We start from the raw sequence: 115,343 nt of genomic DNA, 5'->3' as shown, positions 1-115,343 counted from the left end.
CCTTAAGGTTCCAGAATAAATTCTTAAATAAGTCAACTTTCCTACATAAGGATCACTCATAACCTTAAAGGCTAGAGCACATAAAGACTCATCAGGATCGGTTTTAAATTCAACTTCTTCTCCACTTTCAGGTTCCTTTCCCTTTACAGGAGGAAGATCCAACGGCGATGGGAGATAATCAACTACCGCATCAAGTAGCATCTGGACACCCTTGTTTTTAAAAGAAGAACCACAAAGCACTGGAATCAGTTTATTAGCTATTACCTGTTTTCTCAAAGAACTTATAATTTTGTCAGGTGAAATCTCTTTCCCTTCCAAATACTCTTCTAAAATATCATCATCATATTCAGAAAGCTTTTCCAAAATGAAATTTCTATGCTCCTCAGCATAGAGCATCTCCTCTTCGCTAAGCTGCCTTATCGTATAGCTTTCACCAAATTCATCTGTATCATAAACATAAGCAACCATGCGAATTAAATCGATTACTCCTAAAAAGGAATCTTCAGCACCTATCGGAAGCTGAACTGGCAGAGGAGTGCAACCTAGGTTTTCCTCCATCATTTTTATTACTCTGAAAAAATCAGCTCCGATACGGTCCATCTTATTCACATACGCAATGCGAGGGACATGGTATTTATCTGCCTGGCGCCATACCGTTTCTGATTGAGGCTGGACACCGGCTACAGCACAAAATATCGCAATCGCCCCATCAAGCACCCTTAAAGACCTTTCTACCTCGACTGTAAAGTCCACATGTCCGGGCGTGTCGATAATATTAATTATATGATCCTTCCACCAACATGTAGTAGCAGCAGAGGTAATAGTTATCCCTCTTTCCTGCTCCTGCATCATCCAATCCATGGTGGCAGTACCTTTATCTACTTCGCCCATCTTATGAACTTTGCCAGTATAATAAAGCATTCTCTCAGTTGTAGTAGTCTTGCCGGCATCAATATGCGCCATTATACCTATATTCCTTATGGCAGACAGCCTGCAATCATCAGGCACTCGTAACCACTCCTCGCTTCATTCCTTTACCAGCGATAATGTGCAAACGCCTTGTTAGCTTCAGCCATCTTATGGGTATCTTCTTTTTTCTTAACTGCCCCACCCGTATTATTGGCAGCATCCATAATTTCAGCAGCCAAACGCTGAGCCATAGTTTTTTCACCACGTTTGCGCGCAAATGTAACCAGCCATCTTATAGCCAGGGTCTGCCTTCTCTCAGGCCTAACTTCTACTGGCACCTGATAGTTTGCCCCACCAACACGTCTAGCCCTGACTTCAACTACCGGTGTAACATTTTTCATGGCTTCTTCAAAAACTTCCATGGGATCGCGTCCTGTTTTCTGGGCTATAATATCAAAAGCCCCGTAGCATATTCTTTCAGCCAGGCTTTTCTTGCCATCCCACATAACCTGGTTAACCAGCTTGGTAAAAACCTTGCTGCCATAAATCGGATCTGGCAGAACGTCCCTTCTGGGGACAGGCCCTTTTCTAGGCATGCGGCGCCTCCTTCCTATTTCTTCTTAGGTTTCTTAGTACCATATTTAGATCTTCCCTGTGCTCGGTTCTGTACGCCTGCTGTATCTAAAGTTCCTCTTATAATATGATATCTTACCCCTGGTAAATCTTTTACCCTACCACCTCTTATCAGGACAACCGAGTGCTCCTGCAGGTTGTGTCCAATACCCGGAATATAGGCAGTAACCTCAATCCCGTTTGTAAGCCTTACCCTGGCAATTTTACGCAAAGCAGAGTTAGGCTTTTTGGGGGTTGTGGTATAAACACGGGTACATACCCCTCTTTTCTGTGGACAACTTTTGAGGGCTGGTGCGGTTGATTTCTTTCCTACCTTTGTGCGTCCTTTTCTTATTAACTGATTTATTGTCGGCATCCTTGCACCTCCTTCCCCGGGTTATTCATCAATTATAGCAACTGCGGCTGAACCCACTTCAATCCCGCATGTATGACCTAATATCTCCATGCTATCTACCATTTCAATCTCAATATTCTTTTCTGCACACAGAGCCTTAATAGGCTCTGTGACATGAGGTTCAGCATCACAGGCAATATAAACTTTCCTAGCATTTCCCTTGGCAATAGCTTTCTTTACCTGCTTAGCCCCAACCACCTTCGGAGCGCCCTTAAGTTCCGTTAAGGCCAACCTTCCACCCTCCTCTGACCGTTTAAGCTGAGCAGCACACAATATTCGAGCTTATTTGCCACACACACTTAGATATTGTAGCATTTGGCTCCTTTATAAGTCAAATATTTTGTTCAACAGGATAAATTGAACATTTCATCTCCATATCAGCTATTTTGCACAATCTATTGCTCTTCAGCTTCAGTTTCTTCTTTTTTGTAAATATTTACTTTTTTGTAAATCGGGTATCCCGTTCCTGCCGGGATCAATTTACCTATTATAACATTTTCTTTGAGCCCAATAAGCTTATCTACTTTTCCTTTTATCGCAGCTTCAGTTAAAACTTTAGTAGTTTCCTGGAATGAAGCTGCCGACAGGAATGACTCGGTATTAAGCGATGCTTTGGTAATACCAAGGAGTACCGGTTTACAAACAGCCGGTAATTTTCCGGCTTTTATTGCCTTAAGATTTTCTTCTTCAAAAGTAGCAATGTCTACAAAAGATCCCGGTAACAGGTTGGTATCTCCAGCATCTTCTACCCGCACTTTCTTGAGCATCTGGCGGATCATTATTTCAATATGCTTGTCATTTATATCAACACCTTGTGACCTATAAACCTTCTGAACTTCCTGTAAAAGATATCTCTGTACCGCCTGCAGTCCTTTAGTATTTAAAATATCATGCGGATTTAAAGGTCCTTCAGTTAAGGCATCCCCTATCTCTACATAATCGCCTTCTCCCACTTTAAGCTTGGAACCATAGTGAATCGGATAACTTGCCAACACTTCACCATTATCGCCGATTATCTCAACCTCGCGCTTTCCTTTATTTTCAACAAAGTGCACTCTACCACTGACTTCTGCCACTACCGCCTGCCCTTTAGGTTTGCGCACTTCAAAGAGTTCTTCAACCCTCGGAAGCCCTCGGGTAATATCTTCTCCGGCAATTCCGCCGGTGTGGAAAGTACGCATGGTAAGCTGAGTTCCCGGCTCTCCTATAGATTGCGCAGCCAATGTTCCAACTGCTTCCCCTATTTCTACTTCATATCCAGTAGCCAGGTTGCGTCCATAACACTTCTGACATACACCGTGTTTAGTTTTACAGGTAAGCACCGACCTTATTTTTACTCTCTCAATACCAGCTTTTTCTATAGCATATCCAGTTTCATCGTCTATCATGGTATTCTCTTTTACCAGAACTTCTCCAGTTTCTGGATGAACAATTGTATCAACCGATACCCTTCCGATTATACGCTGATGCAGCGGTTCAATAAGCTGCGAACCTTCCATTATCTTTTCTACCCATATACCTTCTAAAGTTCCACAATCCTCTTCCCGAACGATTACATCCTGCGATACATCAACCAATCTGCGGGTGAGATACCCTGAGTCAGCTGTTCTCAACGCGGTATCTGCCAATCCTTTTCGTGCTCCATGAGTCGATATAAAGTATTCCAAAACAGTAAGCCCTTCACGGAAATTAGCCTTAATAGGCAAGTCAATAATTTTGCCTGAAGGGTCAGCCATGAGGCCGCGCATACCGGCAAGCTGTCTTATCTGCTGCATGTTACCGCGTGCACCGGATATAGCCATCATAAATACCGGGTTATCTTCAGGGAGAGAGTTCTTTAATGCTTCAGTTACTTTATCAGTAGCTTCATTCCAAATTTTTACTATCTGTTCATGCCTTTCTTCATCATTTATAAGCCCTCTCATATAATCATCCTGTATAGAATCTACTTCCTTATCTGCTTCTGCAATTATGCGGGCTTTCTCTTCCGGAGTTTTAAAATCGACTAATCCTACACTTATACCAGCTCTGGTGCTGAATTTATATCCTAACTCCTTAAGGCCATCCAGCATCTGTGCTGTTATAGCATTTCCTTCCAAGCGATAACAATCATACACTATGTTCCCAAGCTTTTTCTTATCGATTACTTCATTATAGTAACCTAAACTGTCAGGAATAATCTCATTTAAAATTACCCTTCCTACCGAAGTCTCAATAATCTTTTCCTGGTAAACCGGATCAGGATCCTTGAGAAAGTCAATTCCTGTCTTCACGGGAAGTCTCAAACGAACCTTTATCTTTTCATGCAGACGTACAACACCTGAATTATAGGCCATTATCGCCTCTTCAGGCGAACTGAATGCCCTTGGATTTTCATTAGCCCAGTCCTCTTTGCTCATGTAAGTGAGATAGTAAATACCTATAACCATATCCTGCGTAGGTGTTACTACCGGTTTCCCATCCTTAGGATTTAAAACGTTATTGCTGGCCAGCATAAGGAGTCTGGCCTCAGTTTGAGCTTCTGCCGAAAGCGGCACATGGACTGCCATCTGATCACCGTCAAAGTCTGCATTATACGCAGTACATACTAACGGATGAAGCTGCAGAGCTCTACCTTCAACCAATATAGGCTCAAAAGCCTGAATACCAAGTCTGTGCAAAGTTGGAGCACGGTTTAAAAGCACGGGATGTTCTTTAATAACATCTTCCAATATATCCCATACTTCATCCCGTCCACGTTCCACCATCTTTTTAGCACTTTTAATGTTACTGGCCAAACCTCTGTCAACCAGTTTCTTCATTACGAAAGGCTTAAAAAGTTCCAATGCCATTTCCTTTGGAAGTCCGCACTGATGCATTTTAAGCTTTGGTCCTACAACTATAACTGAACGTCCCGAGTAATCGACCCTTTTTCCCAAAAGGTTCTGGCGGAAACGCCCTTGCTTACCTTTAAGCATATCGCTCAAAGATTTTAAGGGACGATTGCCAGGACCGGTCACCGGTCTTCCTCTTCTTCCATTGTCAATCAGGGCATCAACCGCTTCCTGCAGCATACGCTTTTCATTGCGAACTATTATATCAGGGGCTCCTAAATCAATAAGCCTTTTTAAGCGATTGTTGCGATTTATAACCCGACGATAAAGATCATTTAAATCAGAAGTAGCAAAACGCCCTCCATCCAACTGAACCATAGGCCGAAGTTCAGGCGGTATCACAGGCAGGACATCCAATATCATCCACTCCGGCTTATTTCCTGATAGACGAAAAGACTCAACTACCTCTAACCTTTTTATAGCTCTTGCTTTACGCTGTCCTGTGCTATTTGCTATTTCTTCCTTTAATTCTGCTGAAAGCTGTTCTAAATTAATTTCCTGCAATAATATTTTTACCGCTTCAGCTCCTATCCCAGCCTTAAAAGCATCTCCATATTTTTCCTTGCTTTCCCGGTATTCCTTTTCTGTCAGCAATTGTTTCTTTAAAAGAGGTGTGTCGCCTGAATCTATAACTATATAATTAACAAAATAAATTACTTTTTCTAAAACCTTAGGGGATATGTCAAGAAGAAGCCCTATTCGGCTCGGAATCCCCTTCAAATACCAAATATGGCATACAGGAGCAGCCAGTTCAATATGCCCCATTCTTTCACGGCGTACTTTAGATGTAGTAACTTCAACGCCGCAGCGATCACATACTATTCCCTTATGCCGAACCCTTTTATATTTACCACAGTGACATTCCCAATCTTTTACCGGTCCAAAAATCTTTTCACAAAACAACCCTTCTTTTTCCGGCCTTAAGGTGCGGTAATTTATGGTCTCCGGTTTTTTTACCTCCCCGCTGCTCCAGGAACGGATTTGCTCTGGAGAAGCCAGAGATATTTTTATGCGTTCAAAATTATTTACATCCAACAAATTAGTCTCTCCCTTCCAGAAGATTGTTGCCCTTCCTAAGTGCGAGCCCTTAAATTATTTGTTTTTCTTCAGGGGAAATAACTCATCATCGTTCTCATAAACTAAATCATCAGCAGGATCCCCTAATTCATGAATTATATCCAGCTCGTCAGGATCTATTTCCTCCTCAGCGTCTTCTGAAGGTTCATCTGTTTCTTGTTTAGAAGTGTTTACGGTAGCTATGGACAAAGGTAACTCTATGCCGAAGTCCTGTGCCCGATCTACTTCCATTGCCTCATAATCTGCTTCTTTTATTTCAATTTCCTCATCATCTCCGGATAATACTCTCACATCAAGAGCCAAACTCTGCAGCTCTTTTATAAGAACTTTAAAACCTTCTGGAACTCCAGGCTCTGGTATATTTTCTCCCTTTACGATTGCTTCATATGTCTTAAGCCTTCCTACAACATCGTCTGACTTAACAGTTAATATCTCCTGCAGAGTATAAGCAGCTCCATAGGCTTCCAAAGCCCATACTTCCATCTCTCCAAAGCGTTGACCACCAAACTGGGCCTTACCACCTAACGGCTGCTGAGTAACTAATGAATATGGTCCAATCGAGCGTGCGTGTATCTTGTCATCAACCAGGTGAGCAAGCTTAAGCATATAAACTACTCCTACGGTCACCGGATTATCGAAGGGTTCTCCGGTACGCCCATCATAAAGTATAGTTTTTCCGGTTTCAGGCAATCCCGCCTCTTTAAGCTTTGCAAAGATATCCTCTTCAGTAGCCCCGTCAAAAACCGGTGTAGCAATATGAATACCAAGTTCTTTAGCTGCCCATCCCATATGACATTCTAATATCTGTCCAATGTTCATTCGGGAAGGTACCCCTAAGGGATTCAACACAATATCCACCGGAGTTCCATCAGCCAAGAAAGGCATATCTTCTTCAGGCATTATACGTGAAATAACCCCTTTGTTACCATGGCGCCCAGCCATTTTGTCTCCTTCTGATATCTTGCGCTTCTGGGCAATATAAACCCGGACCAGCTGATTTACTCCTGGAGGAAGTTCATCTCCATTTTCACGTGAAAATTTCTTAACAGCTACTACTTTGCCAGCCTCACCATGAGGCACTCTAAGTGAAGAATCCCTTACTTCACGCGCCTTTTCGCCAAATATAGCTCTTAAAAGGCGTTCTTCCGGCGTAAGCTCAGTCTCTCCTTTAGGCGTGACCTTACCAACCAAAATGTCATCAGGTCTAACTTCAGCGCCTACCCTTATAATCCCGTGTTCATCTAAATTTTTAAGCATATCTTCCGAAACATTGGGAATTTCGCGGGTTATTTCCTCTGGTCCCAATTTAGTATCTCTAGCTTCACATTCATATTCTTCAATATGAATAGATGTAAATACATCTTCTTTTACCAAGCGTTCAGACAGAAGTATAGCATCTTCATAGTTGTAACCTTCCCAGGGCATAAAAGCAACCAGGACATTTTTCCCCAAAGCCAATTCGCCTTGATCAGTACTAGGACCGTCAGCTATAATAGTATCCGCTTCTACTCTCTGACCTACCTCTACAATCGGGCGCTGATTATAGCAGGTTCCCTGGTTAGAGCGCATAAATTTCAAAAGCTCATAGGTGTCCAGATTTCCTTCATCATTCTGAATAACTATGCGATTAGCGCTTACTTTCTTGACAATTCCACCTTTCTTGCAAACAACTACTGCCCCTGAGTCTTTGGCAGCTTTATATTCAAGTCCAGTTCCTACCAAAGGTCTTTCCGTCTTAATAAGCGGAACTGCCTGGCGCTGCATGTTAGCACCCATTAAAGCGCGGTTAGCGTCGTCATTTTCCAGGAAAGGAATTAAAGATGTAGCAACACTGAACACCTGTTTAGGTGAAACATCCATATAATCTATCTGAGAAGGATGAACTTCAATAATCTCTTCTCCACGGCGTGCTTCAATCCTATCACCTATAAAATAACCGTTTTCATCTACCGGGGTGTTTGCCTGGGCTACTATATATTCTTCTTCTTCATCTGCTGAAAGATATACAATTTCATCTAAAACGCGTTTTGCATCTTTATCTACTTTGCGATACGGAGTTTCGATAAAACCAAACTCATTAACCCGTGCAAAAGTAGCTAAAGAACCAATAAGCCCGATATTAGGACCTTCAGGGGTTTCTATCGGACAGATGCGGCCATAGTGTGAATGGTGAACATCGCGCACCTGAAAGCCTGCCCTCTCACGGGTAAGTCCTCCAGGCCCCAATGCACTAAGCCTTCTTTTGTGGGTAAGCTCTGCTAATGGGTTGGTTTGATCCATAAATTGTGACAGCTGAGAACTGCCAAAAAACTCCTTGACTGCCGCGCTGATAGGCCGTATATTTATAAGCACCTGCGGAGTCAAATTTTCAATATCATGAATACTCATGCGTTCACGCACTACGCGTTCCATCCGAACTAAACCAGTACGGAACTGATTTTGTAAAAGTTCCCCAATTGAACGCAACCTGCGATTGCCTAAATGATCGATTACATCCGTTTTCCCTTCGCCTTTTATAAGTTTCAAAAGATATCGTATAGTTTCAAGAATATCTTCCGGAGTAAGATGTCTGGTTTCAGCAGGTATATCAAGGCCCAGTTTTTTATTTATTTTGTATCTTCCTACACTAGCTAAATCATAGCGACGCGGATCAAAGAAAAGGTTGTGCAGAAGCTGTTCTGCTGCATCCTCAGTTGCCATTTCTCCAGGCCTCAATCGGCGGTAAAACTCAATTAAAGCATCCTTCTTGTTAGTAGTATTGTCTTTATCCAGTGTCTTCTGAATTGTTTCATCATTATCATATAACCTTAAAATATCGTCATTAGTTTCATAGCCTAAAGCACGTAAAAAGGCAGTTACAATTAATTTTCTATTCTTATCAATTCTGGCATATACTGCACCAGAACTGTCCATCTCCAGCTCAAACCAGGCCCCGCGATTAGGAATAATCGTAGCACCATATAAAACATTACCTGCTACATCCAGGCGATCGCTGAAATATACCCCGGGTGATTTTACTAGCTGACTAACTACCACCCTTTCCGCACCATTGATTATAAAGGTGCCTCTTTCAGTCATAAGCGGTAGATCGCCCATATACACTTCCGTTTCTTGAATCTCACCTGTACTTTTTTCCGTCAACCTGACCTTTAACTTTAAAGGCGCTTGATAGCTTACATCTCTTTCCTTACACTCATTAACTGAATATTTAGGTTCTCCCAAACTATAATCTAAAAAATCAAGCTCAAAATTTCCAGCAAAATCAGCAATAGGAAATACCTCTTCTAAAACTTCTCTAAGCCCTTTTTCTAAAAACCACTTGTAAGAATTAAGCTGAATTTCGATTAGATTGGGTAATTCAATCGCTTCTACAATTCGTGAATAACTCAGTCTCTCGACTCCTCCAAATTTCTGCATATGGGCCAATGCAAAATCACCCCTTCTAATTATTCCCAAACGAGTGAAAAGCAAGGTTGTCCTAAACCTCGCTTTTAATAATAATTACTGAAGCAAATCTCCATTCTTTCCCTGCCTTTTTCTGATAATATAATGGCAATTATTAATTTTATCACAAGAAAAAAATGAAATCAAGGAAAAATTCAATCCCCTTTATCTTCGCTTTGGAAAATATTTTCATCGTTTATGTCAGACAAACTATAAATATTAGCCATTCCCTCATCCTGTTTCTTCTGATTTCGATCAGATGACAAAGATTCAATATTATCAAGACTATATTCTTCTTCTATAATTCGATTAACTTTCACAATTGAATTTATAAGGTAAAAAATGGCCAACATAAAACCAATACCCAAAATAATCAAAGCAATATTAAATCCGTTAGGAACTAAGGCTTCTACTCCAATGACCGGTTTTTTTTGGTCCGTAATTTTCCAAACCACCGCATCTCCCTGCTTTATTCCATCACAAGTACTTTTAATTACGCCTGGTATTTTAATAGAAAATTTTATAATATCACTTTCGTTAATCAGAAAATCTAAAGTCTCATTCTCTTTATAGTTACTTTCTATAAAATACCTATCCCACAAAAAGCGATTTTCTATCTCAACTTTAAGCGGAAAACTCCTAGAAAGCCCAGCATACTCCTCAAAACTTGCCGCCGTTCTCTCCTTAACCAATTTCTCCTGATTTAAATCATTTTTAATACCAAAAAACTCAGCTATTTCCCGAGTAGGTTCATTTACAATTATTTTTTCTTTTACTTTTCTGTCATCATGTAAAATAACCTGCCAGTCAACCACCGCCTCCGCTCCCCAGGTTTTTAATGGAAAAGAAAACAAAAATAAAAACAAAAAAAATCCCCATAAATATTTTCTCCTCATTAACATCATTACCTTTCTTATTATGATTTAAACCTTTCTTTAAAATTATACCAGAAAAACAAAAAAGCGGCGCACGCCGCTTTTTTATGTTTAACTATTTAAGTTCTACTGCACCGCCAGCTTCTTCAATTTTAGCTTTGATCTCTTCAGCTTCCTCTTTGGATACTTTTTCTTTAATCGGTTTGGGAGCTCCATCAACTAACTCTTTAGCTTCTTTAAGGCCCAAACCGGTTATTTCACGAACAACTTTTATAACATTGATTTTCTTGTCACCAGCAGAAGCCAAAATTACATCAAATTCACTCTTTTCTTCAGCAGCTTCTCCGGCTGCAGCAGCACCAGCCGCCGGCATAGCAGCAACTGCCATAGGTGCAGCAGCGCTAACTCCAAATTCTTCTTCTAAAGCCTTTACCAGTTCAGAAAGTTCTAAAACAGTTAAGCTCTTGACAATTTCAATAACCTCTTGTACTTTACTCATTATTTGATAACCTCCCTTTGATTCTCTTTAATTTTTATTAAAATTTAACATCATTTTTTCATATTAACTGTAAATTAGCTTTATTGCCCGAGGCCCTATCTTAAGCTTATTAACTGGCAGCTTTTTTTTCCTTAATCTGGTCAAGTGCTCTTACCAGACCAGTAATATTGGCATTAAGCACATTGACAAAGCCCTGGATAGGTGCCTGCATAGTTCCAAGAACCTGGGCCACCAGCACTTCCCGCGGAGGCAAATCAGCCAGATTCTTAACTTTATCAGCTGATATCGGTTTCCCTTGCAGTATTCCTCCCTTAACTTCCAGCTTTTTAGTTTCTTTAATAAAATCATACAAAATTTTAGCTGGAGCTGCCGGATCATCCTTGCTGAACAAAACTGCATTGGGGCCTTCAATCTGCTCAGCCACTTCTTCATGGCCCAAATTACGCAAAGCAAACCTCAACATGGTATTCTTTAAAACCTTATACTGAACCCCTGGCATTCTAAGTTTGCCGCGAAGATTGGTCATTTCTTCCACAGTAAGGCCTTTAAAATCTGTAAAAACCACCAGGGTAGCATCTTGCAATTTTTCTTCTATCTCTTTAACAACCTTTTGTTTCTCTTCTATTTTGGGCACTCAATTCACCCCCTTTATGACTTATTTTTCAGTATAAGTCACTTTTATATAATAACTAAAATGCCTCCGCAGATAGCGCAGAGGCATTAACCCATCTAAACAATAAAGACGGATAATATATGATAACCTCAGCAGGCGAACTTCAAGTTCATTAAGGCCTCTGGCCGCCGGCTATCTACAGTTAATATTTTCAATTTTATTCGTTTTTCAGTTTATTTATTTGCTGCCATAAATGCAAGAGGACTAATCTTTATACCTGGTCCCATAGTAGAACAAACAGTGACAGATTTTATATATTGCCCCTTGGCAGCTGCCGGTTTAGCTTTAATTATAGCTTCAGCAAAAGCGTTCAGATTATCCTGCAGTTTTTCTGCATCAAAAGAAACCTTTCCAATAGGCACATGCACAATTGAATTTTTATCTACGCGGTATTCAATTCTTCCTGCTTTTAATTCATTTACAGCACGAGCAACATCCATTGTAACTGTGCCAGATTTCGGATTGGGCATTAAGCCTCTTGGCCCTAAAATTTTACCCAATTTACCTACTACACTCATCATATCAGGAGTAGCTACTGCAACATCAAAATCAAACCATCCGCTTTGAATCTTTTCTGCCAACTCTTCAGCACCTACATAATCAGCACCAGCTGCTTCAGCTTCTTTTGCCTTTTCACCTTTGGCAAAAACCAATACCCGACGTGTTTTACCTGTCCCATGGGGTAAACTCACAGTACCTCTGACCTGTTGATCAGCATGTCTAGGATCAACCCCTAATTTTACATGCACTTCAACAGTTTCATCAAATTTGGCATGAGCAATTTCCTTTACCAGCTTTAAAGCTTCAGCTGGTTCGTAAAGCTTACTGCGATCAACTTTGGCTATCGCCTCTTTATACGCCTTTCCTCTTTTCAATCTGTTTCCCTCCTTGTGGTTAAATACGGAAAATTCCTCCCACATCATTAAAGGTTAATAATCTAATCTACCACCTCAATCCCCATGCTGCGCGCAGTCCCCTCAATCATCCGTACTGCCGCTTCCAGGTCAGTAGCGTTAAGATCTTCCTTCTTGATTTCAGCAATTTCAACAAGTTTAGCCCGGGGGACTTTACCTACCTTGTCTCTGTTAGGTACACCTGAGCCTTTTTCAATGTTAGCTGCCTTTTTCAAAAGGTCTGATGCTGGTGGCGACTTGGTTACAAATGTAAATGAACGATCTTCATAAACGGTAATCTCAACCGGAATAATGTAACCGGCCTGCTGAGCAGTTTTAGCATTATACTCCTTGCAGAACCCCATAATATTAACCCCATATTGACCTAAAGCCGGCCCAACAGGAGGTGCAGGTGTTGCCTTACCAGCAGGAAGCTGAAGTGATATCTTGCCTATAACCTTCTTTGCCATATTTCCACCTCCTTATTCCCTGGAATCTTTTATACTCTTTCAATTTGTTCATAATCCAGTTCTACAGGAGTTTCCCTGCCGAACATGGAAATAGTAACCTTAACCTTTCCGCGATCAGGCAAAAGCTCTGTCACTATACCTTCAAAATTAGCAAATGGTCCGCTTTTTACTTTGATATTTTCTCCCACATTCACATCGATAATTTTAGCCTTAGTTTCCATTAATCCCATCTGCCTAAGTATTTTATCAACTTCTTCCGGCTGCAGAGGAACCGGCTTGTTTCCACTGCCTACAAAGCCTGTAACTCCTGGAGTATGCCTTACTACATACCAGGAATCTTCATCCATAATCATATTAACCAAAACATATCCCGGGAAGACCCTTTTATTGGTTACCTTCCTCTTTCCACCTTTAAACTCTACTTCCTGTTCTTCCGGGACTAGGACACCAAAAATTTTATCCTGCATATGCATAGTTTCGACTCTTTTAGTCAAATCGATCTTTATCTTATTTTCATAACCTGAATAAGTATGAACTACATACCATTCGCCCTTAAATGCCGAAAGGTCTATAGGTTCATCTTTAGGGTGTTTATTTTTTTTTGGTTCCAATTCCTTTCCGGCGGTAATTGGAAGCACCTCCTCATTATGCCAGGGCCTCGAAAAGTTTTTGCAAAACAAATGACAATCCTGAATCAAACAGCCATATAATCAAACCAACTATCAAAACCGCAAAAAGCACTACTCCAGTATAGCCAATAAGCTGAGTGCGGTCAGGCCAGTGTACTTTTTGCAGTTCATTATAAACACTTACAAGATATTCCTTGGTATTATTTATCTTTTTCTTAAAATTTCCTTCTTCCTTAACCGGAGTATTATTCTTACTCAAAATTATTCACATCCCCAATATTACTTAATCTCGCGGTGTACAGTGTGGGAATTGCAAAACTTACAGTATTTCTTAAGCTCAAGTTTTTCGGCATGTTTTTTCTTATTTTTAGTAGTTGTATAGTTACGCTGCTTGCACTCGGTGCAGGCAAGGGTTACTCCTACTCTCATTTTCTGCTACACCTCCATCTCATGCACAAAAATCCTACAATAATCTAGCACAAGCTTTTATTCATGTCAAGGAGTAAACAAATACCAAAATACAGCAGGGAAGGAGCCCTGCTGTATCAAAGCATCCTCTTTTTAATTATTTAATTATTCATTTATAGCAGTAACAACACCAGCACCAACTGTTCTTCCACCTTCTCTTATCGCAAATCTTAAACCTTCTTCTATTGCTATCGGGGTTATCAATTCTATGCTCATCTGAACATTGTCCCCGGGCATTACCATCTCTACTCCTTCTGGCAAGGTGATTACACCGGTTACATCAGTTGTTCTGAAATAAAACTGCGGTCTGTATCCACTGAAGAACGGAGTGTGTCTCCCCCCTTCTTCCTTGGTCAAAACATATACCTCTGCGCTGAATTTGGTATGCGGATTTATGCTGCCTGGCTTTGCTAATACCATTCCTCTTTCTACTTCTTTTCTGTCTACTCCTCTTAACAAGGTCCCTATATTATCTCCCGCTTCAGCATAGTCCAGTATCTTCCGGAACATTTCTACTCCTGTACATACTGTCTTCTTGGTCTCTTCTCTAAGACCTACTATCTCTACTTCGTCTCCTACTTTTATCATTCCTCTTTCTACTCTTCCTGTGGTTACTGTTCCTCTTCCGGTTATGGTAAATACGTCTTCTATCGGCATCAGGAATGGTTGATCTTTCGGTCTCTCTGGCTGCGGAACATATTCATCCACTGCATCCATTAACTCCCATATGCGCCCACACCATTCACACTCTCTGCTGCCACATCCACATTCTAATGCCTTTAATCCAGATCCTTTTATTATGGGAACTTCATCTCCAGGAAATTCATATTCATTTAACAAATCTCTGATTTCCATCTCTACCAGTTCTAATAATTCTTCATCATCTACCATGTCTACTTTGTTCATAAATACTACTATATACGGAACCCCTACCTGTCTCGATAAAAGTATATGCTCTCTCGTCTGCGGCATCGGTCCATCTGCTGCACTTACTACCAGTATTGCTCCATCCATCTGGGCTGCCCCGGTGATCATGTTCTTTATGTAGTCTGCATGTCCCGGGCAGTCTACGTGTGCATAATGTCTCTTCTCAGTCTCATATTCAACATGTGCTGTGTTGATGGTTATTCCTCTTTCTCTTTCCTCCGGCGCTTTATCAATTTCATCATAAGAAGTTGCCTGTGCCCCACCTGCTTTGGAAAGCACCAGGGTTATTGCTGCTGTCAAGGTTGTCTTACCATGGTCTACGTGGCCTATGGTTCCAATATTAAGATGAGGTTTGGTTCTCTCAAATTTTGCCTTTGCCATCAGTCTCTCACCTTTCCCCTTTCACATTGCTTTTGCAGTTTTTTCTGCTGCCAGTTAATATTTTAACCAATTTAATCATAAAATAAAAGAATTTCCTTATAAAATAAAAGAAGTGAGAAAAATCTCACTCCTTAACTGCTTATCTATGGTAGCGGCGAAGGGATTCGAACCCCTGACCCTACGGGTATGAACCGTATGCTCTAGCCAGCTGAGCTACGCCGCCAAAATGGAGCCCATAACCGGACTTGAACCGGTGACCTCATCCTTACCAAGGATGCGCTCTGCCGACTGAGCTATATGGGCTTAATATTCATGGTTGCGGGAGCAGGATTTGAACCTGCAACCTTCGGGTTATGAGCCCGACGAGCTACCAACTGCTCCATCCCGCGTCGCAAATGGTGGAGGGAGAAGGATTCGAACCTTCGAAGGCTGAGCCAACAGATTTACAGTCTGCCCCCTTTGGCCACTTGGGTATCCCTCCATGTCAATATTTATTTTATTTTAATTCTTCAATGGAGCCGAGCACAGGACTCGAACCCGCAACCTGCTGATTACAAGTCAGCTGCTCTACCAATTGAGCTAGCTCGGCTCAGCAAGTAATATTTTATATCCTACTTGCCTTAATGTCAAGACATATTTTCAGATATTTTTTCATTCGTTTCTACGTTCTTCCAAATATTTTTCAAGTTTTCTCTTTACCCGTTGTAATGCATTATCGATAGACTTTACATGTCTTTGTAGCTCTTCTGCTATTTCCTGATATGATTTGCCTTCTAAATAAGCCATTAGAACTTTCCATTCCAGTGAGCTTAACAACTCACCCATTTTCTTCTCAATAAAAACAAACTCTTCCTGGCTTATTACTATATCTTCCGGATTAGTAACCTTCGCCGTTGAAAGTATATCCATAAGGGTCCGATCAGATTCCTCATCATAAATAGGCTTATTTAGGGACACATAAGAATTGAGCGGAATGTGTTTTTGCCGGGTGGCAGTTTTTATAGCGGTAATTATCTGTCTGGTAATGCAAAGCTCAGCGAATGCTCTGAAAGAAGTCAGCTTATCCTGTTTATAATCCCTTATTGCTTTAAAAAGACCTATCATGCCTTCCTGAATTATATCTTCCTTATCTGCCCCGATCAAAAAATAAGAACGTGCCTTGGCTCTAACAAAGTTCTTATACTTGTCAACTAAAAAATCTACCGCGCACTGATCTCCCTCCTGGGCTAATTCCACTACCTCTTCGTCAGACATATCCAAATATGTAAAATAAGCTTCTCTTTCAGCGATAGAATTGGCCATTCAATCGCCCCCAACGTATGTTTATTAATACAGAAAAAAGTTCCTTCTTAACTAAGGATACTGTAATTATAGCCATTCCCTTCGCACCTAGTCAAGAAAACAGATGTTAGACATATCGGCCTCTTTCGACATTCACCTTCCCTGTTTACAGGGTTTGTAAAACCCAAACGGTCATTCTGCTTTAAAAAATTACCAAAAACTTCATAAATACCCTAAAAATAGTCTTTTTTATTTATCTATCCGTCTCATTCTTTCCAGTTTAGCTAAAACCTCATCGTCAAGACCAGAATAAATTCTCCATTTTCCCTTATTATTCTTTATTATTTTTTTTGCCTCTTTTTTCGCCTTTTTAACTTCCTCTCTTAATTCAGAAGCCGAAATGCGATATGCTCCTTTGCCAAAAACCATAGTTTGTTCAGCGTAGTCCGACGTTGCCACAAAAATCTCAGTGTCTTCTCCCCATTCTTTCTTAAAAACCATTCTTTCTATAAATTGATCTGCCGTCTCATTTTTCCCTGAAAAAATCACTTCGATATTGGGAGGAAGCTTTTCCAAAGTAGCCCCATCAGGAGTCATTCCAGCATCAAAAACTATAACTATTTTTTCAGAAATAAAACCTGCATAATCAGCCATTACAGAAATTAAATTGTCCCGGGCTTCTTCCAAGGAAACCTTTGCCATTTTTCTAAGCTCTGGCCAGCAGTATATTATATTATAGCCGTCAACAATTAATATTTTCCCCATTTATCTCTCCACCATATTTCGCTGTCTTACCACTTCATACATTATTAATCCAGCAGCGACTGAAGCGTTCAGGGAATTTATATTCCCCTTCATCGGTATCTTAACCAGAATATCGCAATTCTCTTTTACTAGCCTGCGCATTCCTTCTCCTTCGCTTCCTATCACCAGTGCTAAAGGAACAGGATAATCCAGGTCAAAATAATTTCTATCACCATTAGCATCTGCTCCAACTATCCAGAACCCTTGTTTTTTTAAAAATTTTATAACATTTACCAGATTAGTTTCTTTGGCTATTCGCATATGTTCAACTGCTCCTGCGGAAGCCCTAACTACTGCCTCGGTAATTTTAACTGAATTATGCCGGGGTATAACTACTCCATGCACCCCCGCACATTCAGCTGTTCTTACTATTGCTCCCATATTCTGAGGATCTTCAATTCCATCAAGTAAAACCAAAAAAGGTTCTTCCCCTTTTATTACGGCATACTCCAGGATTTCTTCAACGCTGTTGTAAGGATAATCTTCTATTTGTGCGATTATTCCCTGATGATTTTTTGAAGGGGACATTTTATCGAGTTTTTGTTTTTCAACATACTGGATAAAAATTCCTCTGGCTTGAGCCAGTTTTACTAAATCTTCTATCTTTCTACCTCCCCGACCTTCCTGGATAAAAACCTTATAAACCTTGCGCCTTCCCCCTTTAATTGCTTCCATAACAGTATTAATGCCAGCTATCTTCTCTTTCATCAATTGCCTCCTCCATAAGCAATATATAATAGTCTTGTGCATAACTTTAGTCTTTTATCTGCAGAGAATTATATACCTTAAAAAAATTATCATCTGACTAAAGCTGTTTCCGATTTTCCCCTTACTGAATTTAGATACTTTTTAAAAAATTAGTTTTCCGTCTTCTCTTTATCAAAATTTAGTTAATTATACACATCTCTCTACCTTGCTTACAAGTATATGGTAACTTTGTGTTTTCATACTTAAGGCTAATATTCCTATTGATATTTGCTTATCCACACCTTCAAAACGGGTATTCGCAAATTTTAGAAGAAAATATTTGAACAAAAAGGGAGTTTAAAAATAAAAAAAGTCAATCGCGCGAGAGAAGGTTCAGAATTAATACAGAAGGTTGCACAAAGCAAGCATATTCGAGGGGGCTCAATTAAAAGATAATCCCCTTCATGCCGTGGCTGAAGGGGATTATTTTTCTCTTAAAAATATTTTCGGCCTTTTTCTATATAATTTTAACCTTTTATTATATCCATTCTCAATATCAATCTAAAGTGGCAGAGGGTTAAAAAGATAATCGGTTAAAACTATCTCTGCATAGTGCTTGACGGGAAAATCAGCATCATAGTCTATATCCTCAAACAATATCGGAAAGTTCTCTCTAAACAAAAGTAAAAGCGGAATCGCTACCTGCCGCATCTGGGGATGGGCAACTTGAGCACAACGCAGTTTAAAAAAATGCCTCCATTCCCGCAGATTATAAGTTACAGCGATCTCTGTCTTAAGGCAGGTAGGCAGAACAGAACGGGCCTCTTGAGGCGAACACCCTTTTCCAAGCATGTCAAAATAGCTTTTCTCAGCCGCCAAACATGCTCTTTCCCAATCTTTATAAGCCTCTTTGCCCAAAAGAAAATAAGGTTCAATAACTGTTATCTCCTGCCCAAATTTTTCTCTAGAATAATTGCAGTAACGTGTAGATTCCTGACTGTAGCTTCCTATACGATGCCTTACTATTTCATGGCTTATTCCCCGGTCTACCACGAACATAACCGTAACCTTTTCATGCTCTATAACCGATTCATGGCCCCTGCTCAATATACTCCGCATAAAACGCGGACTAAATTCTTCTTCTATTTTATCTTCGGATTTATAGCATATTCGGGCACATCTCTCCAAAAAAACCATTTTACCACGGTTTAGTTCTTCTTTAGGAACTAAAACCTGCGGTTTTATAATATGCATAATATCCTCCCTCTTTTTTATAAAACTCAAAACTATCCTTCTGAATCTAAAGCCCTTTTAAACAAATAATTAAGCCTTTCTTCATCACCCTTTAAATACAGGTAGCCTAAAAGAGCTTCAAATCCTGTACTCATTTTATAATCACCCGGGTCAGAATGCTTGGGGGGAGTAGTTTTAGCATTTCTTCCCCGAATAACAATATCTTTTTCTTCATCAGTAAGCTCATCAAATATCTGTCTTATAACTTTAGCCTGGCTTTCCGCCTTAACTTTTTCCACTGTTGCATGATGAATATCTTTTACTTTGCGGTTGCCTTTGGCCACCACATGGGTTCTTACCATTAGTTCAAATACTGCATCACCAATGTAAGCCAAAACCACCGCTGAGTATTCCCGTAAAAGATTTTCATCTATGCTTTCATGAATCCGCAAATCTCCACCTTACTCCTTCCCTAGTATCTTCGATAATTATATTTTTCTCCTTAAGTTTATCTCTGATGTAATCTGCCTTTACATAATCTTTATTTTTCTTCAGCTCACTCCTAAGACCTAAAATTCGGGCCATTAAATCTTCAAAAGCCGGGGTGCCTTCTTTCTTCACCCTACTTTTTTCCGGAGTATCTTCAATAATTAAGCCCATCTCTTTAATAGAGTCACGCAGATAGTCTGCTAAAGCAAACTGTTTTTCTTTTCTCAGCATCTGCCGAACGTCAAGGATTATTTCAACTACATCATCAAAATATCTGTCTTCTTTTTTCTGATCTTCAATAAAAATACCCAATATATCTCCTAAGTTATTAAAAATTCGCAAAGCCTTTTCTACTCTTGCTCTATCTACTTTACTGCTCTTCTCCGCTTCTGCTATATAACTGTTAATTAAATGAGACATCTCAAAAAGATATCCTATCGCCCGAGCAGTATTGAAATCATCATCCATTGCCGCAACAAACTCATTTTCTTTATCTCTTATACTCTGTAAAAAGGAATCCTCATCCTCATTCAATAAAACTTCATTTTCCTCTCCATAGATAAACTCCTCTGCCAGCAAGCGGGTATTTTTAAGGCGTGATAAAGCCTTTTTAGCCTCTTCTAATTTGCTGTCATCAAAATCTAAAGGACTGCGGTAATGTACGCTTATCAAATAAAAGCGTACCACATCAGGAGCAAATTTTTCCAGTATTTCGCGCAAAATAAAGAAATTTCCCAAGGACTTAGACATCTTTTCATCATTTACCGTAATAAAACCATTATGCATCCAGTAGCGGACAAAAGGCTTTCCAGTCAAAGCTTCAGCTTGAGCCAGTTCATTTTCATGATGGGGAAAAATAAGGTCATTTCCTCCACCATGAATATCAATAGTTTCTCCCAAATACTTAATAGACATTACAGAACATTCAATATGCCAGCCGGGTCTTCCTTTTCCCCATGGACTTTCCCAGTAAGGCTCGCCCGGCTTGGCCGCTTTCCACAAAGCAAAATCTGCTGGGTCTTCTTTGCGCTCATCTACTTCTATCCTGGCTCCTGAAAGCATTTCTTCAAGACTTCGTCCGGAAAGTTTCCCGTATTCAGGGAAAGCCTTCACCCGGTAATAAACATCACCATCTACCACATAAGCAAAGCCTTTAGCAATAAGCCTTTCAATAGCCTTTATGATGTCATCCATGTGTTCGCTTACTTTAGGGTGGACATCAGCTCTTCTTACTCCCAGCCTGTCCGCGTCTTTAAAATACTCTTCTATATATCTGGCCGCTAATTTCAGAGGATCTTCCCCTTCTTCTTTAGCCCGATTTATAATTTTATCATCAACATCGGTAAAATTTTGAACATACTTAACCTTATAACCTCGATACTCCAGATATTTCCTTACCGTATCAAAAAAAACTATGGGGCGGGCATTCCCCAAATGAATCAGATTATAAGTGGTAGGCCCGCACACATACATCTTTATATCAGGCGGATTTAGCGGAATCAGTTCTTCCTTTTGCCGACTTTGCGTGTTGTAAATCTGCATTTAATAAAGCCTCCTCTTCATATCTGGCTAATCTTCTTTCTAATTCAGCAATCTTAGCCTGCATGGCACTCAAAGTTTCTTCTATCGGATCAGGCAACATATGATGTTCCAAATCAATTTCCACTTTGCTGTTTTCAACCTTAACCCCATCCCGGATTACAATTCTTCCCGGAACACCTACTACCGTGCAGTTTGGGGGAACACTCTTTAAAACTACTGATCCTGCACCTATCTTAACATTATCCCCTACGGTAAAAGACCCCAAAACTTTCGCTCCTGCACTTATTGTAACATTATTTCCAATAGTAGGATGCCTTTTTCCCTTTTCTTTGCCGGTACCTCCTAGGGTAACTCCCTGATATATAGTAACATTATTCCCAATCTCCGTAGTTTCACCTATAACTACCCCACTTCCATGGTCGATAAAAAAACCTTTCCCTATCTTAGCTCCAGGATGTATTTCAATTCCGGTAAGAAATCGGCTTATATGAGATATTAAACGGGCAATAAAGTAAAGTTTTCTCTGATAGAAAAAATGGGCTATCCTATGAAATATAACTGCATGAAAACCGGGATAGCAGAAAATTATCTCCCACACACTCTTAGCAGCCGGATCTCTATCGAAAATAACCTGAATTTCTTCTCTTAAAAGCCTGAAAAATCTAAGCATAAACTTTCCTCCTTATTTCTTTATTCTTCAGATAAAATCATCTTCTTTCAGGCTACACCCCATATACATCACCCCTTTATAATTCAAAAAGCCTTTCGCCCCATAAGAGACGAAAGGCCACTAGGCTTTCCGCGGTTCCACTCTTGTTAGATGCTTCCAAAAAGCATCTCCCTCAAGCTAAATATAACGGTTTAAACCGGATATGCCTACTTAAATTTCGGCATACCTGCTCCCGGGCGCACTTTCAACAGCTTCATACTGGAAAAGGCTCTCAGCCGGTGACCTTTTCTCTCTGTCAGCGATCGCTGCCTACTCTTCCCGTTCTTTGCATTTATTAATTATATCATTGTGTTTTAATTTTATACAGGTCAGGCTTAACCTGTCAATCTACATAATTTTTATTTTAAAAATCCATTCTTTTATATTCCTAACATCTTATCCTTCGTTACATTTATCCTTCTCTCTACCTCATCTTTTCCCCATATACTTATAAGATAAGGCAGATCGGGGCCATGGGTTTTTCCTGTTAAAGCACAGCGCAGAGGCATAAAAACATTTTTAGGTTTAAGCTTTAATTTCTTGGTTATGCTTTTAAGATGCTGCTTAATTTCCCCTACCTCTTCAGTTTCCGGATACCCATTTATAAACTCGTCTAAAACCTCACGGACTCCTTCGCCTCTTAAAATCTCCAAGGCTCCTTCTTCATATTCTATATCTTCAAAAACTAAAGATGCATGTTCCACAATATCGCTTAAACAAACCAGATAATCACGCAAGGCCAAAACTAAAAGCTCATATTTTTCAGGACTCAATTCAGCCACCTTTGCACTGTACGCCGATTTATCAAGATAAGGCTTAAGAAGATCTTTAAGGCTATCTAAGTCAAGCATCTTTATATGCTGCTGGTTTATATGGTTAAGCTTATCCAAATCAAAAACTGCCGGGCTTTTAGATACCCTTTCCAACGAAAAAGCTTTATTTATGGCTTCCGGAATAAGTATCTCTTCTTCTCCTTCCGGAGACCAGCCTAAAAGTGCTAAAAAGTTATACATGGCCTGCGGCAGATAACCCTTTTCCCGGTACTGAATAAGCGAAGTAGCCCCATGTCTCTTGCTCATCTTCTGCCGGTCGCTGCCTAATATAAGCGATATATGTGCAAATTCCGGAACTTTGAAATTCAAAGCTTCATAAAGCATAAGTTGGCGCGGAGTGTTGGATAAATGCTCTTCAGCTCTTATCACATGAGTTATTCCCATCAGGGCATCATCAATCACTACCGCGAAATTATAAGTCGGTATTCCGTCAGATTTTACAATAATAAAGTCGCCGATATTGTTGGTTTCAAAGGCAACTTTTCCTCTTACCAGGTCATTTACCACATAGACCTTATTCTCCGGCACCTTAAACCTTATAACCGGCTTAATCCCCTGCCTCTTTTTTTCTTCCCTTTCTTCTGGTGTAAGATATCGGCACTTGCCAGAATAGCGCACCATTTCTCCTTTAGCCAAAAACTCCTGCCGCTCTTTTTCCAGCTCTTCTTCACTGCAGAAACACTCATAAGCTAAACCTTTTTCTAAAAGCTTTTCAACATACTCCCGGTATATATCAAGTCGTTCGGTTTGCCGGTAAGGACCATTATCTCCTCCAACATCTACCCCTTCCGTCCAGCTTATGCCCAGCCAACGAAGTGATTCAATAATCTCCTCTTCATACTCCCGCTTTGACCTCTCAAGGTCAGTATCTTCTATCCTTAAAACCATCTCTCCATTATTGCTTACCGCAAATAAATAATTAAAAAGAGCAGAACGGGCTCCCCCTATATGTAAAGGTCCAGTAGGACTGGGAGCAAACCTGACTTTAATCTTCTTCATAATATAATGTCCCTCCCTTAAACATCTGGTAATTATATCATCCTCAAAATGATATATACAAGCCCTTAACTTAAAGCTTCTTTGATGCTCATAATAATATTTTTTAAAAATTCAATTATTCTTTGCAAGAAACTCTTAGTTTCCCCTGTTAACCCTTTTATGTCTTTTAAATTGCGGTCTAATAACTTAAGCTGCTGTCCTATGTCATTAATGCTTATATCAAGCCTCTGCAATCTAATCATAAGCTGGGTTATTCGGTCAATATCAGCCTCAGATAAATTTATATTCAAATTACCGCTGACCTCTATTATTATCCGCTTTATTTCTTCCGGTTCAGAAATATTCTTGTCTAAAACCCTCTTTTTTATCTCAAACACAAGCTTTTCAGCATTATCCTTGCCAATTTTTTCTCCCAACCGGGAAGTCTCGGCTGCTTCCTTTGCCGCCGTCTTTTTAGCTTCAGGAGAAAGTTTTTCCCCTTTGGCAGTTTCAAACGCTTTCATTATTCCTGCTAAAGCAGCAGTTCCCGAAACAGGAAAAGGAGCAGCGACAATTACCCTAGAGTCTTCTATCCCCGCAGTAGCTAAAGCGTTGGCATACATAAAAGGAGTAATTGAGGTTATATTTTCAGTCTTAACCTCAATTCCATTGCTCTTTTCCATAACTTCAACATAAGCGGAAGAAATCGCTCTACTACCGATAAGGCTTTCATCAACCACACCGGCTAAAAGCTGCCTTTCCTCTACATTGCTTACCGTTATTATTTTTACATCCTTTAAATCTCTAAACTTTGAAAAAACATCTAAAACCTGCCTCTTCTGGCTCTCTGTCAGATTCTCTCCTAAAGTAACTACTATCCCTTCAGCATTTCCGCCGGCGTTAATAACCGCTTTATCTTCATTAAACCACAATATGCTCAAACTTAAAATAAGAAGAAAAGTAATTAAAGCCAGTTTCTCCTTCATATTAAAGCTCCTCCTGCTTTTTTCTTATTCTTCCCCAGGAAGAGCAAAATATTAAACTTTTAAAACTTACTGCCCGATAAGAGCAACAGCTTGAGCGGAAATACCTTCTTTTTGCCCTTCAAAGCCTAAACCTTCGGTAGTTGTAGCTTTTACACTAATTCTGGAAAGGTCAAGGTTTAAGGCATCAGCAATGTTTTCCCGCATTTTTGGTATGTAGGAAGCCAGTTTAGGCTCCTGTGCCACTATTGTGCTATCAATATTAATTATTTTAAATCCTCCCTTGCTCAACTTATCACCCACAGCTTTAAGCAGGACAAGGCTGTCTATTCCTTTATATCTTTCATCTGTATCAGGAAAATGTTTGCCTATATCCCCTAGGCCAGCTGCCCCTAGCAAAGCATCGCAAACAGCATGCAAAAGAACATCCGCATCCGAATGTCCTAAAAGCCCTTTACTGTAAGGTATCTCCACTCCGCCTAATATAAGCTTCCTTCCTTCTACAAGCTTATGTACATCATATCCGCTTCCTACCCGCATATAACAAACAGCCCCGTTATATTCCCCCTTTTTTTCTTCCAAAAATCTTTGCGCTATAATTATATCTTCAGGAGTAGTTATTTTTATATTTTTCTCATCTCCGGGAACAATCTTTACTTTGCCTACATACTTTTCATAAAGTGAAGCATCATCAGTTCCGTAAAAATTGTCTTTTCGCGCCTGAATATAAGCATAAAGAAGTTCTTTATATCTGAACACCTGGGGGGTTTGCACTGCTATAAGCTCTCCCCGGTTTAAGGTCTTAAAGGCAAAACTTTCTTCATCTATCATTTTAACTGTATCCTTAAGCCTTATTCCTGGAACAGCCGCTCCCCACCTTATAGCCTCGTAAACTAAATTTTCCAAGAGGTCAGACATAAAAAGGGGCCGTGCCCCGTCGTGCACGGCTACCAATTCGGTATCATCACTTAATTCCTTAAGCCCTAACTCTACCGTATCCTGTCTTTCTTTTCCGCCTTCTATTATTTTTTTAACCTTCCTAAACCCATATCTTTTCACTACATTTGTATAACAATAATCAACTTCATCAGGATGGGCAGCTATTAGTATTTCATCGACTATACCCATTTTTTCCAGGGTAAAAAGCGAATAAGCTAGAACCGGCTTCCCTTTCAAGAGCATATACTGTTTATTAATACTGCTCTTCATTCTGCTTCCTCTGCCTGCTGCCGCAACTATAACTTTCACATAATTATCCATATAAATTCACCTCTTCGGTTTCCCCTATTACATAATCTAATCCTTCAGATAAAGAATCTTCTTTCATCTTACGGGTAAAAATCATTCTGCCGGCAGCGGTTTGAAATACGCTGGTAACCACTACTTCAAGCTCATGCCCTATATCATACTGGGCATCTTCTACCACTACCATCGTTCCATCTTCTAGATAACCAACTCCCTGTCCTTCTTCTTTGCCTTCTTTAATAACAGTTATGTGCATGCTTTCTCCAGGATAAACTATAAGTTTTACCGCATTAGCCAGTTCGTTAATATTTAAAACCTTTATTCCCTGTAGTTCAGCTACCTTATTTAAGTTATAATCATTGGTTATTATAGCAGCATCAAGCCTTTTACAAAGCTGAATAAGCCTGGTATCCACATCTTTCTCCTCTTCAAAATCTGTCTCTATTATATCAATTTTTATCTTTTCATGTTTTTGCATTTTAGCTAAAAGATCAAGCCCTCTTCTTCCCTTATTTCTACGCACAGCATCAGAAGAATCTGCAATATGCTGCAGTTCAGCAATAACAAAAGTAGGAACCAAAAGAGTTCCATCAACAAAATTGGTCAAACACACATCGTAGATCCTGCCATCAATAATGGCGCTGGTATCTAATATTTTAAACATTTTATTATTCAATGTTTTTTGCTTGATATCGCCTGAAGGATAAAAAAGCTTTATTACATCATGTGCCCGTCTACTGCCAATTTTAAAACCTGTATAACCACTTAAAAGAAATACAAAAAGGGTAATATAATTTCCTATACCTTTAAAAAGCGAAAATGGGAAACTGCTTAAAATACCTACTATCCCTCCTAAAATAAGGCCGGCAGCTCCCCCTAAAATTACTTCTATCGATGTATTTTCCAAAATCTTATTTAATCTTTTTACTCCTTCTTTCATCCAGAGCAAAAACCTATTCATACCCACAAAAGATAAAATAAAAAACAAAGTTCCAGAAATCAGGAGTTCATATAATTCCAGCTTAAAAAACATTTTTAAAAAATAGGTTAAAAAACCAGTCATAATAAAAGTTACTAAAAACGCACCTTTTGATATAATTAACTTTTTTGTCATATTATTCACCTCCAATAATATTCTTCTATAAAAGATCAATAATTATACCAATTAATATGTAAATTATTCCACAAAATACAATTTTGTCCCCTGCCTTTATCCCAATCCTTAACGACACAAGATGACAGGATATTAAATTGACAAAGCCTGAAAACAAAGGCTATAATTATCTAAACTCAGGATTTAAGGAGGCAAGTCTCTTATGAAAGACTTGATTTGTGATGAATTTCAAAATGTTGTAGGTGAACTTTTGATACGGCACCGCAGCATATTGGATATAACTTCCAAATTATCCGAAGCCAGCAGCCGGGTAAACCGGGCAATTGCTAAAGCGGTAACTGAATGCGGCTGCATAAGTATTGAAGCCTCAAAAATGCAGATTCCAAAAGATATAGATTCAATAAAAGAACTTAAACAGTACTTAGACAGCCACGTTCGTGGCAAACTTTGTCCTAACTGTGAAGAAATAATAATTAACGAACTGGGTAAAATGCTCTTCTACTCCGCCGCCTTATGTAATACCCTCGATATAAGCCTTTATGATGTTTTCATCAAGGAATATAAAAAATCTTCCACCCTCGGCATTTTCAACATGACTTAAGGCATTATCCTTATTAAACAGAGATATTCCCTTCCAAATAAAAAGCATGCAGGCTTATTCTATAAACCTGCATGCTCTAATTCTTTATCTATAGCTCAACTATTCATATATATTTATATTCCAAAAAGAGCTGTTCCTGCATGCGTTTAAGTCCGTTCTTTATCGAGTGGGCTCTAACTTCGCCAATCCCCTCAACTTCATCTAATTCTTCTATGCTTGCCCGCATAACATTGCTTAAAAGTGCAAAGCGTTCTACCAGGTTATCTATAACTGAAGAAGGAATACGGGGAAGCTTTTGCAGCATACGATATCCACGCGGCGATACCTGCTGTTCCAGATGGCTGGCGGCAGTACCTAATGATAAAATCCGGGCAATAAACACGGAGTCGGATATATCTTCTTCAAATGCCCTCAGCATAGTATTCAAAAGCTCCTCCGGCGTTTTATCCAAAGTCCGGTTATAATCCTGTATTATATACAAAGCTTCCTCCCTTACGTTAGCAAGCATTTCATCAAGCTGCATTTTTACCAGGCGTCCTTCGCTTCCCAGCTCAGCAATGTAGTTTTCAATCTCTTCCCCAATATGCAAAACTTTTATTATACGGCGCAGAACTTCACATACTTCAGATACAGTAACTACATCTTCAAACTCCATTCCGCTCAAGCGCTGCAAATCTTTAAACATGACATTGCGGTATTTTTCTAAAGTTTGCAATGCCTGATTAGCTTTAACCAAAAGAGTAGATATATCTCTCAATCTGAATATAACTGTACCCTGATAAAGGGTTATAACCTTGCGCCTCTGGGAGACTGCCACCACCAGTTCCCCAGTCTGACGCGCTACCCTTTCCGCAGTTCTATGTCTTATTCCTGTTTCCTGCGAAGGCAAACTGGGATCAGGGTCGAGCTGGGCATTGGCAATGAGTATACGGGTAGCATCTCCATTCATTATAATAGCTCCATCCATCTTAGCCAGCTCATATAAACGAGCAGGAGTATACTCACAGTCTATTTTAAATCCTCCGCTTACCAATTTCATAAGCTCGGGTGAATTTCCCACTACAATAAGCCCGCCAGTGTTGGCCTGAAGAATATTTTCTACTCCAATCCTGAACAAACTCCCTGGAGCTAAAAGCTGTAGGGATTGTTTAAATTTGCCATGATAGATATCCTCCATCTACACCCATCCTTCCGCAAGCATTTCAATAAAATCATTTATCATTTTAACCTCTATTATTTCTATACCTGGACTCAACCCGTCTTTAAAATTCAACCCATACGGAACCACCGCTTTTTTATATCCTAATTTTTCAACCTCTTTAAGACGTGAATCTATAAAAGGAACATTTCTGATTATTCCTGATAAGCCGACTTCTCCAATAAAAACCATGTCTGAAGGAAGTGGCTTATCTTTATAGCTTGAAAATACAGCAGCTACAATACCTAAATCTACTGCCGGATCCTTAAGAAATACCCCTCCAGTTACCTTTAAATACACATCATATCCGGAAAGGATAAAACCAGTTCTTTTTTCCAAAACTGCAATGAGCAATGATAACCGGTTTTGATCAATACCTGAAGCCATTCTTCTAGCATAAGGCGGCATAGATGAGGTTACTAAAGCCTGGACTTCAACTAAAAAAGGTCTGCTCCCTTCAAAACTTACTGTTATTGCTGTTCCACTTAACGCAGCTTCTCTGGAGCTTAAAAAAAGCTGAGAAGGATTATTTACCTCAATCAATCCCTGGCCTGTCATCTCTAATATCCCTAGTTCATCTGTCGACCCAAAGCGGTTTTTTATCCCGCGCAACAATCTAAAAGCAAAATTTTTATCTCCTTCAAAATAAACAACTACATCCACCATATGTTCCAAAATTTTAGGTCCGGCAATAGCCCCTTCTTTAGTAACATGGCCGATTAAAAAGACACTTATATCCTTTTCCTTGGCTATCCCCATAATCTTCGCCGTGCACTCCCGCAGTTGGGATACGCTGCCCGGAATCGAAGAAAGGCTTTCCGAATAAACCGTCTGGATAGAATCTATTATTATAATTTTAGGTTTTATATCTTCAACATAATATTCTAATACTTCTATATTCTGCTCATTTAAAAGATATATATTTTCGTTATCTATGCCCATCCTCAAAGAGCGAAGGCGAATTTGCTTTAAAGACTCTTCTCCAGATAAATACAAAACCTTTTCGCCCTTTTTAGCCATATAATCAGAAACCTGCAAAAGCAAAGTAGACTTCCCTATCCCAGGATCCCCTCCTAGCAATATAAGAGATCCAGGCACTATACCGCCGCCTAAAACCCGGTCAAACTCTGTCATACCTGTGCTGAAACGGACTACTTCCTCTTTTCCTATCAAACTTAAGGGAACAGCTTCTGTTTTTATATTTTGCAGACTTTTAAAAACAGATTTTTCATTTTCTTCCTGCATTGTGTTCCAACTGCCGCACCCGGGACATCTTCCCATCCATTTAAGAGTTTCATAACCGCAATTTGCACATACAAAGCGGTTTATATTTTTAACCATAATTTTCCCCCGGAATATTATTACAATATCTGATTTCATTATTTAATTTAACATAAAATACCTTTTTTCTCCACTAATCGCAGAAAAAATCGGGGCAGTTTTCAAAAAATTTTATTATATGAAAACTACCCCACAAATCTTTATCCTTTCTTAACCACAATATTACCTTCCTCTGCATCAACCAGTATTCTATCTCCTGGAACTACCGTTTTCTTGAGTATTTCTTCGGCTATTGTATCTTCTACCATCTTCTGAATAGCACGCTTCAAAGGTCTTGCTCCAAACTGCGGGTCATATCCCGATTTCATAATTACTTCTTTGGCAGCTTCAGTTACTTCCAAGTCATAGCCGTTTTCAGCTATCCGTTCTTTTACATCCTTTAGCAGGAGATCAATAATCTGCCTCAGCTGTTCATCAGCAAGGCTCTTGAATACTATGATTTCATCTATCCGGTTAATAAATTCAGGTCTGAAAGTCTGTTTTAAGTGTTCCATAACCCTTTCTTTCATCTTGGCATAATTTTCTGCCTCATCATCGCCCTTGCTGAAACCTACCTTCTTGGCATTGCGTATAGATTCTGCACCCACATTGGAAGTCATTATAATTATAGTGTTCCGGAAATCTACGGTTCTGCCCTGACCGTCTGTCAGCCTTCCATCCTCTAATACCTGTAAAAGAACGTTAAATACTTCAGGATGAGCCTTTTCTATTTCATCCAAAAGAATTACTGAATAAGGCTTTCTCCTTACTTTTTCCGTAAGTTGCCCGCCTTCATCATATCCTACATAACCTGGCGGCGAACCTATCATGCGGGATACCGCATGTTTTTCCATATATTCAGACATATCAAGCCTTATTAAAGCATCTTCACTGCCAAACATCACCTCTGCCAAAGCACGTGCCAGTTCAGTTTTTCCTACTCCGGTAGGCCCAAGGAATATAAACGAAGCTATAGGCCGTTTTGGGTTTTTAAGACCGGCTCTAGCCCTTCTTACTGCTCTAGCCACTGATTTCACTGCTTCGTCCTGTCCTATAACCCTTTGATGCAGAACATCTTCCAAATGTACTAACCTTTCGGTCTCCTCTTCAGCCAGCTTGCTTACCGGAATACCAGTCCAATCGGATACAATCTTTGCTATATCTTCTTCTTCCAAAATTCTAAGCTCTTTATTACGCTGATTTACCCATTCTTTACGCCTGTTTTCAATTTCATCCCTTAGCTTTTGTTCTTCATCTCTAAGCTGGGCTGCCTTTTCATATTCCTGAGCATTAATAGCCTCTTCTTTTTCTTTTATAATCTCTTCTAATTTAGCCTCCAATTCTTTCAAATCATCAGGTAAAACATAATTGGCAAGCCTCAGCTTGGAAGCCCCTTCATCAATCAGGTCTATAGCCTTATCAGGCAGAAATCTGTCAGTAATATAACGGGCTGAAAGCTTTACGGCTGTTTCAATGGCCTTATCGCTTATTTTAATCCCGTGATGAGCTTCATAGCGATCGCGCAGACCTTTTAAAATTTCAATGCTTTCCTCAATGCTAGGCTCATCTACCAATATCGGCTGGAACCTGCGTTCTAAGGCAGCATCCTTTTCTATGTGTTTACGATATTCATCCAGAGTAGTTGCTCCTACACATTGAAATTCTCCTCTAGCCAGTGAAGGCTTTAAAATATTGGCTGCATCTATAGCACCTTCAGCAGCACCTGCTCCTACAATAGTGTGAAGTTCATCGATGAAAACAATAATATCACCGGCAGACTTAATTTCATTTACAATTTTTGTCAAGCGATCCTCAAATTCGCCACGATACTTGGTTCCTGCTATCATAGCAGACAAGTCAAGAGCAACCACCCGTTTATTGCTTAAAATTTCTGGCACTCTGTTTTCTACAATCCGCTGAGCCAAACCTTCGACAATAGCCGTTTTACCTACCCCTGGATCTCCAATTAAAACCGGATTATTTTTAGTTCTCCTTGACAATACCTGGATTACCCTTTCAATTTCTTTTTCCCTTCCTATAACCGGGTCTAATCGTCCTTCCAAAGCATCCTGAGTCAGATCACGGCTGAAATTGTCCAAAACAGGTGTTTTGCTTTTAGCCTTTCTTTTTACTGATTGCGGATTAATCTGGTTGATCACTGGCTCCTGATAAATGGGGGGATTACCTATATTAAGGCCAGCCTCTCCTCCCAAAAGAAGCATAACCTGTTCTCTTACTTCATCCAGCTTTACCCCCATAGACATTAAAACTTGGCCTGCTACTCCTTCTTCCTCTCTTAAAAGGGCAAGCAGAAGATGCTCAGTTCCCACATAATTTACCCCCTGCAACCTTGCTTCATCAAAAGCCAGGTTGAAAACCTTCTTAGCCCTTGGAGTTATTGGGAGATCCCCTTCCGGTTTTTCAACTTCTCCTCTTTGACCAACAACCTTTATTACTTCCTGTCTTACTTTTCCCAAGTCAATTCCTAAACTGGTAAGGGCTCTTGCTCCTATTCCTTCTCCTTCCCGTAAAAGCCCTAAAAGAATATGTTCAGTCCCTATTGCAGGATGACCTAAACTTCTAGCTTCTTCCTGGGCGTACATAACTGCACTTCTAGCCCTTTGTGTAAATCTTCTAAACATACACATCAACCTCCTTTTCAATTTAATTTTTAATGGCTGGCAAGCTTTTCTTTGATAACTTCAGCCCTCTTTACATCCCGTTCAAAAGGTTCCATTTCTTTGCCTGCTTTTTTCTGAAGATGAGCAGGCCTTATAGCCACAATCAATTCATTCAAGGCAAAAGGTTTCAAATTCTTAATGAGACCTAAGTCTACCCCCCACCTTACATCAGACAGATGCATTAAAGCTTCGTTAGAAGTTATAACCCGGGCATTGGTAAGTATTCCATAGGCTCTACCTATTCTGTCTTCCAACTGATAGGGCATTTCCCTTAAGAGCTTTTGGCGGGTTATTCTTTCCTGCTCTATTATTTGTCCTGCTATGCTGGTTAAATTATTTATAATATCTTCTTCGGTCTGTCCTAAAGTAATCTGATTGGACAACTGATAAAAATTGCCTACTGTATCAGTATTCTCTCCGTACAATCCTCGGACTGTCATGCCCAGCTGGCTAACATTCTGGAAAATACGGCTGGTCTGTCCACTCAAGGATAAAGCCGGAAGATGAAGCATAACAGAGGCTCTCATTCCAGTTCCTACATTAGTCGGACAGGAAGTTAAATAACCCCTTCTTTCGTCAAAAGCAAAATCCAAACTTTTTTCCAATTCATCATCTATAAGTTGAATGCGATTGTAGCATTCCATAAGCCTTAGCCCTGGAAGAAAACACTGCATACGCAGATGGTCTTCTTCATTTATCATCACGGCTAAAGACCCGTCATTATTTACCATAATCCCTTTAAATCTCGCATTAGATTCACTATGTTCCGGACTTATGAGGTGTTTTTCCATCAATATCTTGCGGTCTAAAATAGAAAGTTGATCAAAAGTTACCAGATCCATTCTGTTAAGCTCACTGCTGGTACTTTTCTTCCAGGCTTTTCTTATCTCATCAACTACTTTAGAACCTGTTTCATCATTAAGCATATGGGGAAAAGGTATCATACTCAGGTTGCGGGCAAGTCTTACCCGGCTGCTTACAACTATATCTGAATCGGCGCCTTTATCCGCATCCATCCAGGCAACAAAACTCTGATTCAAAAGATCACTTACCCCCATAAAGACACCTCCTTACTCCATTTCTTTCTCCAGCCTCTTAATTTCATCCCTTATTTCAGCAGCTTTTTCATATTCTTCCCGGGCAACCGCTCGCTGCAATCTGTTTTTAAGCTCTTCAATTTTCTTCTTTAACATAACCTTTCCTCCACCGCGGCGGGGAACCTTTCCGATATGCTGGCTGTTTCCATGCACCCTTCTTAAAGTAGGTTCAAGTTCCCTCTCAAAAGTAAAATAACATTCAGAACATCCAAGTTTTCCAGTCTGTCTTATTCTTTCAAAATCCATACCGCAGTTTGGGCAGCTTACACTGCTTACCGCAGGCGAACTTATCCCTTGCACGTTATACACATTGCTGAATAATGTTCCCAAAAGATTAGGTATAGAAAAACCAGTATCTGCACTGTTAAACACAGATGCCCCTTTTTTAGCTGCACATTGCTCGCAGAGATGCATCTGTATCATCTGTCCGTTTATGATCTGGGTTAAATGCACCGTAGCAGGTCTTATTTTGCATTCATCACAGTACATATAAATCCTCCTTTCACGAAAACTCACATTAAATAATCCTTCAAGGCTTCTTCTATAGCCTTAAAAATTCGGCTTCTCTCTTCAGAAGGCCACTCCTTAAAAGCATATACTGCCAGATGTTTCAACATTTCATTTTCCCGGCGGCTTATTATCTGTTCATCCTTTATTCTATCTAGAAAATCAAACAGGTTATTGCGGCTCATCTGGGCTAACGGATCATCATTATCAAGGCGGGTAATTTTTACATATCCCTTGCCCCCTCTTCTGCTTTCAGTTAAATACCCACTCTTTTCATTAAACCTGGTGCTTATAACATAAGTCACCTGAGAAGGGACACAACAAAATGTTTCCGCAAGCTCTGCCCTTTGAATTTCTATTTGCCTGTTTTCACTGCGTTCAATCAAAACCTTCAAATATTCTTCGATTTTATCTGCCAAACTTTTTTTCATGCTCATCCCTCTCTTGACTTTGTTTGACCTTTCTTTTTTATATTATAGTCAACAAAAGTCAAATTGCAATATTCTTTTTCAAAATTATTATTTACTTTCCCAACTCCACATATAACTATCAGATATTTTAAAATTTCCAAAAATTAAAGGGGATAGTTTTCACTGATAAAACTATCCCCTGCTCTTTTATTTTTCCCATTTGATAGTAATAACACTGTTGTCAAATATAGGAGTAGTAAAACCGGCTGGCTCGCCATCTACCTGCATTACCAGCTTGCCTGAGCTTACCGGCTCAATTTCTATAACTTTAAATATGTCGCTTAATATAGCTCCACTTTTGTCCTTTTCAATTTCTATTCTCATATCTTCCAAAAGTTCCATATCAGGATCTGCTTTTTCTCCATTAACCTTTATTTCTCTAGGTCTGCTGTTCAAAGTTATCTCTTGTCCGTTAACCACAACCTTAATTTTATTAATCTGTCCATCTTTAAGTATATCGCGAAGCCTGGGACGTAAACGTCCGTATTCACATTGAATTTCTGCTCCTCTGTAAACCGTGTCACTTAAGGAAACCGGCTTCCCTTCCATCTTTACCTTTAACGGAAGCCACCTTAAAAACATCTCCTGCCCATTAAAATAATACCTGTAAACTTTCTCTTCCATATATTCAGAGGGAATCCCTGCTGAAACCAAGACATCCTTTACCGCATCCATCCTCTTAATTAAAACCTTTGCCCGATCCGGGACCTCATCATCCAACCCAGCAGGTAGCCCGTTTATCTCTATATTAAGACCAATCTCTACTGATTCTCCATTTACTATAACATAATCGCTTTCCCCTGCATTAATTAAATCTTTTACCACAACTTTGGCTTCCCTGCCTTCCTTTCCAGGAATAAATTCTATTACATCACCATCCTTTAACATGGTTTCTAAAGAAGCATCTTCTCCATTCACTTTGATAACCGGAGGAGTACCTACTTCTCCCTTCAGAACTCGAATACTGCCATTTATCTCTATAGTCTTGCCTAACCCTGGTCGTCCATAAATATTTCCCAAAGGCAGCCCTGAGCTCAAGAGCGCTTTGCTTACACTGATTTCTCCTATATTCCACAAAACTATCTCTCGTCCATTAATAGTTACCTTCATAAAAGGCATCGGAGGACTTGTCAAAGAATAATAAGCAATCCCCAGCGGCGTCCCTCCCTGCGGTCCTTTAAGATAGTCAGCTTTAAAATCAAAGTGAGCAAATTTATCCGGCGTTCTTATCCCTACCCGGTTTAAGGGCAGATTAAGCTCCTTTGCTATATTTTCAGTCAAAGTAGGAGTCAAACTTCCCCCTCCGATAAGAATTACCGCATCAGGAGCTTTCTGGTTCAAAGTCGTGATATAGCCAGCTATATGTTGTGAAAGCTCTTTTATAACCGGTTCCATAACCTTTATTGCTTCATCGCGCATTATCAAAGTCTCATTGCCTAAAACATCCGTTATCCTAACTTCTTCTTTTTCCCTCAGCTGTCTTTTAAAAGCTTCCGCTTCATCAAAGTCCAGCAGATAGTGAGAAGCCAAGCTTTCAGTAAGTTCATCCCCCCCTATAGGAACCATCGCATAAGCTACAATGTCACCATTTCTTACTATTGCAATATCTGAAGTGCCTGCCCCGATATCCACCAGGGCTAGATTCAAAAGACGCATATTAGGCGGTATAGTAACAGACAAAGCCGCAATAGGTTCCAAGGTAAGACTTAAAATATCAAGCTCAGCTCTCTTTAAAGCAGAAAGAAGGCTGTCTACCACTACTCGAGGCAAAAAAGTAGCAATAACCGATGCTTTTATATGCGATCCCCTCTGTCCAACCAGACTTAAAATCTTTTGTCCATCAAGTTCATAATAAACAACACTGTAACCTACACAGAAATAATCGGCCTTTTCCTGACCCTGATTATTACCCTGCATCAGTTTTAACTGGGCTTCCTGAACTGCTTCAATCTCTAAAGCCTGGACTTCTTCCACTGTAATTTCATCTAACATAACCCTCTTCTTTTGCTTTTCCCCCATAACCGTCCTGAGCGACCTTCCGGCTGCTGCCACAGCTGCTTTTTCAAGCCTGATATTATTTCTCTCCTCTAATCCCTTCTTTATTTCCTTTATTACTGCAGCTACCGCTTCCACATCATGTATCTGCCCATCTAACATAGCTCTAGTCCTATGCTCTATCATTTCACTGTCTAAAACCACAAACCTGTCGTCAACCTTTTGCATAATAAGACCTACAATCTTTCGCGTGCCGATATCCAGAGCAAAAACTGCATTTTCCATTAAAAACCTCCCCCTTTAACAAGGAGTAATTATTTTTCTTCTTTCAACACTTTAATAACAAACTTAGGCAAAGCCATCTGTCTTTTAAGCCTCTTCGGTTCCAAAACAAGGCGGTAAAGCCACTCTAAATTAAGTTTTATCATAATCTCAGGCGCTCTTTTCTTTAATCCGGAAATAACATCAAAACTCCCGCCTACCCCAAGGCATAAGGGAACTTCTAATCTTTCTTTATATCTGTTTATAAAAAATTCCTGCTTGGGAGCACCCAATGCCACCATTAAAATATGCGGTGATAAATTCCTTATTTCATCGATAACTTCATCAACTTCTTCTTCCCTAAAATAGCCATCCCGGGTCCCGCAAATAATAAGGTCCGGATATTTAAGCTGTAAATTTTCAGCTGCTTTTTCTGCCACTCCAGGAGCTGCACCTAAAAGAAAAACCTTATATCCTTTTTCAGAAGCTAGCTCAGATAAATTATACACCATATCTATTCCAGTAACCCGTTCCTTTAAATCATACCCTTTTCTACGGGCTGCCCAAACTATACCTATTCCATCTGGAGTTACCAAATCTGCCTTATTTATAATCTTCTTAAGCTCTGGATCACTGCTGGCAGCATAGGCAATCTCCGCATTCAAAGTAATAACATGGGAAGGAATTCCCTGTAAAATAAACTCCTCCGCCTTCTGCAAAGCATCTCTACTGTCAACCGCATCTATAAAGCAACCTAGTATCTCTATCTTTTTCTGCATAAACCTTACTCCCTATAAGCATTTTAATCCTCTTAATTTTACCATTTTTTATGGAGAGATTTAAATTAGGTTTTATTCAAGCAAGCAAAGTATCAATACTTAATCCGAAAAATTTAAAACAAACAGCCTTTCAGAAATAGGAAACCTTAAAAAAGATAATTTTGAAAGAAAACCTGGATTTGATGAAAGAATTAAAATCCAAAAAGAACTGCCGAAACTCCCAAAGCTTCCAACAACAACTATAGGTTCATTTCCACAAACTGAAGATGTTCGAAGAACAAGGAGTGAACTGAAAAATGGCAAAATAACCTTTGAAGAATATGACCGGTTTGTAAAATCCAAAATTGAAAACGTCATAAGGCTTCAGGAAGAAATAGGTTTAGATGTTCTAGTACATGGTGAATATGAAAGAAATGACATGGTAGAGTTCTTTGGAGAAAACCTGGAAGGATTTATCATAAGCAAAAAAGGCTGGGGTCAATCTTATGGAACAAGATGTGTAAAACCGCCAATTTTATTCTCTGACACAAAAAGAACAAAGCCAATAACAGTCGAATATACAAAATATGCGCAAAGCCTTACCCAAAAAATGGTCAAAGGGATTCTTACATGTCCTGTAACAATATTGAATTGGTCATTTGTTCGAGAAGATATTCCCCTTAAAGAAGTAGCGTTTCAGCTCGCTCTTGCTATAAGAGAAGAAGTATTAGAACTTGAAAAAGAAGGTATAAAAATTATCCAAATCGACGAAGCAGCGCTGATTGAAAAATTGCCTTTAAGACAATCCGAACAAAACGATTACCTAAATTGGGCAATAAGCGCTTTTACCCTCTCTGTTGTTGCTTTCCTGAGAATCAATTATTTTAAATATTGAGTAAGAATAAGGTAAAAACCCTATATTTTCTGGAGCCGATGGCCGGATTCGAACCGGCGACCTGCTGATTACGAATCAGCTGCTCTACCACTGAGCCACATCGGCATCCTTTAAACATCACAATTTTATACTGACATATTGATAATAGCAAGTTAACTTATCTCCGTCAAGGCACTCTTCTTATCCATTCTTTTTATTTTCTTCCAGGTAGTAATAGTTTGGATTGTTAAGCACTATTGCCTGGCAAGCCGGGCAAATTTTATTCAGATATGCCTTGCGACCGGAAATTTGCACCATCTTTTTCAAAGCCGCTTCCGGATACTCTCTTCCACATATACTGCATTTTTCCATAAATAATTGATTTCCTCCCTCTTTTCAAAATATCAAACCCTTATTTTTGCGCATATGCTTCCATATAATTAATCTCCATTTCCAGCAGTTCCATAACTTTGGATATTGCTATTTCTTTTACCTCTTCACTTTCATTTTCTAATTCTTCCTGCACCAACTGGGCAAAAGGAATCTGACGCAGGCGCTCCAAAGCTTTATCTACATCAACCCATGATAAAAATGCATTAAATAAATTCATAAGGTTGAAAAAATAACTTTCTGCCCAAGTTTCAACCTCTTCTCGAACAGGCACTCCATCAACCGAAGTAAACCTACTCAGCCTGTACATCCTTCTCCCTCCCAAGCCATACTTTAGCTTCATCTATTGCCTTTAAAACCTGCTCTGGAGCAGGTCCCCCTTTAACTTTGCGGCGAGCTACACATTCCTTGACAGCCAGAAATTCATAAACATCTTCATCTATAAGCCGGCAAAATTCCTGGTATTCGCTAAGGTTTAATTCTTCTAAATCCTTTCCTCTTTCAATACAATAAAGCACAGCTTTTCCTACAACCTCATGGGCATCACGAAAAGGCAGACCTTTTCTTACCAGGTAATCGGCCAAATCAGTAGCATTGGTAAAGCCCCCACGGGCAGCCTTAGCCATTTTTTCAGGCTTAAATCTAGCTGTCTTAAGCATAGGTGTAAATACTATAAGGCATTTTTTTACTGTATCTACCGCATCAAAAAGTGCTTCTTTATCTTCCTGCATATCTTTGTTGTAAGCTAAAGGAAGCCCTTTCATTATCGTAAGTAAAGCGACAAGATCGCCATAAACCCTTCCCGTCTTTCCGCGGACAAGCTCAGCTATATCAGGATTTTTCTTCTGCGGCATTATGCTAGAACCTGTAGAAAAAGCATCATCCATTTCCACAAATCCAAATTCCTCAGTCGACCAGATTATAAGTTCCTCTGAAAAACGCGACAGATGCATCATTAGAATGCTGGCAAAACTTAAAAATTCAATCGCAAAATCTCTGTCACTTACTGCATCTAAACTATTTCGGGTTACATGAGTAAAACCGAGCTGCTCTTTTACAAAATCGCGATCCAGGTTAAATCCGGTGCCGGCTAAAGCTCCCGATCCCAAGGGCATATAGTCGGTTCTTTTTAAACAATCATCCAGCCTTTCCACATCCCGGCGCATCATCTCAAAATATGCCATGAGATGATGCGCCAGGCTCACCGGCTGTGCTTTCTGAAGATGGGTATAACCTGGCATTATAGTTTCTACATGCTCTTCTGCCAAATTGAGCAATGTTTCCTCCAAGTCTATGAGCAGCCTCCTGATTTCTTTTATCTCATCCTTAAGATAAAGTCTTAAATCCAAGGCTACCTGGTCATTTCGGCTTCTGGCGGTATGCAGTTTTTTGCCCACTTCACCTATTTTTTTTATGAGGAAGGTTTCAATATTCATATGCACATCCTCTGCTTCTACCGCAAACCTCAGTTTTCCTTCCTCTAATTCTTTTTCTATCTCCTTTAAACCTTCTATTATAAGCTGGCTTTCTTCCTTAGTTATAATCCCCTGTTTAGCCAGCATGGAAGCATGAGCAATACTGCCTCTTATATCTTGTTTATACATGCGACAGTCAAAAGATATTGAAGCATTAAAGTCCTCCGTAAGCTTATCTGTTTCTTTGGTAAATCTTCCACTCCATAACTTCATCATTACACCTCAAAACCTTATTAAAAAATTTTTCAGTCTTTATTATATATCTTTCTTTTGAGATATGTATATAAATATAACTAAATCTTATCTTTTTACTCGTAAATATATTTTATACAAAAAGACAAAAACAACTATTTTTGTTACAATTTTATCCAGGGAGAGTCCTCCTACTTATGAAAAGAGGTTTGGCATATGACCAATGATAATTATAATAAATACACTGGCAATTACCATCTCAATCTGCGCATTACCGGCATCGGTTCTTCTAAATACTGGGAAAAGATAGAAGTGCATAGAGCTGAAAAAATAAAAGGGATAAATGAAAAATTCTGTGAAGTAAATACTCAGCTGGATCCAGATTTTATAAACTTATTCGGCACGGATAAACCTTCTTCCGATACTTATCTTTTACATTTCGCCCCCGGCTGGAATACTAATCCACACAAAATCCCGGTTATGCTAATCCACGGAGCAGGGCTTGACGCTTCATCCTTCACCAATATATACAACCTAGGCTATAAAGGGCTGCAACAGAGATTAGTAGAAAGGGGACACCGGGTTTTCTCCCTAACTTTTCCTCACTCCCACGGAAATAATTTTTTGCAGGCAGAAATAATCGCCGATGCAATTGACAAAATTACCAAGCTATGCAACTGTTCTCATATAGACCTTATTGCCCATAGTAAAGGGGGTATAGCTGTCCGCATCTATCTTTCCGGATTGGCTTATACCCCTTACCGTGGTGATGTCCGCCGTTTCATCATGTTAGGTGTGCCTAATATGGGAACTGACTATGCCTTCCGCAATCCTTCCATATCCTATCTCATATTTATGACAGGAGGGAACGGAGTAATTGCATGGGATAAGATTTTTTATCTCGGAAACAGTATCGACATAACTCCCCGTTCCATCTATAAAGAAGGTTGTTTCCCCGGTCAAAGCCAGATTCTATATCCCTGGGATGATGTATACCCTCTTGATACCACCCAACAGGACTGGTGGACTACTTATTATGGGGGATCTGGTTTTATAAGCCATTCCCGAGGTATTAAAACTGCCATAAAAGACGGTGGATTTCTTATAGATAAACTCGAAAAAAAAGGCATAGCCCCCGAAATTGAAATTGCTGTCCTGGCTGGCAATAACAATTTTATAGGGATCATCCCTGTTCAAACCACCATTCCAAGCGACGGCATAGTATTTGTCGACAGTGCTTTAAACACTGAAGGAATGACCAAAAACGGAGCCAAACTGATTAATAAAACTATTCTCCCTTTAAACCACATAGAGCTTTTATATAATAAAAATGCTGCCATGTGGGTTCATAAGCAACTTACTTCTTAAGAACGCTCAGCAAGCCAATTGGAAATGGTTGGATAAACCTGTTTTTTGGCTACGCTTCCGAAGACTAATCCTCCATGTCCGATAGGAAATATATGAAACTCTTTATCAGTAGAAGAAGATAAATCTAAAATAGCTTTAGTCTGATGAGGGAGAACTATATGATCATTTTCTCCTGCCAATACCAAAAGAGATGCTTTTATATTTTTAAGGTCAACCGTCCGACCCTTTATTCTAAATTCATTTTTGATAAGCTTATTCTCCTGATAAAACTCCTTTATCCACTGCCTGTAGGCTGCACCTGGAAAATGGACATTATCATTCATCCATTTATTTAAAGCCTTCCACGACTTTATGGAAACCCCTTCATCGAGATTTTTCCAAAGACGGGTATAAGTACCCCAGAAATTATTGACCGGCTTTAACATCTTAACTCCCGTATCTATGAATTCTTTAGGAACAAGTTTATAAACATCTGCCACTTTATCAGGATCAAATCCGGGAGGTTTAAGCCATATACTGGAAAGACCGGCATTTTCAAAATCTATAGGAGCTGCCAGATAAATTATATTCTTTACTTCGGGTCTATCATAAAGGGCTGCATACATAGCCGTCATAGTTCCTCCCATGCAGTAGCCGGCCATAGTAAGGCTTTCCGTCCCGGAGATCTGGCATACTTTGTAAACAGCACGGGCAATATAGTCACACACAAAGTCGTCAAATCTTAAATCCCGGTCTTCCCACTGAAATTCTCCCCAATCCAAAAGATACACATCAAAGCCTTCGTTGACCAAATGTTCAATAAGGCTCATCCCCGGGCTTAAGTCTAAAATATATGCTTTATTTATCAAAGCATATATAAACAAAACCGGAGTGCGGTACTTTATCTCTCCCGGACATACATACCGGTAAAGTTTGGCCTTATTTTTACGCCAAACTATGTTTTTTGGGGTAAGCCCGGTTTCAGGATCAGGATCAAATGTCAGTATTTCCATCCACCTGCGAGTAGTTTCTAACATTCGTTCGAAATTCTCCTGCAGTTTAGCCCCCACTTCTTCTGCTGAACCGCTTAGCAAACGAATCCCCTGTTTATTGCTCATAGATTACCCTCCCGTTATTCAGTTTCTTTTATAACATGTTTTCGAGGAGGTATTACTACTGCTTCCCCATCCACCAAAAGTTCCCCCCGCTGGTTATGACAGGTAGTTTTAAGCTTAACCCTTCCTTTTTCCATCAGTTCAATCACTTCTGTTTGTGCTTTTATCGTATCATTTATAAAGCAAGGCTTTAAAAACCTTAAATTCTGAGATTCATAAATAGTTCCCGCCCCAGGCATCTGATTTCCCACTACATTCGATATAAGTCCAGCCAAGAGCATTCCATGCACTATTCTGGTTTTGAAATGTCCTCTCCTTGCCCTTTCTTCATTTACATGCAGCCAGCTAAAATCCCCGGTTATCCCTGCATAAAGATATACATCGGTTTCAGTTATAGTCTTTTCTATATATCCCTTATCCCCAACCTTCAATTCACTGTATATATTTTCAACCATTTCCTATCAATCTCTCCCTCTTTCAAACATAATATCGGTATCATGCATTTTCTTCTTTGCTTTCGTTTTTCTTGGAGTTTCTGCTTTTCTTTTCCTTCTTTTCAGTCTTAGATACAGTTTTTTCAACTGGGTTAGCCATACTTTCTATTTTCTGATTTATGCTATCAATTTGTTTTTTTAGATCTGCCATTTCCTGCTGCAGTTTTTCCTGAAAACTCAGCATCTGCAAAAGACTGTTAGCTATGGTATCAATATTTTTCATCAACTGAAATTCCATGTTATCAACCTTATCTTCCATAGAAATTACCATTTCAGCTACTCTGGCTATATCCTTCTTGGAAGGCAGAGGAACCGTTTCCATATATCTATCCATGCTTTGCCGCAGAAGCTTCTCAGTTGACAAATTATACTCCAAAAGCTTATCTAGATAATCCACAAAAGTGCGGGTGCTTATAAACTCCCTAACCGCGTTGGCCCAGGCTTCTTCAGTTTTAAAATATATTTCTTTCCACAACTGACTTAAATCCGGCATTATAATTTCTTCACGGCCTTCTTCCTGCTTTTTGCCATTCTTTGTGTTCTCAGGCATTCTACTACTCCTTTCTGGCAAAAATAAAATCTATAAAAATATCAAATTATTTTCTAAATTTAAATACCTACTGCATAAAGAACGCGGTTGATCAAGGCAAAGGCCTCGATCTTGCCCGCGTTCTTTTCCAGTTCTAGAGAATTATAAAACCATATTAATTTAGCAAAGATCTATGCAAAAAACGTAAAAATATAAAACCTGCTAAAAAAATACTTATTTATCCTCTATTTTTTTGGATAATTCATCTACCTTTTTCTTAAGTTCATCCATACTGCTCGTATAAGCTGGAAAATCCACACTTTCTAAAGCTGAAAGTACTGCATCTTTAACCATGCTCTGTATCTGCATCTGGTTTTTCTTTACCTGTTGCATCATTTCTTCGATTATCTTGGTACTTTCCTCTCTAGCAGTTCTCCTTTGATCCAGATATTTTTTCAACATGTTTTCTACCTGTTCCTGACTCCAGGACATGCTTCCCAAACTCACCAACCACATATCCCAGTACTTATCCAGGGCAGATTCCAGCATAGCAAAAGATCTTTCCATAGTTTCCTTGGTATTCATCATAAATAACCCTCCTTATTGATATGATAAAATTATGGCCAAATATAAACTTTAATTTAAAGCTCCCCCCCTTAAACCAATCCCCCCTGTTTTTTACTTATAAAAATAGTATTAGTAAACCCGGATAAAAGAAACTGGTTCTTGAGTATCCTTTAAAAAGACGACACCACATTATATGTTGCTGCAGATGATAAGATTACTGGAAATTTTAAAAATGTGTGGCAAAATTCGGAATAGAAGCACGAAATGTATTGTACATTTGCGGGAACAATGGTATAGGTCATATTTCGAAATGAACATCTTTTTATTTATCATAATATGAAAAATTTAAATTTACAAGCATTTTTTGGTAAAAAAACAAGAAAAATTCCTGCTTATAAAATATTAAGCAGGAATTTGAATTTTTTACCTATATATTAACTACCTCGACACTATCCACATACAAACGGCATTGATCCGCTGCCTTTCTCAAATGTTCAGCCGAATAAGGCTCTAAATTTCTATATTTTACATTTAGGGCATTTTCCGGGTTAAATTGTTGCAGAGTATACCTCTCAGCCCCTTTTATAGTCCTGGCAATCTCTAAAATATCCTCATTGCTATGCAAAGCAGGCACTACCGTCGTCCTGAATTCCACACATATATCAGCTTCTAAAAGCAGCTTTATACTGCTCTTTATATTCATAAAGAGCTCAGAAGACAGACCTCCACACGCCTTAGCATATTTTTTATAATCAAGGGGCGCCTTTATGTCCATAGCTACATAATCCAAAAATCCGGCATCCAAAAGCGTTTTCAGCATTTCCGGATTAGTTCCATTAGTATCAATTTTCAGCAAGATGTTATATTTCCTGGCTTTTTCTATAAAATAAAACAGCTCCCTTTCTAAAAGCGGCTCTCCCCCACTTATCACCAAGGCATCAAGAAAACCTTCTCTTTCTTCTATAAATGCTAAGATTTCTTCTTCATCTATTAAGATATTTTTGCTGGTCTGGGGGCTCGGCTTTATTAAAAGATGCCCATTATGACAAAAAGGACAGCGGAGATTGCAGCCATAGGTAAAAAGTACAGCCGCAATCCTGTTCGGATAATCTACCAAACTTTGTTTTATTAATCCTGCAAACTTCATATCAAACCAACAACGCCTTATCAAAAGATTTTCTATTCTGGAATTCGGCCTGTTTACCAGCATTCCACTGATCTACCGGCCTTAAATATCCTACTACGCGTGAGTAAACTTCACAGGTAGTCTGTTTCCCTTCTGCCGCACAAATCGGGCAGAGCGGTTTTTTGCCGTTTATATATCCATGGCTGGGACATACGCTGAAAGTCGGAGTTAAAGTAAAATAAGGAAGCCTGAACTGCTCACATATCTTTTTAACCAGGCGTTTGGCAGCTTCAGGCGAAGGAGCAGATTCTCCCAAAAATACATGGAATACTGTTCCTCCTGTATATCGTGTTTGCAGCTCATCCTGCATTTTCAAAGCTTTAAAAAGGTCATCGGTATAGTATACCGGCAGCTGAGTAGAATTAGTGTAGTAAGGTTCTGCTCCCCGGCGATACTCTTCTTCATTCGCCACAATTATATCTTTGAACTGTTCTTTATCTTTGCGGGCAATGCTGTAGCTTACTCCTTCAGCAGGAGTAGCCTCCAAGTTATATATATCTCCAGTTTCTTCCTGGTATTTGCTCAGACGATCCCGCATAAAGTCCATAACCTCTTTGGCAAACTCCACACCTTCCGGAGTTCCTATATCTTTACCCATAAAATTGAGACATGCTTCATTCATGCCGATAAGCCCAATAGTAGAAAAGTGGTTTTTCCAATACTGCCCAAAGCCTTCCTTAATCCTGCGCAGATAAAACTGTGAATAAGGATAAAGTCCTGATTCAGTTAAATTCTCTAAAACTTTGCGCTTAATCTGCAAGCTGTTTTTGGCTAAATCCATTATATGGGCCAAACGCTCAAAAAATTCTTCTTTAGTTTTTGACAAATAGCCTATTCGGCTCATATTTATAGTTACAACTCCAATTGAACCAGTCAAAGGATTGGCCCCAAAAAGTCCTCCCCCTCTTTTTCTCAGTTCCCGGTTATCCAAACGCAGACGGCAGCACATGCTCCTTGCATCTTCAGGTTTCATATCAGAGCCAATGAAATTCGAAAAATAAGGTATGCCGTATTTGGCTGTCATCTGCCATATTTTATCATAAACCGGATTATCCCAGTCGAAATCTTCAGTTATATTGTAAGTCGGAATGGGGAAAGTAAATACCCTTTCTTCCGCATCCCCTTCCATCATAACCTCGGCAAATGCCTGGTTAAACATATCCATTTCTTTCTGGAATTCACCGTATGTCCAATCCATGTATTCTCCACCTATTATGACCGGCTCATCCTTCATAAATTCGGGAACTTTAAGATCCATGGTAACATTGGTAAACGGAGTCTGGAAACCTACCCGGGTTGGAACATTCATGTTAAAAACAAATTCCTGCAGACACTGCTTAACCTGCTTATAGTCTAAATTATCATAACGGATAAAAGGTGCCAAAAGGGTGTCAAAATTTGAAAAAGCCTGGGCCCCGGCTGCCTCTCCCTGCAGGGTAAAGAAAAAGTTTACTATCTGCCCCAATATAGAGCGGAAGTGCTTGGCTGGTTTGCTGGCCACCTTTCCCCTTACTCCTTTAAAACCTTCCATCAAAAGGTCTCTTATATCCCAGCCTACGCAATATACCCCTAAAATACCCAGGTCATGGATATGAAAATCCCCGCTTATATGTGCTTCTCTGATTTCAGGGGGATAAATCTGATTAAGCCAGTACTGAGAAACCAGTATTGAAGAAATATGGAAATTCATACCCTGTAAGGAATAGGTCATATTGGAATTTTCTTTTATACGCCAGTCGTTTTTTTCAAGATAATCAGATATAATTTTGTTGTTAGCCAAAAGCTGGCTGGCCTCTCTCATATCCTGCCTTTGTTTACGGTAAAGTATGTATGCTTTGGCGGTCTTGTAATGTCCATTCTTTACTAAAACCCTTTCCACCAGATCCTGAATATCTTCAACTGTCGCTATTGCATCTCCATTTACATACTGGGCAATTTCCACTACCTTTTCTGTAAGCTCCACTGCAAGGTTGTAGTCTTTGCCTCCAACTGCCTGTGCAGCTTTCCAAATAGCCTTGGTTATTTTTTCTTTTTCAAAAGGCACTATCCTTCCATCCCGTTTTTTGATTTTACTGATGTCCATATATCTTGTCCTCCCTGCTCATACAATATATTGTGGGTATTTAGAAATTAAACTCAATATAAAGGGTGATGAGCATTTACTATTATAATGTATCCGCCTCTGTTAAGCAAATAAAAAAAAAGTCTCTTTTGAAAACATCACTGCGTTTTTTGTCGATTTAGTTCTCTTAAACTCTCATTTTCTTGCCAAATAAAAAACAGCTTAAAAATGCAATTGCGCATTTTTAAGCCGTCCCCTGGCCAAAACAAAATTTTATACACTTCCTACTTGATTAACAGCTGTTTTTATCGCTTCATCTTCTGCTTGCACTACTTTTTGCAAAGATTCGTAACTTCTGACTGCAGTTATTAAATCTATCATTTCCTTTACCGCATTTACATTGGACTCTTCTAAATATCCCTGCAGTATCCTGGATGCATCATCTTCTGTATAACCTGCACTAGATGTATAAATGTTATCTCCTTTTTTGATTAACTGACCCAAATCATCAAAAACTACAATTTTAAGACGGGTAATTTCTTCCCCATCTATTGATATTATACCTCTCTCATCTATGGTAAAGTTCTCTTGTTCAATGTATATCAGATCATCATTGTAATCTAAAACCGGATACCCCTGGTTATTTACCAGTATGCCTTCCTGATTAAGTTTAAAATTTCCGCTTCGCGTAAATCCTTCTTCTCCTCCCGGTAGAGCTACAACAAAAAAGCCTTCACCATCAATTGCCAAATCATATTCATTATCCGTTCTTTTTAAATTCCCTTTGCTGTAATCAGTATATATGCCGGATACACAAGCTCCGGTCCCTAAAGAACCTATAACCTTAGGCGAACCTTTTTCATTAAGCCGGCTTATGAGCATTTGCGGAAAAGCCTTGGTAACTGTCTGGTCTTTTTTATATCCAGTTGAGTTTACATTGGCAATATTATTAGCAATTACATCCTGTTTGGCCATGTTTAGCATCATTCCGGACGCTGCGGTATATAAGCCTTTTATCAAGGTTTTTTACCCCCACTTTCAATGCTTTTTTTATATATCGTTCAAGAAGCACTAAAACTTTAATTTTATAAAATCCTCCTTGCTCCTCTATTTTTTGTTTTTTCAAGTATGTTCATTTCCTGTAAGGCCTTGCCGGTGCCTCTGGCTACGCAGCTGATGGCATCTTCAGCTATATGTACCGGAAGGTTTGTCCTTTTAGAGAGCAGGACATCTAGACCATCCAGCAGTGCTCCTCCTCCTGTCATAACAATTCCATTGTTAACTATATCTGCTGCCAGTTCAGGAGGAGTAATTTCCAAAACCTTTTTTACTCCTTCGATAACCGCTTCTATCGGTTCCTGCAAAGCTTCCCAAGTCTGTTCAGAGGTAATTTTTATCGTTTTAGGAAGGCCTGATACCAAATCTCGTCCTTTTACCTCTATAGTTTTGTGGCGATTTTGTTCTGTAACATATGCAGTCCCTATTTTTATCTTTATCTCCTCAGCAGTTCTTTCTCCTATCATTAAATTATATTCACGGCGAACATAGCGTACAATTGCCTCATCAAATTTGTCTCCTCCTACTCTCAGCGAAGCATTGCAAACAATTCCTCCCAACGATAAAACAGCTATATCCGAAGTTCCTCCACCGATATCAACCACCATATTTCCGGTAGCTTCTGAAATATTAAGTCCTGCTCCAAGGGCAGCAGCCAGCGGTTCTTCTATTATATAGGCTTGTCTTGCTCCTGCTGCCATAGTAGCCTGTCTTACTGCCCGCTCTTCTACATCAGTCGCCCCGGTCGGAATGCATACAATTACCCGCGGTTTGAAAAAAAGTTTTTGACCCACAATTTTGCGTATAAAGGTAGAAAGCATTTTTTCGGTCATATCATAATCAGCAATTACTCCATCTTTTAACGGTCGAACTGCTACTATATGTCCCGGTGTTTTACCCAGCATTCGCCTGGCTTCTTCACCTACTGCTATAACTTTGCCGGTATTTTTATCAATGGCCACTACTGAAGGTTCATGTAAGACAATTCCTTTTCCCTTCTTAAAAACTAATACACTGGCCGTCCCCAGATCAATTCCTATATCTTCGGTAAAAAACATTAATTTAATGCCCTCCCTGAAATATTTAATTTTACAACATTATTTTACCTTTAATATTATTTTATGGCTATCAATATTTCAGATTTTCTTACCCGTGTTTTTAATTGCGGCATATTTCTTACGGGTAGCTTCCCCCCCTCTTATATGCCTCTCTGCCTTGTTCTGCTCTAATATTTTCTTAACCTCTTCTGCCAGTTCTTTATTTATGTGAGGAAGTCTTTCTGTTACATCTTTATGTACCGTGCTCTTGCTAATCCCAAAAACTTCTGCGGTTTGTCTTACTGTATTTGAAGTTTTTATAATATACTGAGCAATTTTAACCGCTCTTTTTCTTATATAATTTTGCATCTCTTTCCTCCCTCAAGGTGATTATTAAAAAATATATTCACCTCAAAGAGGAAGGAGAACTTAATAATTCATTTTATAAAATTCTACATTATGGTAATAATATTTAATTATTTCTTTATAATCATATCCCCTGAGAGCCATTCCATTTGCTCCATATTGACATAATCCAACTCCATGTCCATATCCCCTGGTTTTTATCTCAATTTTATCGTCTTTTCTAATAAATTCCCACCAGGTTGAAGGTAAATTTAACTTTCGGCGCAGTAAACTAGCTTCAAAAATATGATCATTTATTTTAACTTTTCGAGCTCTTCCGGTACTATCCCTTTCAACAATTTTTATAGTCTTGATATCCTTATCTATATTCAACACTCTTTTTATATGGCTGCATTCTATTTGATATTTTTTTATATAATAAGGTGAAGAAGTACAGTATTTACAATTTACAGATCTGAGATACGGTAACCTCTTTTGCCATACTTCATCTGCATTGGCCGTCTTTCCTCCGCAGGTAGAGTGATATAAGGCATCCACAGGTTCACCTTCATAAACTATTATTATCCCTTCTGTTTGAACAACTGCCTGCTTTATTTTATTAAGGAATTGGCCACTCCTGTCAGGATCTTTTTTCTTAAAATTTTCCGGGGATATATATGCCTGACATTCATTTACATCATCTGAAAGGTCAGCTCCCCCTTCATATTTACGTCCGCTCAATATTTTTCTTACTGCATAAGTCCTTGCACATACTGCCTGGGCTTTTAACGCTTCTATTTCAAAAGAAGCCGGCATTTCCGCTGCAACTGCCCCAACTACATACTCTTCTAAATTTATTTTTATTATTTTCTTTTCTCTGCTTAAATATAATCTTATATCAAGCCCTTCCCTAACCTCCATTTTATTTTTTGAACATTTTAAACCAAAAAAAATAATTATAAAAATCAATAAAATAATTACATATTTTTTCTTCATGCCAAATTTTATTAAAAAAAAAAGACTTATATGCCAGTTATACCTCTTTTATATCTGCTCCTAAAGCTCTTAATTTTTCCACTACATTTTCATAACCCCGGTTAATATGATAGCTGTTAGTAACAGTCGTACTTCCTTGAGCCATCATCCCAGCTATTAAAAGGGCTGCTCCTGCCCTCAGATCAGTAGCAATTACCTCTGTTCCATGTAATTTTGAAACTCCTTTTATTATTGCTGTTTTACCTTCAATTTTAATAGATGCCCCCATGCGCATTAATTCCTGGACATGCATAAATCTATTTTCAAAAACCGATTCTGTAATTATGCTGCTTCCATCCGCACAGCTTAAATAAGCCATAAATTGGGCCTGCATATCTGTTGGGAAACCGGGATATGGCATAGTTTTGATATAAACCGGATTTATTTTTTTCTGTCCTTTTACCCTTATCTGACTACCCCTTTCCTCAACTTCGACTCCTGTTTCAATAAGCTTGGCAGTAATTGCTTTTACATGTTCGGGAATAACATTATTTATTAAAACATCTCCTCCCGTAGCAGCTGCTGCTAACATAAAAGTACCCGCTTCAATCCGATCAGGAATACAGGAATATTCTGTTCCTTTAAGTTCTTTTACCCCTTCAATTCTAATTATATTAGTACCAGCTCCGCTTATTTTCCCTCCCATTGAATTTATGAAATTTGCTAAATCTACTATTTCCGGCTCTAGAGCCGCATTTTCAATGTAAGTTGTTCCACTTGCCAGGGCTGCTGCCATCATTATGTTTTCTGTTGCTCCTACACTTGGAAAATCTAAATAGATATGAGTCCCTTTCAATTTATTAACCCTTGCTATAATATCGCCCCCGGAAAAAGTAAACTGAGCTCCCAAGGCTTTAAACCCTTTTAAATGTAAATCAATCGGCCTGGTTCCTATAGCACAACCTCCTGGCAAAGAAACCCTCACTAATCCTTTGGTTGCTAAAACAGGTCCCATCAAAAGAAATGAAGCCCTTATTTTCTTCACCATTTCATATGGGGGATGATTATATCTGGCTTGTCCAATAATATTCAGGTCTTTTTTATCTTCTTTAACTTCTACTCCCAATTCTTTCAACAAAAACTTTATTACTTTTACATCCTCTATAAACGGCACCTTTCTCAAAACTACCTTTTCTTCTGTTAAAAGTGTAGCCGCTAAAACCGGCAGTACTGCGTTTTTAGATGAACTTATCTCCACCTCTCCGGTAAGCCTGGCTTCTCCCTGAACAACCATTTTCATAAATAATCACCTCCTTTCAGGGTAAAATATACCCGACACTAAATTATTGAAAGTGTCGGGCTTTTACGCAAAATTTAATATTCTCCTAATATAAGCGGTGCCCCGATTATTATATATGTTTTATTCCTTTTTTCATCCGGGGTAATGGCTATCTGTAAGTTGCATCTATTAACTCCGACTTGCACTGAATTGATATATGGCTTAAGTTTTGAAGAATAGGCTGCACAGCTGGTAACTTTTTTATTTTTAAACCAGTTTCTCTCTTTCGCATCTAAATTTTTTAATATTACTTTTATAAGTTCATCTTGTGATTCAAAATTAATTATTCCGTCAAGTTCTCCTTGATAGGTATAATAATACGTCCATTTTATCCCGATAAGCTCATTGAGCCGGGACTCCCATTTTCTTAAATCTGTTATATCTCCCTTTTCATTGACAGATACTACAAAAAAGGTTTCCTCTAGGATAAGATCCGATTCTAAAACTAAAACGATTTTCATCTTGTTATCGCTGTATTGATAAAAAATCGTATTCTTTTTATCATCTTCCACCAACTTCATGTTCTCCGGAGTAAAAGATATATTGAAACCTGCCAGTATTTTTAGCATATATGCCTTTAATTCAGAAGGAGATGAATCTGTTTTTATTTTTGCCCAAGCATCTAAATTTGATGAGAGAGAATTTGCACCGATTGATGTAAAAGCTAGGTAATATGGTGAACGATTCGTAAGCTGTTTGCCAATAGTGTAATCTATAGTAAAGCTGCCAAAAAAACATAATATTGTAAAAACTGTTAAATATAATAAAATCTTTTTCATAAATAAAAAAACCTCCCCCAATACTTTCCTATTAAAAATTTTTGCCTTGACTAAACAGGTTTATTCATGATTTAAAGTGGGGGAAAAAAATTAAAACCTGCTTTGAGCAGGTTTTCGAATTATTTATCTTTTCCTTTTTCATCAATACACCCTTCAACAAAATCAGGTAAAACCCAACTAATTTATTCCTGTTTTTTTTGCATCTGTTCCAAGTAAATCTCTTTTTTCTTTTTGGCTTCTAAAGCCCTTTTCTGGACTCTTCCCAGCTGCCACCATATAAGTATACCAAAAAGCACCGTAATAACAAAAACAGAAACTATCATATATATAAATTTTTCCTGCATATTTTATCCCTCAAAATCTGATTATTTTTTATTTTTACCATCATAATATTTAGCCCATTTTTCCTGCCTTTTTTGGCGCTGTTCTTCTATAATCCTTTTTCTCTTTTCAACTCTCTTTCTTCCCTTTTCCTCCATCTGGTGCAAGATCTGCCATAATAAAAGGAACAAGGCTACTTTAATCAGATAGTAGATAAGGATAGCTATTAAAAAAACTTTAATTATGCTTTGCTTATCCACATTCAAACCTCTTTAAGCCTTTCTTTTTCTAGCTTAAAGCCGGAAGCACAAAACTTCCGGCTTTAACAATTCTACTGTTCATTATAAGCATCAGCTGCTTTAAGCCTCGCAATAGCTCTCTGCAAAGCCTTTTGGGCACGAACAAAGTCAATATTTTCGTCTCGCTGTTCTAGCCTTCTTTTAGCCCGTTTCAAGGCTTCCTGAGCCCTCAACACATCAATTTCATTTCCCAGTTCTGCTGTTTCTGCCAAAACCCGGGCTTCATTATAAATTACTTCCATAAAGCCTCCGCTGATAGCGACTTTACGAATCTGACCATCAGCATCAGTATATCTTAAAACCCCAATATTCAAAGCCGCAATCATTGGTGCATGATTTTTCAAAACCCCTAGTTCACCCTGGGTTTCAGGAACTACAAGAAACTGAACCTCTTCACGCAGAAGGATTTCTTCCGGCGTAATTATTTCTAACATAAAGGTGTTTTCTGCCATAGGCTACGCCTCCAGACTCTTAGCTTTGGCAAGTACCGTATCAATATTTCCTACCATATAGAATGCTGCCTCAGGTAAATTGTCATGTTTACCTTCTAAGACCTGAGTAAATGATTCAACCGTTTCTGCTACCGGTACATATATGCCTGGGTTACCGGTAAACTGTTCTGCAACATGGAACGGTTGAGACAGGAACCTCTCAATCTTTCTAGCTCTAGCTACTATCAATTTGTCTTCATCAGTCAATTCATCCATGCCCAGTATAGCTATAATATCCTGCAGTTCCTTATATCTCTGCAGTATTTGCTGTACTCCACGTGCTGCATAATAATGTTTTTCTCCTAAAATCTGCGGATCTAAGATTCGCGATGTAGAATCCAACGGGTCAACTGCAGGATATATTCCTTTTTCGGCAATAGACCGAGCCAAAACCGTAGTTGCATCAAGGTGAGCAAAGGTAGTCGCCGGTGCCGGGTCAGTCAAGTCGTCAGCCGGGACATAAACCGCTTGAGCTGAAGTTATTGAACCATAACGGGTACTGGTAATGCGTTCCTGTAAAGTTCCCATATCGGTTGCCAGAGTAGGCTGATAACCAACAGCAGACGGCATACGTCCGAGAAGGGCTGAAACTTCGTTACCTGCCTGAGCAAAACGGAATATATTATCTATAAATATCAAAACATCCTGTCCCTTTACATCACGGAAATATTCCGCAATGGTAAGTCCGGTTAAAGCAACCCTCAAACGTGCTCCTGGCGGCTCATTCATCTGTCCATATACCAGTGCACACTTTTCAATAACTCCAGATTCACTCATTTCAAGCCATAAGTCGTTCCCTTCACGGGTTCTCTCACCAACACCGGTGAAAACTGAATAACCGCCGTGCTCATAGGCGATATTCCTTATAAGTTCCATTATTATAACTGTCTTGCCAACACCCGCACCGCCAAAGAGGCCTATCTTACCACCTTTTGCATATGGGCAGATAAGGTCGGTAACCTTTATGCCAGTTTCCAATATTTGAGTGGCCGGCGTCTGGTCAACCAATGCCGGCGGACGACGGTGAATAGCCCAGTATTCTGCTGCATCAACAGCGCCTTTTTCATCAACCGGCTCGCCAAGTACATTAAGTATTCTTCCCAGACATCCTTCTCCTACCGGAACTTTAATGGGATCACCAGTATTGACCGCCTTCATCCCCCTCATAACACCGTCGGTTGACTGCAGAGCAACACATCTTACAGTATCATTTCCTAAAAGCTGCATAGCCTCAAGGGTAATATCTAAGTCTTTAGGTCCTCTGTAACTGGAGTCTTGATCTTCTGCCTTTATTTTAATAGCATTCATAAGATCGGGTAATTCACCAGGTTTAAACTTTATATCGACAACCGCACCTATAACCTGGACTACCTCGCCATAAGTTACATTAGCCATTCTCTACTTTCCTCCTTTTTTGAGAGCTTCGGCTCCACCAACTATATCCAGGATTTCTTTGGTAATTGCAGCCTGACGCGCTTTGTTCATTTCCAGAGTCAAACTGTCAATGATTTCTCCCGCATTTTCAGTTGCATTGCCCATTGCGGTCATACGCGCACCGTGTTCACTCGCTTTCCCTTCCAGCATGGCATGATATATCTGGCTGCCGATATAGCGTGGTAATAAGCTTTCCAGTATAATTTTGACATCCGGCTCGTAAATATACTCAACAAAAGTTTCTTCCGTTTCCCCTTCCTGAGTTGGTGGTTCAATGGGCAATATCTTTTCAATTGTCGGAACCTGACGCAGCGCATTTACAAAGCGTGCATAAACAACATATACTTCATCAAGTTCACCGTCTTCATAGGCTTTCATTACATACTGCCCGATTTCCCTGGCGTCTGCATAATTCACAACGTCTCCCAGGTTAACATATTCAGCTACCAGTCCACCACGCTTTCGGAAAAAATCGCGCACTTTACGCCCTACTGCTATAACATTAAATTCAACATCTCGTTCGTCCTCTTCAATAGCAGTATTAACCGCTTTAATAATGTTAGTATTATATGCACCGCAAAGCCCGCGGTCAGCTGTAACCACTATATATCCCACTTTTCGCACTTCTTCCCTTTTTTGCAGCAATGGATGTTCAATGTCACCTGCTACAGCAGCTAAACGGGCTATGGTATCACGCAAAGTTTCAGTATAAGGCCGGGAAGCCTCCGCACTCTCCTGAGCCCGGCGCAGTTTGGCTGCTGCTACCATTTTCATAGCCTTGGTGATTTGCTGAGTGTTTTTTACACTGCGTATCCGGCGTTTGTAGTCTCTTACACTTGCTCCTGCCATCTAATCACCGCCTAAACTGCAAAAGTTGACTTAAATTCTTCAATCGCCCGGTTCAGTTTTTCCTTGGTATCATCCTCCAGCCTTCCGGTGTCTCTGATAGTGGCTAATATATCAGCATGTGTACTGTGCATATATTTCAGGAAATCCTGTTCAAATTCAGCGATTCTGTTGGTAGGAATATCATCTAAAAATCCATTTACACCGGTATAGATTATTACTACCTGTTCTTCCATGGGCATCGGGTTATACTGTTTTTGTTTCAGGATTTCACTTACTTTTTCACCACGGGTAAGGCGTGCCAATGTAGCCTTATCCAAATCAGAACCGAACTGGGCAAATGCAGCCAGCTCACGATACTGAGCCAGGTCAAGTCGGAGCTGTCCAGCAACTGATTTCATAGCTTTGGTTTGAGCAGCACCACCTACACGGCTTACGGAAAGCCCTACGTTAATAGCCGGACGCTGACCAGCATAGAACAAATCAGTTTCCAGATATATCTGTCCATCAGTTATTGATATAACATTAGTCGGTATATATGCAGAAACATCGCCTGCCTGGGTTTCAATTATCGGCAGGGCAGTAATTGACCCTCCGCCATGTGCTTCATTCAGCTTACATGCCCGTTCTAAGAGGCGGGAATGCAGATAGAATACATCGCCCGGATAAGCTTCGCGTCCAGGAGGACGTCTGAGCAAGAGTGACATTTCACGATAAGCAACTGCATGCTTAGAAAGGTCGTCATAAATTATAAGAACATCCGCCTTATCTGTTTCCATAAATTCTTCTGCCATTGCTACACCTGCATACGGTGCTATGTAGAGCAGAGGTGCAGGTTCAGAAGCAGTAGCAGCAACTATAATGGTATAATCCATAGCTCCCATTTCTTCAAGTTTAGCAGCTATACCGGCAACCGTTGACTGCTTTTGTCCTATTGCAACATAGATGCATATCATATCTTTCTTTTCCCTCTGATTTATAATCGCATCTATGGCAATTGCAGTTTTACCAGTTTGGCGGTCGCCTATAATAAGCTCACGCTGTCCTCTTCCAATAGGAACCATGGAGTCAATAGCCTTAAGTCCTGTCTGCATAGGAGTATCAACTGGTGCACGGGTAACAACACCCGGAGCTATACGCTCAATAGGTCTATAGGCAGTTGCATTTATAGGGCCTTTTCCATCAATCGGCTGCCCTAATGCATTAACTACCCTTCCCAGCATGGCTTTACCAACCGGAACTTCCATTATTCTTCCAGTAGCCTTAACTATGTCGCCTTCTTTGATGTGTTCATAGTTACCTAACAAAACGGCACCGACATTATCTTCTTCCAGATTGAGAACCATTCCATAAGTTCCACCCGGAAACTCTAAAAGCTCGCCAGCCATGGCACCCTGTAATCCATAGATACGGGCGATACCATCACCAACATATATTACAGAGCCCACATTGCTAACTTCGACCTCTGATTGGTAGCGCTCAATCTGCTGTTTTAATATAGCGCTAATCTCTTCAGGTCTGATACTCATTTATGTGCTCACCCCTATCAATTAACTTATCTTTGCCTGTCTTAATTTTTCACGCAGCGTTTCCAGTTTCTTGGCTACCGTACCATCAATAACCTGATCGCCAATCCGGATTTTCACGCCCCCAAGTAAAGCAGGTTCAACTTTTTGTGTAATTTTAATAGTTTTTCCTGTTGCTTTTGACAGCTTTTCAGCTAAATCCTTAATATATTCTTCCGGCACTTCACGAGCAGCCACAAGCTCCGCCTTTGTGATATTGCGTGATTCATCCGCCATGTTCTTATACTCTTCGGTTATGATTTCTATATATTTTTCACGCCTTTTATCAACAATCAAATGTATAAAGTTAAGCGTATTTTGAGATACCTTTTCAGCCAAAAGCTTTGTCATCACATCTTTTTTGGCCTGGGGCTGGATTAACAAATGCCCTAAATATTCCTTTAAATATTCGGTTTCATTGAGTATCTTAACTACTGTTTCTAAATCTTTTTCAAATTCATCAATCTTTCCCTGTTCCTGTGCCAGGCTGAAAAAAGCTTCGGCATAGCGTCTAGCGACGCTTTTATTTAACACATCAAATCGCCTGCCTCATTAACAAAGTTTTTCACCATGTTCTTGTGATCCTCATCAGTAATTGCACGTTCTAAAACCTTTTCTGCTGCCATTAAAGCTAACATGACAGCAGCATCTTTAAGTTCCATCTTAGCTTTTTCAGTCGCTGCCTGGATTTCTGCATAAGCCTTATCTTTGATATTGTCGGCTTCCTGCTGAGCCTTGGCTATAATTTCATCTTTAGCATCTTCTGCAGCCTTGGTGGCACGGGCTACTATTTCCTGAGCCTGTTTGCGGGACTCAGCTAAATTAGCCTGTGCTTCTTTCCTCATTTCTTCAACTTCTACTTTTACCTGTTCGGCATGCTTAAGTGAGCTTTCAATAGTATTAGTACGCTGTTCCAACATATTGTTAATCGGATCAAAAGCAAACTTATATAATATCGCTAACAGTATAAAAAAGTTAACAGCAGTCCATCCTATGGCATACCAGTTAAACAGCTTAGGCGTATGCCCTTCAGGTGCAGGTATAACCCCTCCTGCCCCGGCTCCACTGGCATAAGCTAAACTTGCAAATCCTATGGTCATAATAAGGGTTAAAAGGAGGATCATAAAAACATTTCTTTTTCTTATCACGGACGTTTTACCTCCAATCTCAGAACAAATAGTATTCAGGCGATAGAGCTAAATTTCCAAATAATAAGTGCTCTATCGCCCTGCAAAAATGAATTGACGGTGTAGTACTATTACATTTTCCCAACCAGCATAAATGCAATCAAAAGACCATAAATAGTTAAGGTTTCAATAAATGCGAAGGTAATGAACATAAGGGTTCTTACATCCCCACCTACTTCTGGTTGTCTTGCAATAGCCTCAATAGCTTTGCCGCCGGCAATACCCATTCCAACGCCACCGCCAAGACCTGCAATAGATACAGCTAAACCTGCTCCTAAAGCAATACCCATTTTTTTCCCCCCTTTCACAGCATCATCAATATCAATGGGTTAATCATAGACCTCAAAGTTCTAATGTCCTTCACCAGTTGCAGTAGCTATGTAACTGGCGGACAAAATAGTAAATACTACCGCCTGGATAGCTGCCAGAAGCACACTTAACCCCATAAGAAGAGCTGGAACAAAGAATGGAACCAAATACAGCATAAAAGCAAGAATCATTTCTTCTCCAAATATGTTTCCGAATAGACGGAGAAACAGGGATAAGGGATGTGTAATTTCTTCCAGCAAATTAAGCGGCAGCATGAGCGGACTCGGGCTTATAAAATGCCCCAGGTAATGTACACCATGTTCAGAAAAACCAGCTATTTGAACGGTAATAGCAGTTATAAGAGCAAGGGTTAAAGTAGTATTCCAGTTTGCGGTGGGCGGTTGATAGCCAGGTATGTTCCCAGCACCAGGGATTAAACCGCTGTAGTTGGAAACAATTATAAACAGGAAAAATGTTGACAAAAGTGGAGCATACTTTTTCGCAATATGTTCTTTGTCCATGAGCTGGGTAAAAAAATCATAAGTCCATACTATCAGGGCTTCAAAAGCATTCTGCAAACCCCTCGGAACCATCTGCATGTCTCTGGTTGCCATAAAAGCAACTAACCCTATTAAGGCTATTATCACCCACTGTGTGACAATTATATGGTCAACCGGTATAGGACCTATGTGAAAAAGTGCTCCATCCAACATACCAAAGGTAAACATCTTTTTCCCCCCTTCCTGCGCCTTTTTTCATAAAACGCATATCTTCACCTGCTAAAGCAGGTTGAATTCATTCTCTCTCTTCGTTCTTTTGTTCGTTAACAGAAGACACCCTTCTGTCATTAAGCCTTTCCCACATTATTTTACCCGCAGTTGCTATTCCTAATAAAGTTCCAATTACTGTAAATACCATGTGGGTATCAAACTTTTTATCCAACCATCCACCGCCTAAAATCCCTAAGGCCACAGATGCTGCTACTGAAGTAGCCAAATTTATCGCATTTGCCAGGGCTTTAGGCCAGTTTTGCTTTTTTTCAGCCATTTAAAAATCTCCTTAAGAGGATATTATTCCATCTTAATCTATTCAATAAAATTTTTAAAATCCCTTCTACTCAACCTAAAATTTTTTCATTTTTTGCGACAATTCACTCAAAATATTCGGAAAATTTATCAACATCTATCAATTTTTGTATTTTGCTTTGCCTATAAATCCAAATATCCTTTTTGCAGAAGCTTATCAACATGCTCTTTAAGCATCTCATCTATATTAATCCCATAATTATCTTCCATAACAAACATCATTGTCACTGCTGTCTGGGCAACATCCAGGAGTTCCCGAGCAATTTGGCGCAGAACCTCATCTTCCGGCATATTAACCTTTTCTCCACTAAGGCCACGAAATTTTCCAATCGCCTGAGCAAGTTCTCCTGCTTCCTCCATAAGTTTTAGGGCAGTAGACTCCAGGGTCGGATTTAATTGGTTCAGTTTCGGCAGTGAAAGTATCTTAGTATTCATAAAGACTCTCCCCAGTATTTATTATATTACAATACGCCATGTATTATTGCCAACATTTTTATCGGATATAAAATGCTTTTATTGCCTGCATATTGTTTACTTGTTTATTATCTTTCGTCATTTTAATCTCCATTATACCACTAACTATCCTGGCCAGGCTTGTATAAAACCAGCTCAATCCCTGCTTCATTCAAAAGTTCTAAAGCCAGATCATCATTAAAATTTCCTTCATGAACTACCTTGGTTATTCCGGCATTTATTATCATACGGGCACATATTATACAGGGCTGATTCGTACAATATAAAACAGCCCCTTCAGTGGATACTCCATAATACGCAGCATTTATGATAGCATTTTGTTCTGCATGCACCCCACGGCATAATTCATATCTATGTCCAGATGGGATGTTCATAGCTTCCCTCAAACATCCTACCTCCAGACAGTGTTTAAGCCCCCGCGGAGCTCCATTATAGCCAGTTGCAATAATGCGGTCTTTCTTTACCAAAACTGCACCAACCTGTCTTCTAATACAGGTTGATCTGCTGGCCACCAGTCTGGCTAGCTGCAGAAAATACTCATCCCATCCCGGTCTTTGGCCGAATTCAAATCCCTGCATAGTCAAACTTTCTCCCTGTATTTTTTTTCTATTGCACTTATTTTTTCTACTCGGGCTTGATGCCTTCCTCCTTCAAAATCGGTATTTAAAAATTCTCTCACAATTTCTACAGCTAAACCTGCTCCTATCACCCTGGCTCCTAATGCTAAAATATTGGCATTGTTGTGTTTTCTAGTCATGCGCGCAGTAAAAAGGTCATTACAAAGAGCCGCCCTTATACCCGGTATTTTATTAGCAGCAATAGAAATACCTATCCCTGTTCCACATATTATAATTCCAGGAATATTTTGCTTCAATACCTCCTCTGCCACCTTTTCGGCAATATCAGGATAATCTACAGAATCAAAGGTATCTGTACCGCAGTTTATAACTTCATACCCTTCCTGTCTTAAAAAAGCGGCAATCTCCTCTTTAAGAGCTACTCCAGCATGGTCATTTCCTATAGCTACTTTCATTTCAAATCTCCTTCCTTATCCTCTTCTGCTTCTGATAGCAAACGCTCTATAACCATCTGTAAACTTTCTTTTAACTGCCCTGCAGTTTTAAAATATTCTTCCTGTCCCCTCCCAAAAGGGTCATATATTTCACCTTCAATCCCTGCATATTCCATAAGGGTAAAAATCTTGTTTTCAGCTTCCGGAAATCTATCTAGTAAAATCTCTTTGTGTTCACCGGTCATAGCAAGAATTAAATCTGCATCCTTCACTAAATCTGGATAGACCGGTTGAGATAAATGGTCATTCAAATCAATATTTTCCTTTTTCATAGCTTCCACAGCTTCTCTGCTCGCCTTCATTCCTTCACGCGCAAAAATCCCTGCCGACAGAACATTATACTTATCCTTTAACCCCTTCTCCTCTAGAAGTTTTAAAAAAAGAGCTGCTGCCATAGGACTTCGGCAGGTATTGCCTGTGCATACAAACAAAATATTGGTTATATCCATATCGCTCCCCCTTTAAAATACCAACTTTACCGCCAACCCTAAGAGAATAATTCCTCCTGCTATTTGCGCATAACTCCCTACTATTCGACTGAAGATCCTGCCTCCTATAAAACCTAAAAAAGTCATAAAACCTGCAACTATTCCCATAATAACGACTGTAACAACAATCGGCATCCCTAATGTTCCCAAACTGAATCCTACGGTTAAAGCATCAACACTTACTGAAAAAGCCAGAACTAATATTGTTTTTAAATCATCCTGTATAATCTCTCCATTTTTTTTAAGCCTTTTTTTGGCCTCGGCAAACGATATGGTTTCCCCTCTTATATCGCGATAGCCGTGTCTTAAAAAATTTATCCCGATATATACCAGTATAACTGCACCAAGCCTTCCTGCCCAAACCCCTAATATTTTCCCTGCAGCCAGCCCTAAACTTAAACCTAAAAGGGGCATTATAATATGCATGACCCCTACTGTAGAGGCAAACTTAATTTCATATTTACGGCTTACCCCATTAAGCCCCATGCCCATGGATAGGGAAAAAGCATCCATCCCCAAAACGACTGCAACTAAAATTACAGTTATAAGCTGTTCTGACATTTCAATTTACCTCTCTGCTAAAAATCATTTTTTTATTTCACTACTGCCTTATAAATCCTATCTATCAGTGATTTATTCAGTCCTTCCCTGTCCTCAGGCAGGGGAGCAAAGATTAAAGCTTCTATTCCGTTTTTTTCTGCATCTCGTAAAAGGGAAAAAAAAGATATACCCTTTTTTCTTAGATCTAATCGGTATTCTTTGTATCCTGCTGATAAATCATGCATCTTCTTATCATAAAATACTATTCCTATCTTCTGCGGTTCAACACTCTGCCTTAAAAGCAGTGATTGAAAATCATCTTCATTCTGTGCTAACAGCACCCTGGTCTTAATCATATAATGTTTATCCTGACCTTTAAGGTCAACTTCCAGCACATCAGTTCCTAAAACTCTTTCCAAATCTTCTATACCAAGGCCTCCAGTTCTTAAAACCTTAAGCCTTTCACCTGTCATATCAAGAACGGTAGATTCCAGCCCCACTCCAGTTTCTCCAGCATCTAACACTAAAGCAACCCTTCCGTCTAAATCCTGTCTTACATGTTCTGCATTTACCGGACTAGGTCTTCCCGAAAGATTGGCACTGGTCGCTGCCAAAGGCCCGGTCATATCTATAAGGGCTTTGGCCACTGGATGAGAAGGCATTCTTAACCCTACACTCGTTTTTCCTCCGGTAACCTCTGGCGGAACATTATTTCTGGCCGGTAAGATTAAGGATAAAGGTCCAGGCCAAAAAGCATCCATAAGCTTTAAAGCCAAATCAGGAACTTCATCAGCTACCATATAAACCTGTTCAAAAGAGCTTAAATGCACTAAAAGAGGAGTATCTGCCGGTCTTTCCTTGGCCCTAAACACTTTTTTTACCGCCTCACGGTCGTAGAAAACTGCTCCAACACCATAAACAGTTTCCGTAGGAAAAACTACTATCTCTCCCTTTTTTAAAAGCTCTGCCGCCTTTTTAAGTATATAAAGTTCGGGCTTTTTCGGATTTATTTTATAATATGTGGTTTCCAAAAAATTACTCCTCCTTTTTAGCCTTTATAACCCTGTCCCTTCCGGCTAAATCTTTTATTATTTCTGCGCTGGCAAAATCTTTTACTACCTTTAATGCTTCTTCAGCCTGGTTATAGCCTATCTCTATCAACAGATACCCATTGTTTTCAAGAAGTTCATAAGCCTCAGGCACCAGCCGCCTGTATATATCAAGCCCATCACCAGGGGCAAACAAAGCTAAACGCGGTTCATATCCCCTAACTGTAATATCTAATGCTTCATACTCTGCTTCGTTTATATAAGGCAAATTAGCCGTAATGATATGAAACCTTTCTTCATCTTTAAAAGGCTCTAAAAGATCCCCCTGACCTAAAACCAGCTCCACTCCGTTTCTCTGCGCATTTTCGCGGGCTACATCTAAAGCTTCGGGAGATATGTCAGTTGCATATACCTTTGCCTTTTTAAGGTAAAAAGCCAAACTTACTGCTATTGCTCCCGAACCTGTCCCTACATCACAAATTCTAATTTCACCCTCAAAATCTTCTGCCGCTTTCATGGCAGTTTCCACCAGAATCTCTGTATCCGGCCTAGGAATTAAAACATGATGATTAACTTTAAAATCAAGGGACATAAATTCTTTATGTTCAGTTATATAAGCAAGCGGTTCCCCTCTTACCCTTCTTTTTATCCATTCTTTGTAAATCTCCCGCTCATTCCGGTTAACCGGTAAATCATAATTGGTATACAAATAAACCCGGTCTTTACCTAAAGCCTCGGCAAGAAGAAGTTCCGCCTCTAAACGCGGCTTGTCAAGGCCTTTCTCTGAAAAATACCGGGTTGTCCAATCTAATAAATCTCTTATTCTCCATATATTCTGCACTTAATCCACCTGTTTCATGCGCTCAGTCTGGTCGTGGGTAATTAAAGCATCGATAATCTCATCTAAATGTCCTTCTAGTATATAGTCAAGCTTATGCAGGGTAAGGTTGATGCGATGGTCGCTTACCCTTCCCTGTGGGAAGTTGTAAGTACGAATGCGTTCGCTTCTATCTCCACTCCCTACCTGGTTTTTTCTTTCTCCTGCCAGTTCAGCATTTTTCTGTTCTTCCAGAAGTTCTTTAAGTCTAGCTCTCAAAACCCTTAAAGCTTTAGCTTTATTTTTATGCTGCGACTTTTCATCCTGGCAGGTTACCACCAGACCGGTAGGAATATGAGTAATCCTCACTGCTGATTGAGTAGTATTAACTGACTGCCCTCCCGGGCCGCTGGAACAGTAAACATCAATCCTTAAATCGTTGGGGTCAATCTCTACCTCCACTTCTTCTGCTTCTGGAAGAACTGCAACCGTAGCGGCCGAAGTATGAATCCTGCCCCCTGACTCAGTAGCAGGAACCCTTTGCACCCTGTGTACACCTGACTCATATTTTAATTTGCTGTATGCACCCTGTCCTTCAACCACAAAGATTATTTCCTTTATCCCGCCTATATCCGTATAATGAGCATCCATTATTTCTATCTTCCAGCCCTGCTCTTCTGCATAGCGGCTGTACATACGGAAAAGATCATGGGCAAAAAGAGCTGCTTCCTCTCCTCCCGTACCGGCACGAATTTCCATAATTACGCTTTTCTCATCATTCGGATCCTTCGGCAAAAGCAGCACTTTAAGTTCATGTTCCAGTTTTTTTTGCCTTGCTATAAGATTATCTCTCTCCTCCACGAGCATCTGCCTGAACTCAGGATCCTTTTCTCCTTCCAACATCTGTTTGGTCTCTTCCAAACCCTTCAAAACATCTTTATATTCTCTGAATTTAGTTACTATTTCCTCCAAATCAGCATGTGCCTTGGCATATTTCTGAAATTTCACCTGATCAGCAATGATATCAGGCTGACTCAATAGTTCAGTTAATTCATTATATTTATCTTCAAGCTTTTTCAGCTTTTCGTACATATAAACTGCCTCCCTTGCTCCTTAAATCTTTTAGCTCTTCACCAGGACTGCATCAACTGATACTCTTTCTTCCAATATCGTATGTCCCGGGATAACCGCTTTTAATGCTGTCAAAGCTACCTCAATCTGCTCATCATCAGGTTCCCTTGTTGTAAGCTTCTGCAACCACAACCCCGGTGCAATTAAAATTTTCGCCCACCTTAGGTGGTAGTATTTGCCAGAAAGCCTTATAAATTCATATCCTATGCCTGCAACCACCGGCAAAGCCAGCAGCCTTGACCATATCCGGTAAAAAAGGCTACCTTCCCCCAAAAGAGCGAAAACCAATATGGAAACTATCATAACCGTTAATAAAAAACTGGTTCCACAGCGGGGATGCAAAGTGCTATATTTGCGAACATTTTCAACCGTAAGCTCTTCTCCGGCTTCCAATGCTGAGATAGATTTATGTTCTGCACCATGGTACATAAAAACACGTTCAATATCCTCTAATTTGGAAATAAGATAAATATACAAAAGAAAGAAAATAATCCTTATAGTTCCTTCCACAACATTCTGCAAGAATACTCCTCTTAAAAAGGGACTTACAAAATGGACAATTCCCACAGGTAGTATTATAAACAAAAACACGGCAAGAATAAAAGCGGTAAGAGTAGTAAACAAAATTTCAGCAAAGCTCAGTTCTTCTTCCTCTTCCTCTACTGACATATTGGCTGACTTGTTGAGCATCCTTACCCCTAAAACCATAGAAATAATCAGCATATAAGTGCCCCTTATAAAAGGCCATTTAAGCCAGACAAGTTTAGGAGAAAGAGGTTTAAGCTCTTCTTTTTCCAAAACTATATCTCCATCAGGCCGGCGCACAGCAACTGCAACTTTATTTTTTCCCTTCATCATAACACCTTCTATCACTGCCATGCCGCCATATTGTATATCTTTATTCATAAATATCACCAAATCATAATTTTATTTAAAAATCACAAACCTTAAGATCTCCATTAAGAAAAATAGCAGAGACAATTGCTCTGCTATAATTTAATCTAAGCCGTACTTTTTCTTGAACTTGTCTACTCTTCCGGTGGTATCAACTACTCTGGTCTTACTTCCCGTGTAGAAAGGATGACATTTAGAACAAAGTTCTACGCGGATATCCTTTTTAGTTGAACCTACTTCTACTTCATTGCCACAGGCACATCTAATAGTAGTTCGATAATATTGAGGATGAATACCTGCCTTCACTATTCTCACCTCTCTTCAAATGAGGATATATCATTATATATAAACTGCATTTCAGGCCAATACCCCTGAATAAACTGCAAGAATCATTATAACAAGAAAAAAAACAAAACTCAAGGGGATATTAATTTCTATCTATTCATACCATATATTTATAAATAAACCGATTTCTATAATTCTACAATGCGATTTTATCAATATTGCCAATCGGCGGTAAACCTATTTGATTTTCCGATAGCGGACACGAAAAAAGCTCCTTTATATTATAAAAATATTCGGATGTTATTTTTCTTATCATTTCTTTACCCCCTTTACCTTCCACAAAATCAGTAAATATCCGATAAATATTTATCCTTCCATGCTCTTCTATAAAACCTGCGCTTTTAGTTTTATACTCCTCAAATAATCCCCTCGTCCATAAAATACTGTTTGGATTATCGATATTAAATATAGAAATATATTGATTATTCATTATCGTGTCAATAATAAACAGATCTTTAAAATATTCACTTTCTAAATCCTCTATTATGACAACTGGCGACAAATTGCCTAACAAAAAATCTTTGCCGAAATAGCGCTTCATGCAGTTTAAATAGGCATACTTATATAAATCTTTATAATTTATAGTAATATGGTTATTAAAATCTTCTTTTTCGGTAAAATTAGCCGTAGTTAACAAAGAGTTTAAATCCCTAAAGTTATACATATAAAGTGATATATCGGATACCTTTATTCCATCTTTTTTTCTGGGAGGATATTTATTAATATAGCCATCTATTGTGGGAACATCTTTTAAACAAAAACTCTTATCACTGTATAGAATATCGAACTTAAAGTTTTTGATATACTCATAATCCATTCCTCCCCCCCGGACATAAAGAGCTGCTACAATAGGGAAAGGCGTTTTCCTTGTCTTTGCAAATTCGCTGCTTGAAAATATAATTGCCTTTTTGAGCTGGTAATTATCCTTAAATTCCTTTAACAGATTAAAATTAGTTTTCTTAATCAAATAAGATAAAGGATGAAGGATACATACTACATCTGCTTTCAGTTTATTAAAAGCCCTTAAAAAAGATAAACCATAATCACGCGTTTTAATATCATCATCAATACCTAATCCAATATCAGCTGATTTTTTCTCTGTCTTTTTATTTTTTGAAGTTATATCATTATATGGAGGATTACCTATCACAATTACAAAATCATTGCCGCTTAAATTATACTTAGCCCTATTCACCTGCAGCAAAAAGTTTTCATTATAAATTTCAACATTATCCATCTTCAACATTTGCAAAAGCCGGACAGCGTTTTTATCTATATCATTGCCTACTATTCTTACACTTCCAAAATTGTCATTATAATTTAAAAAAGCACCGCAACCGCAAGCAGGATCGAAAATAACAGCATTTTCTTTTATATATGGTCTAATATACGAATAAACAAGCTCTACAAGAAACTTAGGGGTATAATATTTACCGTATACTATCCTGTCTAAATCTGAAAGGAGTTTATTAAAATTGTGTTTTATAAAGTTATAAATTTCAAATGTTGATAATTCAAGTTTTTTAATTTTTCTTAAAATATCATCTGAAATACCAACTCGTCCTTCTGTTTCCATACTATTTAAAGCCTCCAGCATAAATAACACTGCCTCAATCTTCGAAATACTATATCTTCTACTTATGTTTTTAATTATACTCACAATTTGTTCATCTATATTATTCCTTGACAAATATTGTTCCCCTCCTTTAATTTAGGACTCTGATTTTTTTAAGTTTAATACTTATGTTTTTCCCAAACAAATTAATTATAGCCAAAAACACAAGAATCAAATAAAATACAAGTAATCGTTCGACAAAAATATTATATTTCCCTTTTCACAACATCCTCAAAGGAAAATTAATATCCCTATCGAAAATGATAAGTGACTTCATCTCTTCTTAGGCTAATTAACGTGCAAAGTTCTCATCAAAGGGGAGGAATTGTTCGTGAGAATTGAAGTTAATAACGAAGGAAATATCGAAGTAATAATAAATGCTAATAACGAAGGGAAATTCAGATTTAAAAAAAGAGAAAATAAATACAGTTTTGGGGAAACCTTTGCAACGCGAAACAATCCCTTTGACAAAACTACATACTTAGAATGGCAGATCAGTTATGATATCCTCGAAAAGGAAGTCAAAAATCCGAAAGAACTTCGAATACCCAATACTTTTATTGCAAGCAATGGAAAAAAGAAATATCCCGTAGAATTGTCAGACATCTTCTATTTAGCGCTCAAGCAGGGACTTCTTTCACTTGAACAGGCTAATGATTTGCTGCGAGAAATTGAATCTTACAACGACTTCATTGACCATAAATCGATAAAAACAAAAAGTCAAATAAAAGAAGTTAGCCTTAATGAAGCTATAAAATTCAGGGAAACCAGCATTGAGCTGCCTACACTTTTTTTTGATGCCACACCAGATGAAACTACAATAGAAATTTCCATAAAACAGCAGCAGTATGCCTCTGGGGTTCAACCCATGGTGTATTTCTGCATTCCAATTACCTCTTTCATAAATCATACACAAATTTTGGGAAAAACCTCCAAAAAAGGAGACACACTGATTTATATTTTTGATAAAAATAATGTGCAAAATCTTGTTAATCTGGTCAAAGTCTTTGGAATGGCTTCTAAGAAACATCATCATGATATTATAGAAATTACTAAGCTAATAATCTCAAAGGTTAAAAAAGAAATTTAAATTATATTTATTATTGATAAAGTTAAAAAAGCAGACCTTTGTTAATAATATAGGGCAGATATTAAGTTTAATATCTGCCCCTCTCTTTTTAATTTAATACCTGTACTTAAAGAAATACTGTTCAAAAAAAGTGTCATAACTGGTAAAAAGCCCTTCCTCATCTTCTTCCTCCTCTATTCTATTCATAAAAACATACAGCTTGGCATCTAAGTTGTCCATCATATGCAAAAGAAGGGCTTCAGGAAATAAAGGTTTAACAGGTGATCCATACTCTAAACTGCCGTGGTGGCTTAAAATCATATGTTTCAGCATTATAGGCAGCTCCTTTGGCATGTCTGGCCTTGTCATAACTAGTTTTTTCAAAGCCTCATCCAAAATTTCATGACCTAATACTATATGTCCTACCATTCTTCCGGGAACAGTATATTCAGGCAAGACATTCATCTCATATTCTTCAATTTTCCCTATATCATGCAAAAGAGCTCCGGTTATTAGGAGATCCCGGTTTAAACTAGGATAGATAGAAGCTGCTTTAATGCACAATTCAGCTACTCGTATCGTATGTTCCAAAAGACCACCAGCATAATTATGATGTATTTTTCTTGCCGCCGGAGCTTTAAAAAAAGCCCTTTTTATATCATCAGTAAAAATAATATCCAGTAAATCCTTAAGATATGAATCATCAACCATCTTTAGCATCTGTTCAAATCTATTAACAAGCTCTTCTATGCTTACGGACGGAGTCTTAAGATAAGAAGAAGGGTCTTCATCTAAAACCTTTACCTTCTTGGCTGTAATCTGAATACGGTTGTTATAACTCCCTACATCGCCTAGAATCCCTATAACCTTACCGGTTTGAAGAACCCCTCCTACCTGGCAATTTTCCCATACCACTACATCTATTTCCCCAGTAGAATCGCCTATCCTGAGATTTACAACCTCTCTGCCGTCCTTAGTTTTACGGTTATTTTTTTCCGTAATCAAAAACTTTCCCCATACCTGAGCCCCTTGAGCCATTTTTTTTATATCTTTAACCACATAAGGTCCTCTTTTATCCAAAAAAAACCTCTCCTCTCCAATGACTTACCTTTCAGCTATCGAACTGGATGAGTATATGACCCTATCTTTAATCCAGGCATTTCATATTTCAAGAGATTAATAAATTCCGTCATCCCTATTCCCGCTTCATCTGACGGGAAATACCGCATTATATAATCAGGGTCAATATTAAGATTGCGCATCTGAATCATATGCACATTATTCCTAGCAACAAAATCGAGCAAAGCCTCTATCTCTTCTTCTCTATCAGTAATCCCCGGAAAAACTAAAAGGTTTAACGATACTTTTATCCCTTTGTCTGCCGCATAGTTAATTGAATCTTTTACATCAGCTAAAGTATATCCTCTAGGCTGATGATAGCGGTTATAGTTCTCTTCAATACAGGAAAATATAGTAACCCTCATGGCATCAAGCCCGGCATCTGCCATCTTTTTTATTCCTCTGGTATATCCGGCATTAGTATTTATATTGACAGTCCCTCTCTCTGTCCTGCTGCGTATAATTTTTATCGCTTCAGCTAAAACCTCTGCATTTAGAGAAGGTTCACCTTCACATCCCTGTCCAAAGCTTATAATAGCATCATTTGCCTTTGTCAAATGTTCAATAGCTATCTGGCTTATTTCATGGGAAGTAGGTCTGAAATTAATCCGGTTCTGCGGAGATGGAACCCCGGCATGATCTTCCGATATACAACCAAGGCAATTGGCATTACAGCTTGGCATAGTAGGAATCCCGCCTTCCCATCTCTGATAAAAAATATTCTGGGCAGTAAAACAACTGTATTCTAAAGAACAACGGGCCAGTTGTCTTAATATGCGGTTATCCGGAAATTTTTCGAGCATACGATTTATCCTTGCAGGCAATCCTTCCGTGTTGTAATACACAGGATGCCATTTACGGTGTTCATCTGTCTTTACAGCTGCAACATAAATCTTATCTCCCTTAAGTCCTACCGCCGCATATCCAAATAAAGGCATATTCTTTTCAGAATCTCTTTTTACAAAAGCCGGCAACAAGGTGCGGGTAAATCCCTGCGGCAAAAGAGCCGCCACCGGACTAACCTTTTTTCGGACATTATAAGGATCCTTCTCTATGGCAACAACCCTTTCATCAAGTCCCAGCCCTACCGGCAAGCAATCAGGAATAGCCACCAAAGAAGCCCCTTTAGGCAGAGGAATCATCTCCATCTCCTCGGGAACCAGCCATTCATTGCCGCTGCGCCCCAACATCATGACGCCAGGATGTTCCAAAACTTCACCTTTTTCAGTAGCATATAAAGTCAAATACATACCCTAACCCTCAATTACTCAAAACTTACTCTATAAATAATAGAACAACATTATCTCAAAGTCCAGAAATCAACAAACGGGGACGGTTCTGATTTGACGAAAATTTACTTTTATTGGAAATTGGTAGGAGGGCTTTCCTTTCAGGTTTATTTAAATAAGAGCCCTTAAACCGGCTATAATCAAGAAGCTGGACGGATTAAAATTAAGCTGGTCTGTGGTTACAGCAAAATGATCAAAACAGAGCGATATACACCATAAAAAATTGATGCTGTTAATTTACACTTAATTGCGGTTTTTTCAGAACACGGGGCAGACGCCTGGACGGTAAATTGCAAAAATAAAGACTTCTTTTCCCCTGACAGGCATATATGCAGATTCTTTTAATAAGCTGTAACAGGTCAGAAACTAAACTGCATATGCGAAAGGAGGAACAATTATGCCCACCCCTTCGGCTCAGGCGGCCCTGGATATTTTGCGTGACAGCAGCCAGTTTCAATGGTATGTAATACCGTTACTGGCAATTACCATGTATATCTATGCCTTGGAAGCAGAGAACAATAACTGGAATGGTTTTTTTGCCGGGTTGGCCTTCTGGGGAATGGATTGGTTTAACGAGATATGGAACGGTCTGGTATTCCACTTTACTCAATATGCTCCTGTCTGGGGAGCTCCGGGCCAAACGGCCTTTTTAATCCTGATTGGTCTGAATATAGAAATATGTTTTATGTTTGCCATTGCCGGAATCGGCTGGTCTAAACTGCTTCTTAAAGATAAACATGCCCGAATTCTCGGTATCCCCAACCGCTGGTTCATAGCCGTCATAGGGTCACTCTTCTGTGTGGCAGTTGAAATGGGGCTGAACTTCATAGGAGCTCTGACCTGGAACTATTCCTGGTGGTGTATTTCTGCTCCGTGGCTGATCTTTTTAGTCGGTTACCTGCCTTTCTTCCTGGTTGCATTCTGGGTATATGACATGGACAGTATCAAAAAGAAGGCTATAACCGTAACCAGCATTTTTACAGTTGACATCCTATGCCTTATCACCTTTGGTGGAATACTCGGTTGGATTTAATCTTCGATATATTACAGGTACGGTTCTAATATCCCCCACTATCTCCAACCCTCTCTTCTTTTTCGTATTTTTCCAGGGCACCATTAAATTTAGATATAAAATTCAAAATTAGCCTCATCCAAGCATCCCCGGGCTGCTTCTTCCACAAAAGCGGGAGTAAACAGAACCGTCCCTGGAATTCACAATCCCCAACCAATTATGGAAAATAGATATTTAATGTAGTAATATTATCAGTATAAAAATTTGCTTATCATATTATCGGTAGGTGTATTTGAACAAGCTGTCATTTATCACTATATATAAAACCCGTTAATAAAAGCTGGATACCTGTTAGTACCCAAAACCGCAGAGCAAGGCCAGAAGCAGATTTACCAACAATTAAGACAAATAATAATCTACAACTCACCGCCAAAAACCAAGCGCCATTTTGGCAAACATTTCGGCAAAAACCTCAAATATGAAAGCAAATATATATTTCATTCTTTCTCAGAATATGAAGATTATAAAAGAAATGCTTTTTAAAACATGGCTGAGCTTTAGATACATTTTCTCCGCTACAAGAAATCAAGCCCAACCACTTAATGATGAACTGAAAGGGGGGATGCCTGGAAATTAGCGGGGACTATATTACTATATTAAGACAAGCTTACTGGATAGGGATTATAGGGTGCCCGGCTTAATAAGCTGGGATAATAGGGAATCAGGTGCAAATCCTGAGCAGCCCCCACTACTGTAACTCGGATGAAATCTTTCATATCCACTGTCTAAGTCTTAGATGGGAAGGGAAAGAAAGTAAGATGAAGAGAAGCCAGGAGACCTGCCCTATAATCGTAATATCCCCACACTTTGGGTGCGAAGTATGGAGATAGAGACAATTTAAAAGCGATTGTTTCTATTTCCTCCTAAAAATTTTTCTAAAAAGGGAGGAATAAAAATTGTTAAGAACATCTGTGGTGGGATTTCCTAGAATAGGTGCTAAAAGGGAATTAAAAACCTTAGTGGAAGCATATTTTAAGGGAAATATTTCCAGAGAAGCTCTCTTTTCCGGAGCTCAGGAATTGCGACGCAATCACTGGTTACTGCAAAAAAAGGAAGGGCTTGATTTGATTCCTTCTAACGACTTTTCTTTTTATGACACTTTTTTGGACATGGCCTGTATGTTAAACGTTATACCACTCAGGTACAAAGAACTCGGCTTAAATGATATAGATACCTATTTTGCAATGGCTAAAGGATATCAGGACGATAAACGCGATGTCAAGGCACTGGAAATGAAAAAGTGGTTTAACACCAATTATCACTATATTGTTCCTGAAATTGATGATAGTATCGAATTCAAGTTAAACAGCAGCAAAGTATTTGAAGAATATCAGGAAAGCCTAGCTGAAGGTATCGAAACCAAACCTGTAATCATAGGTCCTTTCACTTTTTTAAAATTATCCCGGATAAAAACTAACAAAGATTTCAACGAACTGCTTCTGGCAGTCTTACCAGTCTACGAGGAAATTCTGGACCGTTTCAATGACCTGCAGGTGAAAATGCTGCAGATTGATGAACCTGCCATTGTAATGGATTTATCTTCTGCTAAAGTTAACAGCTTTGTAAACATATATGAAAAACTTCTTGCCCGAAAAGGCAGGGTGAAGGTCTTGCTGCAGACCTATTTTGGAGACATACGCGATATATATAAAGAAGTTATCTCATTAGACTTCGATGCCATCGGGCTTGATTTTATAGAAGGAAAAAAGACCCGGCAGCTTATCCGGCAGTACGGTTTTCCTTCCGATAAAATACTGTTTGCCGGTATTGTAAACGGGAAAAATATCTGGATCAACAATTATGCCCTATCTATGTCTGTACTAGATGATATACTCAACTTTGTCAGCAGAGACCGCCTGGTTCTCAGTACTTCCTGCTCGCTCCTGCACGTGCCCTATACGGTAGAAAATGAGAATAAGATGGAGACCTATTATAAAGAAAATCTGGCTTTCGCCCGGGAAAAACTGAGGGAACTTACCGATTTGAAGCAACTGTTACAGGCAGATAATTACCAGGAAAATCTCATCTACCAGGCTAACCAGGAGATAATTCAAAGAAAGAAAATAAGTCAGGACTTCTTTTTTACCGACGTGCAAGCCAAAATCAGCAGTCTGAGCAGCAAAGATTTTATAAGACAGCCCAGCTTTAGCGAAAGGATCAAAAAACAAAAAGAAATACTCAATCTGCCTATATTCCCTACAACGACCATCGGCTCTTTTCCTCAGACAGCCGAAGTTAGGAAGCTGAGAAGCGATTACCGCAAAGGAAATATAGGCACAGAACAGTATAAAAATAAAATTCGCGAATATATAAGAGAAGCTATAAAAATACAGGAAGAAATCGGCTTGGATGTACTGGTTCACGGCGAATATGAGCGCAATGATATGGTGGAATATTTCGCAGAAAATCTGCGGGGATTTCTCATCACCCAGAACGGATGGGTACAGTCCTACGGGACCAGAGTGGTAAAACCACCAATCATATTCAGAGACGTGAAAAGAGAGAAAGCCATTACCGTAGAATGGATATGCTATGCCCAAAGTTTGACAAACAAACTAGTAAAAGGAATACTCACAGGTCCCATTACTATTCTCAACTGGTCTTTCCCGCGCGAAGATATCAGTTTGGAAGAAACAGCTTTCCAGATCGCCCTGGCCGTCAAAGAAGAAGTAATGGATCTGGAAGCGGCAGGCATCAAAATCATTCAAATTGATGAGGCTGCCCTTAGAGAAAAACTTCCGCTCAGGAAAACCGACTGGAATAGTGAATATCTAGACTGGGCCATTAAGGCATTTCGTCTGGTACATTCTTCGGTAAAAGCAGAAACCCAAATTCATACCCACATGTGCTACAGCGAATTTGCTGACATCATTAAGGAAATCGAAGCGATGGATGCCGATGTTTATTCCTTTGAAGCAGCTCGCTCTGACCTGTCTCTCCTTGATGTCCTGAAAGAGAACCGGTTCTGCAGAGAGATAGGACTTGGAGTATATGACATTCATTCGCCGCGTATACCAAAGGTAACTGAAATCCAGAATATACTAAATAAAATCACTGCTAAACTGGAAGTGCCAAAAATCTGGGTCAATCCCGACTGTGGACTGAAAACCAGAGGCATGGCCGAAACTGTACCAAGTTTAATCAATCTCGTAACCGCAGTACAAAAACAGCGTCAGATGCTTTAATATTTGAAAACTGCAGACTTTCACATCGGCTTTTTCCTGAAATCAACAAAAGGGGACGGTTCTTTTTTGCTGAACTTTTCCAGCAAAAGGAAATTTTCGTCAATTCAGAACCGTCCCCGATTTATGATTTAAAAATCGTTACCCCATCTCACTTAATCTCGTCCATTCTTCCTCCCCTGGTGAATAACAGGTAATACCTTCGCTTTTCAAGATAGCTTTGGCTGTTTCTAAATCACCATTATTGAGATCACGAATATTTAATCCTTTCTTAATCTGAATCCATTCCCTTTTTGACTCACCCAGCCGATGATAAGGAACAAGGGTAAGATAAGGCAGATTGATTTTTCGCAGAAATCTGCCCCATTCCACTAAATTTTCGGTCGTATTTGTAATATCAGGTATGAGAGGTAAACGGGGCCAAACCGGAGGACCTGTATGGTTATGACCTAATACTGCCAGTGTCTCAAGATTATACTTGATCCTGCTATTACCGGTTCCGCAAAATTGGCGGTGCTTAACATCATCAAAGATTTTAATATCAAAAAGTATTAAATCTAATTTTGATAAAAAATTCCATACTTCCCGGGCAGAATCTCTGCTTTTGGCCAAGATTTTACTGTTATCCCGGGGAACAATACCATCCAGATTAAACAACCCGCAGGTTTCTGCTGCCAAATGCACACCTTCACTGCGTAACCTATCAGCCAGTTCAGCTGCAAAACCTGAAAATAAAGTAGGTTCACCCCCGGAAAAGGTTACCCCTCCTCCCGAATTTTTATAGTATGTATATTCCGGTCGCAGGGATTCCAGGATCGATTCTACCGACTGTTCGAGCCCCAAACCTTCTAAAGCCCCTGAAGGGCAATTCTGGACACAGGTAAAACAGAGCCTGCATCGCTCCCGATCCCAGTGTCCCGGAGATTTTATTGCTTTCTCAGGACATATATCCATACAGTATCCGCAGTTAATACAGAGGTGCTTTTTAAAAGCCAGCTCCGGATACATACTCCAGGACTCGGGATTATGACACCAGACACACCGCAGAGGACAGCCTTTAAAAAAAATTACACTTCTCACCCCGGGCCCATCCTGCAGGCAAAAATGCTGTACAGATAAAACCAGCGGCTGATGTCGCTCCTTTTTACTGTCATATAGCATAATCAAACCCAACCTCCAGATCAATTTATCCCTGCCCAAGAAGTATTTTGTCAGCCTCCATATTCCGTTCTGGCTATAATTTCGTCCTGAACATCAGGGGGTAAGTCCTTAAAATAGGCGCAATAACCGGCAACACGAACCAGAAGTCCAGGATATGCAGCAGGGTTTTCTTTAGCCTTGCGAAGCAAATCAGAGTCAATCATATTAACCTGTACCTGCATACCCCCTTGATCAACCAGATAAGAACGGAACAACGCAGCTACTGCCTTTTTTCCCGCCCGGTTGGCAACCACCTTTTTATCAAATTTTATATTCAAGGCCAGACAATTTCCGAAATTAAGATTATCAACAAAAGCCGCCGAACGGAGAGCCGCCGTCGGTCCTGTGCGGTCTGCCCCATTAGAGGAAGATAGACCATTGGATAAAACCTGCCCTGCTAAGCGTCCGTTAGGCATTGCCCCGGTCGCCTTTCCAAAAGGTACGTTGCAGGTCATTGAATATACCCCGACCAGGTACTGCCCACCCCGGGTATTGCGGTGGGCAGTAACAGCATCAGTAAACGCATCTACCGCAACCTGCATCATATAATCAACCTCGGGATTGCCGTTCCCATAATGAGGGAAACGGCTGATAATCTCTGTTCGCAAAACCTCATGTCCTTTATAATTGTTTTTTAATATTTGAGTAAATTCTTCCAAAGTAAGACGTTTATCTTCATATACCAGTTTTTTTATGGCATAAAGGGAATCAGCCACATCTGCCAGCCCAACGATTTGCAGTGAGGTAAAATCATACCGGGCACTGCCGGAAGTTATATCATACCCTTTTTCCAGGCAGCCTTCCGTCATAATGGAATTAACCGGACTAGTTCTGATTTTTCTATAGGCATTTTCCAGCCAGCCTATGACTTTAACCGCCTCGTCAACAACACTTGCTACCTGTTCGCGATAGGCTTTGACAACATCATCAAACGTTTTCATTGCTGAAACAGGTGGAGTTACCGGGCCCAATCTCTTACCAGGCAAGAACCCGGATGAAAATTTGCGGCCTCTGTTAAGAGCCAATTCCAGGCAGAGGGGCAGATTAAACAGAGCTGCATCAGAGGAGTTGTAGGTTCGACCCTGGCTGCCCAGCTCAACACAACCAATAACCGCATAATCCCGCGCATGTTCCCTGGTCATGCCTGCATTTTCTAATGCTCGAACTATAGCCTTATCTCCGAATAAAGCCGGAGAACCATTCCCCATTTGGAGAACCTCAACCGCCTTTTCCAGCAGCCAATCCGGGGTATGTTCATGTATCCTCACATGAATATTAGGTTCACGGGTCAATATCTGGGCATAGGCATCGAGAAATAAGGCAGACAGCTCATTGGTAACATCATGCCCTTCAACATCTGTTCCCCCCAGGGTTATACCCTGCCCCACCGTATTACCACTAAAAAACTGGTCTATTCTCTTGGAAAACAACGGCATGGTTTCACAGCATTTCAACTGAAAACTGGCTATTAATTCAACAGCCTTTTCCGGATTAAGGCGGCCTTCCTCAATATCACGGAGATACAGGGGATAAAGGATTTGATCAAGGCGTCCCCAGGAAAGCCCCTGTTCATAATCTTCAAGATTCATGATTATGTGCATCAACCAGCAGGATTGAAGTCCCTCCCAAAAAGTTCGCGCCGGATTATAAGGTACATGGCGACAGATACCGGCTAATTCCTGAAGTTCCTTACTGCGTTCAGGGGATGTTTCCGGGAGGGCTGCCAGCCTTTCCGCTTCATCAGCCAGGTTTGCTGCCATTTTGCATATACCGTCAATAGTTATGCGAATAGCATTATAAAAAGCAATCTGATCATCATTAAGTGGGGTGCCATCAATAAGCTTTTTAGTTTCCAAACAGGTTCTAGCTATCTCATCTGCACGTCTGAGCCCGTGGTGCACTATATTCCAGTAATTACCTGCCTGATGGGAAATACCAGCTACTTCGGTAACAAAATAGCGCTGAGCCAAAAAGGTGTTATTGATCAAATATGATATACGTCCGGGATGCTTAAGAAAGGCTTCCCATCCCACACTGCGTTTCAAATTACGAATGCCCAGATAAAATAAATGCAGCTTTTCGCGAGGACTGAGATGCAGCGGTACTGCCCTTTTTTCAAGGCGAAAGATGTCCTCTAAAATATTTATGGAACCACCTTCAGGATAATAATTGGCCGCAATACGTTTGGAAGTCATATTGCCTATTATGAGCTCATGATTATAAATTCGGGGCTTACGATGAGAAAAAACATAAGCTAAGGCCTTGGCACGCTTTACAAGGTAATGATCATGAGGGGAATAATCCCTGGAGTGCCAGAATTTATCGAGTAAAACCGGACGTTCCAGACAGATGGAATAAGGGCTGGCCAGAAGTTCAGCCTTAATATTTTCTATGCGTTCAGTCGGTTCATAAAAAGAAGTCGGCGCACTAAACTCAGCATCGTTTCCTATCCGGTGGACAGAATCCTTCGAGTTTGCCACTGATGGCATCAAACTCCCCTCCCTCCATATCACAGGGACAGTCCTAGTGATATATTATGTTCTTATAATCGGATTGATTACTCTAATGATGCAAAAACGATTCTATTGATACCCAAACAAAGGCAAACAAAAAGAGACGATTCTGATTTAACGACTTTTACCATAAAAAGTAAAAAATCGTTAAAAAAGAACCGTCCCCGTTTGATGATTGGTTTTAGTGGCGAAGAAAGTTTAAGGGATTAAGGGTTTTATTTCTGTATCTCACCTCAAAATGCACATGAGGTCCAGTAGTCCTGCCTGTTGTACCAACAGTAGCAATTATTTGCCCTCTTCTTACCTTTTGTCCCTTTTTCACTTTTAGGCTCCTAGCATGAGCATAAACTGTCTGTTTGCCGTCTAAATGTTCTATTATTACCATATTGCCGTAAACCGCTTTATATCCGCTGAAAACCACCACACCGTCTGCAACTGCCCTGATCGGATCTCCTCTTTCTCCTGCAATATCTAAGCCATGATGAAAACCGCTCTTACGCCAACCGTAAGGAGATGTTATAGTTCCTATCAAAGGCCAGGCATAGCTCAAAGTTTTAAATTTAACCGACCGGGAAGGTCGAGTTGTCAATTTACTTACAGGAACACCTGGGCTGTCATCAGGTATCTTCAAGGTATCTCCTATCATCAACTGGTTGGGGTTTTTTTCCTTATTAGCATTAATTAGCTTATCCACGCTGATATCATAGCGCATAGCAATATCCCACATAGTTTCGCCCGGTTTGATAACATGGATCCGCGTATTCCTGGCAGGAAAAACAAGCACCTGTCCTATGGATAATATACTCTTTTCATTAATATTATTCATAGCCATGATCATTTTTATATCAACTCCATACTTCATGGCTATGTCCCACAAAGTATCGCCGCTTTTAACCCGATAATATTTAATCTGACTCCGGGTTAAAATACTCCCTGTCTTACATGCAGGCATAAAACTTCCTTCATATAAGGCAGCCATTGTCGGAATATTTACGGCAAAGCTGAAGTAAGCACACAAAAGGAGTAAAAATATCCATCTGTGCTTCACTAAAATTCCACCTCATTTCCTTAAAAACGCATAAGCCGCTCTGCTTTATAATTCTTGCCCGGAAATGAGGTTTTTATTCATTTTTATCTTTTGCCAAAAACTATAGGTGCTGCTCTCAAAAGATCTGTATTGGAAGAAGTTTTAAGCATGGTATCCCTGATTACCTGCATGCTTTCTACCGGTGTGTATTCATTGAAGGTATTACGCAGATTCCAGGTTAATTCCATCTCTTCAGGAGCTAACAAGAGTTCCTCTTTACGGGTTCCTGATCTTTTTATATCAATAGCCGGGAATATCCTTCTTTCTGCCAGTTTGCGATCCAGCACCAGTTCCATATTTCCTCGTCCTTTAAATTCTTCGAAAATAACTTCATCCATTCGAGAGCCGGTTTCTACAAGAGCTGTTGCGATAATAGTAAGGCTTCCCCCTTCTTCGACATTGCGCGCAGCCCCGAAAAATCTCTTCGGCTTGTCCAAAGATGCCGGATCTATTCCCCCGGACAATGTGCGACCGCTGGGAGGAACCACTAAATTATAGGCTCGGGCCAGACGGGTAAGACTGTCCATCAGTATAACTACATCTTTTTTATGTTCAACTAATCTCTTCGCTCTTTCTAATACCATATCAGCAACCTTTACATGGTTTTCCGGCGGTTCATCAAAAGTAGAAGCTACCACTTCTGCCTTAGTAGAGCGCTCCATGTCAGTAACCTCTTCCGGCCTTTCATCAACCAGCAAAATAATCAGTTTAATTTCCGGATGATTTTTAGTTATACCTTGGGCAATTTTTTGCAGAAGAATAGTTTTCCCTGCCTTGGGGGGAGCAACTATAAGTCCTCTTTGTCCCTTGCCTATAGGAGCAATCAAATCAATAATACGGGTTGAAATTTCGCGCGGTTCAGTTTCCAGAACAATCTTCTCTGTAGGATAAAGCGGGGTAAGATCATCAAAATGTATCCTTTTTACTGCTTCTTCCGGTGGAAAACCATTTATCGCCTCTACCTTAAGGAGTGCGAAAAACCTTTCATTTTCCTTGGGGGAACGGACATGTCCATAAACTAAATCCCCGGTCTTAAGCTCAAATTTGCGGATCTGAGAAGGCGATACATATATATCCTCACTGCTGGGGAGATAAGTAAAAGGCCTCAAAAAGCCATACCCATCAGGCATTATCTCTAAGACTCCCTGAGCCTGCAGAACTTCGTCCGCCTGGGTAAGAATTTTGGTGAGCTCCATTACCAGATCTTTTTTGCGTAGTTTATAATATCCGCTTATGTTGTGTTCTTTGGCCAACTGATACAACTCAAGCACCGTTTTTTTCTCTAAATCAGCGATATTCAATTTATTCCTCCTTCCTTTTCCAAACCAGGGAGCCTTAAAAAGGCTCCCTCTCCAGAAATTATTTACCATTCCAGCATAAGTTTAATCCGTTTATCTTTAAAAAGTGGCTTTTTATCCAGACAGTGGTCAGCTTCTATCAGCCTTATTGTTCCGGAAGTGCTGCGCATAACCACAGTCTGGGTTCTTGCCCTGCGTTTATAATATCTTACACCTTTAAGCAAAAAAGAATCGGTTATCCCGGTAGCAGCAAAAATAACATCATCAGATTTTACCAGTTCGTCAATTGTGAATATTTTATTTATATTATTTATTCCCATAGCCTGACAACGTTTAACTTCTTCTTCATCTTCAGGGTAAAGACGGGCCTGAAAATCTCCTCCCATGCACTTTAAGGCAGCAGCAGTAATTACTCCTTCCGGAGCACCTCCTATCCCTAAAAGAATATCAACCCCTGAATCTTTATAGGCCGTTGCCACTCCAGGTGAAACATCTCCGTCGCTTATAAGCTTAATCCGTGCCCCCACCCTCCTTATTTCTTCAATAATCTGGGCATGGCGGGGACGGTCTAATATTACAGCCGTAACTTCACTTATAAGTTTTCCCTGAGCCTTGGCAACTTCTTTTATGTTTTCCCTTACGGTAGCATCTAAATGTACTCTGCCCTTACATTCCGGTCCTACCGCAATCTTATCCATGTACATGTCAGGAGCATGTAAAAGGGTTCCCCGCGGAGCAACTGCCAAAACGGCAATTGCTCCATTAAGCCCTTTAGCCACTATGTTGGTTCCCTCTAAAGGATCAACTGCTATATCAACCTCAGGGGGAACTCCCATACCTACTCTTTCTCCGATATAAAGCATGGGAGCCTCATCCATTTCCCCTTCCCCTATAACTACCACTCCATCTACGGAAACAGTATCAAACATAGCCCGCATAGCAGTAACCGCTGCATCATCAGCTGCCTCTTTATCTCCTTTTCCCACCCAGCAGGCAGCCGCTAAAGCAGCAGCCTCAGTTACCCGGGCAAATTCCAGCGCCAGTTCGCGTTCCAAAACTAAACCCTCCAATTCCTTAATTATCCTGAAAAGCCTTCTTATAATCATCAAGAAATCTTGCAATTCCCGCCTCAGTAAGCGGATGAGCTATCATCTGTTTAATTACTTTGTAGGGGACAGTAGCAATATGAGCTCCAATTTTGGCTGCCTCAAGGACATGAACTGGATGTCTTATACTGGCAGCTATAACCTCAGTCTCCAAGATATACTTGTCAAATATATCCATTATGTCCCTTAAAAGCACCAACCCATCATAGCTAATATCATCAATACGCCCTAAAAATGGGCTCACATATTTAGCACCTGCTCTGGCAGCCAACAAAGCCTGGTTGGCAGAAAAAACCAGAGTGGCATTGGTTTTAATGCCCATATCTTTTAAGGATTTTATAGCTTTAAGTCCTGTTTCATTAAGGGGAATTTTTATAACTACATTGGGATGAATAGCGGCTAAACTTTGAGCTTCTTCAACCATTGAGGAAAATTCGGTTGAAATAACTTCGGCACTTACCGGACCGTCTACTACCCTGCAGATCTCAGCTATCACTTCTTTATAGTCGCGCCTTTCCCTGGCAATCAAGGTGGGATTTGTCGTTACCCCTGCTAAAAAACCCATTTCGTTTATTTCTTTTATCTCTTCTATATTAGCAGAATCTATAAAAATACGCAAAATCTATCTTCACCCCTTTTTCTCCATAATTGTCTATTTTAATGGGGAGATCAAAGCTGATCCCCCCATCTAAAAGAAACCTTATTCTAACTCATTTTTTAAGCCTTGTTAGAACTTCCGAAAATTCTTATTTTTTCTCTGATAATTTCCACTGTAGCATCACGGGCAGGTCCCAATATTTTGCGCGGATCTATCTCATCCGGTTTTTCAGCTATAACTTTACGCATTGCCCCTACAAAAGCTTCCCTTATGTTGGTGTCAATATTAACCTTGCACACTCCGAGCTCAATAGCCTTCCTTATCGATTCATCAGGCACACCGGAAGAACCGTGTAAAACAATAGGGATTCTGGTGAGTTCTTTTATTTTGGCCAACCGCTCAAAATCAAGTTTAGGTTCTCCTTTATATTGGCCGTGGGCAGTCCCTATTGCTACTGCTAAACTCTCAACCCCTGTTTGTTCTACAAAGTATTTGGCTTCTTCCGGGTCAGTAAACATAGCCTCTCTTTCGCTTACATGGATATGGTCTTCTGTCCCTCCTATTTTACCCAGCTCAGCTTCTACTGATACCCCTATCGGCCTTGCAATTTCTAAAACCTTTTTAGTCATAGCGATATTTTCTTCTAAGGGAAGCTTGGATCCATCATACATAACAGATGTAAAACCGCTTCTTATACATTTTACCACCTGAGCAAAATCAGTTCCATGATCCAGGTGAAGGGCTACCGGCACATGAGTAGACTCGGCCGCTATTTTTACCATTTCGGTAATATAACAAAGACCTGCATAGTTTAATGCCCCCTGACTGGCCTGCATTATAACTGGAGCATTTTCCAGTTCAGCAGCCTTTACAATAGCCTGCACAATTTCCATATTATTGGCATTAAAGGCACCAACCGCATATCCTTCACGATCCGCCTTCCATAAAAGTTCGCTTACCGCTACCAGTGGCATAAAAAATCACCTCTTAAACAATTTTTTGATGGCAATCCTTATTAACCAGGTCATTAACCATTTCTACAAGTTCAAATATATCAAAAGGCTTGGTAATACATTCTTTTACTCCCGCTTTTAAAGCCTCTTTAGCTACTTCCATTTCCCCATAGGCAGTCATCATAATAATATTAATATCTCCATAATCGGTCAATATCCTTTTTACTGCCTCTATCCCGTTCATATTAGGCATTTTCATATCCATAAGGACAATATCAGGCTTAAATTCAGCTGTTTTAGCCACTGCTTCTCTGCCATCAGCAGCCAGAATAACTTCCCATCCTTCTCTTTTAAAAAGCTCTTCCAAAAGCCTCCTTATCCCTTTTTGATCATCTGCTATAAGTATACGCTGCCCCATAAGACTTCCTCCTAAAAATATCTGCTATATATTTCGCTATATGTATTACTTATCCTGCTAATTTTTTCAGCAAACTTTCCTACATAAATTTACAATTTTCTAATAGGAAATCGGAGACATTGTAGCCACTCCTATTACCAGCAACACCGCTAATGCTATTAAGACAACAAAAGGAATCAGCATAACAATAATAGCCTTTCCGGTATCGATAAGTAAGGCCTCCCTTACTGCCAGAACCTGCAAAACTAAAACCCAGATGCCTACTGCCAGGCTTATTAAAATTGCCAGCCACTGTATACCGGCTAAAGAAAACAGGTATTCCAGCGCAGGTCCTAAAACACCGGGAATAGAAGCAAATGAAAGGCAAGTCAAAAGTCCTACGGCGTTGCTTTTTCTGTAAATTATCTCACCTATAAGGGAAAGAAGGGCAGCCGAAATAAAAAGCATAAAAAAAGAAATTATTCCAGTAATTACACTTATAAACCACCCTATCTGCACAGGCAGCGATAAATTAGAGAGCTCATAACTCAAATTACTATTTCCTTGCCCCACTATAATGTTAAATATCAAAACAACCAAAAAAACTAGAAGCCCCTGCCCTAAAGGTTTATTTTCTGCCAAATAACGGAGGGTTTTCACCGGTTCAAACAAAATACCATAAATAATCTCGGTAAAACTCATATAAATTCTTCTCTCCTTTTAACGAAGTTCCATAATGTTATCTTTAAAAAGGATATCACCTGCCCGGACATTGCTTAAACCCAGTTTTTGCCAGAAATTAGGCTGGTTCAACACCTCTACTGTAGCTTCCCCTTTTTTAATTCCTGCCATTTTTTCTGCCTGTCTTATAGCATCATAATAATTGCCCAATCCATCAATCAAGCCCAGCTTCAAAGCCTGCCGTCCTGAAAATATACGTCCATCCGCAATTTTGAGAAGTTCTTCTTCGGAAATCTTCCCTTCTCTTCCTTTTTTTACCTGTTCCAAAAATTGCTCATAAGAATCATCAATCAAACTCTGCAAAAGCTGTCTTTCCTCCAGAGTCAGAGGTCTTGCTGGCGACCCTATATCCTTATGTTCACCGCTTTTAATGGTTTCCATCTTTATCCCCAGCTTGCTGTACAGTTCCTCCAGGTTGGCAAGCTGCATAATAACCCCTATGCTTCCTGTTAAAGTTCCTCCGTTAGCCATTATATAGTCTGTGCTACAAGCTAGCCAGTATCCTCCGGAAGCACACATATCCCCCATAGAAGTAACTACCGGTTTTCCTGCTTTACGTAGCTTATCCAGTTCCTCAGCAATCTCCTGAGAAGCAGCAGCAGTTCCACCCGGACTGTTAATGCGCAGTACAACAGCTTTTATATCCTGCCTCTCCCGGGCGGTTTTTATATTTTCCATTATCTCAATGGCATTTGCCCCTCCGCTATCCATAATACCGGATAAGCCACTGCCGGTAATTGTCCCCTCAACATTTATAATACCTATAACTGAATCTGAACCAGCAAAATTCGTTTTTCCCTTTTCATTGACAACTGCTATAGAACCTACAACAAGTAAAAAAACAAGCATAAAGGCAACTACCAACTTTTTTTTCATTTTACAGCCCCTCCTCACTACCAGTTAAATAAACCATCCGGTTATCTGCTTCCAGTTTTCCTGGTTCTCCCTGTGAAATATAAAACCGGGGGACATTATCAGAGGTTAAAGTCTTTCTCACCGGGACTTCCACTTCATCTCCTACGTCTATTTCGGCTTCTAAAGGAAGCTCTACTAAAGCCATCTGCATGAAAACCTTTCCTCTTACCGGATATAATTTTCCTTTTATCTTTACCTTCATGCAGTAACGGGGATCATTCAGATAAGCCAAAAATCTTTTAGCCGTTATCTTCAAAAAATCAATAAATCCGACAGGTGGATTAGCAACTTCCAGAGCCAATCCGTCCCTGAAGCCTACGGGAATTACTGCAATTTTGGCATCCTTTTTAAGCCGATAAGTCTTAAAATACCCCAGATAGCTTCCTTTTGAAACCTCTTTTATGGATATAATCCTGCTCTTAAATTTATATGGGTCTTTTAAGTTAAGCCTTTTTTCAAACTTGCCCAGTGGATGCTGTCCGGACAGAAGAGTCCCTATTCTTACCGCATTTAAATGCATATGGGAATAGCGTAAAAAAACTGTGCTGTTTGCACAATGCTTGATAGGAATATCAAACCCTTCTCTTTCCAAACGCGAAACTACCTGCATAAAATGTTTAAACTGCTTTTCAGTATATTTTTCATCTGCTGCATAAGCCATATGAGTGTATATCCCTTCTATATATATGCAGGGATTGCCACTTAAATACCTGCACACCTCCAGGGCTTCTTCTTCATTGAGTCCAAAACGATGAAGTCCGCTTTCAATCTTAAGGTGCACCCTGGCCATCTTATTAAGCCGCATAGCAGCTTCATTTAAGATTTCAGCCTCTTTATAAGAGGTTATGCTTATTACTACATTATTTTCCACCGCCTGTTTCATATCTTCGCTATCAATCAAGGGACAAAAAAGCATAATACTCGCCTTTAAGCCTGCATTTCGCAATTTTAAGGCTTCCTCCAAATAGCTTACCGCAAAAAAATCTACTCCATTATTGTATAAAAGCTGCGCAACCGCCACAGCCCCATGACCATAGGCATCAGCCTTGACCACTGCTATAAGCCTTACATCCTCATCCAAAATCTTTTTTATTTCCGTAAAATTAGATTTTATCGCATCTAAGTCAATTTCTATCCATTTGTCATAACCTGGAGCTGGCACATTTATTCCTCCTTATTTTGAGGCTTTTTAAGCCTTTTCCGGGTAATTTTAAGATAAACCGGCAAAATTTTAGTCCATAAGAAGTAAAAAAAAGGAGAATAAACCTTGTCCCATTCACCTATAAACTCAGTAAGTTCAGCTCCAAAACCTTTTTTAAAGCGATACAACCCGTAAAGAGGATTGTTTTCGTCTAAATCGCCAGAAACCCCTCTAAAATCATACAAAGTACATCCCATTTCTTTAGCCCACTTTATCATGTGCCACTGCAGAAGATAATTTGGCATAACATTGCGGTGGCGATTGCTAGAAGCTCCGTAAAGATACCAAACCTTCCTTCCTGTCCTCATAGCTATGGTCCCTGCAATAACTTCCCCTTCATACTCTGCCATAAAAATCTTGGCATAACCGGCTTCTATCATATAATCCCATATCCACTCATAATATTCATAACCGCGGATGAGGAAATTATCGCGCTGAGCTGTTTCCTGTAATATCTCATAAAAAACCTTTAAATCTTCTTTTCCTCTCGCCTCCCTTATTTTTACTCCTCTTCTTTCAGCCAACCTGATATTATATCTCCATTTTGAATGCATATTTTTAAGCAAAGCTTCTTCATCTTGATTTATATCAAGGCGCATAACAAAATTAGGCTGAACCCCTTCAAAATCCAGACCAGTTTCATTTTTCCTAAAACCGCACTTTTTAAGAATATCGGCAAAAATCTGTTCATCTTTAGAAACATCTGGATCAATTTTAAGAAAAATTGCTCCATGTTCACGGGCAAGCCGTTCTGCCCCTTCAAATAAAAGGCGGTTTATCTCCTCATCGTGAATATCAGCAACCGGCCCTCTGGGGGCATAAAAAATTGATTTATTTATTCCTGGCAAAGGAAGCCTTCTCTTTAGAATCAGTAAAGATGCCTTAACCTCTCCATCCTTTTCCAAAACCAAAGGCAGCATCTCCCAACCCATTCCTTTTTTTACCATTCCCCACTCCCATAACTGCAGAAAATGCCCCTTATCATGTGACTCCACAAAATTATTGAACATCGGTTTTTCCTTAACATTAATTACTCTTGTTCTGTACATAAACCTGCTCCCTCTTCTGAATTTTATTATTTGCGAAGGCGCTGTTTATTGCTATTATGCCCCTTCCTAATAAGATTCTAACATATTTAGATGTCAGACACTTTTTGTAAATTTTTTAATACAAGGCAGGATATTTTTTGTTTCTTGAGAATATTCTAATATATGTCATTAATAACAACATTTTTTAAATTTTACTGATTATTTTTCAAACACAGAGGGATCCGCTTGTCTAAAAAAGGGGGGATTTTTTTGAAAACTTACCTGGACGAATATAAACGTAAACTTATAACTGCCGAGCAGGCAGCCAAATTGGTAAAATCGAATTCCATCATCGAATACGGTATGTTTGCTACCAAACCGGTAGATTTTGATGCTGCTCTAGCCAAAAGAGCGGGAACTGATCTACAAAATGTCGCCATAAGAGCTACCGGCTCTGTTCTTCCCATTCCCGAAGTAATAAAAAATGATCCTGAACAAAAAACCTTCCAGTATTTCAGTTGGTATTTCACTGCCTTAGACCGTAAAGCCGGGGATTTTGGGCTTTCTACCCATAATCCCTTTAACTATCATGAAGCAACTATGTTGGCTTACGACCCTAACTTTTCCCGCCTCTGGGCGGATGTATGGGTGGCTCAGGTCACTCCCATGGATAAACACGGATGTTTTAACTTCGGAATTGCCAATTCCCACAGCCGTGGCCTAGCATTAAACGCAAAAATAGCCATTGTTGAAGTAAACGAAAATCTTCCCCGCTGCCTGGGCGGAAATGATGAGTACATCCATATAAGTGAAGTAGACTATATAATAGAAGGATCTAACAGCCCTATTTTTACTTTACCGCCTGCTCCGGAGCCCAGCCCTGCTGAAAGACGGATAGCTGAACTCATCGTAGAAGAAATCCCGGACGGCGCTTGCTTACAGCTGGGGATAGGAGCCTTGCCCAATCTTATCGGAACTATGATCGCAGAATCAGATTTGAAAAATCTGGGGATTCAAAGTGAGATGTTCTGCGATGCCTTTGTCAAAATGTATGAAGCAGGTAAAATCACCAACTCCAAAAAAGCTTATGACATAAACAAATCAACCTATTCATTTTGTCTGGGAACCCAGGAAACTTATGAATTTCTCGATGACAATCCGCAACTCGCGTCATGCACTGTCTACTACACCAATGCACCTGATCGCATAGCCATGCACGATAACTTTATATCTGTAAATAATATCCTGGAAGTAGATCTTTTGTCTCAGGTATGTTCGGAAACCTTCGGCCTTCGCCAGATATCAGGAACCGGGGGCCAGCTTGATTTTGTAATCGGAGCTTTCCATTCCAAAAACGGGAAAAGTTTTCTAGCCTTTACTTCTACCTATAAAGATAAAGAAGGAAAAATCCATTCTCGCATAAAACCTCTGCTTACCCCGGGGGCAGTAGTAACTGTTCCCCGCTCGGTCGTGCACTATCTGGTAACCGAATACGGCAAAGCCAATTTAAAAGGCTTATCCATCTGGGGCAGAGCCGAAGCTTTAATTAACCTTGCCCATCCCGACTTCCGTGATGACTTGATCAAAGCCGCAAAAGAAATGAAACTGTGGTCGCGAACCAACCGTATACCTTTTTAAAAAATCAGCACAAAAAACAGGCTAGAAAGCCTGTTTTTTGTTTTTCTCCCTGTATTGTAAAGCATTTTTAACCAGTCCTAAAAATAAGGGATGAGGACGATTGGGCCTTGATTTATATTCCGGATGAAACTGGCAGGCTACAAACCAAGGATGTTCTTTAAGCTCTATTATCTCTACTAATCTGCCATCAGGAGAAACCCCCGATATCATGAGTCCATTTTCTTCCATTATTTCGCGGTATTCATTATTGAATTCGTAGCGGTGCCGGTGTCTTTCACTTATATCTTCCTGTTTGTACACTTCATAAGTTCTAGTCTCCTTCTTTATGCGGCAAGGATAAGCCCCTAAGCGCATAGTTCCGCCTTTATTTTCAATATTTTCCTGGTCGGGCATCAAATGAACTACCGGATGGGGAGAATCAGGTGCAAATTCTGAACTGTTAGCACCTTTTAAACCACAAACATTACGGGCAAATTCAATAACTGCACACTGCATCCCAAGACATATGCCTAAATAGGGAATATTATTTTCCCGGGCATACCGGGCAGTGGCAATCTTTCCTTCTATTCCCCTCTCTCCAAAACCGCCGGGAACTAAAATGCCATCAACATCTTTGAGGTACTTTTCTGCCGACTCTTTTTCTATCTTCTCAGCATAAATCCACTTTATCTCCACTTCGGCATTATAGCAAAATCCAGCATGCTTGAGAGATTCAACTATACTCAAATATGCATCCGGAAGTTCCACATATTTCCCTACCAATCCAATAACCGCTTTTCTCTCCAGATTATTTATCCTCTTAACCAACTCTTTCCATTCGCTCAGATCCGCTTCCCCGCAATTTAACCCTAATCTTTTAATTACTTCTTTATCCAAATCTTCTTCAGCTAGCATAAGCGGAACTTCATATATGGAAGATGCATCCTTTAGCTGGATTACTGCCCTTCTATCTACATCACAAAATAAAGCCAGCTTAGCTCTTAGCTCTTCTGATAAATCCCTTTCAGTTCGACACACTAAAATATCAGGCTGTATCCCAATGCTCCTAAGTTCTTTTACACTGTGCTGGGTAGGCTTGGTCTTAAGTTCACCTGCCGCCTTGATATAAGGCACAAGGGTCACATGTATATATAAAACCCTTTCCCGGCCTAAATCTACCTTAAGCTGTCTTATTGCTTCCAAAAAAGGAAGTGATTCTATATCTCCTACTGTTCCTCCAATTTCCGTTATAACTACATCTGGTTTAGATTTCTGCTCAATTAAGGTAATCCTTTCTTTTATTTCATTGGTAATATGAGGTATTACCTGAACGGTCTGTCCTAAATAGTCGCCCCTGCGTTCCTTATCTAAAACTGCCTGATAAATACGGCCGGTAGTGCAGTTGGCATACTGGCTCAAGCTTTCATCGACAAATCTTTCATAATGTCCTACATCCAGGTCAGTTTCAGCCCCGTCATCAGTAACATATACTTCTCCATGTTGATAAGGGCTCATGGTTCCAGGATCAACATTTATATACGGATCAAACTTCTGCATAGATACTTTAAGTCCGCGGCTTTTCAGAAGCCTTCCTAAAGAAGCAGCTGTAATACCTTTGCCCAATGAAGATACAACCCCACCGGTAATAAATATATATTTAGTCACCTTTTAGAACCTCGCTTTCTAGCTTGCAAATCCTTTAGAATTTTACCTTCTTTATTTTCTAAAATCAACTAAAATGTATAGTCAAGAACTATAACTTCTCCTCTGGTATTATTTAGATCTTCTCTGGTTAAATCTAAATAATGTTTTTTAACTGTATAATCAAATTTGCTGGTAAAAGCCTCTACCGGTAATAAAGTAAAAGTAAGTGCCGGAGTAGCAAAATGCATGGGAATAATTATCGCCGGTTTTATTTTTTGAGCCAAAATAAAGGCTTCCTCCGCATCTATGGTAAAAGTTCCTCCCACCGGGACTAAAAGAATATCGACCTTGCCGATTTGGGAGACAAAATTATCGTCCAGCACATGCCCCAAGTCTCCCAAATGAAGCACATCAATACCTTCGGCAGAGATCTTATATATAATATTTTCTCCCCGGTCTTTACCTTCGTTTTTATCATGATAAGAAAGGTATCCGGTTATTTTTATGTTTCCAAACTCAAAAAAACCTGTACCTTTTACAGCTACCGGATTCCCTTTAAGAAGATGTACAGCATTATGATCATAATGGTCATGGCTTACCGTAGCAATATCAACTTCGCCTTCATATAAAGGGTATCCTACCCTTTCTTCAAAAGGGTCGGTAATTATCTTCTTCCCTTCAGTTTCTATCAAAAATGAAGCATGTCCCAACCATCTTATCTTCATGTTTAATCCTCCCTGCGCACGCGGCTGGTATCATAAAACCAGTACCCATCCCCCTGGTAATCTAAACGGTTGTCTAAATTAAGCCTTGTATAAATAGAGGTGATAGTTTCCGGATCATCATTTTTATTCATCCTCAAGGCGATCTCTTTAAGTAAATCCCTATAATACATAGGCTCTTTATTTTCCATTAAAATATCTACTGCCAAATCAGTTTCACTTTTCTTTCTCTGCACCGCAAACATCCCTCCTACATCTGTTCTGGAGCACTGACTCCCAGAACAGTCAAAGCATTTTTTAGAGTAATACGGGTTATATCCATGAGTAAAAGCCTGGCATCCTGCAATGCTTTATCTTCATGGTTTAACACCCGGTGACTGTTGTAAAAGCTATGGAAAAGAGCTGCCAAATCTAAGACATATCTGGCTATGCGGTGGGGCGCCATACTTCGGGCTGCAATATTTATTTCCTCCGGGAAATCCGCAATTTTACGCAAAAGCTCCAACTCTTCCGCTTCTTTAAGCTTTTTAGGATCAATTTCTTCTAATGGCGGAAGTTTAATGCCTAATGTTTCTGCCTGTCTGAAAATACTGCATATACGGGCATGGGCATACTGAACATAATATACTGGATTATCCTGACTTTGTTTTTTAGCAAGTTCTAAATCAAAATCCAAATGGCTGTCCGGGCTACGCATGACAAAAAAGAATCTAGCAGCATCTTTGCCTACTTCTTCAATCAATTCATCCAAAGTCACAGTAGTTCCGGTTCTCTTGGACATTCGGACAATATTGCCCCCTCGATACAGGCGCACCAGCTGCATAAGCAATATATCAAGGCGATCAGGGTCGTATCCTAAGGCTTTCATCGCCCCTTTCATACGGGCTACATGCCCATGATGGTCAGCTCCCCAGATATTAATAACCCAATCAAACCCTCTTTCAAACTTATCCTTGTGATAAGCAATATCTGCTGCAAAATAAGTCGGCAGGCCATTAGAACGCATTACAACCTCATCTTTTTCATCCCCGAACAAAGTAGACTTAAACCACAATGCCCCATCTTTTTCATAAACATATCCCTGCTCTTTAAGATAATCTATTACTTCCTTTACTTTGCCACTTTCATGCAAAGTCTTTTCACTGAACCAAACATCATATACTATCCCAAAATTTTCAAGTGACCGTCTTATATAAGTTATTTTTTCATTTAAAGCATATTCGACTAAAATTTTTCTTCTTTCTTCCGCTGGTAAATTCAGTAAACTATCGCCATAATGAACAATTATATTTTTAACTGTTTCAACTACATCTTGCCCTGCATATCCGTTCTCCGGGAAAGGCACATCATGTCCGGTAAGTTGCAGGTATCTGGCTTCCAGAGAATCCCCAAAAATTTCAATCTGATTTCCGGCATCATTTATATAAAATTCCCGTTCCACCTTATATCCAGCCAATTCCAGAACATTAGCCAGGGTATCGCCTAATGCACCTCCCCTTGCATTTCCCATATGCAGATTGCCAGTGGGATTGGCGCTCACAAATTCTACCTGCACCTTTTCCCCTTTTTCTCCATTATAGCCATACCTTTCTCCCATTTTTTGGACCAGAAGGGGAACATCATAAAGCCATTCCACAGATAAAAAGAAGTTAATAAACCCGGCACCAGCTACTTCCACTTTATTTATAAAACTCACCTTCGACAAATCCATCTTCTCAACAATAATTTCCGCAATCTTACGCGGTGCCATACGCGCCTGACGGGCTAAAAGCATGGCCACATTGCAGGCAAAATCTCCATGTTCTTTTTCCCGCGGAACCTCAATTACAAAATCAGGGATATTCTCATAATTTATAAGTCCCTCATCCTTAGCTTTAACCAGGGCATCTTTCACTGTATTCTCTAAAAAATTTTTAAGCTCCTGTATCGGATTCATCAAACATCCTCCTATTTTATTTTTCCCCTATATATTATGTCACAAAAATGGCAAAACTTATAAAAAACCTTCTTAGTGGACAAAATAAAATTACCTGAAAAACAGAAAGGAGTCAAAATATGCAGCTAAAACCAGGACAAAGATCAATATTAGCTTATTTTGCTGATGATAATAGTGCCAGAATGGCCGTTGAAAAACTTAAAGCGGAAGGATATACTGATGTTCAGCTTGACAGTATATCCCGGTTTCCCGGCAGCAGTCCAGGCAGAGGATCAAGTACCAGTATCTCTTCTATGGTTATCGGTAACACCGATTATGATCGCTCACTTGGTGCTCTCTTAGCCGCTGACCCCACGGTAAGCGGAATCTCCGCAGACTTTGACCTCCCGGGAGGATACTCTTATATGGTAACCGTAGTAACAGAAAACGAAAAAGCAAATAGTGCCGTAAATATCTTAAAAGAATACGGGGCTTCTGTATAGATAAACTATTCTTTCTTAAACCATCTGGCAAAATAATAAGAAAGATCCTTTTCTGATTCCAGTTTAATAATGTATAACAGATCCTCGGTAGAAGCAATATCATATTTATACTGGGCAAGATAGTGGCGCAGTATTTTGAAAACATTATCTTCGCCCAGTATTCCTTCTAATCCCCACCAGAATGATTCTCCCCCATAATACGCAGTCTGATAATAGTCCTGCCGTGAATACATATCTTTAAGTCCGCGAGCAAGATTAACCCCTTTTATATTCTTTTCAGAATGTTTTTTCCCTTTTACTTTCTCCTGATACTTAGAAGCACTATAATTAGCTAATCCTTCATCGAGCCAGGGTTCTCTTATCTGATCATTCCCCACCAGGCTATACCACCATTGATGGGCTATTTCATGAGCCATAATGAAACTTAAGCGTTCAGCAGGCAAATCAGGTTTCAGGAAATCTTCCTTCAAAAATATAAGACCTGAATATTCCATCCCTTCAAATCCCTGCATCGGCACAAAAACAATTTTAAAATCCCGATAAGGATAAGGACTAAAAGCTTTTGAAAAAAAGTTTAATATTGATGCAGCTTCTCTTAATATATTTACCGCTTTTTCTTTATAACTGTCCGGAATATAAAGCCTTATATATCCATTTTCTGTTTTAATTCCAAACTCTTTGTAATGATACATTAAGACCATTGAAAAGTCACGCACATTTTGCGCCTTGATAACATATCCCTGACGCCCGTTATCTTCCGGCGTTCGGGCTGTTTTAGAGCCATTTGAAACAACATCATATGCTTCGGGAATATTTAAATTTACAATATAGCTGGCACTGTGAAAAGTAAAGGGATCTCCAAAAGAAACATTTTCTGCCTTGAGCCAGCCTTCTTCAGTTAAAACATTTAAAGCCGGATAAAAATTGCTTAAAATAAAAACTCCATTTCTGCTGCCATACCGGTACGCAAGATATGGAATTTTAGCCTGCCATTCTATTTCAATCTTTATATCAGCTCCCTTATTTATCTTTTCAAAAAGAATAACTTCCAGATTAACCCCTTTATCAAGAAAAACAACTCTTTTCCCGTTAACTTTCATCTTTGATACCTTAAGCCAACCTTTATCAAATCCATTATAATATGCCTCTTCAGGAGCTGGAGTTTTATCTTTTTTAACAAAGGCATTAGGATAAACCGTAAACCACAAATCATTAAGATCCTGCCCAGAAGTATTAATCGTAGTAATAATAGATTTGCCGTAAAGCATCCGCTCGTTTACATCAAAATACAAATCCATTTGATACAAAGTCTTATCCGGGGCAGGAAAAAGCAAACTTTCCTCATCTTCTTCTGTAAAAGCAAAAACTGCTGTCTCTTTTGCCGGGGGCACAATCTCTCTAAAATAAATAACAAAGGCAGCACAAATAATCCCTAATATTAAAGCGGTAATATAAAATTTACTGCCCCGCAATCGTCCTCACCTGGCTTTCTTATATCTCACCCCAAAAAATTATCTATAAAGGATTATCTCTTCCCGGTAATTCTTCTGTAAGTCTTTTTCCATAAATTCCAAAAACTTCACCAGCATCGCAGCAGCTTCTGCCCGGGTCATCACCTTATCCGGATTAAACCTTCCACCGGTATCTCCGCTTATCAGGTTAATTTCCCTGGCAACATACACGCTGTCTTTAGCCCAATCCGGAATTTTTTCATCATCCACAAATGAAGTAAAAAATCCCGGCGTAGGAGCTTTATGTTCAAAACCTAAAGCTCGTATAAGGATAGTAACCGCCTGAGCACGGGTAAGCTTATCTTTAGGGCCAAACAGGTCAGGAGCTACGCCGCTCATAATTCCCTTTTCAAAAGCACTTTTTACATATTTATAATCATCACTTTCCACATCCATATCCTCAAACAAAGAAACTTCCGGCTGTTTATTGCGCACGCTCACCCTTTTCTTTTTCTCAGAATCGACCCTTATATCACATGCCTTTATAACTGCCCGGGCAAATTCCACCCTGGTCATGGGAGCATCTGGAACAAAAAATGAAGAATCATCAGTAAAAACATCTAAAGAATAAAGCTTCTCTATGCTCTCCTGTGCCCAGTGACCTCTGGTATCATAAAATTTAGGCACAATAAGCCTTTCAATTTTGGGAACCATAGATTTGGAAAGCTCAACTTCCCCCCTGTTGCGCCTGCCGTCATCTATTTTCCCATCTCTAACATAAGGCAGGTCATATTCATAACGCGAATACATCTCTTGATTAGTTATCCGCATATGTCCTCCGCTGAAGCTGGCAAAATCAGCTTTATTTTCCTCATACTTCAAGGATTTGCGCATGCTGTCAGAAATATCTATCTTTACTGTTCCTTTCCAGGAAACATTTTCTGTTTCCTCATCCTCAGTTGTAATCTGGCGGTTTACGCTTATAACCTGTTCCACAATCTGGGTTAAAGTGCTCCCCCAGAAATTCGAATACCCCACCCTTCCTCCATTTATTTCTACAATCACCGTTCCTTCGTCTTTATTAATGGTATAATATTTGCGCGCAGTTATTGTTCCGGAATAAAAATCTGAAGCCGGCCTGTTATCAATCACGTCAGAAGCTGAAAACTGATAATCTTCCAGCTTATATTTGTCTTTACCCAAATCAATAGATTCTTTAAAAGAAGCCACCTCAATTGTAGCAATCGTCTGCCCTTTATCAGTGCGGCGGTCATAGCTTATCTCATAAGTAACCTGACGGCTCAGCTTTCCTTTAATGCTGCTGTCTTCCGGCCTCAAATCCAGCTTATAGCGAACAGTAGCCTCATCATCCTTTTCTTTAGTTCTCACACTGAATTTGCCGATAAACTTAATCGGCTCTCCAGATATAAAGACTATCTCTTCATATTCGTATTCATTATTAATTCCGCCTGTAATGTCAGGCATAGCTGCCCATGCCGGATAATTTATCCCCCATATCAGAGAAAAAACTAAAACAAATGCTAAAAACTTTTTTGTTCTCATAACCCTTACTCCCCAATTTTTTATTTTACTATAACTACTTTGGCATAAAAATCATCACGGACTATATAAAGCCTGTCCCCGGTTTTAAGTTCTTCCGGCAGGATTAAGCAGTTGTCTTTTATAATCATGGCTTTATCCACATTCACCCGCAGATTGGCAGTTTTCGGCATCCACTGTTCCTTAACCCCGCTCCAGTCAACCGGTTCCCTGATTTGAATTGTCCACCCCGCCGCCTCATCATTTTCAATTTCTGCTATTATTCCACCAGTTACTCTCTGTCTAAGCAAAGAATCCATATCTTCCTGTAATAGCAGGGACGATGCCCTATCCCCATCAGTCCAAATATAGGCATACCAATCCTTAAGTCCTTCTTCTTTAACCCGTTCACTATCTTCATCTACCGCATAATCTCCGGCTAAAAACTCTTCACTTGATATTAAACTCTTCTTTTTAGCATCATAGAAAAAACTATCATTATCATAATAAAGCTCCTTAACCCCGGTATATGATTCCCAGCTGTTCCCGGCCAGGAGAAAATAATCTTTAAGCCATATTTTATACTCTGCCACCTGCTCCAACCTTCCGACATACAGGTAGTGCTGGCCTAAACTGGAATTATTAATCCCCTGATTATAAATATAAATTATATTAGCCAGCCTGTTTATGCCTCTGCCATCTGCTATTACCAGGACATCATCGCCGGATGATAAAGTCATCTTATCCTGCAGTCTGCCGTCTTTTATAACTGCACTTCCCTCATGAACGGCGAAGTTGCTCTTGTTTTTTAGTTCAAACTTATCCACATACCAGTTTATATCAAGGACTTTATCCGCAACCACCGTTTCATACTGGTTCTTCAAAAAAATCCGCTCCGCTGTCTCCCTTCCCAGTATATTTTTAGTTATCACATATACATCTTTTCCCTGATAATAAGAAAGTTTGGCCTCATTTATCTTCTGTCCCCCGATAAAAGGAGCTATCCCCGTGCTGTAAGGCAAATAAAGCAGCCCGGACTGAGTCTGCCACCTGCCGTTGCGCCATATGAAAACATCGCTTAAAACCAGCTTTTCTCCTTTAAAATCAGCTGTTTTAAGTTTCCCCTTGTAAAGATTGTTTACCAGAACAGAATCCCCTTCTACTTCTAATCGGCTTATCATGCTTGAATTAATCTCATCAAAATAAAGCTTCACTTTATCCCCGGCATACAAAAGGTCGGGAGTAATAACCTTCCCTCTCTTCATTATCAAAGTAGCCGGCGAAATATAATAAATCTCTTTAGCCCCTGCATAATCCTTTAATATAAGCTGGTCATTTTCTATTCCAGAAATCATGCCCCTCCGAATTTTGCTTCCCGGAGATATATAACTGGTCCCCGCAACAGAATAGCCTTCTAAAAGGACAACCTGCTTGTCGACAATTCTAGCATAAACCTCTATTCCTGCCTTAAAATCAGTAATTTTAGCCGGACGCCTGTCAATGCTGGCTGAAAATTTCGGACTAAGACTTATGTTGAACATTTCCCCATCATAAGTTTCAACCGTTATGCTCCCACTGCTGGCAAGCTGACCATCTTTATCGGGTTCCGGCAGGCTGATGCCTGCCAGGTACCCTTCAATATACCCCTGGATGAAGGGATTTTCCGCCCCTTTGCCCGTTCCGGGAAAAGAAAGAAGAATTATAACTGCCATAATAAAGCTCAAATATTTCTTTAACATAAGCTACCTCCTGCTTCCTGCAACTGCATAACTGCCCAGCCGGTTTATGCTTTCTCCAATGCTTCCTGTCACATACTGTTCCCTTCCTACCTGTTCCCAGGTTCCTTTGTTTATATCATATCTTGCTATATAAACCCGGTTAAACCTGCGCATACCAGCTTTAGCCAGATCATAATCGAGTATAATCGACATATTAGATGCCAGATAATCAAGGCTTGTTATTTCGCTTTCTCTGAAAAATTCAGCTTTAAGCTCTAATATTTCAGACAGCTGCCCACCCCGGCTAATTCCGGGGAAGGAACTGTTCTGCTCAAAAGTAAGTTTTACTCCCGCATCACTTCGGTTGCTGTTTTCAAGAATCCGTTTTGTTCTAAAAATCCGGGGGTTGAATTTAACTGTAAAGCTGCTGCCTCTTATTTCAACATCCTTTGCATAAGAATCAGCTGCCACCCAGGCCGGAATGCTTATAACCACTTTTTTGGCTCCGGCAAGCTCTCCCCTGGTTAAATCAATCAACAGATTATTCCATTCAAAGTCGCTCGTTCCAATGGCGACATTTACTGTTTGCCCCTGTCTTTTTATCTCGGTTTTTTCTCCTAAAGCGCCGTCTTCATCTGCCTTTCCTACCTTGCTTCCAGTTATAACTTCATTGCTGGAAGCCGAGTATTTCGAAGAGCCAAAGTTGCCTACCGCAGTAACTACGAATTTATAGCTGGTGTACGGTTCTAAATCTTTGTAGATAAAGGAGGTAAAATCAGTTGAACCGGCAAATTCCGGGGTTTTATCTTCTCTTATCACATAAACCTCATATTGAGAAGCACCTTCCACCTTGTTCCAGTTAACCTTTATATAAAAGTCGGAATCGTTATATTTATCTTCTATTATTTCCGCCGTTACTCCCAAAGGCGCACTTATCTCAGGTAAAGTGTATGTCAAATCTTCATAGATATCACTGCCACCCTTATCCGGATTTATAACAATTACACCTTTAGCATCCAGCTTGCCTTTAGGAACCTTAACCGTCAAAGTTTCGCTGTCGATAAAATTCACTTCCGCTGCATCAGTTCCTGACTCTAAGACATAATAATCCAGTTCTTTGCTGGTAATTTTAGCCCCGGCGAACTCCTTAGTTTCATCTTTTACTTTATATATATCTGCTTCATCAGCAGAAGCCGTTTTTATCAAAGGAGCAAAAACTACTTTGGCTCCCGGCATAAAATCTGAACCTTTAATCTTTATTTCCTGCCCGCCGTCGGTAGAAATTTCCCGAACCCGGCTATTTTCAGCAGGATCAGAAGCAGAAACAACCGCTGTTATCTTGGGAACACTTATATATTCAAAGCCATCTTTAAGCTCAGCTGTTTCTCCGTCGGGATTCTCGATTTTAATGATGTGTTTGCCGGGAACATTATCCGGAGTTACGGCATAAACCGTCTTATAGTCTACCACCTGAACTTCGGCGGCTTCCTTTCCGCCAAAGAAAACCTTAAATGTCTTGCCTTCATAGCCTTCCATATTAGCCCGGAAATCATTTCCTTCAATTTTTACCACAGTTCCTCCGATAGCCGGCCCTTTTAAAGGTTCAGCCTTATTGAGCAGGGGTGTAGTTTCTCCCTTGGTAAACTGAATATAAATAGGCTTTTGCCCGAAAGGCATATCATCTGAAGCTGCCGTTCCCCCATCTTCATTCACCACTACCACCCGGTAAAGCTTACCTATCCGGCTCTCCTCCACAACCGGCAGATTGAAGCTCAGCTTCCCTGGTAAGGTATAAACAATATCCTGAGGAGATATAGTCATAAAATCTCCGATTAAAACCTTGGCATTTTCCCGGAAATCCTCACCTAAAATGGTTATCAGGCTTTTAGCTTTGTAGTTAATATTCAAAACTTTTATATTTTCTCCATCAACTGTTACATCTTCGGGATTTTTCCCATCCCGGGTAATATTTATAATCTTCGGCTTGCTGTCGGGATTCTTATAGGTAAAGCTGCCGCTCGCCGTTCCTCCATCCGGGTTGCAAATAACAACCGGAACCTGCCCTACCGTATAGTAAGAAGGAGTTTTAACCGTAAGCTGAGTTGAACGGATAAGCTGGGCTTCCGGCGAATAACCTCTTTCTACTATGAGCCGGCGGTCTTCCACCCTTATCTTTATCAGCTCATATCCGGTATAGCGGGTTATTCCATCTTTAGTTGAAATTAAACTTTCTACATCAATAAATTTAACCGTCCCATCATATCCATCGATAGTCCTTTCATAAATCACATCATTCTCGGTTATGCTTACCGTAAGGTTGGCTAAAGCCCCTGCCGCCCTGTATTCCACTTTAAGCCCGCCATCTAAATTTACCGTAGCCCTTCCGCTGTCTATTCTCCCAGAATCAGGCTGTTCTCTAGGTATATTTTCATTGGAAATATCGCTAAAGCGAACTAAAGGCATCTGGCGGTTTATCAATACACCGTCTCTGTATATCTGAATACTGCTATTTACAAAACCTGAACCATAAATCTCAATATTTTCCCGTCCCTGTTTGCGCCCTTCATCCGGCACAATCTTAGTTATAGAAGGATTGGAACCTTCATAGGTAAATTTAACCTTATTTGATACCCCGGAATCGTTGTTGACAATATATACATCGACCTGTCCGGCTTTTGCGGGCGGAGTTATAACTTTAATGTATCCCCGGTCAAACTCCACAATCTTTGCCATTTCATCACCAAAATATACCCGGGGCAAAATCGGGGAATTGAAATAATAGCTGTACTGGGGATGATTAAGAGATACCGGTTCCGCTTTGCTGCTGTTTTGGGTTATACTGTCCCAGGTGCCGTTGCCGTTTAAATCATTATAAGGCTCTCCTTCATCCCACAGCTGATTCCGGTTAATATCATCATAAGGCTCAAAATACCTGAAATCGCTTCCGGTGATTTCCACCACATCATTGCCGGCGGCGCTCCCTTTGGCCGGAACGATTTTAGTTATAGAAGGATAACTTCTAGGAACCACATAAATAAATCCTTCTTCCCTGCTGTCAGTTCCCCCGTCCGGATTTACTACCACTATCGGAACTGCCAGCCGGTCAGTCCCTTTATCTTCTCTGAGGTCTCCAGGATAAGCCGGCATTTTAAATGTTATCAGCGTACCAGTCGAATTAATACTTACATCTTCCGTCTTTACTTCCATTCCATTTACATATACCCGGGTCTTCTCACTTCCATTATCAATAAAGTCACTTCCTATTATTTCAACATCATACCCTCCATTTACCGACCCTTCACTCGGATTAATCTCGGTTATATGCGGCTTAGATTGGGGTTGAGTATAATAGTAAAAGCCGGCCTGGTCTTTTTTGCTGTCTTTTCTGGTATCCGGATTCATAACAGTAACATCATAATAGCCATCTGCCTCTAATATTGGAACCGTAAATAATATAGTATTGATATCCATCACCTTAACCCGGCAGCCGGTTATTACCCCATCTTCTACTTTATATAAGGTCTTGGCCTGCAGGGTAATATTTTCACTAACCAGTTCCAAAGAAGCAGTATTTATTACATTGACTTCGGTAATCCCCCCACCTTCTTTACTGGCCATTATTTTATGTGTGCCATCGCTTTCGGTTTTAACATAAAAAGTATAAATAGTGCCTGCCCCGTCGCTTAAAGTTGTCTCTCCTTTTGCATTGATATTCATAGTAAAAAACTGGCCGCCTGCACTTTCAAAAATAAGCGCATGGTAATATGAAGCAGGTTTCAAAGCCCCCTCCACAATGGCTAATATCGGTTCTGCCTTGTCGGGTGCAGGATTATAATCCTGCAGGGTAATCTTCTTCGTAGTTTCATCTATGTTGTATTCATTGACTTCAATATTCTCCAGAAACACCCGGGTTCCTATCAGTTTCAGTATGGCATCTTCCCGGGCAGTAGGGTCAGGCTTAAGGAAATTATCTCCCTTTATCATAACCAGGGTTCCGGTATTACCCTTTTTAGGAGCAAAGTCGGTAATCTTAGGATTGGTATAAGCCTTAACATATGTAAAAGGCCAGGTAGCCATACCGCCTTCCGGGTTCATAACCTGAAGCTGGGTTTCCCCTTCCCGTCCTTCAGGAGCCGTAAAAGTTATCTTCTTGCTGTCTCCCTGCCTTTCAATCCCCGGCACTTCTTCCCCATCTATAAAAACCTTCACACCTTCTGCAAAATTGCTACCTTCTATTATGATTTCTTCTCCGCCGTCAATTGTAACTACATCCGGGGTAACCTTTTCAATTACCGGCTTTTTATTATCGGGAACCAGAACAAACTCAACTAGATCCTGCGCTACATGGTGCAGTCCCAACTGCTCCGAATTGCGCACCGGATTAACTACTTCCACAAAGGTTTTACCGATAGAAGTAGAAGTAATCCGTTTGCTATCGGGAATAACAGTTATAATCTTGGTTCCAATCTCATTATCTTTACTTCCGTCAAGTATGCGCCCATCTTCGCTTAAAACATACACCTGAAGCTCAGGCTCGATATCTTTGTTGAGTTCAATTTCCCCTATCCTTATAACCGGGTAACGTGTTATTATCTGCCCATCTTTCTCAAACCGGGTAATCATAAAATTCTGCCCATGAATTGCTATCAACCGCGGCTCAGGCAGCCTATACTGATCGTCGGTTTCCTTTATTACTTCTATTTTATCAGGAACTATGTCAGTAATATTAGGCTGAATCATGCTGGGAATAAATGTATATCCGTTTTCAAGCACAGCCCGCTCTTTAAATGTATAATTATTCCCGGCTGTATCAGTAAGCACAGTAGTAGTTTCTACTATAACATCTTTAACCGGTTCAGTAGCAGCATCAGTCACCTGTGGAACATTGATGGGTAAACGATCCAAGTCCTGGGTAAAATTATAAGTATCATTGTTATATACTTCCTGAAAGGTAGCTTTATTGCCGATAATAACCGTGATCTGCCGGGTAACCTCTTTTATATCTATGGTGTTTTTATATTTACCTACATTACCCCCGGTTTTTTGCCAACTGCGAATTAAAGTTTCTCCATTATCTGAAGTAAAAGTCCTTTCCTCTGCATCGCTATACAGAGTAAAATCATTTATATTAAGGGTTCCTAAAAACTGTCCGGAGATAACTGCCGGTGAACCGGAATCAGGCCCTTCATTAGGCTGAATACTGTAAATCTTAGCTTTGTTGCTGGCATCAATTACCGTAAATATCTCCGGCAGTGAAGAAGGATCAGAATTATCCTGTCTTACTACCCATTCACTTATAACTGCTTTCATCGGATCCTCTCCGGCAGGAACCTTATTGGTCAAAACCACATAATATTCGCCAGTAGGAATATCCGGCACCTGAACGGTAAGAATATCAAGGCTTCCTTCCGCATCTGCCTTGAAAGTCGGGTTTTGCCCCCGGTTATTCGTAGTATAAGGGTCAGTTCCGTCTAATGTTTTGACAAAAAATACATCATAATCATCCAGCTTGGTAGCTCTGAAAAAGATAGTATCACCTTTTTCTCCCCGATTAGGAAACATTTCCAGGTCAGAAGAAATATCTAAATCCTGAACTAACAGGAACTGGTCTTTATAGGTGTACTTTATGTTTATCTGAGGATTAGACCGAACTACCCCGCCTACTTTCAATTCCCCGGATTGCTGTCTGGTAAAGACAAGCTGCTGCATACCGGTTTCACCGGTAGTCATGGCTATGGAAGCATTTTCTGTTTGTCCGGGAGGAACCGTAATAGCACTCTTATCAATAATCGTATTGTTTATCTTTACTTCCACATTATTAGCCTCAAGCTGGTCTAAATTAGTGCCTGTAAGGTTTACCGATGAATTAACCTTGACTTTACGGTCTATTCCGGTAAGAGAAGGCATACCCTGGCTTTCAGAAATATTTATTTCACCTGTCCCGATTATAAGAGAAGAAATCCTTATATTATCGGTAAATTCAAATTGCAAAATACTGTCCGAATTGGTTGTCCGGTTTGTGAGAGGTTTATACCCGGCTTCGTCGGTAATAACCCCTACCTCCGCATCCTGCAGGTCGGTTCCTTTTATCAATAAATAACTGCCAGTAAGGTTGCGGTCACGATCATAGGTTTTGCCGATGGTAATCTCCGCAACCGTAAAATTATCCGGGTCAAAGGCGTAAGCCGGCAAAACCGGGCTTATAATCCCGGTAAAAGCAAATATAAATAATGTCAAAAATGCTTTCCATTTCTTAAGATGTCTTGTCATCCTTAACCTCTCCCCTTTTTACGGTTCTACCAGGACAAATATTCCGCCCTGACCGGTATTGAAAGCTGCCTCTCCATTTAAATAATCCACCCGGCAAGGTATTTCATAAAGCCGGCGGTATCTTTCATCATAGCGTAAAACTTTAATTTCACCTGCATCCTGACGGTTTAAAAACATTGTCACATTAAGGTCGCTGAAGCTTATATTATCGGTATTAATCTCAATAAATTCCGACCTCAATCTATTTAAAGGAAGCTTTTTGCTTATAACCCTTACCAGTTCCGGTTCAGCTTTTCCAATTAAAATTTCAGCTTCTCCATCTCCACTACTAACCAACATATCCCTAAAAACAGCTTTAACCAGATGAGAGTCAACTTTAAATTCCCAGATTACAGGCCAACTTCTTTCGGAAAACCTTATTCTGTGAACGGCAATACTTTCCCGCATGATTTCATCAAGGTTCAAATATATATAGCTTCTTTCCCAATATGAGGACTTCAAAGTGAGGACAGCTTCACTTTTATTTACCTTCTCACGAACTTCTCCGTAATAAGTATTTTGAATCAATTCACCTTCTACCGGAGGTTCTTTATCAGCCGCCGGAACTACACTAAGCCTTCCTGCCAAAATTTCCTGGTAATTTTCATTACCGTTATTTATTACCTTAATATCATATATCCCCGCCTTAAGCCGGCTGCTTCCGGAGGGAAGGTATACCTTAAGATATTTTTCACCGTTTGCATCAGCTGCTATTTCAACCCGCGATGCTGAAATGTCATTAAATTTTACTGTAACACTGTCACTGTAAAAATAATTCCCTTTTATAATCAGAGGTTCAGCTGAATCATAATCTTCTCCAACACTGCCGGTAGAAATCCCACTTATCTGAGGAACAGCCATAGTGGTAAAAGTCCAGGTTATCGGTTCATTTCCACGGCCATTTTCATAGAATACCAGATCAGACGCAAAGCTTATTTGATAAGAAGTCTGAGGCCTGAGCTGCTTTATTGGGAGTCGTAAAACCACCTCTTTTTTGACACTGTCACGGATAAATATGTATTTATTTATAAAATCATTCTTTTCTGTTTCACTTAAACCATCTATGTAATCTAAAAGCTCTTCATCCACCACGGAAGCCTGGCTCCCGCCGGAAGATACTACCTGACAAAACCCAAGTCGTTTTATAATATCATCTGACAGCTTTAAAAGCCCATCTTCATCAACAAAAACCACCCCGACAAAATACCTTTCTTTGCCATTTATCTGGGTCGGATTAAGGCTTTGCTCGTCAAACCACTTATCAGATTCCGAATACGGAAATTTATTTTTAACCATGGGTGTGCGATATTCAAGAATCGGTTTTATAACTGCCTTTTTCCAGCCTTCTGCCGTACGCCAGGCCAAAACGGCTTCTTTTAAAGGATTATTCTGCATGTGATAGGGTTCTGCCGAATTATAAATAAACGGAACCCATATTAAATCATCTATCGAATTATAAAAATATGCGTCTCTTCCTTCCTGTTTTAAAATAAACCGCGGGCGTCCATCATCAGCCATTACATCTTCGGGAAGGGTCAACCCAACCTTGCCATAGCCCTGCCCGGTATTCTGTCCAGCCAAGGTTTCCGCATAGTTAAGGGTTAAAACACCTCCTGCCCAGGAAGGAACATTATCTTTGGTCAAAATTGTTTGAGCGTCTTTAGCCGTTAAAGTCCCGCTCTTGTTTAAAACATCGGCATAAAGCTTGCCATCAGAGCCATAAAGAACAGAAGATAGTGTCAGCGGTACACTAGAAGAAGCCGCACTACTCAAAATCTGTTCAGCCTGAGATAACGGGATAACAGCAAGCTTAGTCCAGGCTCCCGAACTGTTTTGCCAGGCAATAACCGCCTCTTTGAGGGGATTCGTCTGCCAGTTATAAGGCTTATCGGGATATTCGGTAAGAGGGATATAAAAAATTCCTTCGGAAGCATCATCAAAAAAAGCGTCATTATCTCCGGTCTTTAAGATTATTTTAGAAATATCTGAAGGCATATCAAGACGCAGATAGCCGTAACAGGTGTTTCCATCTTTGTCCATTCCAACCTGCCCAGCCAAAGTATCTGCATATCGGACTATCAAAGTGCCGGTACTAAAACTCAAAAGTTCTTCTTTGCTAAGAGCCACCCCGTCAGGAGTCTTAAGCTCCCCGGTTCCTTCTTTGACATCAAGATATAAAATGCCGGTTGTCGGATTATAATGGACAACATTAAGCTCCAGTTTATCTAAAGCAGAATTGGGCATAGCTCTTGTCAAAACTGCATCAGCTTCACTGACCGGCATTATCTCTATCTTTTGCCATCCGGTTGAAGTCCTCCAGGCAATAATCGATTTCTGAAGAGGATTAGTCAAAGGGTTGTAAGCCTTCGAGCTGTCGGGAGTAAGAGGAACAGAAAAAACTCCTCCGGACAAATCAGTATAAAAAACAGCCGGATTATCCCCTGTTTTTACTATAAAGCGGTAATTCCCGTCAGCAGGCACAACATTAGATGGCATGTTGAGCAAAAGGCACCCGTAAACCAGTTCAGTTGTTGACTGTTTCTGCGCTGCTAAAAGATCGGCATAATTAACTGTTGCTTCACCTGTTTTCCAGGTTAAAACCACATCTTTGCTCAGAAGTCCGCCTTCACTGTCCCTTATTAATTCAGTTCCTCCAAATTCGCGCAGGATAAAGCCGTCACTGTTATAATGCTTGCTGTTTAAGTAAAGCTGCCCAGCATAAGGAAAAGCCTCTGCTAAAACTTCATCAGCCGAAGCCGCCTTTGCTTCCCCTGTTTTAAAATTAACGATTGAAAATAGAAATAAAACAAAAAATACTATTGCTGCAACCTTTTTCTGCATAAAACCTGCTCCTTAAAAACTTAAATATTTCTCTAATATCTTATCGGCTAAAACCTACTCTAACTTTACTCTTCAATCTCATCTTCCTCGAACCTTTTCATATCATCCTCTATTTCTTCCAAAGCCCTCACAACCAGTGGATCAAAAAGGGTTCCGGTAGCTTTCTTTATCACTGCCATGCCCAAATCATGATTTACTTCCTCACCTTCTCGATTTATGTAAACTACTGCATCATAAACATCTGCCACCGCTATTATGCGGGAAACAAAAGGAATATCATCATATTCCAGCCCTTCGGGAAAACCACTCCCGTTATATCTCTCATGATGGTAAAGTATCGCCTTTTTCACCTCTCCCAAAATTCCTTCATCCGGAAAAAGCTCCGCCCCATAAACCGGGTGCAGGTCAATTTCTTCTCCCTCTTCTGATATGTTTCGCCCTATATCATGAAAAAGAGCAGCCCAGGATAAAACTTTCATTTCCTCTTCATCCAATCCCAACTTTTGCCCGAGAAGGAGTGAAATTTTCTGTACCCTTTTGCCATGCCCCTCAAACACAGGAGTACCTTTTTCCAAAGCCAGCATTAAAATGCCCAGCAAATTATGATAAAACTCCTGCTCAACTTCCCTTATCTTTAAATATTTTTCATGTCTTCCTGTTTCATCCACCCAACACTTTAAAACCTGTACATCATGAGAACTAAAATATCCTTTACTGCTGTTTACAAAACATATAAAATCGCTTATTTTCTCTTCTTTAGGCAAAGGTAAAACCAACAGCGAATGTATCCTCCCATTTTTATTTACCTTTTTTAGCTCCTTGCGGTTGTTAATCACAAATCCCTGGCCTTCCTTTATTCTTTCCTCATATTCTGAATACAAAAATTCAATATTCAAATCCGATAATTCCTCTCTTCGGGAATAATAAAACATCTGCTCACAATCAGCCAATTGCAATAACCACTTATCAAAAATATATCTGACATTTTCAGCCTGATTCAGTGATATTAAATCCTTATAAGCCCGTAAAAGTATTCGAAGCGCTGCTATCTCCTGCGATGATTTACTGTTTAAAGCTATATAGTAAGTGGTAACTAATCCTCCAAACAGAATAATTCCTGCCCAAATAAAAACAGACAGCTCATACGCCACTGCCAATTGCACCAACAGAGTAGTTACTACCGCTCCTGCAAAAACTATCTTTCTCGTCTTCATGTTTTTCCTCACTTTCCATTTGCTACCCTTATTTTCTCCTTCACCTTACAAAAATCCTACCTTAAATTCCAGGAAAAAATAAGAAATCAAAAGACTTTCATATTGTTAATTATAAATAAAATAAAACACCGCTTTTAAAGATAAGCATCCTAAAAACGGTGTTTTCCCTGTAAATTCTCAATTAACCAAAACAAATTGATAAAAAATTATTATCATTTTATTTTATTCAAGTTTGAAACGGTCAATTGAAGATTTTAACATCTCTGCTACCTGACTTAAGCCTCTAACAATCTCATTAAGGTCATCAACCATCTCTGCTACTACTCCGGCTGCATCTCCTATTTCAGCAGCCCGGGCTGCACTGTGCGAAACTACTAATGCATTTTCCTCAATAGCCTTAGTAGTTTCCTCAATTGAGGCTGCCAATTCACCCGCAGAACGGTTGAAATTTTCCATAAGTACCAATACAGCTTCTGCATCCTGTTCATATTTATCAGCAGTTTGCACCATCGAATCATAATCAGAAATTATACGCTCATTTAAAAACTCCAGTATAAAAGAAGAATCATTTATTAAGCCCTCTACGGAAATACTTGCTTGCTGTATAATCTGCTGTATTCCTCCAGCTATTTGTGAAGATTCTTCAGCCAATTTGCGTATTTCCTCTGCTACCACAGCAAAACCTTTACCCTGCTCACCCGCCCGGGCAGCTTCTATAGCTGCATTAAGAGCCAGCAGATTAGTCTGCGAAGCTATTCCTGAGATCTGTCCAGCCATGCTCTTTACTTTTTCAATGATTTTTGCTTCTCTGATAGCCTGTTCCAGTTTGGAACTGCGTTCATTAATCATATCCAATGCTTCCTGGCGGGTTTTGAGGGACTGTTCACTCATATTCTGAGCATTTTTCTTTACCTGTTGTAACTGTTCAGTCCCTGACTTGGTTTGTGTGCTTATATAGTCAGCAGCAGCCTTTATATTTTCTGCAACTGCATTCACTTCCTGAGTAGAAGCAGAAGCTTCTTCCATTCCGGCTGATATTTCTTGCGTAGCGGATACTATTTCATGGGTTTTTTCCCTAATATTAAAAGTCTTCTGTGCTATCTGTTCAGATACATCTGTACTGTGATTAGCTGCATTACTGGCCTGTTTTAATACTGAAGCGAGCTTTACAGCCATATTATTAAGCATATTGGCCAATAACTGCATCTCATCTCCAAAAGTTTTTTCCACCTTATGTCTGAAATCACCTTCAGCTAAAACAGACGATAATGCAGTAAGCTCTGAAATTTCTCGATTTATAACTCGATTGAAAAGCATCGAAATAAGAAAAGTTATCAATATAGAAAGGATTATTATAAAAATAGTATTATACGCAGCCTTTACAATTTCACTCATTTGTTCCATATAATTATACTGGAATATAAGTTGCCAACCCGTATCACCCAATCTCGCCGTAGCTAAAAAAACATTTTCATCACTAACAGCAGACCTCCTGATTTCCGTTAATTCTTTTCCCTCTCTTAAAGATTCGACAACCTTTGAAGCCAAGCTGTCGCCAGAAGATTCCAAAAGTTCAAATAAATTGCCTTGCAATCCCGCTTTTTTCGAACCTGCTATAATATCCCCACTTTGATCAACAAGCAAAACTAAACCTTTTTTCCCTACATCTACTTCATTAACCATATTTTTTAAATAATCCAGAGAAATATCCGCACCAGCCACACCAATCAAATTTCCCTCTCGGTCTTTTACCGGGACAGTAATGGATACCAACATCTGGTTATTAGCTCCCGTATCCATGTAAGGTTTGCTTATGACTAATCTGTCCTGTCTTATAGGATCATGAAACCATGCCATATTAGGATTATCAGCATCAAAATAATCATAATCCGCATAATCTAAATACAAACGCTTGGCTTCAGCTCCATCATTCACCCATAATAAACAATTATATTTTTCCCCTGGTACATAATTTTCTCTCAAAGCTACATAAGCATTAAGCAGAAATTTGTTACTACTGGCCAAATCATGTAAGTAACTGTTCCACTTGTCCAGATTCTCTAATGGATCATCCCCCATCTGGCTGACAATTGCTATCGGCATAGAAGTTACTATCCCAATTGCATCTTTTAGAGGTGCATAGCTCTTATCCGCCTCAACCTGTGCACTCAACGAACATCTCGCTAACACTTCTTCTTCCATATCAGCCGCTGAATAATTGAAATTATAAATACTTACAGCCGCTAAAATAACTATTATAAAGGAAAAATTCCCTGTTAATTTCCATTTCATAGAGTAACCTATATAATCTAAAAGTCGACTCCCGTCTTTACCCTGATTAAAAATTATTGCCTCGGCTTCTTCAGGGGTAAGTAAAACATCTCCCCCCACAACCCCGATAAAATCACCAGACGAATCATAAATAGGGACAGTTACTGATATAGTCCAACTATTAGTAGCTCCTTCATCAAAATAAGGATCTGTAATATGTAAACCTTGGTCTTTTATTGCCCCATGATACCAATCCATATTAGGATCAGCAGCATTAAAGTAATCATATTCATTGTAATTAATTTCAAGCGGTTCTAAATGGTTCCCCTTTCTTATATATCCTGGACAATGATAGCGTTTTCCCGGAATATAATTTTCACGAAAAGCAAAATACACATTCATCATAAAAGGGTTGGTTTCAGCAATAAATTTTATAAATTTTTCTATCTCCGTCACTGTTTCCTCTGGATTAGAAGAAATAAGCCCCTGTACTGAAGCAGGCAAACCTTCGACTAATCCTTTCGCCATTTCTACGGGTGTTGTTACCGAAAAATATTTTTCCAACAATTTGACTAAATAATTTGATGTTAAGAAAGCACAGAGATTGGCACAGCAAAAGCCTATAATCAAACTAAACAGCGAATTGAAGGCAAATTGGTAAAAATAAGTCTTTCCCTGCAGCAAAAGATACAATGAAGCCAAAAAAACAGGAAGAAAAGAGGAGAACAAAACTAAAAAAAGCATCCAGCTGGGAATGTTTTTATACTTCCATTTCTTATCCCCTTGGTTCATGTATTCAAAAACATTTTTCATAACCTTATAAAAAGCTATACTACTGAGAATAATTATCGGGAATACCAAAATTACCGCAATTACAAGCAAATCTTTAAGTAGTTTCCCCTCATAATGACATAAAAATATACTACCCAAAAGCATCATAATTAAAGTTAAAAATACACTCAACACGAAAATCATCAACATATTTTTACGTTTCATAGCAATATCCAAAATATCGCCCCTCTTATCATAGATTAATAATTTAAATTAATTTTCCACTATAAAAATCCCCCAAGTTCCCTCTCCTGTCCTGCTAACTATAATTACGTGATGACTACCAACCGCGATCCTGCATCCTTTCTTCCGGTTTTATAGTGCTTATATCTATTCCTACCATCG

Annotated in this window: 103 protein-coding genes, 6 tRNA genes, 1 pseudogene, 1 riboswitch and 2 other annotated features (1 of these 113 running past the window's edge); of the genes and pseudogenes, 8 read left to right on the top strand and 102 right to left on the bottom strand. The window is 39.7% G+C overall.

Going from position 1 to position 115,343, the window contains the following annotated elements; genetic code table 11:
• The 31 genes from fusA to H0Z36_RS00400 form a co-directional block, all read right to left on the bottom strand.
• Window positions 1–1,008: the beginning of an elongation factor G gene (fusA, locus tag H0Z36_RS00550; RefSeq protein ID WP_296862863.1), read on the bottom strand. Its footprint begins 1,080 nt before the window's first position; only the first 1,008 of its 2,088 coding nucleotides appear in the window; the start codon lies at window positions 1,006–1,008; its stop codon lies off the left edge, out of view.
• Window positions 1,009–1,034: 26 nt separating this feature from the next.
• Window positions 1,035–1,505, bottom strand: coding sequence for a 30S ribosomal protein S7 (gene rpsG / locus H0Z36_RS00545; RefSeq protein ID WP_296862861.1), 471 nt, complete (start codon window positions 1,503–1,505; stop codon window positions 1,035–1,037).
• Window positions 1,506–1,519: 14 nt separating this feature from the next.
• The gene (rpsL, locus tag H0Z36_RS00540) at window positions 1,520–1,897 is read right to left on the bottom strand and encodes a 30S ribosomal protein S12 (protein WP_296862859.1); all 378 of its coding nucleotides are present in this window, start codon (window positions 1,895–1,897) and stop codon (window positions 1,520–1,522) included.
• Between the two features lie 21 nt (window positions 1,898–1,918).
• Window positions 1,919–2,167, bottom strand: coding sequence for a ribosomal L7Ae/L30e/S12e/Gadd45 family protein (locus tag H0Z36_RS00535; protein WP_296862857.1), 249 nt, complete (start codon window positions 2,165–2,167; stop codon window positions 1,919–1,921).
• A 164-nt stretch (window positions 2,168–2,331) separates the two neighbouring features.
• Window positions 2,332–5,847: a DNA-directed RNA polymerase subunit beta' gene (rpoC, locus tag H0Z36_RS00530; protein ID WP_296862856.1), complete on the bottom strand. Its 3,516-nt coding sequence runs from the start codon at window positions 5,845–5,847 to the stop codon at window positions 2,332–2,334.
• A gap of 54 nt (window positions 5,848–5,901) precedes the next feature.
• Window positions 5,902–9,303, bottom strand: coding sequence for a DNA-directed RNA polymerase subunit beta (rpoB, locus tag H0Z36_RS00525; RefSeq protein WP_296862855.1), 3,402 nt, complete (start codon window positions 9,301–9,303; stop codon window positions 5,902–5,904).
• A 182-nt stretch (window positions 9,304–9,485) separates the two neighbouring features.
• Window positions 9,486–10,145: a hypothetical protein gene (locus H0Z36_RS00520; protein ID WP_296862853.1), complete on the bottom strand. Its 660-nt coding sequence runs from the start codon at window positions 10,143–10,145 to the stop codon at window positions 9,486–9,488.
• A gap of 175 nt (window positions 10,146–10,320) precedes the next feature.
• Complete coding sequence (gene rplL, locus H0Z36_RS00515; RefSeq protein ID WP_296862851.1) at window positions 10,321–10,704, bottom strand: 50S ribosomal protein L7/L12; 384 nt, start codon at window positions 10,702–10,704, stop codon at window positions 10,321–10,323.
• Between the two features lie 109 nt (window positions 10,705–10,813).
• A complete protein-coding gene (gene rplJ, locus H0Z36_RS00510; protein WP_296862849.1) occupies window positions 10,814–11,338 on the bottom strand; it encodes a 50S ribosomal protein L10 in 525 nt (174 codons plus the stop codon).
• Window positions 11,339–11,385: 47 nt separating this feature from the next.
• Window positions 11,386–11,537: a sequence feature (ribosomal protein L10 leader region), on the bottom strand.
• Between the two features lie 13 nt (window positions 11,538–11,550).
• Window positions 11,551–12,252 carry a 50S ribosomal protein L1 gene (rplA, locus tag H0Z36_RS00505; protein WP_296862847.1) on the bottom strand — a complete coding sequence of 234 codons (702 nt, stop codon included), beginning with the start codon at window positions 12,250–12,252 and terminating at the stop codon, window positions 11,551–11,553.
• A 62-nt stretch (window positions 12,253–12,314) separates the two neighbouring features.
• The gene (rplK, locus tag H0Z36_RS00500) at window positions 12,315–12,740 is read right to left on the bottom strand and encodes a 50S ribosomal protein L11 (RefSeq protein WP_296862845.1); all 426 of its coding nucleotides are present in this window, start codon (window positions 12,738–12,740) and stop codon (window positions 12,315–12,317) included.
• Window positions 12,741–12,769: 29 nt separating this feature from the next.
• Window positions 12,770–13,312, bottom strand: a complete 543-nt coding sequence (gene nusG / locus H0Z36_RS00495) for a transcription termination/antitermination protein NusG (protein WP_296863350.1) — start codon at window positions 13,310–13,312, stop codon at window positions 12,770–12,772.
• Window positions 13,313–13,385: 73 nt separating this feature from the next.
• Entirely contained in the window at window positions 13,386–13,577 is a 192-nt protein-coding gene (gene secE / locus H0Z36_RS00490) for a preprotein translocase subunit SecE (protein WP_296863349.1), read from the bottom strand.
• A 71-nt stretch (window positions 13,578–13,648) separates the two neighbouring features.
• Entirely contained in the window at window positions 13,649–13,798 is a 150-nt protein-coding gene (rpmG, locus tag H0Z36_RS00485; protein WP_296862843.1) for a 50S ribosomal protein L33, read from the bottom strand.
• Between the two features lie 144 nt (window positions 13,799–13,942).
• Complete coding sequence (tuf, locus tag H0Z36_RS00480) at window positions 13,943–15,145, bottom strand: elongation factor Tu (protein ID WP_296862841.1); 1,203 nt, start codon at window positions 15,143–15,145, stop codon at window positions 13,943–13,945.
• A gap of 146 nt (window positions 15,146–15,291) precedes the next feature.
• Window positions 15,292–15,368, bottom strand: a tRNA-Met gene (locus H0Z36_RS00475).
• 4 nt (window positions 15,369–15,372) lie between these two features.
• Window positions 15,373–15,448: transfer RNA gene (locus H0Z36_RS00470), tRNA-Thr, on the bottom strand.
• A gap of 10 nt (window positions 15,449–15,458) precedes the next feature.
• Window positions 15,459–15,534 (bottom strand) — tRNA-Met (locus H0Z36_RS00465).
• Window positions 15,535–15,541: 7 nt separating this feature from the next.
• Window positions 15,542–15,626 (bottom strand) — tRNA-Tyr (locus tag H0Z36_RS00460).
• Between the two features lie 32 nt (window positions 15,627–15,658).
• Window positions 15,659–15,734 (bottom strand) — tRNA-Thr (locus H0Z36_RS00455).
• 62 nt (window positions 15,735–15,796) lie between these two features.
• On the bottom strand, window positions 15,797–16,447 hold the full coding sequence (gene sigH, locus H0Z36_RS00450; protein WP_296862839.1) for an RNA polymerase sporulation sigma factor SigH: 651 nt from the start codon (window positions 16,445–16,447) through the stop codon (window positions 15,797–15,799).
• A 228-nt stretch (window positions 16,448–16,675) separates the two neighbouring features.
• Complete coding sequence (locus H0Z36_RS00445) at window positions 16,676–17,191, bottom strand: NYN domain-containing protein (RefSeq protein ID WP_296862837.1); 516 nt, start codon at window positions 17,189–17,191, stop codon at window positions 16,676–16,678.
• Complete coding sequence (gene rlmB / locus H0Z36_RS00440) at window positions 17,192–17,938, bottom strand: 23S rRNA (guanosine(2251)-2'-O)-methyltransferase RlmB (protein WP_296862835.1); 747 nt, start codon at window positions 17,936–17,938, stop codon at window positions 17,192–17,194.
• A gap of 540 nt (window positions 17,939–18,478) precedes the next feature.
• Window positions 18,479–19,171: an FAD-dependent thymidylate synthase gene (gene thyX, locus H0Z36_RS00435; protein ID WP_296862833.1), complete on the bottom strand. Its 693-nt coding sequence runs from the start codon at window positions 19,169–19,171 to the stop codon at window positions 18,479–18,481.
• Window positions 19,172–19,203: 32 nt separating this feature from the next.
• Complete coding sequence (locus H0Z36_RS00430) at window positions 19,204–19,602, bottom strand: ribonuclease III domain-containing protein (protein WP_296862831.1); 399 nt, start codon at window positions 19,600–19,602, stop codon at window positions 19,204–19,206.
• The gene (gene cysS / locus H0Z36_RS00425; RefSeq protein ID WP_296862829.1) at window positions 19,589–21,181 is read right to left on the bottom strand and encodes a cysteine--tRNA ligase; all 1,593 of its coding nucleotides are present in this window, start codon (window positions 21,179–21,181) and stop codon (window positions 19,589–19,591) included. The genes H0Z36_RS00430 and cysS overlap by 14 nt, the downstream gene beginning before the upstream one ends.
• Window positions 21,120–21,851 (bottom strand): serine O-acetyltransferase, encoded by a 732-nt coding sequence (cysE, locus tag H0Z36_RS00420; RefSeq protein ID WP_296862827.1) that lies wholly within the window; start codon window positions 21,849–21,851, stop codon window positions 21,120–21,122. Before cysE ends, cysS begins: the two co-directional genes overlap by 62 nt.
• A 102-nt stretch (window positions 21,852–21,953) precedes the next feature.
• Window positions 21,954–22,186, bottom strand: a binding site (T-box leader).
• Between the two features lie 84 nt (window positions 22,187–22,270).
• Window positions 22,271–23,722: a glutamate--tRNA ligase gene (gene gltX, locus H0Z36_RS00415; RefSeq protein WP_296862825.1), complete on the bottom strand. Its 1,452-nt coding sequence runs from the start codon at window positions 23,720–23,722 to the stop codon at window positions 22,271–22,273.
• A gap of 65 nt (window positions 23,723–23,787) precedes the next feature.
• Window positions 23,788–24,687 carry a DUF1002 domain-containing protein gene (locus H0Z36_RS00410; protein WP_296862824.1) on the bottom strand — a complete coding sequence of 300 codons (900 nt, stop codon included), beginning with the start codon at window positions 24,685–24,687 and terminating at the stop codon, window positions 23,788–23,790.
• A 66-nt stretch (window positions 24,688–24,753) separates the two neighbouring features.
• Window positions 24,754–25,944 carry a 2-C-methyl-D-erythritol 2,4-cyclodiphosphate synthase gene (ispF, locus tag H0Z36_RS00405; protein ID WP_296862822.1) on the bottom strand — a complete coding sequence of 397 codons (1,191 nt, stop codon included), beginning with the start codon at window positions 25,942–25,944 and terminating at the stop codon, window positions 24,754–24,756.
• Window positions 25,937–27,043, bottom strand: coding sequence for a PIN domain-containing protein (locus H0Z36_RS00400; RefSeq protein ID WP_296862820.1), 1,107 nt, complete (start codon window positions 27,041–27,043; stop codon window positions 25,937–25,939). The genes ispF and H0Z36_RS00400 overlap by 8 nt, the downstream gene beginning before the upstream one ends.
• Before the next feature lie 202 nt (window positions 27,044–27,245).
• Here H0Z36_RS00400 and H0Z36_RS00395 point away from each other — a divergent pair, with 202 nt between their 5' ends.
• Complete coding sequence (locus H0Z36_RS00395) at window positions 27,246–27,644, top strand: DUF1573 domain-containing protein (protein ID WP_296862818.1); 399 nt, start codon at window positions 27,246–27,248, stop codon at window positions 27,642–27,644.
• A 103-nt stretch (window positions 27,645–27,747) separates the two neighbouring features.
• Here the strand turns inward: H0Z36_RS00395 and disA are convergent, their stop codons facing one another.
• From disA to H0Z36_RS00355, 8 genes are all read right to left on the bottom strand, one after another.
• Window positions 27,748–28,821, bottom strand: a complete 1,074-nt coding sequence (disA, locus tag H0Z36_RS00390; protein ID WP_296862816.1) for a DNA integrity scanning diadenylate cyclase DisA — start codon at window positions 28,819–28,821, stop codon at window positions 27,748–27,750.
• On the bottom strand, window positions 28,822–30,183 hold the full coding sequence (radA, locus tag H0Z36_RS00385) for a DNA repair protein RadA (RefSeq protein ID WP_296862814.1): 1,362 nt from the start codon (window positions 30,181–30,183) through the stop codon (window positions 28,822–28,824).
• Between the two features lie 140 nt (window positions 30,184–30,323).
• A complete protein-coding gene (locus tag H0Z36_RS00380; RefSeq protein ID WP_296862812.1) occupies window positions 30,324–32,804 on the bottom strand; it encodes an ATP-dependent Clp protease ATP-binding subunit in 2,481 nt (826 codons plus the stop codon).
• Between the two features lie 29 nt (window positions 32,805–32,833).
• Window positions 32,834–33,901: a protein arginine kinase gene (locus tag H0Z36_RS00375; RefSeq protein ID WP_296862811.1), complete on the bottom strand. Its 1,068-nt coding sequence runs from the start codon at window positions 33,899–33,901 to the stop codon at window positions 32,834–32,836.
• 12 nt (window positions 33,902–33,913) lie between these two features.
• Complete coding sequence (locus tag H0Z36_RS00370; RefSeq protein WP_296862808.1) at window positions 33,914–34,429, bottom strand: UvrB/UvrC motif-containing protein; 516 nt, start codon at window positions 34,427–34,429, stop codon at window positions 33,914–33,916.
• Between the two features lie 23 nt (window positions 34,430–34,452).
• A complete protein-coding gene (locus H0Z36_RS00365) occupies window positions 34,453–34,878 on the bottom strand; it encodes a CtsR family transcriptional regulator (RefSeq protein WP_296862806.1) in 426 nt (141 codons plus the stop codon).
• A 186-nt stretch (window positions 34,879–35,064) separates the two neighbouring features.
• Window positions 35,065–37,197: a pilus assembly protein PilM gene (pilM, locus tag H0Z36_RS00360; RefSeq protein WP_296862804.1), complete on the bottom strand. Its 2,133-nt coding sequence runs from the start codon at window positions 37,195–37,197 to the stop codon at window positions 35,065–35,067.
• 29 nt (window positions 37,198–37,226) lie between these two features.
• Complete coding sequence (locus tag H0Z36_RS00355; RefSeq protein ID WP_296862802.1) at window positions 37,227–37,952, bottom strand: WecB/TagA/CpsF family glycosyltransferase; 726 nt, start codon at window positions 37,950–37,952, stop codon at window positions 37,227–37,229.
• 133 nt (window positions 37,953–38,085) lie between these two features.
• Between H0Z36_RS00355 and H0Z36_RS00350 the strand changes: the two are divergent.
• Window positions 38,086–38,778: pseudogene (locus tag H0Z36_RS00350) on the top strand (5-methyltetrahydropteroyltriglutamate--homocysteine S-methyltransferase); the annotation flags it as partial.
• 78 nt (window positions 38,779–38,856) lie between these two features.
• On the opposite strand, the gene H0Z36_RS00345 reads toward H0Z36_RS00350, so the two are convergent.
• From H0Z36_RS00345 to argH, 4 genes are all read right to left on the bottom strand, one after another.
• Window positions 38,857–38,931, bottom strand: a tRNA-Thr gene (locus H0Z36_RS00345).
• Between the two features lie 75 nt (window positions 38,932–39,006).
• Window positions 39,007–39,177, bottom strand: a complete 171-nt coding sequence (locus H0Z36_RS00340; RefSeq protein WP_296862800.1) for a hypothetical protein — start codon at window positions 39,175–39,177, stop codon at window positions 39,007–39,009.
• Window positions 39,178–39,217: 40 nt separating this feature from the next.
• On the bottom strand, window positions 39,218–39,505 hold the full coding sequence (locus H0Z36_RS00335) for a hypothetical protein (RefSeq protein WP_296862798.1): 288 nt from the start codon (window positions 39,503–39,505) through the stop codon (window positions 39,218–39,220).
• Entirely contained in the window at window positions 39,489–40,883 is a 1,395-nt protein-coding gene (argH, locus tag H0Z36_RS00330; protein WP_296863348.1) for an argininosuccinate lyase, read from the bottom strand. Before argH ends, H0Z36_RS00335 begins: the two co-directional genes overlap by 17 nt.
• 195 nt (window positions 40,884–41,078) lie before the next feature.
• Between argH and H0Z36_RS00325 the strand changes: the two genes are divergently transcribed.
• Complete coding sequence (locus tag H0Z36_RS00325; RefSeq protein WP_296862796.1) at window positions 41,079–42,230, top strand: hypothetical protein; 1,152 nt, start codon at window positions 41,079–41,081, stop codon at window positions 42,228–42,230.
• Here the strand turns inward: H0Z36_RS00325 and H0Z36_RS00320 are convergent.
• The 34 genes from H0Z36_RS00320 to H0Z36_RS00155 all read right to left on the bottom strand — a co-directional run bounded on the left by H0Z36_RS00320 (window position 42,227) and on the right by H0Z36_RS00155 (window position 69,730).
• Complete coding sequence (locus tag H0Z36_RS00320; protein ID WP_296862794.1) at window positions 42,227–43,327, bottom strand: alpha/beta fold hydrolase; 1,101 nt, start codon at window positions 43,325–43,327, stop codon at window positions 42,227–42,229. The two genes, H0Z36_RS00325 and H0Z36_RS00320, sit on opposite strands and share 4 nt — an antisense overlap.
• Before the next feature lie 14 nt (window positions 43,328–43,341).
• Window positions 43,342–43,779, bottom strand: a complete 438-nt coding sequence (locus tag H0Z36_RS00315) for a MaoC family dehydratase (protein WP_296862792.1) — start codon at window positions 43,777–43,779, stop codon at window positions 43,342–43,344.
• Window positions 43,780–43,819: 40 nt separating this feature from the next.
• Window positions 43,820–44,368 carry a hypothetical protein gene (locus H0Z36_RS00310; RefSeq protein WP_296862790.1) on the bottom strand — a complete coding sequence of 183 codons (549 nt, stop codon included), beginning with the start codon at window positions 44,366–44,368 and terminating at the stop codon, window positions 43,820–43,822.
• A gap of 213 nt (window positions 44,369–44,581) precedes the next feature.
• A complete protein-coding gene (locus H0Z36_RS00305; RefSeq protein WP_296862788.1) occupies window positions 44,582–44,935 on the bottom strand; it encodes a hypothetical protein in 354 nt (117 codons plus the stop codon).
• 406 nt (window positions 44,936–45,341) lie between these two features.
• The gene (locus H0Z36_RS00300; RefSeq protein ID WP_296862786.1) at window positions 45,342–46,085 is read right to left on the bottom strand and encodes an anaerobic ribonucleoside-triphosphate reductase activating protein; all 744 of its coding nucleotides are present in this window, start codon (window positions 46,083–46,085) and stop codon (window positions 45,342–45,344) included.
• Complete coding sequence (locus H0Z36_RS00295; RefSeq protein ID WP_296862784.1) at window positions 46,063–48,183, bottom strand: ribonucleoside triphosphate reductase; 2,121 nt, start codon at window positions 48,181–48,183, stop codon at window positions 46,063–46,065. The genes H0Z36_RS00300 and H0Z36_RS00295 overlap by 23 nt, the downstream gene beginning before the upstream one ends.
• Before the next feature lie 252 nt (window positions 48,184–48,435).
• Entirely contained in the window at window positions 48,436–49,182 is a 747-nt protein-coding gene (gene flgF / locus H0Z36_RS00290) for a flagellar basal-body rod protein FlgF (protein ID WP_296862782.1), read from the bottom strand.
• 65 nt (window positions 49,183–49,247) lie between these two features.
• On the bottom strand, window positions 49,248–50,276 hold the full coding sequence (locus tag H0Z36_RS00285; RefSeq protein WP_296862780.1) for a rod shape-determining protein: 1,029 nt from the start codon (window positions 50,274–50,276) through the stop codon (window positions 49,248–49,250).
• A 78-nt stretch (window positions 50,277–50,354) separates the two neighbouring features.
• Window positions 50,355–50,624: a sporulation transcriptional regulator SpoIIID gene (spoIIID, locus tag H0Z36_RS00280; RefSeq protein WP_296862778.1), complete on the bottom strand. Its 270-nt coding sequence runs from the start codon at window positions 50,622–50,624 to the stop codon at window positions 50,355–50,357.
• Window positions 50,625–50,684: 60 nt separating this feature from the next.
• Window positions 50,685–51,521: a stage II sporulation protein D gene (gene spoIID, locus H0Z36_RS00275; protein WP_296862776.1), complete on the bottom strand. Its 837-nt coding sequence runs from the start codon at window positions 51,519–51,521 to the stop codon at window positions 50,685–50,687.
• 112 nt (window positions 51,522–51,633) lie between these two features.
• Entirely contained in the window at window positions 51,634–52,875 is a 1,242-nt protein-coding gene (gene murA / locus H0Z36_RS00270; protein WP_296862774.1) for a UDP-N-acetylglucosamine 1-carboxyvinyltransferase, read from the bottom strand.
• 74 nt (window positions 52,876–52,949) lie between these two features.
• Complete coding sequence (locus H0Z36_RS00265) at window positions 52,950–53,693, bottom strand: YwmB family TATA-box binding protein (RefSeq protein ID WP_296862772.1); 744 nt, start codon at window positions 53,691–53,693, stop codon at window positions 52,950–52,952.
• A gap of 182 nt (window positions 53,694–53,875) precedes the next feature.
• Window positions 53,876–54,016 (bottom strand): hypothetical protein, encoded by a 141-nt coding sequence (locus H0Z36_RS00260; protein WP_296862770.1) that lies wholly within the window; start codon window positions 54,014–54,016, stop codon window positions 53,876–53,878.
• A 42-nt stretch (window positions 54,017–54,058) separates the two neighbouring features.
• On the bottom strand, window positions 54,059–54,274 hold the full coding sequence (locus tag H0Z36_RS00255; RefSeq protein ID WP_296862769.1) for a hypothetical protein: 216 nt from the start codon (window positions 54,272–54,274) through the stop codon (window positions 54,059–54,061).
• 71 nt (window positions 54,275–54,345) lie between these two features.
• Entirely contained in the window at window positions 54,346–54,765 is a 420-nt protein-coding gene (locus H0Z36_RS00250) for a F0F1 ATP synthase subunit epsilon (protein WP_296862767.1), read from the bottom strand.
• 3 nt (window positions 54,766–54,768) lie between these two features.
• Window positions 54,769–56,199: a F0F1 ATP synthase subunit beta gene (gene atpD, locus H0Z36_RS00245; protein ID WP_296862765.1), complete on the bottom strand. Its 1,431-nt coding sequence runs from the start codon at window positions 56,197–56,199 to the stop codon at window positions 54,769–54,771.
• A gap of 3 nt (window positions 56,200–56,202) precedes the next feature.
• A complete protein-coding gene (gene atpG, locus H0Z36_RS00240; protein ID WP_296862762.1) occupies window positions 56,203–57,087 on the bottom strand; it encodes an ATP synthase F1 subunit gamma in 885 nt (294 codons plus the stop codon).
• Window positions 57,088–57,098: 11 nt separating this feature from the next.
• Complete coding sequence (gene atpA / locus H0Z36_RS00235; protein ID WP_296862761.1) at window positions 57,099–58,613, bottom strand: F0F1 ATP synthase subunit alpha; 1,515 nt, start codon at window positions 58,611–58,613, stop codon at window positions 57,099–57,101.
• Between the two features lie 21 nt (window positions 58,614–58,634).
• Complete coding sequence (locus tag H0Z36_RS00230) at window positions 58,635–59,183, bottom strand: F0F1 ATP synthase subunit delta (protein WP_296862759.1); 549 nt, start codon at window positions 59,181–59,183, stop codon at window positions 58,635–58,637.
• Window positions 59,177–59,797, bottom strand: a complete 621-nt coding sequence (atpF, locus tag H0Z36_RS00225; RefSeq protein WP_296862757.1) for a F0F1 ATP synthase subunit B — start codon at window positions 59,795–59,797, stop codon at window positions 59,177–59,179. The genes H0Z36_RS00230 and atpF overlap by 7 nt, the downstream gene beginning before the upstream one ends.
• 110 nt (window positions 59,798–59,907) lie before the next feature.
• Entirely contained in the window at window positions 59,908–60,126 is a 219-nt protein-coding gene (atpE, locus tag H0Z36_RS00220) for an ATP synthase F0 subunit C (RefSeq protein ID WP_296862755.1), read from the bottom strand.
• A gap of 60 nt (window positions 60,127–60,186) precedes the next feature.
• Entirely contained in the window at window positions 60,187–60,873 is a 687-nt protein-coding gene (gene atpB / locus H0Z36_RS00215) for a F0F1 ATP synthase subunit A (protein WP_296862753.1), read from the bottom strand.
• Between the two features lie 67 nt (window positions 60,874–60,940).
• Window positions 60,941–61,192 (bottom strand): AtpZ/AtpI family protein, encoded by a 252-nt coding sequence (locus H0Z36_RS00210; protein WP_296862751.1) that lies wholly within the window; start codon window positions 61,190–61,192, stop codon window positions 60,941–60,943.
• A 161-nt stretch (window positions 61,193–61,353) separates the two neighbouring features.
• A complete protein-coding gene (locus tag H0Z36_RS00205) occupies window positions 61,354–61,665 on the bottom strand; it encodes a MazG-like family protein (RefSeq protein ID WP_296862749.1) in 312 nt (103 codons plus the stop codon).
• 140 nt (window positions 61,666–61,805) lie between these two features.
• Window positions 61,806–62,282, bottom strand: coding sequence for a cytidine/deoxycytidylate deaminase family protein (locus H0Z36_RS00200; RefSeq protein ID WP_296862747.1), 477 nt, complete (start codon window positions 62,280–62,282; stop codon window positions 61,806–61,808).
• 2 nt (window positions 62,283–62,284) lie between these two features.
• Window positions 62,285–62,737, bottom strand: a complete 453-nt coding sequence (gene rpiB, locus H0Z36_RS00195; protein WP_296862745.1) for a ribose 5-phosphate isomerase B — start codon at window positions 62,735–62,737, stop codon at window positions 62,285–62,287.
• Window positions 62,734–63,225 carry a low molecular weight protein arginine phosphatase gene (locus H0Z36_RS00190; RefSeq protein ID WP_296862743.1) on the bottom strand — a complete coding sequence of 164 codons (492 nt, stop codon included), beginning with the start codon at window positions 63,223–63,225 and terminating at the stop codon, window positions 62,734–62,736. Before H0Z36_RS00190 ends, rpiB begins: the two co-directional genes overlap by 4 nt.
• Window positions 63,226–63,237: 12 nt before the next feature.
• Window positions 63,238–63,825 (bottom strand): manganese efflux pump, encoded by a 588-nt coding sequence (locus H0Z36_RS00185; protein WP_296862741.1) that lies wholly within the window; start codon window positions 63,823–63,825, stop codon window positions 63,238–63,240.
• A gap of 32 nt (window positions 63,826–63,857) precedes the next feature.
• Complete coding sequence (locus H0Z36_RS00180) at window positions 63,858–64,835, bottom strand: L-threonylcarbamoyladenylate synthase (protein ID WP_296862739.1); 978 nt, start codon at window positions 64,833–64,835, stop codon at window positions 63,858–63,860.
• 4 nt (window positions 64,836–64,839) lie between these two features.
• The gene (gene prmC / locus H0Z36_RS00175; RefSeq protein WP_296862737.1) at window positions 64,840–65,694 is read right to left on the bottom strand and encodes a peptide chain release factor N(5)-glutamine methyltransferase; all 855 of its coding nucleotides are present in this window, start codon (window positions 65,692–65,694) and stop codon (window positions 64,840–64,842) included.
• Window positions 65,695–66,762, bottom strand: coding sequence for a peptide chain release factor 1 (prfA, locus tag H0Z36_RS00170; protein WP_296862735.1), 1,068 nt, complete (start codon window positions 66,760–66,762; stop codon window positions 65,695–65,697).
• 30 nt (window positions 66,763–66,792) lie between these two features.
• A complete protein-coding gene (locus H0Z36_RS00165; protein WP_296862733.1) occupies window positions 66,793–67,707 on the bottom strand; it encodes a DUF1385 domain-containing protein in 915 nt (304 codons plus the stop codon).
• A 90-nt stretch (window positions 67,708–67,797) separates the two neighbouring features.
• The gene (rpmE, locus tag H0Z36_RS00160) at window positions 67,798–68,001 is read right to left on the bottom strand and encodes a 50S ribosomal protein L31 (protein WP_296862731.1); all 204 of its coding nucleotides are present in this window, start codon (window positions 67,999–68,001) and stop codon (window positions 67,798–67,800) included.
• Window positions 68,002–68,176: 175 nt separating this feature from the next.
• Window positions 68,177–69,730: an N-6 DNA methylase gene (locus H0Z36_RS00155; RefSeq protein ID WP_296862729.1), complete on the bottom strand. Its 1,554-nt coding sequence runs from the start codon at window positions 69,728–69,730 to the stop codon at window positions 68,177–68,179.
• Window positions 69,731–69,986: 256 nt separating this feature from the next.
• Between H0Z36_RS00155 and H0Z36_RS00150 the strand changes: the two genes are divergently transcribed.
• On the top strand, window positions 69,987–70,745 hold the full coding sequence (locus H0Z36_RS00150; RefSeq protein ID WP_296862726.1) for a R.Pab1 family restriction endonuclease: 759 nt from the start codon (window positions 69,987–69,989) through the stop codon (window positions 70,743–70,745).
• Between the two features lie 93 nt (window positions 70,746–70,838).
• Here H0Z36_RS00150 and H0Z36_RS00145 read toward each other — a convergent pair whose 3' ends face one another.
• Both H0Z36_RS00145 and H0Z36_RS00140 read right to left on the bottom strand, forming a co-directional pair.
• Window positions 70,839–71,804: an HD domain-containing protein gene (locus H0Z36_RS00145; protein WP_296862724.1), complete on the bottom strand. Its 966-nt coding sequence runs from the start codon at window positions 71,802–71,804 to the stop codon at window positions 70,839–70,841.
• A gap of 35 nt (window positions 71,805–71,839) precedes the next feature.
• The gene (locus H0Z36_RS00140; RefSeq protein ID WP_296862722.1) at window positions 71,840–73,093 is read right to left on the bottom strand and encodes a radical SAM protein; all 1,254 of its coding nucleotides are present in this window, start codon (window positions 73,091–73,093) and stop codon (window positions 71,840–71,842) included.
• A 436-nt stretch (window positions 73,094–73,529) separates the two neighbouring features.
• On the opposite strand from H0Z36_RS00140, the gene H0Z36_RS00135 reads away from it, so the two are divergent.
• Both H0Z36_RS00135 and metE read left to right on the top strand, forming a co-directional pair.
• Window positions 73,530–74,165: a hypothetical protein gene (locus H0Z36_RS00135; protein ID WP_296862719.1), complete on the top strand. Its 636-nt coding sequence runs from the start codon at window positions 73,530–73,532 to the stop codon at window positions 74,163–74,165.
• Window positions 74,166–74,813: 648 nt separating this feature from the next.
• A riboswitch (cobalamin riboswitch) is annotated at window positions 74,814–75,005 on the top strand.
• 95 nt (window positions 75,006–75,100) lie between these two features.
• The gene (gene metE, locus H0Z36_RS00130; protein ID WP_296862717.1) at window positions 75,101–77,389 is read left to right on the top strand and encodes a 5-methyltetrahydropteroyltriglutamate--homocysteine S-methyltransferase; all 2,289 of its coding nucleotides are present in this window, start codon (window positions 75,101–75,103) and stop codon (window positions 77,387–77,389) included.
• 138 nt (window positions 77,390–77,527) lie between these two features.
• Here the strand turns inward: metE and H0Z36_RS00125 are convergent, their stop codons facing one another.
• The 12 genes from H0Z36_RS00125 to H0Z36_RS00070 all read right to left on the bottom strand — a co-directional run bounded on the left by H0Z36_RS00125 (window position 77,528) and on the right by H0Z36_RS00070 (window position 90,444).
• A complete protein-coding gene (locus H0Z36_RS00125; protein WP_296863347.1) occupies window positions 77,528–78,547 on the bottom strand; it encodes a glycyl-radical enzyme activating protein in 1,020 nt (339 codons plus the stop codon).
• Between the two features lie 50 nt (window positions 78,548–78,597).
• On the bottom strand, window positions 78,598–81,075 hold the full coding sequence (locus tag H0Z36_RS00120; RefSeq protein ID WP_296862715.1) for a pyruvate formate lyase family protein: 2,478 nt from the start codon (window positions 81,073–81,075) through the stop codon (window positions 78,598–78,600).
• A gap of 205 nt (window positions 81,076–81,280) precedes the next feature.
• Window positions 81,281–82,147, bottom strand: coding sequence for a M23 family metallopeptidase (locus H0Z36_RS00115; protein WP_296862713.1), 867 nt, complete (start codon window positions 82,145–82,147; stop codon window positions 81,281–81,283).
• An 83-nt stretch (window positions 82,148–82,230) separates the two neighbouring features.
• A complete protein-coding gene (gene rho / locus H0Z36_RS00110) occupies window positions 82,231–83,487 on the bottom strand; it encodes a transcription termination factor Rho (protein ID WP_296862711.1) in 1,257 nt (418 codons plus the stop codon).
• Window positions 83,488–83,549: 62 nt separating this feature from the next.
• Window positions 83,550–84,539 (bottom strand): class II fructose-bisphosphatase, encoded by a 990-nt coding sequence (gene glpX / locus H0Z36_RS00105; RefSeq protein WP_296863346.1) that lies wholly within the window; start codon window positions 84,537–84,539, stop codon window positions 83,550–83,552.
• 19 nt (window positions 84,540–84,558) lie between these two features.
• A complete protein-coding gene (fsa, locus tag H0Z36_RS00100; protein WP_296862709.1) occupies window positions 84,559–85,209 on the bottom strand; it encodes a fructose-6-phosphate aldolase in 651 nt (216 codons plus the stop codon).
• Window positions 85,210–85,307: 98 nt separating this feature from the next.
• Window positions 85,308–86,162, bottom strand: coding sequence for a class II fructose-1,6-bisphosphate aldolase (locus H0Z36_RS00095; RefSeq protein WP_296862707.1), 855 nt, complete (start codon window positions 86,160–86,162; stop codon window positions 85,308–85,310).
• 13 nt (window positions 86,163–86,175) lie between these two features.
• Window positions 86,176–86,559 carry a response regulator gene (locus H0Z36_RS00090; RefSeq protein ID WP_296862706.1) on the bottom strand — a complete coding sequence of 128 codons (384 nt, stop codon included), beginning with the start codon at window positions 86,557–86,559 and terminating at the stop codon, window positions 86,176–86,178.
• Window positions 86,560–86,658: 99 nt separating this feature from the next.
• Window positions 86,659–87,240: a Yip1 family protein gene (locus H0Z36_RS00085; protein WP_296862705.1), complete on the bottom strand. Its 582-nt coding sequence runs from the start codon at window positions 87,238–87,240 to the stop codon at window positions 86,659–86,661.
• Between the two features lie 18 nt (window positions 87,241–87,258).
• Window positions 87,259–88,155, bottom strand: a complete 897-nt coding sequence (gene sppA, locus H0Z36_RS00080) for a signal peptide peptidase SppA (RefSeq protein WP_296862703.1) — start codon at window positions 88,153–88,155, stop codon at window positions 87,259–87,261.
• Window position 88,156: 1 nt separating this feature from the next.
• Window positions 88,157–89,356, bottom strand: a complete 1,200-nt coding sequence (gene alr, locus H0Z36_RS00075; RefSeq protein ID WP_296862701.1) for an alanine racemase — start codon at window positions 89,354–89,356, stop codon at window positions 88,157–88,159.
• A gap of 2 nt (window positions 89,357–89,358) precedes the next feature.
• On the bottom strand, window positions 89,359–90,444 hold the full coding sequence (locus H0Z36_RS00070; protein WP_296862699.1) for a peptidoglycan bridge formation glycyltransferase FemA/FemB family protein: 1,086 nt from the start codon (window positions 90,442–90,444) through the stop codon (window positions 89,359–89,361).
• Window positions 90,445–90,693: 249 nt separating this feature from the next.
• Here H0Z36_RS00070 and H0Z36_RS00065 point away from each other — a divergent pair, with 249 nt between their 5' ends.
• Window positions 90,694–92,061: an acetyl-CoA hydrolase/transferase C-terminal domain-containing protein gene (locus H0Z36_RS00065; protein ID WP_296862697.1), complete on the top strand. Its 1,368-nt coding sequence runs from the start codon at window positions 90,694–90,696 to the stop codon at window positions 92,059–92,061.
• A gap of 21 nt (window positions 92,062–92,082) precedes the next feature.
• Here the strand turns inward: H0Z36_RS00065 and H0Z36_RS00060 are convergent, their stop codons facing one another.
• From H0Z36_RS00060 to argS, 4 genes are all read right to left on the bottom strand, one after another.
• Window positions 92,083–93,705, bottom strand: a complete 1,623-nt coding sequence (locus H0Z36_RS00060; RefSeq protein WP_296862695.1) for a CTP synthase — start codon at window positions 93,703–93,705, stop codon at window positions 92,083–92,085.
• Between the two features lie 68 nt (window positions 93,706–93,773).
• Complete coding sequence (locus tag H0Z36_RS00055) at window positions 93,774–94,409, bottom strand: MBL fold metallo-hydrolase (RefSeq protein WP_296862693.1); 636 nt, start codon at window positions 94,407–94,409, stop codon at window positions 93,774–93,776.
• Window positions 94,410–94,411: 2 nt separating this feature from the next.
• Entirely contained in the window at window positions 94,412–94,642 is a 231-nt protein-coding gene (rpoE, locus tag H0Z36_RS00050) for a DNA-directed RNA polymerase subunit delta (RefSeq protein WP_296862691.1), read from the bottom strand.
• 14 nt (window positions 94,643–94,656) lie between these two features.
• Entirely contained in the window at window positions 94,657–96,342 is a 1,686-nt protein-coding gene (argS, locus tag H0Z36_RS00045; protein WP_296862689.1) for an arginine--tRNA ligase, read from the bottom strand.
• 119 nt (window positions 96,343–96,461) lie between these two features.
• On the opposite strand from argS, the gene H0Z36_RS00040 reads away from it, so the two are divergent.
• Complete coding sequence (locus H0Z36_RS00040) at window positions 96,462–96,824, top strand: hypothetical protein (protein ID WP_296862687.1); 363 nt, start codon at window positions 96,462–96,464, stop codon at window positions 96,822–96,824.
• A 5-nt stretch (window positions 96,825–96,829) separates the two neighbouring features.
• Here the strand turns inward: H0Z36_RS00040 and H0Z36_RS00035 are convergent, their stop codons facing one another.
• From H0Z36_RS00035 to H0Z36_RS00005, 7 genes are all read right to left on the bottom strand, one after another.
• Entirely contained in the window at window positions 96,830–98,296 is a 1,467-nt protein-coding gene (locus H0Z36_RS00035; RefSeq protein WP_296862686.1) for a M1 family metallopeptidase, read from the bottom strand.
• Between the two features lie 39 nt (window positions 98,297–98,335).
• Window positions 98,336–99,838 carry an S-layer homology domain-containing protein gene (locus H0Z36_RS00030; RefSeq protein WP_296862684.1) on the bottom strand — a complete coding sequence of 501 codons (1,503 nt, stop codon included), beginning with the start codon at window positions 99,836–99,838 and terminating at the stop codon, window positions 98,336–98,338.
• A gap of 20 nt (window positions 99,839–99,858) precedes the next feature.
• Window positions 99,859–101,553: a hypothetical protein gene (locus tag H0Z36_RS00025; RefSeq protein ID WP_296862682.1), complete on the bottom strand. Its 1,695-nt coding sequence runs from the start codon at window positions 101,551–101,553 to the stop codon at window positions 99,859–99,861.
• Window positions 101,554–101,556: 3 nt separating this feature from the next.
• Window positions 101,557–107,802 (bottom strand): IPT/TIG domain-containing protein, encoded by a 6,246-nt coding sequence (locus H0Z36_RS00020; protein ID WP_296862680.1) that lies wholly within the window; start codon window positions 107,800–107,802, stop codon window positions 101,557–101,559.
• An 18-nt stretch (window positions 107,803–107,820) separates the two neighbouring features.
• Window positions 107,821–110,682 (bottom strand): hypothetical protein, encoded by a 2,862-nt coding sequence (locus tag H0Z36_RS00015; protein WP_296862679.1) that lies wholly within the window; start codon window positions 110,680–110,682, stop codon window positions 107,821–107,823.
• Window positions 110,683–110,747: 65 nt separating this feature from the next.
• Window positions 110,748–111,896 (bottom strand): HD domain-containing phosphohydrolase, encoded by a 1,149-nt coding sequence (locus H0Z36_RS00010; RefSeq protein ID WP_296862678.1) that lies wholly within the window; start codon window positions 111,894–111,896, stop codon window positions 110,748–110,750.
• A 222-nt stretch (window positions 111,897–112,118) separates the two neighbouring features.
• Entirely contained in the window at window positions 112,119–115,163 is a 3,045-nt protein-coding gene (locus tag H0Z36_RS00005; RefSeq protein ID WP_296862677.1) for a methyl-accepting chemotaxis protein, read from the bottom strand.
• Window positions 115,164–115,343 lie beyond the last annotated feature (180 nt).

Source organism: Thermosyntropha sp. (assembly GCF_017656155.1).
In the GTDB taxonomy this organism is placed as follows: Bacteria; Bacillota; Syntrophomonadia; order Syntrophomonadales; family Syntrophomonadaceae; genus Thermosyntropha.
This window is presented reverse-complemented; position numbering and strand designations above follow the sequence as displayed.

Excerpts from the sequence above, each read along its gene's own strand:
- rpsG (WP_296862861.1), bottom strand. The coding sequence starts at position 1,505 with ATGCCTAGAAAAGGGCCTGTCCCCAGAAGGGACGTTCTGCCAGATCCG.
- rpsL (WP_296862859.1), bottom strand. The coding sequence starts at position 1,897 with ATGCCGACAATAAATCAGTTAATAAGAAAAGGACGCACAAAGGTAGGA.
- rpoB (WP_296862855.1), bottom strand. The coding sequence starts at position 9,303 with ATGCAGAAATTTGGAGGAGTCGAGAGACTGAGTTATTCACGAATTGTA.
- rplL (WP_296862851.1), bottom strand. The coding sequence starts at position 10,704 with ATGAGTAAAGTACAAGAGGTTATTGAAATTGTCAAGAGCTTAACTGTT.
- rplK (WP_296862845.1), bottom strand. The coding sequence starts at position 12,740 with ATGGCAAAGAAGGTTATAGGCAAGATATCACTTCAGCTTCCTGCTGGT.
- rpmG (WP_296862843.1), bottom strand. The coding sequence starts at position 13,798 with ATGAGAGTAGGAGTAACCCTTGCCTGCACCGAGTGCAAGCAGCGTAAC.
- tuf (WP_296862841.1), bottom strand. The coding sequence starts at position 15,145 with ATGGCAAAGGCAAAATTTGAGAGAACCAAACCTCATCTTAATATTGGA.
- sigH (WP_296862839.1), bottom strand. The coding sequence starts at position 16,447 with ATGGCCAATTCTATCGCTGAAAGAGAAGCTTATTTTACATATTTGGAT.
- H0Z36_RS00445 (WP_296862837.1), bottom strand. The coding sequence starts at position 17,191 with ATGGGGAAAATATTAATTGTTGACGGCTATAATATAATATACTGCTGG.
- rlmB (WP_296862835.1), bottom strand. The coding sequence starts at position 17,938 with ATGAAAGAGAAGATAGCTGGCATTAATACTGTTATGGAAGCAATTAAA.
- thyX (WP_296862833.1), bottom strand. The coding sequence starts at position 19,171 with ATGCATATTATAAAACCGCAGGTTTTAGTTCCTAAAGAAGAACTAAAC.
- cysS (WP_296862829.1), bottom strand. The coding sequence starts at position 21,181 with ATGCAGATTTACAACACGCAAAGTCGGCAAAAGGAAGAACTGATTCCG.
- cysE (WP_296862827.1), bottom strand. The coding sequence starts at position 21,851 with ATGCTTAGATTTTTCAGGCTTTTAAGAGAAGAAATTCAGGTTATTTTC.
- gltX (WP_296862825.1), bottom strand. The coding sequence starts at position 23,722 with ATGAAGAAGATTAAAGTCAGGTTTGCTCCCAGTCCTACTGGACCTTTA.
- H0Z36_RS00410 (WP_296862824.1), bottom strand. The coding sequence starts at position 24,687 with ATGAAGGAGAAACTGGCTTTAATTACTTTTCTTCTTATTTTAAGTTTG.
- ispF (WP_296862822.1), bottom strand. The coding sequence starts at position 25,944 with ATGGATAATTATGTGAAAGTTATAGTTGCGGCAGCAGGCAGAGGAAGC.
- H0Z36_RS00400 (WP_296862820.1), bottom strand. The coding sequence starts at position 27,043 with ATGACAAAAAAGTTAATTATATCAAAAGGTGCGTTTTTAGTAACTTTT.
- H0Z36_RS00395 (WP_296862818.1), top strand. The coding sequence starts at position 27,246 with ATGAAAGACTTGATTTGTGATGAATTTCAAAATGTTGTAGGTGAACTT.
- disA (WP_296862816.1), bottom strand. The coding sequence starts at position 28,821 with ATGGAGGATATCTATCATGGCAAATTTAAACAATCCCTACAGCTTTTA.
- radA (WP_296862814.1), bottom strand. The coding sequence starts at position 30,183 with ATGGTTAAAAATATAAACCGCTTTGTATGTGCAAATTGCGGTTATGAA.
- H0Z36_RS00380 (WP_296862812.1), bottom strand. The coding sequence starts at position 32,804 with ATGTTTAGAAGATTTACACAAAGGGCTAGAAGTGCAGTTATGTACGCC.
- H0Z36_RS00375 (WP_296862811.1), bottom strand. The coding sequence starts at position 33,901 with ATGGGGGTAAGTGATCTTTTGAATCAGAGTTTTGTTGCCTGGATGGAT.
- H0Z36_RS00370 (WP_296862808.1), bottom strand. The coding sequence starts at position 34,429 with ATGTACTGTGATGAATGCAAAATAAGACCTGCTACGGTGCATTTAACC.
- H0Z36_RS00365 (WP_296862806.1), bottom strand. The coding sequence starts at position 34,878 with ATGAAAAAAAGTTTGGCAGATAAAATCGAAGAATATTTGAAGGTTTTG.
- pilM (WP_296862804.1), bottom strand. The coding sequence starts at position 37,197 with ATGGAAAATGCAGTTTTTGCTCTGGATATCGGCACGCGAAAGATTGTA.
- H0Z36_RS00355 (WP_296862802.1), bottom strand. The coding sequence starts at position 37,952 with ATGCAGAAAAAGATAGAGATACTAGGTTGCTTTATAGATGCGGTTGAC.
- H0Z36_RS00340 (WP_296862800.1), bottom strand. The coding sequence starts at position 39,177 with ATGGAAAAATGCAGTATATGTGGAAGAGAGTATCCGGAAGCGGCTTTG.
- H0Z36_RS00335 (WP_296862798.1), bottom strand. The coding sequence starts at position 39,505 with ATGTACAGGCTGAGTAGGTTTACTTCGGTTGATGGAGTGCCTGTTCGA.
- argH (WP_296863348.1), bottom strand. The coding sequence starts at position 40,883 with ATGAAGTTATGGAGTGGAAGATTTACCAAAGAAACAGATAAGCTTACG.
- H0Z36_RS00325 (WP_296862796.1), top strand. The coding sequence starts at position 41,079 with ATGACCAATGATAATTATAATAAATACACTGGCAATTACCATCTCAAT.
- H0Z36_RS00320 (WP_296862794.1), bottom strand. The coding sequence starts at position 43,327 with ATGAGCAATAAACAGGGGATTCGTTTGCTAAGCGGTTCAGCAGAAGAA.
- H0Z36_RS00315 (WP_296862792.1), bottom strand. The coding sequence starts at position 43,779 with ATGGTTGAAAATATATACAGTGAATTGAAGGTTGGGGATAAGGGATAT.
- H0Z36_RS00310 (WP_296862790.1), bottom strand. The coding sequence starts at position 44,368 with ATGCCTGAGAACACAAAGAATGGCAAAAAGCAGGAAGAAGGCCGTGAA.
- H0Z36_RS00305 (WP_296862788.1), bottom strand. The coding sequence starts at position 44,935 with ATGATGAATACCAAGGAAACTATGGAAAGATCTTTTGCTATGCTGGAA.
- H0Z36_RS00295 (WP_296862784.1), bottom strand. The coding sequence starts at position 48,183 with ATGGACATCAGTAAAATCAAAAAACGGGATGGAAGGATAGTGCCTTTT.
- H0Z36_RS00285 (WP_296862780.1), bottom strand. The coding sequence starts at position 50,276 with ATGTTTTTTACCGAAGATATAGGAATTGATCTGGGGACGGCCAGTGTA.
- spoIIID (WP_296862778.1), bottom strand. The coding sequence starts at position 50,624 with ATGCAAAATTATATAAGAAAAAGAGCGGTTAAAATTGCTCAGTATATT.
- spoIID (WP_296862776.1), bottom strand. The coding sequence starts at position 51,521 with ATGGAGGTTAGGGAAGGGCTTGATATAAGATTATATTTAAGCAGAGAA.
- murA (WP_296862774.1), bottom strand. The coding sequence starts at position 52,875 with ATGAAAATGGTTGTTCAGGGAGAAGCCAGGCTTACCGGAGAGGTGGAG.
- H0Z36_RS00265 (WP_296862772.1), bottom strand. The coding sequence starts at position 53,693 with ATGAAAAAGATTTTATTATATTTAACAGTTTTTACAATATTATGTTTT.
- H0Z36_RS00260 (WP_296862770.1), bottom strand. The coding sequence starts at position 54,016 with ATGATAGTTTCTGTTTTTGTTATTACGGTGCTTTTTGGTATACTTATA.
- H0Z36_RS00250 (WP_296862767.1), bottom strand. The coding sequence starts at position 54,765 with ATGGCAGAAAACACCTTTATGTTAGAAATAATTACGCCGGAAGAAATC.
- atpD (WP_296862765.1), bottom strand. The coding sequence starts at position 56,199 with ATGGCTAATGTAACTTATGGCGAGGTAGTCCAGGTTATAGGTGCGGTT.
- atpG (WP_296862762.1), bottom strand. The coding sequence starts at position 57,087 with ATGGCAGGAGCAAGTGTAAGAGACTACAAACGCCGGATACGCAGTGTA.
- atpA (WP_296862761.1), bottom strand. The coding sequence starts at position 58,613 with ATGAGTATCAGACCTGAAGAGATTAGCGCTATATTAAAACAGCAGATT.
- atpE (WP_296862755.1), bottom strand. The coding sequence starts at position 60,126 with ATGGGTATTGCTTTAGGAGCAGGTTTAGCTGTATCTATTGCAGGTCTT.
- atpB (WP_296862753.1), bottom strand. The coding sequence starts at position 60,873 with ATGTTTACCTTTGGTATGTTGGATGGAGCACTTTTTCACATAGGTCCT.
- H0Z36_RS00210 (WP_296862751.1), bottom strand. The coding sequence starts at position 61,192 with ATGGCTGAAAAAAAGCAAAACTGGCCTAAAGCCCTGGCAAATGCGATA.
- H0Z36_RS00205 (WP_296862749.1), bottom strand. The coding sequence starts at position 61,665 with ATGAATACTAAGATACTTTCACTGCCGAAACTGAACCAATTAAATCCG.
- H0Z36_RS00200 (WP_296862747.1), bottom strand. The coding sequence starts at position 62,282 with ATGCAGGGATTTGAATTCGGCCAAAGACCGGGATGGGATGAGTATTTT.
- rpiB (WP_296862745.1), bottom strand. The coding sequence starts at position 62,737 with ATGAAAGTAGCTATAGGAAATGACCATGCTGGAGTAGCTCTTAAAGAG.
- H0Z36_RS00190 (WP_296862743.1), bottom strand. The coding sequence starts at position 63,225 with ATGGATATAACCAATATTTTGTTTGTATGCACAGGCAATACCTGCCGA.
- H0Z36_RS00185 (WP_296862741.1), bottom strand. The coding sequence starts at position 63,825 with ATGTCAGAACAGCTTATAACTGTAATTTTAGTTGCAGTCGTTTTGGGG.
- prfA (WP_296862735.1), bottom strand. The coding sequence starts at position 66,762 with ATGTACGAAAAGCTGAAAAAGCTTGAAGATAAATATAATGAATTAACT.
- H0Z36_RS00165 (WP_296862733.1), bottom strand. The coding sequence starts at position 67,707 with ATGAATAAAGATATACAATATGGCGGCATGGCAGTGATAGAAGGTGTT.
- H0Z36_RS00140 (WP_296862722.1), bottom strand. The coding sequence starts at position 73,093 with ATGTATTTGACTTTATATGCTACTGAAAAAGGTGAAGTTTTGGAACAT.
- H0Z36_RS00135 (WP_296862719.1), top strand. The coding sequence starts at position 73,530 with ATGCCCACCCCTTCGGCTCAGGCGGCCCTGGATATTTTGCGTGACAGC.
- H0Z36_RS00125 (WP_296863347.1), bottom strand. The coding sequence starts at position 78,547 with ATGCTATATGACAGTAAAAAGGAGCGACATCAGCCGCTGGTTTTATCT.
- H0Z36_RS00120 (WP_296862715.1), bottom strand. The coding sequence starts at position 81,075 with ATGCCATCAGTGGCAAACTCGAAGGATTCTGTCCACCGGATAGGAAAC.
- H0Z36_RS00095 (WP_296862707.1), bottom strand. The coding sequence starts at position 86,162 with ATGCCACTGGTAGCGGTAAGCGAACTTTTATGGAAGGCGGATCGTGAA.
- H0Z36_RS00090 (WP_296862706.1), bottom strand. The coding sequence starts at position 86,559 with ATGGGGCAGCGTATACTTATAGCAGATGATCAAAAAGGGATAAGGAGG.
- H0Z36_RS00085 (WP_296862705.1), bottom strand. The coding sequence starts at position 87,240 with ATGAGTTTTACCGAGATTATTTATGGTATTTTGTTTGAACCGGTGAAA.
- sppA (WP_296862703.1), bottom strand. The coding sequence starts at position 88,155 with ATGAAAAAAAAGTTGGTAGTTGCCTTTATGCTTGTTTTTTTACTTGTT.
- H0Z36_RS00070 (WP_296862699.1), bottom strand. The coding sequence starts at position 90,444 with ATGTACAGAACAAGAGTAATTAATGTTAAGGAAAAACCGATGTTCAAT.
- H0Z36_RS00055 (WP_296862693.1), bottom strand. The coding sequence starts at position 94,409 with ATGAAGATAAGATGGTTGGGACATGCTTCATTTTTGATAGAAACTGAA.
- argS (WP_296862689.1), bottom strand. The coding sequence starts at position 96,342 with ATGAATCCGATACAGGAGCTTAAAAATTTTTTAGAGAATACAGTGAAA.
- H0Z36_RS00040 (WP_296862687.1), top strand. The coding sequence starts at position 96,462 with ATGCAGCTAAAACCAGGACAAAGATCAATATTAGCTTATTTTGCTGAT.
- H0Z36_RS00030 (WP_296862684.1), bottom strand. The coding sequence starts at position 99,838 with ATGAGAACAAAAAAGTTTTTAGCATTTGTTTTAGTTTTTTCTCTGATA.
- H0Z36_RS00025 (WP_296862682.1), bottom strand. The coding sequence starts at position 101,553 with ATGTTAAAGAAATATTTGAGCTTTATTATGGCAGTTATAATTCTTCTT.
- H0Z36_RS00020 (WP_296862680.1), bottom strand. The coding sequence starts at position 107,802 with ATGACAAGACATCTTAAGAAATGGAAAGCATTTTTGACATTATTTATA.
- H0Z36_RS00015 (WP_296862679.1), bottom strand. The coding sequence starts at position 110,682 with ATGCAGAAAAAGGTTGCAGCAATAGTATTTTTTGTTTTATTTCTATTT.
- H0Z36_RS00010 (WP_296862678.1), bottom strand. The coding sequence starts at position 111,896 with ATGAAGACGAGAAAGATAGTTTTTGCAGGAGCGGTAGTAACTACTCTG.
- H0Z36_RS00005 (WP_296862677.1), bottom strand. The coding sequence starts at position 115,163 with ATGAAACGTAAAAATATGTTGATGATTTTCGTGTTGAGTGTATTTTTA.